The following is a 115,343-nucleotide window of genomic DNA, read 5'->3' on the forward strand; positions in this document are numbered from 1 at the left end:
CCATTACTTGATGATGGTAAAGTTGATTTTGATTTTGCCGAAAAAAAGTTACGTGAAAATAAGACTATCAAAGTTGTTGCTATTCAAAGGTCGCGCGGATACGCATTACGCAAGAGCTTTACTGTCTCTGAAATAAAAGAAATGATTTCATTTGTACGCCAAGTGCTGCCTAATGTAATTATTTTTATCGATAATTGCTATGGTGAGTTTTCAGAAACGCAAGAACCGACAGAGTTCGGCGCGGATTTGATGGCAGGTTCGCTCTACAAAAATGCTGGTGCAGGGATTGCCAAGACAGGAGCTTATATTGTTGGCAAGAAGGAACTGATAAAACAAGCAGGGAATCGGTTGAATGTGCCTGGTGCTGGTAAGAATGAAGGAGCAACGATTGGCCATATGCGTGACATGTACCATGGCTTTTTTGTCGCACCAAGTGTAACAGGTGATGCAATAAAAGGTGCGATCTTTACGAGTGCTTTGCTCGAAAAAATGGATCTAGATGTTTCACCTAAGTGGAACGACGCAAGAACTGACTTGGTACAGACGGTGAATCTGGGCAGTCCACAAGCAATGATTGATTTTTGCAGTGCGATCCAACACTATTCACCAGTAAATTCTTTTGTTGATCCTGTTCCAAGCAAGATGGAAGGTTATGAAGATGAAGAGATCATGGCATCTGGAAGTTTTACAGAAGGTTCAACGATTGAGTTATCTTCTGATGGTCCGATGCGGCCCCCGTATACTCTGTATATTCAAGGTGGACTTACGTATGCACATGTGAAGATAGCGATCAGCAATGCAGTGAAAGAAACTTTTTTCTAAATTAAATCATGTAAGAAAAAGTGACATTGAATGTTGACAATTAATTTATGAATTGCTATGATAGGATCGTAGCTTAGAGGAGGGTTGTTATGAAAGAAAAGGAACTCAGACGCTCGCTTGCTGTCTTGCCAATTGGGACTGTTATGAGACTTACAAATCTTTCGGCTAGACAGATCAGGTATTATGAGGAACAGCAGTTGGTGACGCCTAAAAGAAATGAGGGTAACCGGCGAATGTATTCTCTAAATGATATTGATCGTTTACTGGAAATTAGAGATTTTCTTGACGAAGGCATAAATATGGCGGGGATTAAGCATATTTATGACGAAAAGGCGCGAAAAGAGGCTCAAAAAAAAGCACAATTGGAAAAACCATTGACTGATAGAGATGTTCGCAAGATATTGCGTGACGAATTTATGTCTGTTAGCGGTTTGGTGCGAGAAGATGAGGTTTCTTTCAAACATAACAAGAACTTCTAATTCCAGATAAGGAGTGATTCACAATGGTAAAGCCTAGTTATACGAAGGATGATATTCGAAAGATTGCGAAAGACGAGAATGTTAAGTTCCTGCGCTTAATGTTTACGGATTTATATGGTGTTATTAAAAATGTTGAGGTACCAATTAGTCAATTAGATAAACTACTGGACAATAAGTTGATGTTTGATGGCTCCTCAATTGATGGGTTTGTCCGCATTGAAGAAAGTGATATGTGGCTGTATCCGGATCTTTCAACGTGGATGATTTTCCCATGGGGTAATGAACATGGAAAGGTTGCTCGTGTCATCTGTGAAGTTTACAATGCGGATCGTACACCATTCATCGGGGATCCTCGTAACAACTTAATTCGTGTGCTTTCTGAGATGAAAAAATTAGGCTTTACTGAGTTTAACATTGGGCCTGAACCAGAATTTTTCTTGTTCAAGCTTGATCCCCAAACTGGAAAACCAACCACTGATTTGAATGATAAGGGAAGTTACTTCGATTTAGCTCCTATTGATCTCGGTGAAAATTGCCGACGTGATATCGTGCTTGAACTTGAAAGCATGGGCTTTGATGTTGAAGCATCTCATCATGAAGTGGCTCCTGGACAACATGAGATTGACTTTAAATATGCAGATGCGCTGCATGCTTGTGACAACATCCAACGTTCAAACTTGTTGTTAAAACTGTTGCTAGAAAACATGGGTTGCATGCAACCTTCATGCCTAAACCATTAGACAGGATTAATGGGTCAGGTATGCATATCAATATGTCTTTGTTCGGTGAGAATGGAAATGCATTCTTTGATGAAAAAGATGATATGCAGCTTTCTGAGAAGGCACGTTATTTCTTAGGGGGACTTTTGAAACATGCACGTAGTTTTACAGCTATTACGAATCCAACTGTTAATTCATATAAGAGGTTAGTACCTGGGTACGAGGCTCCTGTATATGTTGCATGGTCAGGTCGTAATAGGTCGCCTCTTGTTCGTGTTCCAATTGCTCGAGGATTGTCAACTCGTCTCGAACTGCGGAGCGTTGATCCTTCAGCAAACCCGTATCTGGCAATTGCTTCCATTCTTGAAGCCGGCCTTGATGGTTTGCGGAATAAAATTGAACCTCCTAAGCCAGTGGATCGCAACATTTATGTAATGGATAAGGAAGAGCGTGAAGCAAACGGTATTACTGATCTGCCGTCAACATTGCATAATGCGCTAAAGGCTCTTGAAAAAGATGAAGTTATCGGTAAGTCTTTAGGGCCGCATTTGTACCAAAGTTTCCTTGAGGGCAAACGACTTGAATGGGAAGCATATCGTCAAGAAGTTTCACAATGGGAAAGAGACCAGTACTTAGAGCTTTATTGAAAAAATAAACGAATGGTAACACGTTAAAAATTAAGAATAGGGAGCTGGGCCAAAATACTTTGGTTCAGCTCCCTATTTAAAATCTTGTTGACTACGAAGTAAGTTAATATACAAAAATTAATGTCCAGTAGTATACTTCAATTTTTGAATTTAAGGCAAGTTCTTATGCTAAGGACAGATATTTTATTTGTTCTAAGTTTACCAAGAAAGATATATTAGTTGTGAGTGTATCCAATTTAAAATAATTTTTTTTATCTTTGCTGCGATTGATATAACCAGTCGCAAAAAACTCGTTTTTATGCGTATCAAGTAAACACAGCTTGATTAAACTATGCTTTTGGATGGCTTGATTGATAAAAAAGTTTAATTGAAATTTAGGCATTTGCTGTAAAAAACTATCTTTCTTGGGTTCTGCAGTTGCAAATTGGCTTTGAAGTGTCTGTGTTAATTGCTGAAAAGTTGTTTTTTTAAGTTCAAGCATAATATAACTCCTTTCAGAACAAATGTTCGATATACCTATTATAAGAACAAACGTTCGAATTTGCAAGAGCTTATTTTAAGTCTAATTAAAATAATAATTGAATTTTGCTAAGATATGCTTGAAAAAAAGCTTAAAATAGCACATTATGGAATTAACACATTATTTTAGAGGGGAAATTAAAAACATGTCTAACAGGGGAATGCTGATCGTACTATCTGGTCCTTCGGGAGTAGGAAAGGGAACTGTGAGAAAAGCCATTTTTGAACAGGATGACAACAAGTTTCACTACTCCATTTCAATGACCACACGGGCAATGAGACCTGGCGAAGTTAATGGCCGTGATTACTTCTTTGTTTCCAAAGAACAATTTGAAAATGAAATTGCTACAGGTGGAATGCTAGAGTATGCACGATATGTTGACAACTACTATGGGACACCATTAAAATATGTCAATGAAATGCTCGATAGTGGGAAAGATGTATTTCTAGAAATCGAAGTCAATGGTGCCATGCAAGTTAGAGAAAAGTGCCCAGATGGCTTGTTCATCTTTTTAACCCCGCCGGATTTGATGGAATTGCGGCATCGCATCATCGAAAGAGGTACAGACGATTTAGCGACGATTGACAAGCGGATGGAAAAAGCGGTCGATGAAATAGAAATGATGCAGAATTACGACTATGCTGTCGTAAATGACGAGGTTCCATCTGCTGTTGAAAAAATTAAGACAATTATTCGAGCAGAACGTTGGCGTGTAAAACGCTTTTTGCCAGACTACAAAAAACAACTAGGAGATGTTTTGAAATGATATTATATCCATCTGTTGATGATTTATTAGAAAAAGTTGATTCGCGTTACTCGTTGATAATGTTGGCTAGCAAGCGGGCACATGAACTTGATGCAGGAGCTTTGCCAATGTTAAGCGAGTATAAATCAGTTAAAAATGTTGGTAAGGCTTTAGAAGAGATTGCAAGTGGTGATTTGATTATTGATCCCGATGAGCGCGAAAAGGTATAAAGTACTATAAAAATAATTAAGTTTTATTTACAGCAGGTAAGAGAATCGAGATAAAAGCGACATATGGCTCACTATATTAGAGGAGTATTTGCTTCAGTATAGTGGTGGGACTAATGTCGTTTGTCGTGATTCTCTTATTTTGCTATCTGAAGAGTTAGCTTTTATCGGTAATTGCTCAGTTGAGATGAATATGTTTTTTTGAGTGTGAAGGGCTTAAAAAAGGATTTTAAAATTGATACAATAAGAATACAATCTTAAAGGGGGAGACAACGTGAAAAATAAACACGTGGCAGTGTATATAACAGGAGGGATAGCGGCCTATAAAGCAGCTTATTTTGTGAGAGCTTTAATTAAGGATGGGGCACAGGTCAGAGTTGCAATGACTAGAACTGCAACTGAATTTATTACACCAACCACATTGCAGACTTTGAGTCGACACCGTGTCTATACGGATAAAACCTTAGTCTACGACGATGAAATTGTGCCGCATATTGAATTGGCTGATTGGTCTGATGCTGCGGTCGTTATTCCTGCTACTGCAAATGTTATTGCCAAAATCTCCCATGGCTTAGCTGATGATTTTGTTACGAGTGCGCTACTCGCTTCGGCTTGCCCTAAATTTGTTGTTCCGGCGATGAATGAAAAAATGCTAAAAAATGCAGCTACGGTCCGCAATTTTGCATGTCTGAGAGCTGACGGTGTTAATGTGCTTGAACCGGATGCCGGTTTTTTGGCAGAAGGCTATGAGGGAAGAGGACGCCTACCGGCAGTAACTGATGTTATGAAATGGATCCAAGGAAAAATAGCACAGTCTGACTCCAGTGTAAAAGATATGAAGGGTAAAAGGGTTCTTATCACAGCGGGAAAAACAGTCGAACCAATTGATCCGGTCAGGTACATTACTAATCACTCAACTGGTAGAATGGGCTATGCTTTGGCACAGGCAGCGGCAGAGCGTGGAGCGAAAGTCACATTGATTTCTGGCCCGACAACACTTGCGTGTCCTGCAGGTGTGCATGTTGTTTCGATTAAAACAACTGCGGAGATGGCACAAGAGGTTGATAAGTATTTCGCTAAAATGGATATTGTAATTATGGCAGCGGCGGTTTCGGATTATCGAATTGAGAAGCCGGCAGCTCAAAAGATAAAGAAAAAAAGTAGTACACTTGAATTAAAGTTAGTCAAGAACATTGATATTTTGAAAAGGCTAGGACAAAAAAAGAAGGAGCAAGTGCTGATTGGCTTTGCTGCTGAAACACAAAATCTTTTAGAGAATGCTACACGAAAAATGCAAGAAAAAAGAGTGGACTTATTAGTTGCAAATGACGTTTCACGTGCCGATATTGGTTTTGGAAGCAAGCAAAATGAAGTTACATTTTTACGTCCTGGTCATGAACCTCTTTTAGTAAAAAAAAGTGATAAAAGACAGATAGCAGAAAAAATCTTTGATTGCATAATGAGTTTTTGAAAGAAGGTAGCTTAACATTATACAATATGCAGAAGTAATTGTAGATGTGCCGACTATGCAGACAGACAAGCCTTTCACATACGAGCTCGATGAGCATTTGAGAGATCGTCTTAGCATCGGTATGCGTGTTGTTGTTCCTTTTGGTAAAGGAAATCGCTTGATTCAAGGTTTTGTCGTGCGGATTTTCAATAAGAGCGAGTATGCAGGTAAGTTAAAGAAAATTTTCTCAGTTATTGATTTGGAGCCGGTTTTGAATGATGAGCGTTTAAAAATGGCTGAATGGATGGCACAGTATACATTTTCATTTCGAATAAGCTGTATGCAGGCAATGCTTCCCAGTGCAATGCGGGCTCAATATCAAAAGAAGATAGTATTGTTGTCGGATGATGTTAACGAAGAAGTGCACTCCTTTTTTTCGGGAAAGAATGAAGCTGATTTTGATGAGCAGAAAATCCCAGCCGAATTGCTAGGGCAATTAATAAAGGCGCGTCAGCAAAATAAGGTGGAGATTCGTTATCTTGTTAAGGATAAGGCTAAAGCCAAAAAAATAACTGTAATTAAGTCTCTGTTGACAGGCACCGAAATCGCACGAGAAAAAGATAATTTGAGAACAAATGCAAATAACCTCAGAACATTATTGGATTATTTGAATGACCATCAAGAGGAGCTGATTCCTCAGCTGCAGGTTGAAACTGAGACACATTTGAAGGCTGATGTTCTGCGAACTGCCGAAAAAAAGGGTTGGCTTTTGCGCAAAAGAATCGAACAATATCGAGACCCGAGGAAAAACTTGAACATAGAACAGACTACGCCTAGGGTGCTGACACCGCAGCAAAAAATAGCTGTAGAGGCTGTCAGCCAAAAAGCAGATGAACAGCAACCGACAACATTTCTTTTACAGGGCGTAACCGGAAGTGGGAAGACAGAAGTCTATCTTCAAGTTATCGCTAATGTTTTGAAGGCTGGTAAAACTGCTTTGATGCTTGTGCCTGAAATAGCTTGACGCCCCAGATGGTTGAGCGGGTGACATCGCGTTTTGGGAAAAAAGTTGCGTTGCTGCACAGCGGTTTGTCAAATGGTGAAAGATTTGATGAATGGCGGCGGATAGAAAAAAATGAAGCACAGGTTGTTGTCGGAGCACGATCAGCTATTTTCGCACCATTGAAAAATATTGGAATTATTATTATTGACGAAGAACATGAAACTAGCTATAAACAAGACAATATGCCGCGTTATCATGCTCGCGATGTTGCTAAATGGCGGGCAAAGTATCATCACTGTCCTGTTTTATTGGGAAGTGCAACACCTTCTTTGGAATCAAGAGCTCGCGCTCAAAAGGGAGTTTATCACTGGTTGCATATGGATGCACGTATCAACAAGCAGCCTCTTCCTAAAGTTGAGATTATTGACATGCGGCAAGAAGTCCCTTTTGCTAAAAATATGAATTTTTCAAAAACAATGCTTGATGGTATTCAGCAAACTCTTGAACGGAATGAACAAATAATTTTGATGCTGAATCGACGGGGATACTCTTCATTTATGATGTGTCGCGATTGTGGTTTTGTTTTGAAATGCCCCAATTGTGATATTTCTTTGACGCTGCATATGGATACTCATTCGATGAAATGCCATTATTGCGGACATGAGGAGGCAATACCGCAAATCTGCCCCAGTTGTAAAGGACGACATATTAGGTATTATGGAACTGGGACGCAGCAAGTTGAAACAGAACTTCAAAAAATATTTCCCAAGGCGCGAATTTTAAGAATGGATGTCGATACGACTAGGCGTAAAGGCGCGCATGCCCGAATTCTAGATAAATTTGGTCGGCGCGAAGCTGATATTTTGCTTGGAACCCAGATGATTGCTAAGGGACTGGATTATCCCGATGTTACGCTTGTGGGAGTTTTGAATGCAGATACTGCATTGGGAATGGCTGACTTTCGTGCTAGCGAGAAGACTTTCCAACTTTTAACGCAAGTCAGTGGACGTGCGGGAAGAGCCAATAAGGTGGGACGCGTAGTTATTCAAACATACAACCCAGATCATTATGCTATTCGTTTGGCAAGAGAGCAGAACTATGAATTGTTTTTCAGAAAAGAAATGACGATTCGGCATCAAGGCGTGTATCCACCATACTATTTCACAGTTCAGATTACAGCCAGCTCAAGAGATGAGAGCCAAGCAGCCAAAAAAATGTATCAAATATATGGCGAAATACGGAAGTGTCTAAGTTCGCAAGCAATGATTTTGGGCCCGACACCTCAAGCGGTAGCAAGAATTAATAACAGGTATTTTTATCAACTTATTGTGAAGTACAAGCATGAAGAACGATTATTTTCATATTTGAATGAAGTACTGCATAAGAGTCAAAAAGATGAGCGTAATGGAATTCAAATAATGATCGACAGGGAACCGCTTAATTTTGTTTAGTAAAAGGATGGGGAATAAAAATGACATCAATTGTATTTATGGGAACACCCAAATTTGCCGCAGTAATCTTGGAGGGCCTGATAAAAAATGATTATGATATCAAAGCAGTAGTTACACAACCAGATCGGCATACAGGAAGGAAGCACAAACTAACGGCGTCCCCAGTCAAACAAGTTGCTTTAGCAAACGAGATAAAAGTTTTACAACCAGAAAAAATAAGTGGCAGTTCTGAATTGGAACAGATCATTGCTCTTGCACCTGATTTGATCGTCACAGCCGCGTTTGGTCAATTCTTACCAGATAAACTGATTAAGGCGACTAAAATAGGTGCAATAAACGTTCATGGTTCTTTGCTGCCAAAATATCGAGGTGGAGCGCCTGTTCAATATGCCATTATGAATGGAGAAGAAAAAACAGGTGTAACGATTATTTATATGATTAAAAAAATGGATGCCGGAGATATGCTCGCACAGGCAGAATTGCCGATAACTGAAACTGACGATACTGGAACTATCTTTGAAAAAATGAGTGTTCTTGGCCGAGACTTGTTGTTGAAAACAATTCCGAGGCTAATAGCCGGTAAAATTCAGGCACAATTGCAAAACGAAGCAGAAGTGACTTTTTCTCCTATCATATCACCTGAGCAAGAGGAACTTTTTTTGAATCAAACGGCGCAAGAACTGGATTGGAAGATTAGAGCATTAAGGCCAACGCCAGGGGCATACTTCAAGAAGTTCAATGGGAAAAGGACCAAGTTGTGGCAGATCACGCCCCTTGAAGAAAAAACAGAACTGGAACCTGGTTTTGTCGTAGCAATCAGCAAACATCAACTAAAAATTGCTGCAGCTAAAGGAAGTGTTTATCAAATTGATAGTTTACAACCAGCCGGTAAACCGCGGATGAAAATCACTGATTATCTGAACGGTGTAGGGCAAAACATCAAACTTGGACAAAAGGTGATTGAAAATGACAAATGAAATTCAACAGTCTGTTCGCTTTTTAGCGGTGGAGTTGCTGACAAGAATTGAGCAAGAGGGTGCTTACTCCAACATTGTTTTGGATCAGACAATCAAAAGGAATACTCTTTCTAAGAGAGACGCACATCTGCTGACCAATATAGTGTATGGTGTCTTACAAAATCGTTTATTACTTGAGTATTGGCTTGAACCCTTTACTAAAAAAAATAAAAAAATCACACCTTGGGTTAAACAATTACTATTAAGTGCCCTTTATCAGATGAAATTTTTGGACAAAATTCCTAATCATGCGATTTTGAATGAGTCAATTGAAATCGCTAAACGCAAAGGACACGATGGAATACGTAAGTTTGTAACAGGAATCTTACATGCAATTTTGCGACAGGGAGTACGTGATATCAATGAAGTTTCATCTGATATCGTAAAAATGTCGTTACGAGATAGTGTTCCGGAATGGCTTGTTAAAAAACTGATTAAACAAAATGGTACCGCAAAGACGACTAGTATCTTGCAGTCAATTAATCAACAGCCACACCAAACAGTTCGGATTAACTTTTCAAGTACATCTAAAAAAGAAGTAATGGCGGCTTTACAAAAAGAAAAAGTAGAATATGAAGAGAGTCTGGTTACTCCATCCAGCTTAATTATCACAAAGGGGTTTATCCCTGAAAGCGAGAGTTATCAGCAGGGAGATCTAATAGTTCAAGATGAAAGTGCAACCCTCGTGGTTGAGTCAATGGGAGTTCAACCACAAGATACTATTTTAGACGCCTGTGCTGCCCCAGGAGGAAAAACGGTTCATATTGCTGAAAAACTAGATAGCGGCAAGGTGACTGCACTTGATATACATAAACACAAAGTTAAGTTGATTATAGATAATGCAAGCAGGTGCGGGGTAGCAGATAAGGTTAATGCAATGGTAATGGATGCACGCAAGTCTGATGAATTTTTTGCACCGAAAACATTTGATAAGGTACTAGTCGATGCACCATGTTCAGGGTTGGGCCTGCTACGGCGCAAACCTGAAATTAGGTATCAAAAACATGAGCAGGATCTGTTGAACTTGCAACGAGTGCAATTGGAGATTCTGAATAAAGTTGCAGGATTAGTCAAAGTTGGAGGAATACTGACGTACAGTACGTGTTCAATAATGAATGAAGAAAATCACGATGTTGTTGAGCACTTTTTAAAAGAACACACTGTGTTTGAGTGCTGTAAAACAATGACTGTCAACAATATCAAAGGCGACAGAAATACTCAAACCTTGAGTATTTACCCAGATGACTATGGTTCAGATGGTTTCTTTATTGCAACATTAAAAAAGCTACGTTAAGTTGAGGTGATTTGTCAGTGGAATTTGCTTATAAAAGCGACATTGGGCGGGTAAGAACTAAAAATGAGGATTATGTTGGATTATTCCAAAACAAGGTCGGCATTAAGTTTGCCATTATCGCAGATGGATTAGGAGGACACAAGGGCGGTGATGTTGCCTCAGAGATGGCGGTTTCATATTTAGGTTATCGTTTTGAGGAAACTAAGTTTGATGAGCCGGATGAGGGTAGAGAGTGGCTCAAATTAGAAGTTAATAAGGAAAATAAAATGATTTTGGAGCGAGCACAGCAGTATGAAGATTTGAATGGAATGGGAACGACACTGGTTTGTGCAATGTTTTTTGGTGACAGCTACTTACTGGGTAACATTGGCGATAGCAGAGGGTATTTGTATCGTGAGGGTAAACTTGTCCAGTTGACAGAAGATCATTCATTTGTAAATGAATTGGTTAAAAGGGGACAAATAAGTTCTGAGGAGGCTAAACACCATCCTCAAAAGAATATTATTACACGAACATTAGGTGTTTCTGAGAACGCTAATTTGGATGAAAAAATACTGAAATTAAAAAAATGTGATTTGCTTTTGCTTTGTTCAGATGGTTTGACGAATATGGTAGAGGATGAACAAATAGCACAGGTCCTGTATCAGGAAGCGGACCTACAAGAAAAGTGCAACCTGCTGATTGATTATGCTAATCAAGCTGGAGGAAATGATAATATAACACTTTTAATTGCCCAGTCAAAGGATGAGGCCGAGGTGAAAACAGGATGAAGACGGGATATATTTTGAGTGGTCGTTATAAAATCAAAAATACCCTTGGTGAGGGTGGAATGGCAAATGTGTATCTCGCATACGATTTAATATTAAAACGTGAGGTGGCTGTCAAACTGTTACGGCTGGATCTGCGGGATGATCCGGGGGCAGTGCGCCGCTTTAAACGTGAAGCTATCTCCCTAACTGAACTTGCACATCCGAATATCGTTAGTATCTATGACGTTGGTGAAGAGAATGGAATGCAGTATCTGGTAATGGAATACGTTCAGGGAATGGATCTTAAAAGCTATATTGCAAAAAATTTTCCTTTCAACTATGAACAAATCATAAGCATTATGGAACAGATTCTTTCAGCGGTTGCGGAAGCACATGCACACGATATTATCCATCGTGATTTGAAACCGCAGAATATACTAATTGATTCAAATAATCAGGTCAAGATTACTGATTTTGGGATTGCACTAGTTACTTCAGAATATTCTCTAACACAGACGAATACATTGATGGGATCTGTACACTATCTTTCACCGGAACAGGCGCGGGGAAGCACAGTTACCAAACAGTCAGATATATATTCACTTGGGATCATCCTTTTTGAAATGCTGACAGGTAGAGTTCCATATCAGGGGGAAACAGCAGTCTCAATAGCCTTAAAACATTTTCAAAATGAAATGCCATCAGTGCGAGACTTTGATGAACAAATTCCGCAAGCTTTGGAAAATGTGGTCTTGCATGCGACAGCTAAACTACTTACAGATCGCTATGCTTCTGTTACTGAGATGGCAAATGATTTGGGTACGGCATTGTCACTGGCACGTTCGAACGAAAAAAAGTGGCTACCTGAAAAAAGCAATGATGAAGAAACTAAGATACTGACACCATTGAGGGAAAAGGATTTAAAAAAAGACCAAAAAGCGGCAGAAGACACCAGCAGGAACAAAAAAGAAAAGAAAAAGTGGAGTCGAAGAAAAAAATGGCTTGTCTTTGGGATAAGCTTTCTTATTGTTATATTGCTGACAACGGTGACTGCTATTGGCTTGATGCTTCCCAGAAATGTCGAGATTCCAGATTTGCGCGGAATGACAGAAGTTGAGGCAAAGAGCACTTTAAAAGATTTGAAGCTGAAGGTCGGCAGTGTTAAGCAGCGTTATAGCAGCAAATATTATTATGGTCAAATAGTAGCAAGTCGCCCTAAAGAAGGCACTAGCGTGCGGCAAAATTCAAAGGTCAACATCATTCTTTCAAAAGGGCAAGAAAAATTTAAGTTTGGCGACTACAAGGGACAGTCTTATACGACAGTTAAAAATAAACTTGAAGCCAAAGGTGTTACTGTCCTGAATGAAAAAAAACATTCGAATACGGCTGCTAAGGGTGAAATTCTGGGACAAAGTATTTCGAAAAATAGAAAAGTTATTTGGAATGATACAACAGTAACATTCACTGTTAGTTCCGGAGCCAAAGAAATGATTCTACGGGATCTTACGGGTTACACCAGAAAGAGCGTTCAAGATTACGCAGATGAGTTGGGGCTGATTCTTAAAGTAAAAAATGATGCTGCAAATTCAAGTAGCAGCAATTCCAGTTTAACCGTTTCGCAGTATCCAGCAGCGGGTACGAGTATTCAGAGTGGACAGATATTAGAAATCACTCTTGCAAATGAAGCGCAGAACAGCTCTACTAAGGATAGCTCAAGTCAAAGTTCTTCTGCTTCTTCAAACAGCAAGTCGAATTCTTTTGATGTTAATGTGGCTATTCCTTTTGACGGAACAACGCAGCAATCGAATCCTGATGGAAGTAAAACTAATAAGATTGAAATTTATCTCCAAGATAAGGACCATCGTTTGAGTGATGTCTATGAAACACAGACCATTACGAAGGATACGAATGTTACCTTGCCATTTACTCTTGATAATGGAACCGGCGGCAAATATAAGATAGTTCGCGATGGAACTGTGATTGCTGAACGTGATAATATTACGCATAATGGAAACTAACTTTATTGACACATATTACAACATGAATCTGAGAAATCGGCGGCATGCTGATGAAACGTGAAGGGATAGGTTATAAGCTTGGTAAAGGGACTAATTAGACAATCACTTAGCGGTTATTATGATATCGAAGTAGACGGAATCGAGTACAGGACACGAGCACGAGGTAATTTTAGAAAAAAAGGTCAAACGCCTTTAGTCGGTGACTGGGTGGAGTTTAAAGCTGATAAACCAGAAGAGGGATATATTTTAAAAATATATCCGCGCACGAATACGATGATCAGGCCGCCGGTTGCTAATGTAGATGTGGCAATAGTAGTGACAGCCTGTAAGGAACCGAAATTTTCGAGTAATCTATTAGATCGTCAACTCGTGATGCTTGAAAAAAATAATATTCGACCGCTACTTTACTTTTCAAAGGAAGACCTACTTCCTCCTTCAGAAGCTGAGAAGATGCGTGAGATAATGGCTTATTATCAAAAGTATTATCTGTGCTTTTCTTCGCAAACTGATGAACCTAGTACGATCTTGACTGGATTGAAAAATGATATTGTAGTTGTTATGGGGCAAACAGGGGCAGGAAAATCAACACTACTCAATACCTTAGCACCACAGTTGCAGCTTGAAACCGGTGAAGTTTCAAAAGCACTCAGCCGTGGCCGACATACGACACGTAAAACGGCTCTATTGCCTGTTGAGGGGAATCTAATTGCTGATACACCGGGCTTTTCTTCTTTTGAGTTGCTGGATGTCACAAAAGAACAGCTGCCACTGCTTTTTACAGATTTTGACCAGCGTGGCTGCAAATTTCGCGGATGTTTACATTTGAATGAACCACATTGCGCTGTCAAAGACAAGGTACAAAAAGGTGAAATCCTAAAAAGCAGATATGATAATTATATACAGTTTCAAAATGAGCTGAAACGGCAAAAACCTAAATATAAAAAATGAGGTGTAAAAATGAAAATTGCTCCTTCGATTTTAAGTGCTAATTTTCTGAATATTCAAAAAGATGTCAAAATAGTAGACCAAGCAGGGGCTGAATACTTGCATATAGACATTATGGATGGGCACTTCGTACCTAATTTATCATTCGGCCCGGCAGCCGTTCAGGCGCTTCGGCCAATGACAGATATGGTGCTCGACTGTCATTTGATGGTCGAACAGCCCGACATGTACATCCAGCAATTCGCCCAAGCGGGTGCGGATGTGATTGGTGTTCATGTTGAAGCAACTCCGCACATCCACCGGACCCTCGCACTAATAAAAGAGAATGGCTGCAAAGCGGAAGTTGTCGTTAATCCGGGGACCCCAATAAGCGCCATTCAAGAATTGCTGCCATTTGTTGATGCTGTTTTGATAATGACTGTTGATCCGGGATTTGGTGGTCAGAAGTTTATTCCTGAAGTAGTCAATAAGATTCGACAATTGACCAAAATTCGAAAGAAAGAACAATTTTGGTTTGAGGTAGAAGTTGACGGCGGAATAAATGATACAACAATCAAAGAATGTGCCAGTGCCGGTGCAACAATAGCAGTTGCAGGATCTTTCGTTTTTGAGAGTGAGGATCCTAGCAAAAAGGTCGCACTGCTTAAGGAATTGACCAAAGATGAGTGATCTGAAGATAAACTTAATGGTCGGTGGCCCAAGTTCTGAATGGCCGGAAGGTTTATTTGAGAAACATTCCAAAGAGATATTGTGGGTCGGTGCAGATCGTGGAGCATTCCATCTCGTCAAAAGAGGGATTAGGCCGGCTTTTGTTATCGGAGATTTTGATTCAGCATCATCGGAAGAAAAGAAATTAATAAGGAACGCTGAGTCAGAAATGATAACTGCTAAACCTGAGAAAGACGATACAGATACAGAGTTAGCAATAAAGGAGATTATCCAACGCTATAAACCTTGTGAAATCAATATTTTTGGGGCAACAGGCGGAAGATTAGATCATTTGTTGGCAAACCTCTTTTTTGTGTTGCGAGCCCCATTCTATGAATATTTGCAAAAGATCTTCATTTATGATAAATACAACACAGTCAGTTTTTTTAAACCAGGGGAACATCAGATAAAAAAAGAAAATGACAAACAGTATTTGGCGTTTGTTACACTAACACCTGTCGAGGAATTAACGCTAAAAGATGAGAAGTATCGGTTGAATAAAAAAGACTTTTCTGTTCCCATTTCTTTGGCTAGTAATGAATTTGAAGGAGAAACTGCTGATTTTAGTTTTAAAACTGGTGTAGTGTGTGTCATTCAAAGTAAAGATTGATAAATATGCTGGGGAGAGTTCTCATGAGTTGATAGGGTTGAAATGCAAATGTTTCCAAAGCACGAGCGGTTGCTGTAATTAAAAATGTGCCACACCGAGTTTTTGACATTTGGATAATACAGGCAAAGCCAGCTATGATCGGATTAAAGACGATCATAGCTGGCTTAATTGATTGGCATGGATGAGTTTGTTGAGTGTATAAAAAAAGACTCGCCATTAAACGAGCCCAGCGTAATTAAACGCGTGTTACTTTACCAGATTTCAATGTACGTGCAGAAACCCAAACTTTCTTTGGCTTGCCATCAACTAAGATTCTAACCTTTTGCAGATTTGGCTTCCAGCTACGGCTTGATTGGTTTAAAGCATGCGAACGTTTTTTACCGAATGTCGTTTTTTGACCTGTAATAAAATCTTTTGCCATTATTCGTTCCTCCTTTGTTGCTAGGATTTCGAAGCAGACTCCTGCTTACTTACTAGATAAAGTTATCATAGATGACTCTTGAATGCAAGAATTTTCTGTAAAGTAAAATAACTTGGCAGTTCAGTTGTGACTTACAGCAAAAGTCGAAAATAAAAAGGACAAGGACGTCTGACTGACAAAAGTTTTAGATTCTAGCAATACAGTGATTTGTTTTTTAAGCTAAACAGGCTACTAATAGATGAAATCCATCAAAAGCTATAGTTGATCAGTGTGTGTGATTGGCTCAACAATGAAAAGGACGTTCCTTTCATTGGTGGCGAGGACGGCACGCTAATTTTGGTGGGTTACAAAATTTATGGGTTGTACAGGCAGCTTTACTTTGCTTATAGCCAACTACTGTGTCATGCACAAAACTCTTTTATAACGCTAATCCATTGACATGGTATTGACTTATACTTTATGATAAAATATCGTTAATGATTGTGTGATAAATTAAGGAGGCTATATTTTATGGCTGTAAAAATCAAAACGCAATTCGGAAATATCGATATCAGCAATGATGTGATTGCCACAGTTGTTGGTGGAGCAGCGACTGAGATCTTTGGAATTGTTGGTATGGCCAGCAAGAATCAAATTAAAGACAATTTGAATGAAATCTTAAAACGTGATAACTATTCAAAAGGGGTAGTTGTGCGGCAAGAAGACGCTGAAGTGGCGGTAGATGTGTACATTATAGTAGGTTACGGCACAAAAATATCAGAAGTATGTCGCAATGTTCAAGACAAAGTCAAGTACAACTTGGAATCCATGTTAGGTGTAACTGCTAATTCTGTTAATGTCTTCGTACAAGGTGTACGTGTAATTGAGGAATAGTCGAGTGAAATGGATTAGTGGATTACCAAGGAGGAAAACGAAATTTGAAAGTTACTGAAATTACTGATTCAGAATTTAGAAAAATGGTTCTGATAAGTTCAAAAAAGTTAAATAAGAATGCAGAGTTTATTAATTCATTAAATGTTTTTCCTGTGCCGGATGGCGACACAGGAACGAATATGAGTCTTTCATTTGCTAGTGGCGCAAAGTATGTTAGTGAGTCAACTTCTTCCAACATGGGGGAATTGACTGCGAGCTTGGCTAAGGGACTTTTAATGGGAGCAAGAGGAAACTCAGGAGTTATATTGTCTCAGATTTTTCGTGGTTTTTATAAAAGCACAGAAAAAAAGAAAACTTTGTCAGCTAGTGATTTGGCAGCAGCTTTGACTAGTGGTGTTGAAACGGCGTATAAGGCTGTTATGAAACCGACGGAAGGAACTATTCTTACAGTGTCACGCAAGGCAGCCAGTGCAGCAAAGAAAGAGGCAACTAAAACAGATGATGCTGTCGCAGTTATGAAGGCCGCATATGAGGCTGCAAAAGTTGCTTTGGCAGAGACGCCTGAATTGCTGCCAGTTTTGAAAGAAGTAGGTGTTGTTGATTCGGGTGGTCAAGGACTGACTTTTGTCTATGAAGGTTTTTTTGATGCACTTAGTGGCAAGAAGATTGAAGAAGATGAAGAAGTCCATCAGCCGAATGTTGAAGAGATGGATGAGATGGTCAATGCTGCACACCACAAGAGTGTGCAGAGTCAATTAAATACTGCCGATATTAAATACGGTTACTGTACTGAAATTATGGTACGACTGGGAGCAGGACGTTTGGTTGACCAAAAATTTGATTACGATGAGTTTAGGGAATATCTGAACGGCATCGGGGATTCTTTGCTCGTTGTTGCAGATGATGAGGTTATTAAGGTCCATGTTCATACAGAACATCCAGGTAAAGTGCTGGCGTATGGACAACATTTTGGGTCTTTGATCAAGGTCAAGGTTGATAATATGAGGTTGCAACATGAGACAATCCTAGAACATGACCAAGAAGAAGAAAAACAAGAACAGGAACAAGAAAGCATCAATAACGGATACGGAATTATTGCAATTGCTGCCGGTTCAGGAGTCGGTCAGCTTTTCAGAGGATTAGGAGTCACGCATGTTTTAAACGGTGGTCAGACAATGAATCCAAGTACGCAGGATATTATTGAAGCAATCAAACAGACAAGGGCCGAAAAGGTCATCCTTTTGCCGAATAATAAAAATATTTTCTTGGCTGCGCAGCAAGCAGCTGATGTAGCTGAGATTCCAGTTGCTGTTGTCAAGAGCAAAACTATTGCACAAGGTTTGACAGCGATGCTGGCTTTTGATCCTACGGACTCCATTAAGCAAAATGCTGAACATATGACAAGTGATTTGACATCTGTTGTTTCTGGACAAGTTACTGTTTCTGTACGGGATACGACTATTGATGGCAAAGATATCAAAAAAGATGACTATATTGGGATTGTTGACGGGAAAATCAAAGTTACCAATCCTAACAGGAAGAAAACAGCAATCATGATGTTAAAAAAAATGATAGATGAGGACAAAGAAATTGTGACGATCATTTATGGCGAAGATGGAGACAAGCAGGAAGCAGAAGAGATTCAAGCTGCTGCTCTTGAAATGGACGAGGACCTTGAAGTCGAAATTCACCAGGGTGATCAGCCAGTGTACCCATATTTGATTTCAGTTGAGTAAAGACTTAATATTTGTGAGGTCTGATTGATTCCAAAAGGATCAGTCAGATTTTTGGTATTTGTAAGCTATCACTTAATGTTTAGGAGGTGCTGACGACTTGAAAAGTCTGGCTGATCCTATCAGTGTGTTAAAAGGAGTCGGTCCCAAAAGTGCAGTTGCGTTGAACAAGTTAGGACTCAATACGGTTGAGGATTTGTTATTAGCTTATCCCTTTCGTTATGATGATTTTGCTGTCCGCAATCTGAGTGAGATTGCGGATCAGGAAAAGGTCGCATTGAAAGGTACGGTGGCTTCGGAGGCTGTTCTGACCCATTTTGGGCGGAAAAAAAGCCGACTTAATTTTCGGCTGCTTATTGAGCATGATGTGATTATGGTCACTTTTTTCAATCAGCCGTATTTAGCACAAAAAGTTGAAGTTGGCAAAGAAATGGCTATATATGGTAAGTGGGATAGCAAAAGGCAGCGCCTGTCAGGAATGAAGATTCTTTATAATGCAGCGGGGAGTAGCGATATTGCTGGAGTTTACCGTTCATCAAAGGATGTGAAGCAGCCAACCATTAAGAAACTTGTCAGGCAAGCTTATGATGAGTATAAAGATGTGCTTGTTGATGTTATTCCAGAAAAGACGCGACATAAATTTAGGTTACTGCCGCGTGAGACGATGATTCATGATATGCATTTTCCTAAGGATCAAAAGGCAGCCCGTTTAGCACGACGATCTGCTATTTTTGATGAATTTTTCTGCTTTCAAATAAAATTGCAGTTTATCAAAAAAACAGAGCATCAGGAGCGCGGTATCAAAATTGGTTATGATAACAAACTTCTAAAAAAATTTATTGCAGCGTTGCCGTTTGAATTGACTTCGGCGCAAAAAAAAGTTGTTAACGAAATATGTAGTGATATGCATCACAATGTTCATATGAATCGACTACTTCAAGGAGATGTTGGTTCTGGGAAAACTGTTGTTGCAGCGATAGCTTTATACGCAGCTGTGACCGCGAATTTTCAAGCCGCTTTGATGGCACCAACTGAGATACTTGCACAGCAGCATGCTGAAAAGCTAGATCAGTTATTCTCCGATTTTGATGTGACTGTTGCTTTATTAACTGGAGCAACAGCTGGCAAGGTCAAGTTGAGGCGAGAATTGTTGAAACATCTAAGTGATGGTAAAATCAACATTGTTGTTGGAACACATGCCCTGATTCAGAATGATGTTGTTTTCAAAAACTTAGGTTTAGTCGTAACAGATGAGCAGCATCGGTTTGGAGTCAATCAAAGGCAGAAATTTAAGGAAAAAGGGCACTTGCCAGATGTTTTAGCTATGACGGCAACTCCGATTCCGCGAACATTAGCTATCACTATGTATGGTGAGATGGATGTTTCTACTATCACTGAACTTCCTCAAGGACGTTTGCCGATTGAGACTGTTTGGCTGAGAGAAAAGCAGTTGGGCGAGGCTCTTGCTTTTTTAAAGAAAGAACTTAGTCTTGGTTCACAGGCCTACGTGATTAGTCCTTTAATCGAAGAGTCAGAGATGATGGATCTGAAAAATGCTGAAGAAATTTTTACTAAGCTAAAAAAGAAATTTGAACCGCAATATCATGTTGGTTTGCTTCATGGTCGAATGAAGGGTTCGGAAAAAAATGAAATAATGACGGCTTTCAAAGGCAAAAAAATTGATGTGCTTGTTTCGACGACTGTAATTGAAGTTGGGGTAGATGTTCCCAATGCTACTATGATGCTTATTTTAGATGCTGATCGTTTTGGGTTAGCACAATTACACCAGTTGCGTGGGCGTGTGGGACGAGGTAAAAAAAAGTCATATTGTTTTTTAATTGCTGATCCTAAAAATGATTACGGTGTTTCTAGAATGAAAGTAATGGCGGAAACCAATGATGGTTTTGTAATTGCGCAAAAGGACCTTGAATTACGAGGACAAGGTGATATTTTAGGCAGCAAGCAAGCGGGGCCCCAGACTTTAAAGTAGGAGATCCGGTGGCTGACCTAAGAATCTTGCAGTCTGCCCAGCAAGAAGCCGCAGAAATTATCAATGATCCAAAATTTATGTACAAAAGTGAAAACAAGCAATTATTGAATTACCTAAGATACGAATTGGCTAAGGGAATCAGTTTTGACTGATTGATAGGAGAGGATGATTGGTTTGAAAATTGCAGTTGATGCTATGGGAGGGGACAATGCCCCTCAAGCTGTGGTCGCTGGTGTTGAGCGTGCACGTGATGAATTCAAGGATACTGAATTTTTGCTTTTCGGAGTAGAAGACGAGATCCGCAAATTTCTGAAGGATGAGACACGAATTACGATTACACATACTGATGAGATGATTGTAATGAATGATGAACCAGTGAGGGCGATTAGACGCAAAAAGAATGCTTCGATGGTTTTAGCAGCAAAAGCAGTTAAGGATGATGAAGCAGATGCAGTGTTTTCGTGTGGAAATACAGGAGCACTTTTAGCAGCTGGTTTACTGATTGTTGGGAGAATTAAAGGCATTTCGCGCCCAGGACTGTTGTCGACACTGCCAATGTTCGGTGAAAGTGCAGGAGCCTTTAATCTCTTAGATAGTGGTGCCAATGCAGAAAATAAGCCTGAGCATCTTCATCAGTATGCGGTTTTGGGAAAGTATTATGCTCAAAAAGTACGCCAGGTTGAAAATCCAAGAATTGGGTTGCTGAATAACGGGACAGAACCACACAAAGGGAGCAAAGTGACACAAGAAGCATATAAATTGCTGCAGGAAGATCCTGCTATTAATTTTGTGGGTAATATTGAATCAAGTGCTATCCTGAATGATGTGGCTGATGTTGTTGTTGCAGATGGCTTTACAGGTAATGCTGTTTTAAAGGCGATTGAGGGGACAGCTTCTTCTGTGATGCATCTTGTTAAAGACGCACTTTTAAATAGTGGTTTTAAAGGAAAGATAGGCGCGTTACTTTTAAAACCAAGTTTAATGGAATTGAAAGAGAAAATGAATCAATCTCAATACGGCGGCGCTGTTCTTTTAGGAGTCAAAGCACCGGTCGTTAAGGCTCATGGCTCTAGTGATGAGTTGACGGTTTATTATACGCTTAAACAGATTCACACTATGATTGAAGGTAAAATGATTCCGGATTTTGTTGATTACTTTAGTCAACATAATCTTTCTACTAAAACAGATAAATAATTAGTTTTACAATTAAAAATTTTTGGAGGAAAAAAATGACTGAAAAAGAAATTTTCGATAAAATTGCCAAGATTATTCACGAGCGCTTTGAGCTGGACTTAAGTAAAATTACGCCAAATCTTACTTTTGCTTCTGATTTAGACGCTGATTCAATTGATATAGTTGAATTTGTGCTGGAACTTGAAGACACTTTTGGTGCAGAGATTCCTGATGAAGATGCAGAAAAACTCCAAACGGTCGGCGATGTTGTTAACTATATCAAAAATAATCAAGCGTAGGATAAGTTAACCTTTTAACCAAAAACAAGCGAGTGTAATAGGCTAGGACAGATATTTTTTTGTCCCAGCCTTTTTAATATCAGCTATTTTTTATAGATATGTAGAATCACGTGTAATCAGCTGTAATTGCTTTTTTGAGGGGAGTAAACTTTGTTTCACAGCCCATGAAAGGGTATAATATAAATACTGAATTGATTAAAGGAGAAGAAAAAGTGATAATCGGATTAGCAGAAAAACTAAAGAAAGAATTTGGAATTGATTTTAAAAACCAGGATTTATTAGATGAGGCGTTTACGCATGCTTCTTATGCGAATGAGCATCCTAGAGAGCACCTTAAATATTATGAGCGAATTGAGTTTTTGGGTGATGCAGTAATGCAATTGTGCGTTTCTGAGTACCTTTTTGTGCGTTATCCAATGCTTCCGGAAGGAAAGCTGTCGCGCTTACGTGCGGCCATGGTCTGTGAGGACAGCTTCAGTAAATTTGCCAAGGAGTGTAACTTTGATGAATACATTCGACTTGGAAAGGGTGAGGAAAAAGCAAATGCGCGTCAACGGCCATCCCTTCTTTGTGATATATTCGAGTCCTTTGTAGGGGCACTTTACCAAGATCAGGGTAAGAAAGCTGTTGATAAGTTTATCGCGCGAGTAGTCTTTCCAAAATTAGATATGGGTTGGTTCGATCATTTGTTGGATCATAAGACCGAATTACAAGAATATCTTCAAAAAAACGGTAACGTAGATATTGAATACGATGAGGTCATGGACAAGGGACCTGAACATGATAAGCAGTATACAATGGCAGTCAGTGTCAATGGCAAAGTCAGCGGGACCGGCACAGGGCACTCAAAGAAAGCCGCGGAACAAGCAGCAGCAAGTGACGCATTAAAAAAAATTAATGGCAAGTGACTATCAAGCTAAGGTAAAAAGGAGTGTCGTTTTATGAAACTCAAGTCCCTAGTCATTAATGGTTTTAAGTCCTTTGCAGATAAAACTGAAATTAATTTTCAGCCGGGAATGACGGCGATTGTTGGGCCGAACGGCAGTGGAAAAAGCAACATTATTGAGGCTATTCGCTGGGTTTTAGGGGAACAGTCGGCTAAGAATCTACGCGGTGGAAAAATGCCTGACGTTATTTTTGCGGGTTCGAGTGAACGAGCAGCTCTTAATCGCGCTGAAGTTCTGATTACTTTTGATAATCATGATCATTATCTGAATATCAAAAGTGATGAAGTAACAGTGGCACGAAAAATATATCGTGATGGAAATAGCGATTTTTTGATTAATGGGCAACAAGTGCGCTTGAAAGATATAGTCAATCTATTTATGGATACTGGCTTAGGTCGTGAATCTTTTTCAATTATTTCTCAAGGTCGAGTTGAGGCGATTTTTAACAGTAAGCCACAAGAAAGACGTGCGATCATTGAAGAAGTGGCGGGTGTTTTTAAATATAAAAAAGAGAAGCAAAAGGCTGAATTAGAGCTGGCAGAGACCAAAGACCATTTGGAGCGCGTCGCCGATATTGTCGATGAATTAAAAAAGCAGCGTGAACCTCTGAAAGAGCAGAGTAGTATTGCCAAAGATTATTTGGTTCAGAAAAAGGAATTTGATCGCTACAATATCAAACGCTTAGTTCTTGAGATAAGTAGTATTAAAAGTGAATGTTTAAAGATAGAAAATGAGATAAAAAAAATAGATGAAGAAATAGTTGAGCGAAAAAAGAATCTGCAAGGGCAGCAAAATACAGCTAACGATTTGCACCTGCAGGAAAAGCAGTTAAATAAAAAAATAGATCAGCTTCAAGAACAACTGGTTAGAATTACACGCGAAAGTGAGCGGCTTAGTGGACAGAAAAATATGTCTCAGCAAGAACGCAAATTTCAAGAAACACGTCGAAAAGAGCTTGAACAACAACTTGAAGATAATCAGATAAACTTAACGACTAGCAAAACTAGAAGAAAAAAATTAGCAGCAGAATTGCAGAATACCAAGGAAGAATTAGAACATTGGCGTACAAAAATTTCTGATTTGACTAAAAAAGCAGCAGTTGACGAGGCTGATGTTGAAAAAAGAATTGAACAACTGCGTTCCACAATTATTGAAAAAATGCAGGAACAAACCACGCTTAGAAATAGGGTAGCTTATTTAGAAAAAGAAGAAAAAAGGCGAACTTCAACTAAACATGTTGTTAATCAAAAAATTAATGGACTCCAACAAAAAATTGTCTTGCTGAAAGAAAAACAACACAAGCTCCAAGCTGATTCTGCACAGCTTCAAAAGACGATTATTAGCTTGAATAAGCAGGTTGCTGAACACCAGGGCCAATTAGGCAAGTTAAAAGAAGAAAGTGACCTTCACAAGCAGCAATGGTATAAAGCATTGGAAATATTCCAAAAAGCTCAAGCTCAATATGACAGTTTGAAAAATATTACTGCAAGTTATGCTGGTTATTATTTGGGTGTCAAAGAAGTTCTAAATGAGCGGCAGCATCTAACTGGAGTTGTCGGTCCAGTTGCAGAAATATTAGATGTTCCTTCTAAGATTGCACATGCAATTGAAATGGCTTTGGGGGGACAACTGCAAAATGTAGTTGTTACCAACGAACAAGCAGCTAAAAAAGCAATTGCTTTTTTAACTAAAAATAAATTGGGACGGGTTACTTTTTTACCTCGAACCACCGTCCGGCGGCATGTGATAAATACTGCACAGCGCAAGATCTTGGCTGGAATCACTGGTGTCTTAGGCCCAGCCAACCAACTGGTCGGGTGCAGCAACAAAGAAGATGTGCCTGTTTTAGAGTATCTATTAGGAACGACTGTGGTAGTTGAGAATATGGATAACGCCATTCAAGTTGAACATGCGTTAGGACACAGTCTGAGAATTGTAACCTTAGCAGGAAATATCATTAACCCCGGAGGTTCAATGACTGGGGGAAGCACAAAACAACGGCGTGCGGGGTTGTTGGAACAAAAGCAAAAAGTAACACAGTTGGCAAAAAATATTGCAACGATGAAGAGCAAGATGGACGTCTTAGAACTTAAGGGTGCAGAGTTGCAACAGCAAAAAGAAAACCTTGAATCAGCGCTGACGACTGAGAATAAAGAATTAGCGGAACGACAAAGACAATTTCAAAGTCTACAGAGTGAACTCGCACTTATGCAAAAAGATTTAAAATATCAAAAAGAACAACTCGAATTACAACAGAATGAGTTTGAAGATTCACAATCTGAGAGCCAAACTTTCACGACAAGTCAAACTTCACTTCAGAGTTCACTGGTTCAAGTTTCGCAGGAACTAACACGAATGCGTAAGGAATATGATGAGCAAAAAAAAGGAATGGTTGATCTAGCGCAGCTGCATAAGAAAAATGAGCAGCTTTTGCGTGAAGCTCATCAGCAACATGCGGTTGTTAAGGAAAGGGTCCATACTATTTCTATTCAGTTAGATGAGACGGATAATCAGCTCACACAATTAGCAACATTGATTTCTAAGGCTCAAAAGATGTTGGGCGAAATAAAAAAAGAACAATCATTAAGGCAGTTGAAGAGCTCCGATATCATTTCTAGGTTCAAGGCATATTCAAGAGAACGTACTGCTGCGGAAAAAGAACTTGACGATAGCAGATTGAAAAGAGAGCAAGTTCATGAGCAGGCAGTAGCGGCTGAGAATGCTCTAGAAAGATTGAATGGGTTGCAGGAAATCGTTTTTGATAGAAAAAGAAAACAGAGTATTAGATTAAGCCGGTTGAATACAGTGTTGGATCATAGTCTAAATGAATTGTCTGACAGTTATCATTTAACTTATGAAAAAGCTGCCATTGAAAAGTCTAAGGAAGACTTGGAACACATTCAACATAAACTAAAACTTTTGAAATTAGGTATCTCTGAACTGGGTAAAGTCAACCTAGGAGCGATTGATGAATATGAACGTGTGAACAAACGTTACGAATTTTTATCACTGCAGCAAAATGACCTTATAACTGCAAAAGAACAGTTGCAAAAAAGTATGCTTGAGATGGACAATGAGGTTAAAATGCGTTTTGCTAAAACATTCGCAGAAGTGGCTTCTGCGTTCAGTTTCATATTTCCCCAGATTTTTGATGGTGGTCGGGCCACATTAAAGTTGACTGAACCAGATGACCTACTGACAACAGGGATTGAGATAATGGCGCAACCAGAAGGAAAAAATCTGCAACAGTTATCCCTGCTTTCGGGTGGTGAACGTGCATTGACTGCAATTACACTGCTATTTGCGATTTTAAAAGTTAAGCCTGTTCCCTTTGTGATCCTTGATGAAGCTGAGGCAGCATTAGATGATGCCAATGTTGAACGCTATTCCCGCTATTTACAGAATTTTCATGAGCAAACACAGTTCATTGTTATTACACATCGAAAGGGAACGATGGAGCATTCTGATGTCCTTTATGGGATTACGATGCAAGAATCCGGTGTTTCCAATACAGTTTCGGTATCTTTGGAGAATATAGAGTAAAGGCGTGTTCGGAAAGAAGGAACATGGTAACTTATTTTAAGGAGGGCTAGAATGGGCTTTTTTGATAAATTAAAACGTGCTTTTAGTGGCGAAGAAAAAGAACAGCGAAGTGAAGAAACAGAAAAATATGATAAAGGGCTTGAAAAATCCCGTAAAACTTTCGGTGATAAACTGAATGAGTTATTTGCCAATTTCAGGACGGTTGATGAAGACTTTTTTGACAATTTAGAGGAGACTTTAATCGAGGCAGATGTTGGGTTCGATACAGCTGTTAGAATTAGTGACGAATTGAACAAGAGGTTAAGCTCAAGAACGTTAAATCTAAAGCTGACGTTTCACGTACAATTATTGAAAAACTCGTCAACCTCTATGAGGAAGAAGGATCAGGTGAGGACAAAGAACTTCATTTTGCAGAAAATGGGTTGACTGTTTTTCTCTTTGTTGGGGTCAATGGTGTTGGAAAAACGACAACGATAGGGAAGCTGGCACATCGTTACAAACAGGAAGGCAAAAAAGTAATGCTCGCTGCCGGAGACACATTTCGTGCTGGTGCAACAGAACAACTTGTTGAGTGGGGGCGAAGAGTTGATGTGACCGTTGTGCGCGGTCCTGAGAAAAGCGATCCAGCTTCAGTTGTTTTTGATGCGATAAAAAGGGCAAAGAAAGAAAATTATGATGTTTTATTAGTTGATACTGCTGGTAGGCTGCAGAACAAAGTTAATTTAATGAATGAACTTGCTAAGATTTCACGAATCATCACGCGTGAAATTCCAGAAGCACCGCAGGAGATCCTCTTAGCACTAGATGCAACCACTGGACAGAATGCTTTGACGCAAGCTAAGCAATTTAAGGACGTAACCAAAGTGACAGGGATAGTTTTAACTAAACTGGATGGTACAGCGCGTGGGGGGATCGTGCTGGCTATTCGTAATGAGCTGCATTTGCCAGTCAAATTAGTAGGTCTAGGTGAAAAAATGGATGATCTGCGTGACTTTGCACCAGAGGAGTTTGTTTTGGGTTTATTTAAAGGATTGCTTGATGGAACAAACGGAGATGACTAACAGATAAGCAGGTGTGAGTATAATGGCTATCGAAAAGACAAATCGAATAAACGCGCTTTTTGAATTTTATGAACCGCTGTTGACAAAAAAACAAGTGGTGTATATCGCACTTTACTATCGCGATGATTATTCTTTGGGTGAAATTGCTGAAAACTATGACGTTTCAAGGCAGGCTGTTTATGATAATATAAAGAGGACCGAAAGAATCCTTGAAAACTATGAAGCTAAGCTGCATTTGTTTCAACGGTTTCAACTTCAGAATAACAAGGTTGATGAACTTACAGAATATGTTAAGAGAAATTACCCGAATGACAGTGTACTGCTGAGTTTGGCAAAGCAGTTAGAAGATTTAGAAGAATGAAAGTTGGTGGCTAGAGGTGGCATTTGAAGGTTTAACTGAACGATTACAGGGTGCAATCAGCAAACTAAAACGTAAAGGAAGAGTCAGCGAGACAGATGTAAAAGAAGTTATGCGTGAGATACGTTTGGCTTTGCTCGAAGCTGACGTTAATTTTCAAGTCGTAAAAGATTTTGTCAAGAAGGTTCGGAAGAGAGCTGTTGGTGCGGAAGTTTTAGAGAGCTTGACCCCCGCCCAGCAAATCGTCAAAATTGTGAATGAAGAACTGACCAAGGTTATGGGGTCAGAGGTTGCAGAAATCAACAAAGCACCTAAGATTCCAACTATTATCATGATGGTTGGTCTTCAAGGGGCTGGGAAGACAACAACGGCAGGCAAACTTGCTCTGAAATTAAAGAAAGAGCAAAATGCACGGCCGTTGCTGATAGCAGGAGATATATATCGTCCTGCGGCTGTTGACCAATTGAAGATATTGGGTGAGAATATCAAGGTTCCTGTTTTTTCGTTGGGAACAGACGTTTCACCAGTAGAGATCGTCCGTCAAGGGCTTGAACATGCACGTGAGAAGAATAATGATTATATCATCATTGATACTGCTGGGCGGTTACAAATTGATGAAAAATTAATGGATGAATTAGCACAAATAAAAAAACTTGCAAATCCCAATGAAATTTTGCTGACAGTCGATGCAATGACTGGGCAAAACGCAGTTGATGTTGCCAAAGGATTTAATGAACAGCTTGATGTTACTGGAGTTGTTCTGACAAAGCTTGATGGTGATACACGTGGCGGCGCAGCTTTGTCGATCCGTGCTGTAACAGGTAAACCAATCAAATTTGTTGGTCAAGGCGAAAAGATGACGGACTTGGACATTTTTTATCCGGACCGCATGGCATCACGCATTCTTGGAATGGGAGACATGCTAACTCTTATTGAGAAGGCTCAACAAGATTTTGATCAGAAAAAAGCTTTGGAAGTCCAATCTAAGATGCGTGAAAACAGCTTTGATTTTAATGATTTCATTGATCAAATGGAGCAGTTGCAAAAGATGGGCCCGATGGAAGATATTATCAAAATGATCCCGGGAATGGCTAACAATCCAGCACTGAAAAATGTCAAAGTGGATCCTAAGGATATTGAACATACCAAAGCAGTTGTGTATTCGATGACAGCCCAAGAGCGTGAAGATCCAGATGTGCTTAATCCCAGCAGACGCAGGAGAATTGCGGCTGGTTCAGGTCGCCCAATTCAAGAAGTCAATCGAATGATCAAGCAATTCAATCAGATGAAAAAGATGATGAGCAAGGTTTCGAAGGGGAATTTTTCTGGTATGGAAGGAATGTTCGGTAAGGGTATTTCCGGAAAATTGGCTAAAATGTCAATGAATTCAATGGCTCGCAAAAACAAAAAAAGAAAAATAAAAAGGCTACGAAGCAAACGTAAACGCAAGTGAAAACCGTATAATTTGGAATAAAAAAATATTTTTTTGGCTCTGTCAAGAAATAATGCTTTACACTTGCTTGAATTACTGGTATATTATTTATCGTTGAGAAGATATTAGGAGGTGTATTCAATGTCAGTTAAAATTCGTTTAAAACGTATGGGTTCTAAGAGACGACCATTTTATCGTATTGTTGTTGCGGATTCACGTTCGCCACGTGATGGCCGTTTCATCGAAAATGTTGGTACGTACAACCCATTAACAGAACCTGAGAAAGTAACACTTGAAGAAGAAAGTATTTTAAATTGGTTGAACAATGGAGCTCAACCTTCAGATACTGTGCGCAACATTCTTGCTAAAGAAGGAATCATGAAGAAATTTCATGAAGCTAAATTTTCCAAGAAATAAGGTTAAGTAAAATGGCAAAAGCAGATGTGAAACAATTAATTATAACGATTGTCAAACCGCTAGTCGCTGAACCTGATAAGATTGAGTTACAGCTTGTCGAGGAAGGCCATTTTATTAATTTTAACCTAAGGGTTGCTCCCAAGGATGTCGGACGAGTAATCGGAAAACAAGGTCGGATAGCTCAAGCAATTCGGACTATTGTGTATAGTGTATGCAGAGACGATTCTCACCGAGTTCGTCTGAATATCATAAATGATTAATGAAAACCTCCTGATGAAGCAGCAATGTTTTATTCAGAGGTTTTCTTTTACTTAGAAGGGAGAAAAGATGAGGTACTATGAAGTAGGTCAGATTGTGAACACGCATGGTATTAAAGGCGAGGTAAAAGTAGCTATAACGACGGACTTTGCAGATGAACGTTTTAAAAAAGGAAAAATTCTCTATATTCCTCGAGATGGAGATAAAAAACCAGTCGCTCTCAAAATTAAAAATGCACGAAGCTTTAAACAGTTCCAACTGTTGATTTTTGAGGGGATGGAAGATATCAACTTGATAGAGAAGTACAAGGGTTGCAAATTAATGGTGTCTGAACAAGAGCAAAAACCACTTGCTGGCGAAGCATACTACCATCATCAGATAGTGGGGCTGCGTGTTATTACTAATTCTGGAGAGATGCTTGGAACAATAAAAGAAATTTTAACCCTTGGAGCTAATGATGTCTGGGTGGTAAAACGCTCAGGTAAAAAGGACCTTCTTTTACCAGCCATAAAAGATGTTATTAAAAGGGTAGATATTGAAGCCGGCACGGTAAATGTCGAACTTTTAGATGGGTTGGATGATTTATGAAAATTGATATTTTGAGCTTGTTCCCGGAAATGTTCACCGGTCCGCTAACGCAATCAATTATAGGAAAAGCGATTGAGAAAGAGATATTAGATGTTGATATCACAAACTATCGTGATTATACCAAAAGTAAGCAGAAGCATGTTGATGACTATCCATATGGTGGTGGGGCAGGAATGTTGCTGCAGGTTCAACCGCTGTTTGATGCTTTGGATTCAATTGACCAAAAAAACAATGGGCTGGGGAGCGTCATCTTGCTCGATCCTGCTGGACGCAAGTTCGATCAAAATATTGCCAAAGAGCTTGCTGCTAAAGAACATCTGACTTTTATCTGCGGACACTATGAAGGATACGATGAACGGATTAGAACAAAGGTAACCGATGAAATCTCCTTGGGAGACTACGTCTTGACAGGTGGAGAATTGGCCTCAATGGTCATTATTGATGCAACAGTTCGCTTGATACCGGGAGTTTTAGGAAATAATGAATCGGCACCAGGAGATTCATTCTCAGACGGGCTACTGGAGTATCCACAATACACGCGCCCGGCAGAATATCGAGGATTGAAAGTGCCAGACGTACTTTTAAGTGGAAATCACCAAAAAATAGACGATTGGCGCCGAAAGGAGTCATTACGGAGAACACTCGAGAGACGGCCAGATCTTTTAGAAACCGCAACATTGGATGAAAAGCAGAAAAAATGGTTGCAGGTGTTAAAAAAATCACAGCGTGACTTGAACTGAAATAACAGTTGTGATAAACTTAAAGTCGGCTTATGCCACAGTAACGATATTCCGCTGCAATCGGACATGAATGTCGGTGAAAGGAAGAAAAATTATGAATCCATTGATCCAAAAAATTACTGAGTCTCAATTACGTGATGACATTCCTGATTTCAGAGCAGGAGATACTGTTCGTGTCTACGCTCGCATTGTTGAAGGTACACGCGAACGTATCCAGCTTTTTGAAGGAGTTGTTATCAAACGTCGTGGTCAAGGTGTTAGTGAAACCTATACTGTTCGTAAGATCAGTAATGGTGTTGGGGTTGAACGTACTTTCCCAGTTCATACACCACGTGTTGAAAAGATTGAAGTTATTCATCAGGGTCGCGTACGTCGCGCTAAGCTGTATTACTTACGTGCATTGCATGGTAAAGCAGCTCGTATCCCTGAAAAACGTCGTAAATAAGTGTTATTCAGAAAAACCTTGCTGTCGTAGCAAGGTTTTTTATCATCAGCACATTTTTAAAAATCCATGTAGGCTAGCAAAAGCATAAAATTTTTTGTCTGAGTGACTGAATGTTTTCAAAGCAGAGCAAAAAGGTAAAATTGCAGCGAATTAGAGGACAGTTTAGAGCATGGTGCAAATTAAGAGGAACTATTGACATCGTAGGTAAGTTGTCCTAAGATTACTTACATAACTTAATAGCGAAAATATCGAGAAGATGAGTAGACCAACATAGTTGCCATTAGAGAGCTCCTGGTAGGTGAGAAGGAGTCATGGTGTTGGTTGAAGATGGTCTTTCAATGAAGATTGTAGGTCGAATAATTAGACCTGCATGGGTACGCCCATTAAAGCGCTGGGGTTTTGACCCAATGAGAAAATTGATGAGAGTTGATTTTAAATTAAGGTGGTAACACGATTTATTCGTCCTTGTTTTTGCATAACATGCAGAAGCAGGGCTTTTTTATTTATGCAATTAAGGGGGAATTAGTTATGACAATTCAAAATGAATTGAAAGTAGGTCCTTTTCGTTATGATGTTGTAGGCAGCTTCTTACGGACAGCGGAACTTAAAGATGCTCTAAAAAAACATCGTACCGGTGAGTTGAGTGAGGATGAATTTCTAGCAGTTCAGCAGGGACAAATTAAAGACCTTATTCAAAAGGAAGTTAGTCATGGTTTAAAAGCAGTTACTGATGGTGAATTTAGCCGTAGCTGGTGGCATTTAGACTTTTTATGGGGACTTAAAGGAGTTGCCAAGTATGATTATCAGCGCAGCTATCGTTTCAAGGGTGCCAAAACTCGGACAGATAATGCTGAATTGAATGGAAAAATTGCATATAATCCCGCGCACCCGTTTTTTGCGGCCTTTAGTTATCTAAAGACCACAACACCAGCGGGGATTGTCCCGAAGCAAACCATACCCTCACCAACAATGCTTTTTCGCGATAATCGTTCAGATAAATGGCAAGACTTTTATGAACAGCGCGAAGATTACTTGCATGACTTAGCGAAGGCGTATCATGAAACAATACAACACTTTTATGATTTGGGCGCGCGCTATGTCCAAATCGATGATACTACATGGGCATTTTTGATTAGTAAGCTGAATGAGACTAAGAATGACCCAAAAGAATACAGTAAGTATGAGACTTTGGCGAAAGAAGCGGTCGCAGTCATTAATGAACTTCTAACAGGTTTACCTACAGATCTAACAGTCACAACACATATTTGCCGTGGAAATTTCAAATCGACCTTTCTTTTTTCTGGTGGTTATGCTGCAGTTTCAAAGTACTTAGCGCAGTTAAATTATGATGGGTTCTTTTTGGAATATGATAATGAGAGGTCTGGAGACTTTGAGCCACTAAAGACCATTTTTAATGGTCGTAAAGAAAAGCGAATTGTGCTAGGACTGATCACTTCGAAAGAAGGCCAGTTGGAGAAAAAAGAAAGTGTAATTGCCAGAATCAAAGAAGCAGCGAATTATGTTCCATTAGAGAATCTTGCGCTTTCCACACAATGCGGCTTTGCCTCAACTGAGGAAGGAAATGCACTAACAGAGTCACAGCAATGGGCTAAAATTGATTTGGTTAAAGAAATTGCTGATGAAGTTTGGCAGCGTGAATGATTAGTTTGCCTATTATTAGGATTAATAGAGAAATTGTGATATAATTTAGATACATTGAGCGTTATTTAATTTATAGATCGGGTTTTAATTTGTAAGGATCTTTCATGATAGAGGCGCAGTCTTGGAACTGCAATGAATCCGTAGAGGTTGGGGCGAATTCGGTGGAAGCTAGAGTTTGGATTCGGTTCTTGTAATAAAGTTTTAAAGAAATTTGATGTAACCAACTTAATTAGAGGGCACTGTACACACGCTGTATGGTGCCCTTGTCCATCATTCCTGTATTTTTAGGATGCATGTTTTGGTAAAATTATTTAAAAGGAGCATATAAAAAATGGCTAGGGTTATAAAACCAGTTACACTTTTAGTTGATGGTAAAGAGGTACAAGGTGTCTATAGGGGAACCGATAATGAAATGATAGATGAGTCTCCCAACGGGTCATATTACAGTGGGGAGGGTTCTTTGATTATTATTTCGAATGAGAACCATTTAGAGATTGCTAACATAAAAAATATGGACGGTACAAGTCTTTTGAAAGAACCTAGCAAGTTTACGCTAAGCAAGATTGATGTAAGGAATGCTTTTAAGATCGATAAGATTCTTTTTGATAGTATAAAGGATAATATTATTCAGTAATTTATACTGGGCAACTTTTCTTACTCTAGCGGCTACGAGAAGGTAAGTGGGCCGGTGAAGTTCTTGCGGCCTAGTTTTTTGACTTTACATCTAGCAGGTACTGTAGTATATTTAGGAGCATATTGCTCAGTAGTTCAGTGGTAGAATAATTGACTGTTAATCAAGAGGTCGTAGGTTCGAATCCTACCTGAGCAGTCATAGTATGAAAACTCGGCTATTTTTTGAAGGAGTACGTGACGGCTTAGGATGAATAAATGAGTTTTTAAGAACCCATCTTCTCTAGTAGAAGGTGGGTTTTTATTGTCTAGGGGAAAATCATTCAGTGCTTAGAATAAAATGTTAGCAGTCAATTTTTTGATAATATCGCAATTGATATTGTTAACCGCAACTTTGAATTCTTCCTCATTTTCATCTAAATATTTTTTTGATGTCTCATTCGAAGGATTTATTTTTAACAAGCCGCCTTTGAGTGAAAGGTCAAAAATATAATCATTAAGTGTCCACTGTTTTGTCAGGAGAACGATTTTATCGAATGTTCCATCCGCCTTATATTCTAATAGTAAGCGGATAGACTCGCTTTGAAGTTCATTTATCCTTATCCCTTTTAATGTAAAAAATTTTACTTTCATGTGCATGAATTTACCTCCAGTAATTTAGTTAGTGCTTATTTTCCCCAAAACAATATTACTCTAATAATCGACAGGATAGTAAGTTCATTTAACTCAAAATAATGAATTATAATAGATTTAAGTTATAATAAATTATGTAAAAGAAAAGGAAATTCACTTTGGAAGCCTACCAACTTAAGCCATTGTTTATATTTCAATAAAAAACTGTGTGAGGTTAAGAAAATTCAGGGGAGAAAAAAGAGAGTGAAAAAGTGTATGAAAAACTCATTTTTAAAATAAGTTTCAGATTTGTAAAAAAAACAAACTAACTTTTTAAAAATGAGATTATGCTTTTCTATATGGATTTAACGCAATAAGTATTTACTAATCAGGGGAGGTTAAGTTTAAACTGAAAATCAGGTGTCTTAAAAGTTGTCCATAGTCAAAAGTATATACGAGGGTAATGTATTAAGCCGCTATTTATTCAGCGCTAGGTGATTTGTACGTCTTGTTTATTTGAACTTTGATGTTGGTTGGCAGGATGCTAATTTTTCATCATAGTATAAACACATTAGTCTGCTCACGTCTTCAGTTAAGTGTGTGGGAATACAGAAGAGTTTTACAAAGGCTGGGGCGTTGGCAACACTTTGATTTACATAATCACAGTAAAAGGGAAGAAGAAGCTTGATTGCACCGATATTTGCTTTATGTTCAATTAAAGCATGATGTTTAAAAGTTCGCTGATATAAAGCAGCGTCATAAGGATCTCCAGTTAGGATATGTGCCAATTCGTGTGCAAGCTGAAAAATAAATTCATCTCGATTACGCCAATTGTCGTTCATAACAATTGTTTTGTATTTAAAAGACGCGGTCGGAGGTGTATCTTGTTTCAAGTCCTTTGACCAGACAACGCAGACACCAACAGTCTTTGCTTTACTTAACAGTGAGTCCAAAATCATCTTTTTCATGCGGAATCGTTCCCTCCGAAAAGGATTTTTTAGTTATTATTCTTGCGTAATAATTTTTTGATCAGTTCAATATCTTCTGTGGGAATAGTTTTCCCCTCAAAAGTCAAAATAACATCTTTTGTGTTTGCTAAATCAATTTCTGGATGGGAGTCATTATTTCGAGAACGTCCCATGATATAGTCGATAGAGACTTCAAAATAATCGGCAACTTTCCTAATTCGTTCAGCTGAGGGTGTTCTTTTGTTCCATTGATAAATAGTATTGCGACCGAATCCGAGTTCGGCCTCAAGCTCATAAACAGACATATTATGATCTTTAGCTAATTTTTTAATACGGTCCACAGCAGTCATTACAAGTCTCCTAAGTATAATGTTTATAACTAAAAAGTTAGAAAAGTATTGAAATCTAACGCATAAGTTAGTATAATTGCTAATAGAAAAACTGGATTGAATTAGGCAATTAGTTAAATCAAGCAGTTTTCACAAGTTATGTTAGAATAACTCGAATCAATACTTATCGTTGATTTTATAATACCGTTCAGGCGCAGTCAAACAAATTAACTAACTTTTTAGATAACTAACAATGAGAGGTGGAAATTATGTCGTATGAACTTGCTGACACTATTTTGATATGTTTAAAACGTAACAAGCGAATGGGGATCAAACCAAATTCGCAAACCGATATTGCAAATCATTTTGGACTTTCCAAACCATATGTTAACCAATTAATAAATGGGCGTGTTGCTAACTCGATTAATACTAAAAAGAGATTAGATGAGATTAAAAAGTATGTTGGAATAGACGAATAAGTTCCCCCTGTCAAGGATAGCACTGGTGCTTGCAAAAAAATGAAAAGATACTGTTTAAGCAGTCGTTAATGTATATTTATTGTGGCTGTGTCCCCAAAGATATAATACGCAATTCGGAGATACACAGAACAGCTTTAAGATGTAACAAAAAAGTGGCAAAGTTTTTTTTATTGTGCATACTTAGCTGACTTGAAAATCTATTTTCAAAAAAGCATCATAAAAAATTTCAAAGTAAAGTAGACAAATAATAATAAAAACACAAGGGAGTGTACTAATAGCCATTAGACTATTGGTACACTCCCTTGTGGATAATTAGTTAATAAAGCCTATTATGAAATTAATACCCCATTACTGAAAAGACAGCAGATAGAACCACAGTTCCTAATGTGGCAATAATCATAATCCATACAACAAGCATTGTTATCTTTTGAAAGCGACTTTTCTTTTTTTTGGCCAAAGCAGATTCACCTTTCACTTATTTTACAATTCACTATACAGTTATCTACTTAAAGATGTCAAATACATTCAAAGTAATATTTTTTTGTTTCAGAAAAAAAGTGAAAAAAAGTTTATGAAATGGGAAACAAATTGAAATAATAGGAATAAACAATTATAATATAGCGAGTGGAAAAATAACCAGAAGAGGTGCAAATTATGTGCGGTTTCGTAGGGTGTTTATCTGATATTGAAAAAGACACTGGAGAAAAATACAATGAAATAATCAAGAAAATGAATAAGATGATTGTCCATAGAGGCCCCGATGATGATGGATATTTTGAAGATAAAAATATTACAATGGGTTTTAGACGTCTGAGCATTATTGATTTGGAGGGTGGACACCAACCGCTTTCTTACGATAATGAACGTTATTGGATGACTTTTAATGGTGAAATATACAATTACTTAGAATTGCGTGATGAACTAAAAGAAGAAGGATATGAATTTAAAACCGATTCTGATTCTGAAGTTATTTTGGCAATGTACTCCAAGCATAAGGAAGATTGTGTGAAATTTTTCCGCGGGATGTACGCATTTGTGATTTGGGATAGACAAGAAAAGACTTTTTTTGCTGCTCGAGATCATTTTGGAATCAAACCCTTTTACTATGCCATAATAGGGGATAACTTTTATTACGGCTCAGAGAGCAAAGCTATTTATAAAGTTATCCAGCAGAAGACGTTTGATAAAAATGCTTTGCAAGACTATATGACCTTTCAGTTTGTACCTGAACCTGAAACATTAACGCAGGAAATCAAAATGCTGGAACCTGGCTACTACTTGAGCAAAAAGCTAGGTGAAAAACCGAAGAAAAAACGTTATTATTATGCTCAATTTAAGCCTGTGATTCGTCCTGAGGATGAATATATCAAAAAGGTACGTGCTGTTTTATTTGATTCAGTTGAAAAGCATATGCGTGCAGATGTACCAGTTGGATCATTTCTTTCAGGTGGTATCGATTCATCAATTATTGTTGCTATTGCAAAGCATTTCAATTCACAATTAGAAACGATTTCTGTCGGTTTTCAGCGCGAAGGATATAGTGAAATAGATGTAGCCAAAGAAACTGCTGAAAAACTAGGTGTTAAGAACTATAGCTCAATTATCACCCCAGAGGAGTTCATGAAGGTATTTCCGCACTTTGTTTGGAGTATGGATGATCCTTTGGCAGATCCGGCTGCTGTTCCACAATATTTTGTTGCTAGGGATGCACGTAAGCGCGTCAAGGTTGCCTTGACAGGCGAGGGTGCCGATGAATTGTTCGGTGGGTATACAATTTATCATGAGCCTGAATCACTCAAGCCGTTTCGCTACACGAAACCAATCAATGCTGTCTTAAACAAGATAGCACATATGATGCCGGAGGGTGTTAAGGGGCGGAGCTTCATTTTACGAGGGACGACACCGCTTGAAGATCGGTATGTTGGAAATGCATTTATTTTTAATGAAAAAGAAAAGCATCAATTCATAAAGGATTACAATGATATGCATCCACTTCAATCAATAACAAAACCTTTTTACGATGATTCGCGTGAGTATGATCCGATAAGCCGAATGCAGTTTATTGATATGCATGAGTGGTTAAATGGCGATTTATTGCATAATGCTGATAGGACAACGATGGCTCATAGTTTAGAGCTTAGAACACCTTTCTTAGACAAAGAAGTTTTTGCTGTTGCTAGTGAAATACCTGCAGATTTGCGGATAGCACACGGAACAACTAAGTATATTTTGCGTAAGGCTGCCGAAGGAGTTGTTCCTGATCATGTATTGAATCGTAAGAAACTGGGTTTTCCAGTGCCAATCCGTTTCTGGTTGCGTGATGAAATGTATGAGTGGACTAAAAATATTATAAAGGAATCACAAACTGAACAGTATTTTAATAAGGAATATTTCTTGAAACTACTAGAAGAACATCGTGAACAAAAGAGAGATAATTCGCGTAAACTATGGACAATTTTAACCTTTATGATGTGGCATAAGATATATGTTGAGAGTCCAGAACTGATAGATTCACAAAAAGCACAACAGCTGGATATGTAGTTTTGATATTGAATCAGGGGAGAAAAAGCAATGAAAATAATGGTCCAAAAGTTTGGTGGGACATCAGTAAAAGACTATGATGCACGCTGCAAGGCAGTTGACCATGTTCGTTACACTGTTTCTGCGGGCTACAAGGTTGTAGTTGTTGTTTCTGCTATTGGCAGGATTGGCGAGCCTTATGCGACTGACTCCTTGTTGAACTTAGTTGATGGAGAAGAGACAAAACTTGATTCACGTGAGCTTGATATGCTTGTTTCAGTTGGCGAGATAATTTCAACAGCTGTTTTTACGGAATTATTAAAAAAGAAGGGCTTTAAAGCAACGGCAATGAATGGCCCGGATGCAGGATTCAGGACAAATAATGAGTATCAAAATGCTAAAGTGCTGGATGTTAAAATTGATGGAATTTTGAAAGCTTTCCAAAAAAATGATGTTGTTGTTGTTGCCGGTTTTCAAGGATTGTCAAGGGAAGGACATATAGCAACTTTAGGCCGGGGTGGAAGTGATACATCGGCTGCATTGCTAGGTGCAGCTCTGGGGGCTGAAAGAGTTGACATTTTTACTGATGTTGCGGGTATGATGACTGCTGATCCACGAATTGTTAAGAAGGCTCGTTTTCTGAGAAACGTTAGCTATGAAGAAGTAGCCAACATGGCTCATGAAGGTGCTAAGGTCATTCACCCACGCGCGGTTGAAGTCGCGCAGCAAGCTCATGTTCCAATGAGAATTAGATCAACTTGGGATGGGCTTAATGAATTAGGTACGCTTGTTTCTGACCCCAATCTTTCAATTCAACACTATCGAAGTGTTACTGGTATTGCACATCAAACGGGGTTGACCCAATTTAGTGTAGCTGCGGTTGATTATCCAGCTGATAAGATATTTGAATTATTGGCTTCAAATCACTTAAGTGTTGATTTTATCAATATTTTACCTGAAAAAATCGTTTTTAATTTGAAGCATGAAGAGGCAAAGATGGCAAGTAAAATTCTTTCAGATAAGGAAATACCTGTTAGAATCGTTAAAGATTGCGTGAAAGTGTCGATTGTCGGTGCCGGTATTATGGGAACACCCGGAATAACAGCGAAGATCGTTTCAGCACTTGCACAAAAAAATATTGAGATCTTACAAACGACTGATAGCTATACCACTATCTGGGTACTGGTTCGACGACGGGATCTAGAAGCTGCAATCAATATTTTGCATGACAAGTTTTTATTGGATGATTGATAAAATGGAACCGATATTAAAAATTTGGTATTACCAACTACTGATCCTATTCATCATTTGGCTGTTATCCTTAGTGGGTAAAAAAAAGATGATGCGTTTCTTGCCCTCAAAGTTATTGCCAATAGATGTGATGACACCTTTTATGCTTGTAGGGATTCACTTTCTAACTCTTGATGAAAGTGGAAATTCAATTGTACCGTATGTTTTGCTGGGGATGGCGCTGTGGGGAATCTTAATGACATTAAACCATGTTTTTATTAAGGGGGAACTGGGATATCGTTCCTTTTACTGGCGTTATTGGCGTTTGGCTGACATTGTAATCACTATTATTTACTGTTGCATAGTCGTTCTTGAAATTTTAAAATAATTGAATCCAGTTGAGAATTGATGTATCTATTGATTCTTAACTGGATTTTTTTGTATGCTGGCTGAATGTTTTAAGGGCTTCACTACTTTAAGTGCATGCAAACAGCACACAATAATAATGATTTATAAGTTAAACTTGCTGATTTTTACAAGTAATTAACAATGGTGGTAATAATGGGTGAAAATGTGGTTTAAAGTGGGGGATTGTGGTAGTATCAGTGTGTGGTACTGTCGAGGGGGGTGTGTCTTCATGTTTATGGGAGAATATCGGCATACGATTGATGCCAAAGGACGCTTGATTATTCCTGCAAAGTTTCGTGATGAACTTGATAATGAGTTTATCGTGACACGAGGAATGGATGGATGTTTATTTGGCTATCCTCAAAAAGAATGGGGGATACTCCAAGAAAAGCTGCAGAAGCTCCCTTTAACAAAGAAAGATGCACGTTCTTTTGTCAGATTCTTTTATTCTGCAGCTACTGAGTGTGATTTTGATAAGCAGGGGCGTATTAGTATTCCGCGATCGTTGCGTGTTCACGCAGCACTAGACAAGAAGTGCGTCATTGTTGGTGTTTCAAATAGATTTGAGGTTTGGGCAGAAGACCGTTGGGATGAATTCTCAAAAGAGGTTGAAGTAGATTTTGATGATATTGCAGAAAAAATGATTGATTTTGGATTGTGAGGAAGATCAAATGGATAAATTTGAACATAAAACGGTCCTTCTTCATGAAGCCGTCGCAGGTTTAGCAATAAAAGAAAGCGGAATTTATGTTGATTGCACCTTAGGTGGAGGAGGGCATAGTAAGCAGATTTTAGAGAGGCTTGGGCCCGCTGGTCATCTATATGCCTTTGATCAGGATCAGACTGCAATTGATTTTAATCGTACTGAGTTGAGCGCACCTTTGGCAACTGGGAAAATAACGTTTGTCAAAGCGAACTTTTGTGAGTTGCAAAAACAGCTTATTGAACGTGGGGTTGAGCAAGTTGACGGTGTTCTGTACGATTTGGGGGTTTCTTCACCGCAATTTGATGATGCCCAGCGAGGTTTTAGCTATCGGTACGATGCTCCGCTTGATATGCGTATGAATCAAAGTCAAACTTTGAATGCTCAACAGATCGTTAATGAATGGGATTACGCTGAATTAGTTCGAATCTTCTTTCGTTATGGTGAAGAAAAATATGCTAAATCAATTGCACGCCGAATTGAAAAAGAACGTGTGATTGCACCAATTGAAACGACTAGTCGGCTGGTCGAAGTCATTAAAGAAGGTATCCCTGCGCGTGCACGCCGCACAGGTGGTCATCCGGCAAAAAGAGTTTTTCAGGCGATTAGGATTGCCGTCAATGATGAGTTGGGTGTTCTGGAGAAGTCACTTGAACAAGCATTGGAGTTGCTTAACGTGGGCGGTAGAATAAGCGTGATTACGTTTCAATCACTTGAAGATCGGCTTGTAAAATCAATGTTTAAAGAAAAAAGCCAATTACCCGATCTTCCCCCAGGACTACCAGTGATTCCTAAGGATAAGCTGCCAACGTATCGGCTTGTTAATAAAAAGCCGCTCAAACCGCAACCAGAAGAATTAGCTGCCAACCATAGGGCACATTCTGCTAAATTACGGATTATCGAACGTACTGCAATCAAATAAACGAGAGGGTGTGATGTGATGCCACAGAATGCAGCAAGAAAAATAGCGGTACAACCAGCAAAGAAAACAGCTCCAATACATAATCCACAACCAGAAAGAAAAACTAAGCATGTCCCGATATCGCGACTTGAAGTGGCAGTAATAACAGTGGCAAGTGTAATAACGATGTTCCTAATGGTGAGCGTGGTTTCTTCAAAAATTGCATTGTCAAAAGCACAGTATAATTTGCAAAGTATCAATCAGCGAATAACAAGCGTGCAGAATAAAAACGTTGATAAAAAACAAGAAGTGAGTGAGCTGTCGAGTCGCAGTCGATTAATGGAAGTGGCAAAAAAAGTTGGATTGACAATGAATGAACAGAATATAAGGAATGTTAATAAATGAGTCTGAAAAATAAACGACAGATAAATAGGCATAAGTCGCAATATAATAGAAAACACTTTGGCATAGGAGTTTTTTTTATTGTAGGGTTGATTTTTGTGATATTTATCGGTCGCTTTTTTTATATTGGAATTCATAAAAATGTGAATGGGGTGAACCTTCCGCAAAAAGTTGCTCAGCTTTATGCTACAAAAACAGAAGTTAAAGCCCAACGTGGTACGATTTATGATGCAGATAATCAGCCTATCGCTGAGGATACATCAACATATTCAATTTATATTGTTCTTTCTAAAAAGGCAGTTGCTTTCGGAAAAAGAGAGTATCTGGCTGATAAAGATAAAGATAGAGCTGCACGAGTTTTAAGCCAAAACTTGCCAGTTAGTTACGAAAGAATACGAAAAATCCTAGATCCTGTTGATAAGGATACATACCAAGTTGAATTAAGTAATGCTGGTAAAAATATTTCACTTGAAACGAAAAAAAGAATAGCATCTGCCAATATAACTGGAATCAACTTTAAGGAGTCAGAGGCACGACTGTACCCTAATGGAATTTTTGCTTCACACATCATTGGTATTGCTGAAAATGAAGGTGAAAAGGTTGTAGGAGTCATGGGCCTAGAGAAAGCCTTCAATAGTCAACTGACAGGCATAAATGGGGTTAGAAGTTTTGAAAAAGATATTCATGGAACCCCTATCCCCGGGAAAAAAATAAAAACGCGAAAAGCTAAGGATGGTGACAATGTCTACACGACCATTGATTCCAGACTTCAGACGTACTTAGAAACATTGATGACACAGGCACAGAATAAATATCACACTGCATCCTCCAATGCAATTCTAATGAACGCTCATACTGGAGAAATTATTGCAGCAAGTCAGCGTCCGACTTTTAATGCGCAAACAAAAGAAGGCATTGATCAAGTTTGGCGTAATACCTTGGTGGAAGACACCTTTGAACCTGGTTCTACGATGAAGGTCTTAACGTTGGCAGCTGCGATCAATAGTGGCACATACAACCCTAACAGCACTTTTAAGTCTGGAACGTATAAAATTGATGGAAAAGCAGTCAATGATTGGGACACAAACGGCTGGGGATATATTACTTACCGTGATGCTTTCGTTCGCTCATCAAATGTTGGAATGGCTCATCTTGAACAGCAAATGGGCAGTAAAATCTGGTTGAAGTATATTAAAAAATTTGGTTTACTAAAATCGACAGGTTCGGATATTCCTAATGAGGCCAGTGGAAGCATTGAATATAAGTATCCGATTGATCGGGCAAATACGGCTTATGGACAAGGCGTCACAGTAACGGGGTTACAGATGATGCAGGCTTTTTCTGCAATTGCAAATGGTGGTAAAATGGTCAAACCACAAATTGTAAAAAAGGTTGTTGATCCTAACAACAATAAAGTGATTTTGAGAAATAAAACCGATGTTGTTGGGCAGCCTATTCGAAAAGAAACTGCCAGCAGGGTTTTGGGATTGATGCAGGATGTTGTCTATGATAAAAACGGGACCGGATCAGCTTATAAGATTGACGGCTATCGCATAGGGGTAAAAACCGGGACAGCTCAGATCAGCAATTCAGCAGGAACCGGTTATCTGACGGGAGATATGAACTATGTTTTTTCTGTTGTTGGGATGGCTCCTGCTGATAACCCAAAATATGTTTTATATATCACAATGAAGCAACCCAAAACAATGGAAAATAACTCATCTTCACAAATGATAGCATCTATCTTTAATCCATTGATGAAACGAGCACTAGAGGAAGATAAAGAAACGACTAGCTCGACTCCGCAAATCAAAGTTACAGATGTTGTTGGGAAAAGCACGACCGAGGCTAAAATGAAATTGAGCGGGGCAGGTTTCTATGTGACTGCGATTGGAAATGGAAACAAAATTATCGCACAATCTGCTCCCGAAAATAGTGTGCTGCTATCAGGTGAACGAGTGATCATTCTGACAAATGGTGAGAAAACTATGCCTGATATCAGTGGTTGGTCACGAAGCGATGTGTTAAAATTATCTAGTCTATTAGGAGTAAGATTCAATATCTCGGGCTCTGGATACGTAAGTTCTCAGAGCGTAGCGACAAATAAAACACTTAATGGTGTTAAAGCCGTAAATGTACAATTAAAGTAGGAATGATGTGGTGAAAATGTTAGCAAGTAAATTGATTCAAAGTTTAAAATTCAAACAGGTGCTACCCGCTGACTATAAGGACTTTGTAGTTTCAATGGTCACACAGGATACACGAGAAGTGGTTGAAAATAGTATTTTTATTGCTATTGAGGGTTCTCAAATTGATGGACACATGCTTGTGAGCGAGGCGGTTCAAAAGGGAGCTGCACTAATTGTCGCGCAAAAAAAACTGTCTTTATTAGGGGTACCTGTAGTTTACGTTGAAAATACAAACAGGGCAATGGCAATCTTAAGTAGCCGGTTTTATAGTTCACCAAGTGAAGCAATGCGAATGATAGGTGTGACTGGGACAAATGGTAAGACAACTGTCACACACATCATTGAAGAAATCTTTCGTGAACATGGAGAAAAGACCGGTCTAATCGGGACGATGTACCGGCGGATTGGCGATAAAATTTATCCAACAAAAAACACAACTCCAGACATTATTACATTGCAGCGGACTCTAAGCAAGATGGTCGAGCAGGGGGTTTCTTCTGTCGCGATGGAAGTGTCTTCAATAGCGCTAGTTCAAGGAAGAGTCTGGGGAGTTGACTTTGACATTGCTGTTTTTACAAATTTAACACGCGATCATTTGGATTATCATAAGACTATGGCTAATTATGCACACGCCAAGAGTCTTTTATTCTCGCAATTGGGTAATGAATATAGACACCAAGGCAATAGTAAAGTAGCGGTGTTAAACATTGATGATCCTATGGGAAGAAGATTAGAGGAAGATACTGCTGCACATGTGCTGACGTACGGAATTAAAAACAGCGCAATGATCAAGGCCTCTAACGTAGTTATTCATAGTCAGGGTACGGATTTTGATTTAGAAGTATTCGGACAGAAACAGCATTTGAAAGTTAGAATGGTAGGTTTGTTTAATGTTTATAATATTTTAGCAGCTTATGCGGCAGCGTATGCCGCAGGATTGGATTCGGAAAAAATCATAGCTGCGTTAACGAACTTCAAGGGAGTTAAGGGTCGTTTACAGTTGATATCATCTCCATCAGGAGTCAGTGCCATAGTTGATTACTCACATACTCCCGATGGGCTTTTGAATGCTTTGGAGACAATTAACGATTTTGCAAAGGGAAAAGTTTTCTGTATTATTGGTTGCGGTGGTGATCGTGACCACGGAAAGCGCCCGAAAATGGCTCAAATTGCGCTGCAGTATAGTGATTATCCAATTTTTACTTCAGATAATCCACGTTCTGAGGACCCGCAAGCAATTATTGATGATATGCTGCAGGGTATTCCACAGCAAAGTGCTGTAAAAGTACTGCTCGATCGGCGAGCTGCTATCCAGTATGCCATCGCAAAAGCACAACCTAAAGACATTGTTTTAATAGCTGGCAAGGGCCATGAAGATTATCAGATTATCAAGGGTAGAAAAAATCATTTTGATGACGTTGAGGAAGCTGAAAAAGCACTGAAGAGAAGAGGGGCATTTTAGGTAATGACAGGATTAGAGATAGTAATGCCGATTATTAGCAGCTTTATCATTACAACTGCTTGTTTACCAATCTTTATTAATTTTGCGCACAAGAAGAATCAGGGACAGATGATTCGCGAAGATGGGCCTAAATGGCATGAGAAAAAGTCAGGCACACCGACAATGGGAGGTTTAGTTTTTAACAGTGCAATCGTGCTTGTTGGAATTTTACTTCCGCTTTTTACACGGGGGTTGACTGTCAGAGTTTTAGTACTTGAATTTATTTTGATTCTTTATGGCTTGCTGGGTTTTTGGGATGACTCTATTAAACTTTGGAAGAAGCAGAATGAAGGCCTTAAGGCTTGGCAGAAGCTTCTGGGACAGATTGCCGGTGCGGTAGTATTCATGTGGGTTTATCTATATGAGGGGCTGCCTCTTTCACTCAGCTTTTTTGGGTATGAAATTCCGCTAGGTTTCTTATATGTTTTCTTTGTTGTCTTTTGGCTGGTCGGTTTTTCAAATGCGGTCAACTTAACTGATGGGATCGATGGTTTGGTTGCAGGGCAAGCAACAATTGCATTCGGAACCTACGCGATCACTGCATATGTTCAAGGACAGTTTGATGTTCTTATCTTTTGTTTAGCAGTTATTGGAGCTCTTCTTGGATTCATGCTTTTTAATCACAAACCCGCTAAGATTTTTATGGGTGACATGGGTTCATTAGCACTAGGTGGTGCTTTAGCAGCTGTTTCAATCTTACTGCATCATGAGTTGTCATTGCTGTTTGTCGGGATAATTTTTGTAATCGAAACTGCCAGTGTGATGCTGCAAGTTGCCTCTTTCAAATTGACGGGTAAAAGAATTTTCAAAATGAGTCCCATTCATCATCATTTTGAATTGTGCGGTTGGAGTGAATGGAGAATTGATTTGACTTTTTGGGCAGTCGGCATTGTTGCAGGAGTAGTCTTTTTGTTGACGAGTATATAAGATATTTGATGAGATATAAGATAATGTATAAGGAAGTCCTTGAGAATGAAAAAAATTACAAATTATAAAAACATGCACATACTCGTAATTGGGTTAGGCAAGAGTGGGCTTAATGCAGCCAAGCTTTTGAATAAACTAGGCGCACGGGTGACAGTTAATGATTTGAAAAAACCGAAAGATGCGAAAATCGTTGCTGATCTTGAAAGTACAGGAATAAAAGTTGTTACCGGAAGCCACCCCTTAAGTCTTTTGCAAGGAACCGAGCTAATTGTTAAAAATCCTGGCATCCCATATTCAAATGTATTAGTTAGCGCTGCAGTGAAACAGAAGATACAAATTATTACTGAACCAGAATTGGCATACGAGATACTTGAAGCTCAAATGATTGGCATTACTGGGACAAATGGCAAAACAACAACAACCACGATGATTTCCCTGATGCTAAACCAAGGCCGTGAAAAGGGACATGCATATGTTGCTGGCAACATTGGAGTTCCTGCGACTCTTGTTGCTCAAAAAGCAACTTCGGATGATGTCATGGTCAGTGAACTATCAAGTTTTCAATTGCTGGGAATCACCAAATTGCACCCACATATTGCTGTGTTAACTAATATCTATGAAGCTCATACAGACTACCATGGTTCGCGCGAAAATTATGTCAAAGCAAAAATGCGTATCACAATGAATCAAGATGAAAATGACTTCTTTGTAGTAAACTGGGACTCCAAGGAATGGCAAAACCTGAGTAAACAATCACGAGCAAAGGTTGTTCCCTTTTCACGTCAAGACAAGATCGAAACAGGAGCGTATGAAAAAGACGGTTTTTTGTATTTCCGCGGCGAAAAAATAATGGCTGCTGCTGAGATAAGAGTTCCCGGAGCACATAATGTTGAGAATGCACTAGCAGCATTGACTGCTGCCAAACTGATGGGACAAAGCACAGAAAGTATCGTGGAGGTTTTGAAAACCTTCTCTGGCGTGCGTCATCGAACACAATACGTAACTACATTGAATAAACGCAAATTTTACAATGATTCGAAAGCAACGAACATGGAGGCAACAGAAAAGGCATTATCAGGATTTAAAGCGCCGATCGTTCTGTTGGCGGGAGGACTCGACCGTGGGTTTACCTTTGAACGATTGATTCCGTATTTTAAAAATGTACGCAGTTTGATTGTTTTTGGAGAAACAGCGGATTTGATGGCGAAGGCAGGCCAAAAAGCTGGTGTGAGTGAGATTAAACACACTGAGAATGTTGTCACCGCTGTTCCATTGGCTTATGAAATGAGCATGAGGGAGATATCATTCTCTTATCGCCAGCGTGTGCAAGTTGGGATCAATACCCAACTTTTGAAGTTCGCGGAGATATGTATATCAATGCAATTGAACAACTGGCTAAAAAAGTGGAGGCAAGAAAATGAGGTTATTAGTTTCAGGTGGCGGAACAGGTGGACATATTTATCCGGCACTTGCTTTGATAGACGCTGTAAGAAAAAAGGAGCCATCTACCGAAGTGTTGTATGTTGGCACTCATAAGGGATTAGAAAATAAAATAGTTCCAGATGCAGGGATACCATTTAAGACAATTCAAATTCAAGGATTTAAACGTTCGTTATCACTTGAAAACTTTAAGACAGTTTATTTATTTTTAAAAAGTGTGCGTACTGCAAAAAAATATTTGCGAGAGTTCAAGCCTGATGTTGTTGTAGGGACGGGCGGTTTTGTTTGCGGAGCGGTAGTTTATGCAGCAGCCAGAATGGGAATTCCCACCTTTATCCATGAACAAAACAGTGTTGCCGGAGTTACAAACAAATTTTTAAGCCACTTTGTCGATAAGATTGGTATCTCATTTACAGAAGCTATTAACAATTTTCCAGCTGAAAAAGTTGTTTTTACAGGAAATCCGCGTGCACAGCAAGTTGCTGGAATGAAGCCTAGTGGTCGACTTAAAGAATACGGCTTGGAGCCAGCTAAAAAAACAGTCTTGATATTTGGTGGTTCTCGTGGAGCAAGAAGAATAAATGAGGCCACGGTTGAATCTTTTTCCTTTCTAAAGGACAAAAGCTATCAAATCCTTTTTGTGACCGGCAGTGTCCATTTTGATAAAATCAAAAACATGATTGGCACTGATATTCCAAAAAATATTGTAGTTGAGCCTTATATACCGGATATGCCTTCAATTCTGCCAGAGATTAGCTGCATTGTTGGACGAGCTGGGGCAACAAGTCTTGCAGAAATAACTGCTTTAGGACTCCCATCTATCTTGGTTCCAAGTCCATATGTGACTAATGATCATCAAACCCATAATGCTCAAAGTCTTGTTAGCGTTCATGCTGCGGAGATGATCAGAGAAAAGGATTTGGATGGGAGAGTCTTGGCAGATACAATTGATAAATTGATGTCAGATGATGAACTGCAAAAAGCGATGGGTGAAAATGCCAAAAAAGCTGGAACGACTGATGCAGCGGACAGGATAACCAAAATTTTAGAGCAGCTGATTACTGAAGCACACAAGTAAAAGAAAAAGAGGGGGTGCGAGATGAAAAAATTAAGGCGTTCCAAGGTTAAATCTCAAAGAAATGCCCCCCTTACTCCTTGGGAAAAGGCGCAACAAGAACATAAGCAAAAATTGAAACATGAAAAGCATCATTTTTTTAAAAAAGATCGGATTGGAAACAAACTTCCAAGTTTAGTCAGACAACGGAGAAAAATTCTTAGACGACGCCTGATAGTAAACCTTGTTATTTTCGCAGCACTTGGTATAGCTGCCTTGTACTTAATACTTCCGATAAGTAAGGTGCAAGAAATCAAAGTGACAGGAGTGGATAAGCTTACTGAGGAGGCAATTGTTTCAGCTGGTGAAATACGCAAAGATAATTTGGTACTGGGCGTCTTGCTGAATGAGAAGAAGATAAAAGCTAGGGTTAGTAAGAAGGTTTCGGAAGTTAAAAGTGTCAGACTTATGATTGAAGGAACAACGGTCAACTACAGAGTGAAGGAATATCCAATTGTTGGTTATGTTGCAAAAGAAGGTAAATACTACAGTTTGAACGATTCAGGTAAAGTTTCAAAGATCTCGCGTGACCAAGCCCAGGGGGCTTATCCCCTTTATTACAAATTTAATAATCACCAAAAATTGGAAGCTTTAGCACGGCAGGTAAACCGTCTTTCACCTAATCTACGCAGTGCAATATCTGAGATCCACTATACACCGACAAATGTGAATGATGAAAAAATCAGGGTTTACATGAATGACGGTAACGAAGTGATCGCGTCTATTTCGACTTTTGCCAAAAAAATGGTCTACTATCCCGATATTAAAGGAAAAGCAAATAATAAAATACTTATCGATTTTGAAGTAGGCGCATACTCATATCCTTTGAAGTAAAACTACTTGTTGAATATAATTAATTTAAGTATTTGAGACGCGAGAAGTGTATTAATAGGAAACAGTGTGGTAAAATTTAAATAATCAAATTGAGTAATTTCTTACCATATAAGGTTAAATCAAATTTAAGAAAAGGGGGGCTCTATTGATGGAAAATTCTGGAATATATGTTGGTCTCGACATTGGGACTACCTCGATCAAAGTAATCGTTGCAGAACATATAAAAGATCAGATGAACATCATCGGGGTGGGGAGTGAACGTTCAGACGGTTTAAGTCGCGGTGTTATCGTGGATATTGACCGTGCTGTTAGTGCAATTAAGAAGGCGATTCAGCAGGCTGAACAAAAGGCAAACATCCAGATATCAAAAGTAACAGTTGGAATTCCAGCAAATCTTCTGGAGATCGTCCCTTGTAACGGAATGATTGCTGTAAGCGACGAAGCTGGAAGTTCAAAAGAAATTGACGAAGACGATGTTTATCGTGTAACCGAGGCGGCATTGGTTCAAAAATTGCCTCCTGAAAGAGATGTAATTGATATCATACCGGATGAGTTTATTGTTGACGGATTTGACGGAATAAAAGATCCCCGGGGAATGATAGGTGTTCGGTTAGAAATGAATGGAGTTGTCTATACTGGACCCAAAACAGTGCTGCATAATACAATGAAGTGTGTTGAAAAAGCAGGACTGCATGTTGAAGGAACTGTTGTTTCGGCGTTGGCACTTTCAACAACTGCTTTAAGTGATGGTGAACAGGACTTTGGAGCTGTCATTATTGATATCGGCGGCGGTCAAACCACTGCGGCGGTCGTGCATGACCATAAGTTAAAGTATACATATGTTGACCAAGAAGGCGGCATGTTTGTTACGAAAGATATTTCTGTTGTTTTGAATACTTCGCTTGAAAATGCGGAAAAAATCAAACGCAACTATGGTTACGCAACGAGCAGCCTGGCTTCGAAGGATGATGTATTCCCAGTAGAAGTCGTGGGAAAGGTCGACCCTGTTCAAGTAAGCGGGGAGTATCTAAGTGAGATTATTGAGGCGAGAATGACACAAATTTTTGAAAAGCTAAGAGATGCGTTGGAGGGGATTAGGGCTTTGCAGTTACCAGGCGGAGTCGTTCTTACTGGCGGACTTGCTGCACTTCCTGGGATGAAAGAATTGGCAGAAGACATATTTGATGTAAACGTTAAGGTATTTATTCCACAGCAGATGGGTCTCAGACACCCGTCATTTTCACAGGCTATCGGCTTGATTAAGTATGTTATGCAGCAAGGTGAGATTGAAAAGATTGTTAAAAGTACCATTACTGATGGAGACAGACGCAACATTTCGAAGGAAAGTGACAATGTTGTAACCCTTAATCCAAAAGTTGAAGAGACGGGTACTAAGAAGAAAAATGATACAGATAAAAAAAGCAGTGCTTTTGACGGTGTTAAGAATTTCTTCAGCACATTTTTTGATTGATTTATAAATTGGAGGGAAAGCGTAATGGAATTTTCACTAGATGCAAATGAAAATACGGGTGCAACAATTAAAGTTATTGGGGTCGGCGGTGCTGGTGGCAATGCTGTGAATCGTATGATCGCTGATGATGTTAAAGGCGTTGAGTTTATTGTTGCCAACACGGATGTGCAAGCTTTGAAAAGCTCTAATGCTGAAACCAAGATTCAGCTTGGGCCGAAATTAACAAGAGGACTTGGTGCGGGTTCAAATCCAGAGATTGGAAATAAAGCTGCACAAGAAAGCGAAGAATCAATCGCTGAGTCACTAAAGGGCGCTGATATGATTTTTGTTACCGCTGGAATGGGAGGAGGCACCGGTACCGGTGCAGCGCCTATTATTGCTAAAGTAGCAAAAGAGCAAGGCGCTTTGACAGTAGGGGTAGTTACTCGTCCATTTAGTTTTGAAGGCCCTAAACGTGCACGTTACGCAGCCGAGGGCGTTGCTCAGATGAAAGAGCACGTTGATACTCTGGTTATTATTGCTAATAATCGCCTGTTGGAAATTGTTGATAAAAAGACACCAATGCTTGATGCATTTAAGGAAGCAGATAACGTCTTACGCCAAGGTGTTCAAGGTATCTCTGATTTAATTACATCACCAGGATATGTTAATCTGGATTTTGCTGATGTTAAAACAGTGATGGAAAATCAGGGTTCTGCTTTGATGGGGATTGGTTCCGCAAATGGTGAAAATAGAACAGCAGAGGCAACTAAAAAGGCTATTTCCTCACCTTTACTTGAGGTTTCGATAGATGGAGCAGAGCAAGTTCTGTTAAACATCACTGGTGGACCGGATTTGAGTTTGTTTGAAGCACAAGATGCTTCTGATATTGTGGCACAGGCTGCAACGAGTGACGTCAATATTATTTTTGGTACCTCGATCAATGAGGATTTGGAAGATACGGTTGTTGTAACTGTCATTGCAACAGGGATTGATAAAAAGAAAAGGGAGCAGTCACAAAGACGCAATCGCTTAGGCTCTTTAGATGATAAGAATCCTCGCTCCACGAGTACTGAGCAGGAGACACAGGCCAACCCAAGTTCGTCAGATCCGTTAAGAGATTGGGATTTGCGGCGTGAAATTTCTGGGGAACGCAAAGTCAATCAACCTGAACGACAAGATGAGTTTCAGGGTGTTGAAAAGAAAAAGTTTGATATTTTCAAGATGGATACTGCTAAAGAAAAGAACGAAAGTGACGATGATGGTCTGAATACACCGCCTTTTTTCCGTCACCGTCGTAAGTAACAAAAAGAAACATTGATGCGATAGGAGGAGTGAAAATGGCTCTTGGTGAGAAAATTGGACGTTTTTTTGGAATGTCTGATGAAGATGAAACGTATCGCTCAGATAATTATTATACAAACGAAGATGAAGAGTTGGCAGATGCTGCTAGAAGTTCAAAGATTGTCTCGATGCATGCAAAAGGAAAAGAAAAAGTGGAAAAAAAGATTGCTTTATTTGAACCAAGAATATATTCTGATGTTAAAGTTATCGCCACTCGTCTGTTGAACGACCAAGCTGCAGTTGTTAACTTTCAAAGGATGGATGAACAACAGGCTCATCGTGTCGTAGACTTTTTGACAGGAACGGTTTTTGCAATTGGCGGGGAAGTCCAACGTATTGGAGAACAGATTTTTTTATGTACTCCACATGGGTTTGTTGTTGAAGGAAATGTAGCTGCTGAATTTTCTGATAATGATTTTTAGCTGATTAAGGGGTTAATTAATTGATAATAACTATTTTTGATCGTTTATTCGAACTATACTCATTAGCAATCGTAGCATTTGTGCTAATGTCTTGGTTTCCAGGTGCTTACCAGACAAAACTAGGTCAATTTCTTGGTCGAATATGTCAGCCGTACCTAGGTTTTTTTGATAGGTTTATTCCACCGCTTGGTGGCATAAGTTTTTCACCAATTGTAGCTTTGGTTGCATTGCAGTTTATTAAATATGGTTTTGATCTTGTACTTATTTCGTTGTTGAATCTGTGGTCGATAGTTTTTTAAGTGGGATGTATAATGAGTGAGGATAGTGTTTATCAACATTTTAGAAAAGAAGAAGCGACAGTTATCGATGAGATCCAAGATGTACTGGAGAGGGTTAGAAATGAGTACCGACCGATTTTGACTCGTTTTTTCAATCCGCGTGAGCGTTTGATTGCGTCTTCTTTGTTGCGGAATGATGAGATCAAAATGAAAAGTTTTGGATTAGCTCCTAATGCTGAGAGAAAGAGAGTTTTGTTCTATCCCTCGTATTATGAGCCCGACCAAGCTGATTTTGAGATCGCATTGATGAGAATAAATTATCCGACTAAGTTTGCCGCGCTACAGCATCGACAAGTTTTGGGAACACTGATGAATATTGGGATTAAACGGGATGTTATCGGTGATATCATGAGCGATGGTGAACAGTGGCAAATTATTGTTGATGCACAGATGGCAGACTATATCCGTCTGCAAGTTGATCATGTTGGTCGCATTAAGGTCAGCATGACAGTTGTTCCTGATAACCAACTAGTTTCGTCGCGTGACGAGTGGTTAAGCAAACAACTTTCCGTTAGTTCATTAAGGATTGACGTCTTGATTGCAGGTGTCTATAATCTTTCGCGTAAACAGGTGAAAGACTTGCTGCAGGCACAGAAAGTGCATCTTAATTGGATGTTGGTTGAAAAGCCGGATGCAGAACTTGGAAGAAAAGATATTGTTTCTGTCAGAGGCCATGGCCGTTTTAGGATGGATTATGTACGCGGTGTTTCAAAAAAGGGTAGAATAAGGTTGGATGTTTCTGTTTTAGAAAACTAATACATAATTGGAGGTGTTGGGGATATGACATTGACCCCATTGGATATTCATAACAAGGAATTTCGTGTTAAGTTGCGTGGGTACGATCAAGATGAAGTTAATGATTTTTTGGATCAAATTATAAAGGATTATGAACTCAACTTGAAGGAAAATGAGCATTTAGCGGAAAGTCTTAAGCAAGGTGAAGAAAAGCTTAAGTATTTCAATGATTTGAAGAATTCTTTGAATCAATCAATCATTGTTGCTCAGGAAGCAGCTGATAAGGTTAAAGCAAATGCGCAACGCGAAGCTGAAATTATTAATCACGAGGCCCAAAAACAAGCTCAAGATATAGTTGATGATGCAAATGAGAAGGCACGTCATATAGTTGATGATGCATCTCAAAAGGCTAAACGTCTAACAGTTGAGACTGACGATCTTAAGAAACAAGCCCGAATTTTCAGGCAGAAGCTTCAAGTTATGATGGAATCACAATTGGAGGTCGTTAAGAGTAGCGAGTGGGACGAAATACTCAAACAAGGTGATACTAGCAACTATGAGGCTATTCAAGACGCAATTCGACGAAATGAAGACCTTGACAAGCAGGCTGCAAAGGAAGTACAATCAGTTTCAAATAATGTTTCAAATGTAAACGCTAGTGATGAGATTGACGATCAAAAGAAAGCTGTTGTGATTTTCCCTGAGGAAGATGAAAATGACGGACAGCATTTTGATGAAAATGCTGGTGTCAACGAAAATAATTGATTTAAAAGAACATGTCCGTGTAAAAAATGTCTTAGCGAGTTGACGATATGGTGGAAGGTCAATGATCTAATTTTAGGCGGGTATCATCTTTTTAGATATTGGGCTGAATTCAATTCAGTAAGTTCAATCGGTTCATCGCCGTTATTCAATGTTTGAGTCGGGCTGTGGTGAGAAAGGTTATCTCGCTAACAGTTCTGAATTTGGGTGGTACCACGAAGATTTCGTCCCTTGGATGAGGTCTTTTTTTATTTAAAAAAAGGGGAGAAGAAGATGAAAGTAAAGGATACACTTAACCTTGGAAAAACTAAGTTTCCAATGCGCGGTAATCTACCAGTTCGTGAAAGTGAACGTCAAAAAGAATGGGAAGAGAATAAAGTTTATGAACGTCGGCAAAAGCTGAATGAAGGCAAACCAAGTTTTATTTTGCACGATGGACCTCCATATGCAAATGGAAATATCCATATGGGTCATGCTCTAAATAAGATTACTAAAGATATTATCGTTCGCTCGAAGTCAATGATGGGGTTTCGTTCGCCCTACGTTCCTGGGTGGGATACACACGGACTGCCAATAGAACAGCAACTTAAAAAGGCTGGTGTTGATCGCAAGGCTTTGTCAGTGGCAGATTTTCGTGAAAAATGCCGTGAATATGCTCTGGAACAAGTTGATAAACAGCGTGCTGACTTCAAAAGATTGGGAGTTGCGGGTGAATGGAACAACCCATATGTAACGCTTGATCCATCTTTTGAGGCACAGGAAATTAGAGTGTTTGGTAAAATGGCTGAGGCAGGTTTGATTTATAAGGGTAAAAAGCCTGTTTTCTGGTCTTGGTCATCTGAATCTGCACTTGCAGAAGCAGAAGTTGAGTACCATGATGTTACTTCTCCATCTGCTTTTTATGGTGAAAAAGTCGTTGATGGTAGAGGAGTCTTAGACGAGAACGATACTTATATGGTGGTTTGGACGACGACTCCATGGACGATTCCTGCTTCAGAAGGAATTACTGTCGACAAGGATTTTGACTATTCAGTTGTAAAACCTGAAGGGGAAAAGCGCAAATTTGTTCTCGCAACGGATCTGGTGGATGAAAATGTTGAACGCTTCGGATGGGGTGAGTACGAAGTAGTCAAAACACTTAAGGGTGCTGATCTTGAAAATGTTTTGACTGAGCATCCATTTTATCCAGAACGTAAGTTAGTTACTATGCTGGGTGACTTTGTTACCTTAGATGCTGGTACTGGGTTGGTTCACACGGCTCCTGGCTTTGGTGAAGATGACTTTAATGTTGGTAAGCAATATGGTCTTGATATCTATGTTCCCGTGGATGATAAGGGTTATTTGACTGAAGATACAGGCAAGGACTTTGCGGGTGTCTTTTACGAAGATGCTAACCAGATTGCTTTGGACAAGTTAAAGGCAGCAGATTTACTGTTGAAATACGTTCCTTATGAACATAGCTATCCTTTCGATTGGCGTACTAAGAAACCTATCATTTTCCGTGCAACGCCACAGTGGTTTGCGTCTGTTGATAAAATCAGAACTAACATCTTGGATGCAATTGACAAAGTTAAGTTTTTCCCGAGTTGGGGACAAAAAAGATTGCATAATATGATTCGTGATCGTGGCGATTGGGTAATTTCCCGTCAGCGTGTATGGGGTGTTCCACTCCCAATTTTTTATGGTGAGGATGGCGAAGCAATTATTACGCCGGAAACAGTTCAGCATGTTGCGGATTTGGTAGAAAAGCATGGTTCAAATATCTGGTTCCAGCGCGATGCAAAAGATCTTCTTCCTGAAGGCTTCACAAGCGAGCATTCTCCAAATGGTAAGTTCACCAAAGAAACTGATATCATGGATGTATGGTTTGACTCCGGTTCATCTCATCAAGGTGTGTTGGCGCAACGTGATTATCTTACTTATCCAAGCGATATGTATCTTGAAGGCTCAGACCAATATCGTGGTTGGTTTAACTCAAGTCTAATCACAAGTGTTGCTGTTTCGGGTGAGGCGCCTTACAGACAGATCCTCTCTCAAGGTTTCACTCTTGATGGGCAAGGAAGAAAGATGAGCAAATCACTTGGCAATACGATTGTTCCTGCTAAAGTTATCAAACAAATGGGGGCAGAAATTATTCGTCTTTGGGTGCTTAGTGTTGATTCTTCAGCTGATGTTAGAGTTTCAATGGATAGCTTCAAACAAATCTCAGAGGCCTATCGTAAAGTACGGAATACTGTTCGTTTCTTGCTCGCAAACACAACTGATTTCGATCCTGAAACAGATGCAGTTGCTTTTGATGACATGGAAGCTGTTGATAAGTACATGGAAGTACTGATCAATAAGTTTACTAAAGAAATATTGGATGATTATGCAAATTATGATTTCATGAATATTTACAAGAAACTATTAAATTTTGTGACTGCTGAATTGTCTGCTTTTTATTTAGATGTCGCAAAAGATGTGGTTTATATTGAAAAGGAAGATGGCCATAAACGCCGCTCAATGCAAACTGCTTTATATGATGTCGCAGTTCGTCTAACTAAACTACTGACTCCTGTACTTCCTCATACGACGGAAGAAATTTGGAAATATTTGAAAGAACCTGAAGACTATGTTCAGTTGGCTGAAATGCCAGAAGTGAAGCATTTTAATAATGAGGCTAAGCTTCTTGAAGAGTGGGATAGTTTTATGAAAGTTCGTTCTGATGTTTTCAAATCACTCGAAAACGCGCGTAATGAAAAACTGATTGGTAAATCGTTTGAAGCCCATGTTACGCTCTATGTTTCGGAGGATGTTAAGCAGAATTTGGATGCTTTGGATACTGATGTTCGGCAGGCACTGATTGTTTCGGCTTTGGACATTAAGAATTTGACAGATGCTCCTCAGGACGCTGACAAGTACAGTGATGGACTTGCAGTAACTGTTGAACATGCTGAAGGCGATGTTTGCCCACGCTGCCGAATGATTAAAAAAGATATTGGCACGGACAAAGATTTTCCACAGCTTTGTGCAAAATGTGCTGCTCTAGTTAAAGAGGCATATCCTGAAGCTTTGAGCGAAGGTTTAGAAAATTAAAAATTAAACCGTATTAGGGTATAACGAACAATAAGAGGAATGGACGTCAATTGACACCATTGCTCTTATTTATTTTTTACAAAATAAATAATTAAGAACGAATGTTACTGCTAGGATAATTTGCTTAAAGTTTGTTATTATATAGAGTATATGATACGCGAGAAAGAAACAGGGGGTCAAAAAATGCAAATGTTAAAAGTGCATGGATCAAATAACGATTTTTTTATTCTTGATGAAAAAAATTTAGAAAACAGTATCACGGAAGATGAGCTTGTTACACTGGCAAAAAAAGTCTGTGATCGAAAAAATGGATTACACGGCGGCGCGACGGTATTTTATATGTTACAGCGGGGCATGCTGGTGTAGCTGGTAGAATGCGAGTCATTAATGCTGACGGTAGCGAAGCAAGCATGTGCGGCAACGGTATCAGGACTGTAGCCCGTTACTTGAGTGAACAAAAGGAATTGGATGAATTTAAAATTGAAACGATGCATGCTGATTTAGAGGTAAAAAGGGCTGCAGATTTTGCACCTAATGTGCAGGCCTTTGATGCGGAGATCTCTCCTGTTAGTTTTGCAGCAGCTGATCTAGGAATGCATATTGAAGGCAAAACGGAGTTGATTGATGACTACATTCCACAACTTTCAGATACTTTAAAGTTTTCTGCCGTTTCTGTTCCTAATCCACATTTGATTGCTTTTGTTTCACATGATGTTTTAGTGGGGCCTGAATTAGGAAGAATTGCCTCTTACTTGAATAATGGCGAAAATCCAATTTTTCCCGACGGGGTAAATGTCAGTTTTGTGGAGATTCAGAAAGCAAAACAGATCTTCGTTAGAACTTATGAACGAGGAGTGGGTTACACGAATGCTTGTGGAACAGCGATGTCTGCCTCTAGTTTAATGTATGTCTTGCTTTACCCTGATCAGGTTAAGAAGAACCAATTGATTTCTGTTTTTAATCCCGGTGGAATGGTAAAAACCTGTGTTCATCAGCGCAAAAATGGTTCGTATTGGATGTCTTTGATTGGCAATGCTACATTTGTCGCAAATGTTAAAGTTGACCAGTCAGCAGCCTTTAGGGGTGATTTTACAGCAGCTGTTTGGGACGAAAAGAATGAACAGGATGCGTATGAAAAATTTGTTGTGCAATTGCAAAGGGGACAGTGAAAATGAGTTTTGAAGAAAAAATGCTAGAAACAAAACATATTTTCAAAGGAAAAGTCATTGATTTAGATGTCGAAACTGTTCTCCTACCCGATGGGAATAAGGCTACAAGAGAGATTATCCGGCATCATGGAGCGGTAGGTATTATCTGTATAACAGCTGCTAATAAAATAGTTTTGGTGAAACAATGGCGCCAGCCGCTTAGAAAATCAACACTCGAAATCCCAGCAGGTAAAATCGAACCAAGTGAAAAAGATCCTTTAAAAACGGTGAAACGTGAATTGAATGAAGAGGTTCGCTTAAGTGCTAAAAAATTTGAATTTGTTACAAGTTTTTATACTTCGCCTGGTTTCGCAGATGAAAAAATGTTTTTATATCGGGCTCACGAATTGAGTGCAGTTGAAAATTCATTGCCGCGAGATGATGGAGAATTTTTAAATATTCTTGAATTATCACCGGAACAAGTTGATGAAGAGATAAAAAAAGGTACGATTTGTGATAGTAAGACACTTATGGCAATCTGGTATTGGAAAATGAATCGAATAAAGGAGTAAAAAAAGAGTGAGATTCAAAACTAAACTATTCAAACGAGCGAACCAGAGTGAAGAAGACGCTGCTGAATTGAATGTGAATGAAGCAAAACACAGGAGAAGACAGAGTCCAATTGAAGATAGTTTTGAAGAAAACGAGCCACCACGAACGAGTCGAACGGGCTACCGGAAGGCTCAGTTTCAAGTTGAGCTGGAAAAGAAACGAAAAAAATTAGGGCGAAAACTAAACTGGATAATTTGTGGTCTGCTTGCTGCGATCGTGCTAGCATATCTTTTTATGATTTTTGTTAATTTTTAGGAGGATCTCTGATGAAATATGGAATATTGTGTGCAATGGAAGAAGAAATCAAGGCCTTGAGGGCTGAGATGACTAACACTCACGAAAGTGAACACGGCGGAATAACATTTTACGAAGGAAATATCAATGAACAACCGATTGTACTTGTACGTTCTGGGATCGGCAAGGTTCAAGCCGGTATGACCACGGCCTTACTGATAGTTGAATATGGTGTAACTGCTGTTATTAATTCGGGTTCTGCAGGTGGAATTGGTGAGGGTTTGCATGTGGGCGATGTAGTATTTTCAACAAACGCAGCTTACTATGACGTTGATGCTACTGCTTTTGATTATCTACCAGGGCAATTACCACAACAACCTCAACTATTTGAAGCGGATGAAAAACTGCTTCAAGAGCTAACGCAAGCTGCAAAGTCGGCTAAGCTAAGCGTTAAACGCGGGTTAATTGTAACAGGAGACCAGTTTATTGACTCTGCAGTCAAAATCAATAAAATAAAAGAATTGTATCCCGCAGCCTTATGTTGTGAAATGGAAGGAGCAGCAGTAGCACAAGCTGCTTACCAATTCAAGGTACCATTTGTCATTGTACGTGCAATGTCTGATGTTGGTGATGAGGATGCTGGGCAAACTTTTGATCAATTTATTCTTGAAGCTGGCAAACGATCAGCACGGATGATTTTAACTATGTTGGAAAAGTAAAAGGAGACTTGAAAGTGAAGCGGATTTATTTTGATAATGCTGCGACCACACCTATGGCTAAGCCCGTCGTTGAGACGATGAATAAAATGATGCTGGATGTGTACGGTAATGCCTCAAGTACTCATTATTTTGGGCGTAAAGCTCGGTCAGTTCTTGATGACAGTCGGCATGTTATCGCCCAATCGATCAATGCCCGCAAAGACGATGAGATTGTTTTTACAAGTGGTGGAACAGAGAGCGATAATACTGCTATCATAGAAACTGCTTTGGCGCGCAAAGACAGCGGCAGACATTTGATTACGACTGCTATTGAACACGAGGCCGTTCTTAAATCAATGGAGTATTTGGAAACGCTAGGATTTGAGGTTACTTACTTACCAGTTGATGAAAAGGGCCATATTTCTTTAAACGACTTAAAGGACGCATTACGAGATGATACAATTCTTGTTTCGATCATGATGGGAAATAATGAGGTTGGAAGTCGTATGCCAATTCACGCAATTGGCCAAATAGTTGCCTCCACTAATGCTTGGTTTCACACAGATGCGGTGCAGGCTTATGGGTTGCTTGATATTGATGTCCAAAAAGATAAGATAGATTTGATGTCAACCTCGGCACATAAGTTGAATGGACCTAAGTTTTTGGGGTTTCTGTATCGTAGGGAAGGCTTGAATTTTGCATCACTTTTAAAGGGTGGAGACCAGGAGTTAAAAAGGCGTGCGGGAACTGAGAATATCCCAGCAATTGCAGGTTTTGCAACAGCGGTTAACTTGGTGAATAACGAAGAAAAAGCAGCACGACAGAAAAAGTATGCGGGTTTTAAAAAGCAGCTAATCAGCGGCTTGCAAAAAAAACACATTGAAGTTGAAGTGAATGGTGACTTAGCTTCAGATAATCTACAACATGTTTTAAATTTATGGTTTAAAGGGTGCTCGCATGAGGCGTTATTAACTAATCTTGATTTAAACGGAATAGCGGCATCCGCTGGTTCCGCCTGCACAGCTGGAAGCATCGAGCCTTCGCATGTATTGACGGCTATGTACGGTAAGGAGAGTCCACGAATTGTCGAGTCGCTGCGCTTTAGTTTTGGTTATCAAAATACGGCAGCTGATATCGAATATTTGATAGATATTCTGGCTAATGTTATTAATAAGATGAAGGGAAATGAAGTAGATGGCGTACGCTAAACAGCTTAAGATTAAGGGCGATAAACGCACATATAAATTAAGTACCGACATAAAGAAGTATACGTTGCGCGATATTGGATTCGTCGAAAGCAAAAATGGCAAATTTCAACTCGAGAGATCATTGGAGCCGAATTCACCTTTTAATCAGGGGCTTAAGTTTAAGTTAGCTATTGCACCCGATTTGCAAACATTTAAGATGTTGACAACAAGTGCAAACGGTTTGAACGAGATTAATATCTATAAGAGCGCAGAAGCAGCTACTCGTATTGAACAGTTGAACTATATTTTAGAATTGTTAGAACAGCGGCATGTGCTTCAAAAAGTTGAAAACTTGTAAAAGAACCGTCAACTGGATATAATGGAACGTACTGAAATAATACGACCTTCAAATCGTAGATTCAGAATCTAGAATGAAATGATGGTGAAATTATTATGAAAGATAGAAGCCAGACACGTGTCGTTGTCGGCATGAGTGGTGGCGTGGACTCGTCAGTTGTTGCATATTTGTTGAAGCAGCAAGGCTATGATGTAGTCGGAGTGTTCATGAAAAATTGGGATGATAAGAAGGACAGTGGTGTTTGTACAGCAACTGAAGATTATGAGGATGTTGCTAAAGTTGCAAATAAGATCGGTATACCTTATTACTCTGTTAACTTTGAAAAAGAGTACTGGGATAATGTCTTCACATATTTCCTAGATGAATATAAAAAAGGCCGCACTCCAAATCCTGATGTAATGTGCAATAAAGAAGTCAAGTTCAAGGCTTTTTTGGACTACGCAATGCAATTAGATGCAGATTATATTGCAATGGGCCATTATGCACAATTAAAACGTGATTTGGATGGAACAGTTCATCTATTGCGTGGTGCTGATAACAATAAGGATCAAACCTATTTCTTAAGCCAATTGTCACAAGCACAGTTGCAAAAAGCAATGTTTCCGATTGGTCATATGCAGAAAAAGGAAGTTCGTAAGATTGCTGAGGAAGCTGGTTTGGCAACAGCTAAGAAAAAAGATTCGACAGGTGTTTGCTTTATTGGTGAGCGAAATTTCAGCAAGTTTTTAAATGAATTTTTGCCCGCGAAGTCCGGTAAAATGATGACATTTGACGGAGAAGTCAAAGGCGATCATTACGGTTTGATGAACTACACAATTGGTCAGCGTAGAGGGCTAGGGATTGGCGGTAACGGTCAGAGCAATGAGCCTGGTTTGTGATCGGCAAAGACTTAGAAAAAAATGTTTTATATGTTGGACAAGGATACCATAATGAGCATCTGTATGCTGACAGTCTTGATGGAAGTGAAATAAATTTTATTGCTCCGATCGCTGACAGAGGAACAGATTTTCGCTGTACTGCTAAGTTCAGATATCGTCAAAAGGATACGGGAGTTCATGTTTTCCTTAAAAATGACGAGGTGCGTGTTGAATTTGACCAACCTGTTAGAGCAATAACGCCTGGACAAGAGGTTGTTTTCTATGATGGCGCCGTATGCTTAGGCAGTGCTACAATTGATCATGCATACCAAAAAGCACGAGTTCTTCAATATGTTTGAGTAAATAATATATTATTAAGTATGCTCTCAAGTTGGTTTTAACATATACTTGAGAGTTTTATTTTATAATATGTTTTTTCTATGAGCAAAATTTGCACAAAATTTTGCATCGTATATGTCAAAGGACAGTTTCTATGTCATAATAATTATTAGTACTTAAAGAGAAGGGTGTCGCAAGTGACAAAGATATTTTTTATTCGTCATGGAAAAACTGAATGGAATTTAGAAGGTCGGTATCAGGGAGCAAAGGGAGATTCACCGTTGCTTAGTGAAAGCTATAAGGAAATTCACCAACTGTGTTTATTTTTACAGGAGTACCGCTTTTCTCGCATTTACTGCAGTCCGATATTGAGAGCCAAAACAACTGCGGAGACGATTGCAGCGGATCTGCATCAACCGCTTGAAGTAGAAAGTGTTGCGAGCTTGCGGGAGTTCAACCTTGGAAAAATGGAAGGAATGAAGTTTTCAGAAGTTGCAAAACGTTATCCACGAGAATTAGATGCTTTTAGACATCATGCCGAAAAGTATGATCCTTCAAAAATTAATGGTGAAACCTTTAATGAGCTATTTGCACGAATGACTCCTACAATTGAAAAAATAGCCAAACTGCATGCGACTAAAAATGAAAATGTACTGATAGTTAGCCATGGCGCTGCGCTATGTGCTGAAATTAGACATTTGTTGGGGTATCCGCTAAAAGAACTGCGGGCTAATGGTGGTTTGGCCAATACAAGCACAACGATTCTGGAAACCAGTAATGGAGAAGAGTATAAGTGTTTAGCGTGGAATAAAACTGATTATCTTAAGCGACAATTAGATGCTTCCGACATTGTATAGAAGTTGAGTGAGGGGATGAAGTAATGGTGGAAAAGCAGAAAAAGGCTGTTGAGGAAACAACGCAAGCTATAAAAGAATTGATAGCAGCTGTTGATAAAAATCCAAATGATCCGCATGCCTATTATAACTTGGGCTCACTGCTTACCGAACTAAAAAACTATCAACAAGCGGAAGAGTTATTTAAGAAGGCACTGCATTTTTTCAAAAATGATCTGCAAAAGGGAATTCTACATTATGGTTTAGGAAATGTTTTTTATGCCAGTGGTCTTTATAAAGAAGCAATTGTTGAATTTCAAAAAATAAAACAGAATGATTTAAAATCTGAAGCTCTTTTAATGATTGCGCAGGCCGAGTATGCGCAAGCTAATTATCAAATTTCATTAGCCTATGCATTGACTGTTGCCGAGAAGGAAAAAGGGCGCGATGCGTTGATGCTTGTTGGCGAAAATTTTCTCGCCCTCGGCGACTTTGAGCAGGCGCGAGGTTATTTTGATCAGGTTTTGGAAAAATGGCCTGATGATAATCCTGCAAATTTTCAACGGGGAATTGTCGGTATTGTAAAAGGAGAGGATAATTCTACTTTTTTTGAGAAAGTAAAAAAGAGTGATCCGGGATATTTTAAGAAAATGAAAGCCAGACTAGTTGATGTTGAGAAGTTCATTGCGATCAGGAAAAGGGATACTCAAGGAGGAAAATAATGCCTGAAAACAGAAGTCTCAATTTATTTGATGCCGAAAACAAAGAAAGTGAATATATTATCGGCAAGGTTGCGGCTATTTTTTTTGAGAGTAATGAAACTTTCTATAAGGTCGTTCAAGTTAAGGTCAGTGAAACGAGTTTAGAGTGGAATAACGATGAGATTGTTATTACAGGAAACTTTGCCGACTTAATTGAAGGAAATGACTATCGATTTGAAGGCCGAATAGTTGAACATCCGAAATATGGTCAGCAGTTTCAAGCTTCTAATTATCGAAATGAAACACCGACGACTCGTGCAGGAGTTATAGCATATTTGTCAGGAAGCAGCTTTCAAGGGATTGGTTTAAAAACGGCCACTAAAATTGTCGATCGTTTAGGAACGAATGCTATTCAAAAGATACTTGATGATGAACGCAGCCTTGCTGGATTAAATCTTAAAAATGCGCAAAAGAAGGCTTTGCTAGAAACGCTAAATTCTGACAATGGAATGCAGCAGACAATCATTGAGTTAAACAGCTATGGGTTCGGAAGCAGGATGTCCACAGCTATTTTCAATAGGTATAGGGAAAAAACGAGTGATGTTATTCATGAGAATCCATACCGACTAGCACTTGAAATCAATGGAATCGGCTTTAAAAAAGCTGATGCAATCGCTGATAAACTTAATTTTGCAGCAGATTCTCCTGCACGCATTCAGGCAGCTATTTTTCAAAGTATGCATGATCTATGTCATGAAAAAGGCGACACTTATACTACAGCCGAACCGCTTTTGCAGCAGGCTTTGAGTCTGTTGATGAGCAGTCGGCGTGTTTCATTAAATCCAGAATTGATTGCAGATCAATTACTGCAAATGGCAAACGAAGGAAAAATTGTAGGGGAAAACAATAAAATATATTTGCGTTCTTATTTTGAGGCAGAGTGGAGAATTGCTGAGAATATTAAGCGGCTGCTGAAGTTGAAGCATAAAGAGCAGGTTGATGATGCAACTTTCAAAGATTTGATGGTTCGAGTTGAAGATCAGTTAGGAATTTCATATGGTACAGATCAGGTTAACGCAATTCAAAAAGCTTTGAATACACAGTTATTCTTGCTGACAGGTGGGCCGGGAACTGGTAAAACGACGATTATAAATGGTTTAGTGGCAACCTTTGCATTACTGAATGATGTTTCTTTGGATATAAATGAATATAAAAACGGAGAATTTCCTATTTTACTGGCTGCACCGACAGGCCGTGCGGCTAAAAAAATGAATGAGTCAACTGGTTTGCCTGCATGTACGATCCATCGATTGCTTGGCCTTAATGGGAATGACGATGATATTGGCGAACCGCAGCAATTAGATGGGAAACTGCTGATCATTGATGAGATGTCGATGGTGGATGTTAACCTTTTTGATTTACTACTGGAATCCATTCCAAATCATATGCAGTTGATACTTGTTGGCGATAAAGATCAGCTGCCATCGGTCGGGCCAGGACAGGTTTTTGCAGATTTGCTAGAGAGTAAAATGATACCAAGTAAAGAATTAAAGATGATTTATCGCCAAGAAAATAAATCTTCGATTATCCCCTTGGCACATAGTATAAAAGAAGGCCGCTTGCCAGAAAATTTTCATATCAATCAAAGTGACCGCTCGTTTATTGATTGTTATGCTGCGCAAATTCCAAGTGTTATTAAACAAGTTGTTGCTAAGGCGAAGCAACGCGGGTTCTCAAAACGTGACATTCAAGTGTTGGCACCAATTTACCGTGGTGCTGCAGGGATTGACAACTTAAATGTATTGTTGCAAGATGTATTAAACCCGAGAAAAAGCGGTGGAAAAGAAGTCAATTTTAAGCAGCAGAAGTTCAGAATCGGGGATAAAGTCTTGCATTTGGTCAACAGCCCGGAAGACAATGTTTTTAACGGGGATATTGGTGAAGTAGTAGGGATAGAAACTGCGAAAGAGAGTAAGGACAAAAAGGAAAAGATGATTATTTCGTTCGATGGCAACGAGGTTTCTTATACTAGCAAAGACTGGAATAAATTGAAACTAGCGTATTGTATGTCTATCCATAAAGCCCAAGGGAGTGAGTTTAAGTTAGTAGTTCTCCCTTTAGTTCACCAGTATGCTAGGATGCTGAAACGCAATCTGCTCTATACTGCAATTACCCGAGCGCAGAATCTACTTATTCTTTTAGGTGAGCCGAGTTCTTATGCGACCTGTGTTGCAAAGGTTTCTGTCGACCGAAAAACAATGATCGTTGAACGACTGCATAGTGTGTTTCAACACTCTGAAACTAAGAACGATGGGAAAGCTAACGTAGCGAGTGAGTCTGAGTCTTCGGCTAGTCCTCAAATAGTTCCTAGAGATGGGGCAAAACAAATTTCAAAAAACAAAGTACTGACAATGCAGTTAATTGCAAGTGATCAAGTTGATCCCTTAATTGGTATGGAAGGCCTTACACCATATTCTTTCAATGAATAACAAATGCGTCTCATATTAGAAGGATAAAACCATTAATATGAAACGCATTATTTTTTTGCTGAACTTTTTTTTTCTTTTACTGTTTTTAGGCAGATCTGATAGAGGAATACTATCGATGTCATACCAAAAGGGATAGCTGAAAGATTTGAAAAAGACGTCATAGAATCGGTTATTCATCTGTGCCCCGTCAATTTGACCAAACTCAAGCGATTTGATAACTAAGTGTACTTGACTACTTGTAAAACGGTGTACAAAAGGTAGCTTATACTGTAATCCGAAGTGCCTTGCAATTGAGAATAAGAGATAAAAGAAGAAATTCATATTATTTACAAGTTCAATTTCAAGTTCGTTATCACTCCTTTGTTGCTGAGTATTAGCAATGTGAGGAGTATTTTCAATTTTGACGCTAAATGTATGCTTATAAAAATTATATTTTTGATTAACACGCATTGTGACCTCAAAGGATTCTTGGTTGATATAAGAAGTGAAGGTATTCCAAATCTTGAGTAAAAAAGTAAGATGAAAACGTGAAAAGAAATTATGAGAGCGTGCGTTTATTAATGAATTTGCAGTATAAGCATCAAAACCAATATCAAGCTTATCTGTAAAAAGTCTGCGCGAATCATGAGTGGTTTCATCAACTTGACCAAGATTGAAATAGGTCGGTCGAACCGCATTTAGTATCTGTTTCAGTGCAGCTATCGGAGATGAAGAAACTCCGATTTTTTCCATGAAAGTATCATTTTCTTCAGTAGTAATAAAGGCTACAGGGATTTCTTTCTTCCCAGCATTTTTAATACCCCTAATTGTGTCAAGCATCAGGCTGTGTCTGCCAACAGCCATAATGATACATTCATTTAACTGCTGCGCTGGGCAGGTCCTTACGATTTTTTCAGCGGTACTGGCAGCAAACTCTGGGCGTGTCTTCGAAAATCTGTAATTGATTTTTTGTTCATTCAGATAGCTGCGGATCTTATTCCAAATAGCAACTGCTCGTTGTTTGTCAGTATGCTCATCCACGATGATAAAAAAAGTCCTCACACTAATTGCCTCCGATCTAACAATCCTCGCTTATTATATAATAATCCATCTGATTTACAAGGCTTTATGTAAAGCAAAGTGAAAATTTATTGCTTTTTTGATAATTTAAAAAAGAGATATTTTTTGGTGCTAGCTAAACGTTTGAAAAATAGCATTTTTAAATTGCTGCCAAACTTGCATTATAGCTTAAAAACAGAGTGATGCGCAGATATTAGGTTAACTTAAAAGAAAAGTGTGACTTATGGAACACGTTTATACGGAATAAAAGAGGGGCTGTGCCAAAATTTAACTTTTGGCACAGCTCCCTCCACACTATTAATTTGAATTTTATTTTTAAATCATTACAAGCATTGGGATGATCATCGGATGACGTTCTGTTTGATCGTACAAGAAACGTCGAAGATCATCAATAATAGCGTCCTTTAACATAGCCTCGCTTACATTTTGCTTGCCTAAAGTCCGGCGCATTACTCTGAATAAGCGACGACGTCCACGATCAATCAATTCACCAGACTCACGCATATAGATAAAACCACGTGAGAGGAGATCTGGTCCTGCAAGAATCTCGCGTTTCTTTAAGTCGATCGTCGCGACCACGATAACCAAACCTTCTTCTGACAACACACGCCGATCCCGTAAGACTACATTGCCAATATCACCAACTCCGGATCCGTCAACATATACATCACCAGCATTAAAATGCCCTGCCATACGTGCTGTGTCTTTTGTGAGTGCTAAAACATCGCCGTTCCCCATGATAAATGAACGCTCCTTAGGAACATCACAACGTTCAGCCAGTTCAGTATGAATCTTCAACATGCGGTACTCACCATGAACAGGCACGAAAAACTTTGGTTTAATCAATCGTAGCATTAACTTCTGCTCTTCCTGTCCACCATGCCCAGAAGCATGGATATTGTTGACCTTGCCATGAATAACTTCGGCACCGGCTTCTTCAAGTTCGTTAATGACATGATTGACACTAATCGTGTTACCTGGAATGGGGGAACTGGAGAAGACTACTGTATCACCAGGTTGGATTGCAACCTGACGGTGTGTACCATTTGCGATACGACTTAGGGCAGCCATGGGTTCCCCTTGAGAACCGGTACATAAAATCATAATTTTATTTGCTGGTAGGCTATTAATCTGTCTTGAATCAACAAGTGCATCATCTGGGATATCAAGATATCCAAGTTCACGACCATTAACGATAGCTGCTTCCATACTTCGGCCGAAGACAGCTATCTTTCTTCCCTTAGCAACAGCGACCTCGGCTGCTTGCTGGATACGTGAAATATTAGAAGCAAAAGTTGCAAAAATGATACGACCTTCAACTTTTTCAAAAATGCGTTTAATTGATTTTCCAACCCAACGTTCGGATTTTGTAAAGTTTGGAATCTCGGCATTTGTGCTGTCAGATAGCAAGCATAAAACTCCGTCACTACCTAATTTAGCCATGCGCTGTAGGTTAGGTGGCTGATTGGTAACGGGAGTCAAGTCAAACTTATAGTCTCCAGTAGCTACAATGGTACCACTAGGTGTTTTAACAGCTACGCCGAGTGTATCTGGGATAGAATGAGTAGTTCTGAAAAATGAAACACTTGTTTTTCGAAATTTCAAAACTGAATCTTCATTTATCTCATGCAGCTCAGTTGTTCTTAACAGTCCGTGTTCTTCAAGCTTGCTCTTGATCAATGCCAGGGCAAGTGGACCAGCGTAAATCGGAACATTTATTTTTTTCAGTAAGTAGGGAATACCACCAATATGGTCTTCGTGACCATGAGTAATGACTAAAGCTTTGATTTTTTGCTGGTTTGCAACCAAATACTGATAATCTGGGATGACATAATCGATACCTAAAAGATCATCTTCTGGAAATTTAATCCCTGCATCGACAATAATAAGCTCATCTTGAAATTGGACCCCATAAGTATTCTTTCCAATTTCTCCAAGACCGCCCACTGCAAAAACAGCAGTTTCATTGTTCTTGACACTGAGCTTTCTCATTTATTAAACTCCGTTAATTTAAAGTTGGGACTTGATTGTTCATACTCAAGAGCTTTGGGGTCTAGTCCCTCAATATGTTCAATGTTGTAAGTCGTCTTTTCTTCGACTTGTATGCGTGCTTCAACTTGTGATTTGGCTTCAACATATAATGACTGCGTGTTTTCACGCCGTGGGTTAATTTTTTGGGAAGGTTGATAAAATACTTTAAAAATCATTAATAAAAACTCCTTAATATATTAAAATAAAATTACGACTATGCCTGCCTACAGCAGGCGATAGTGTAAAGAAAAACAAAAACAAAATTCCGAACGTAGATTGTTTTCACAATAATTGTTACTATTTTAGCACACATATTACTAGAAGTATATAAAGGTGTTTGTTTCACAACGGATTTACTTAGTAAATACGAAGCATGGTATAATCATCATATGGAAAAGGAGTGATTTGATGCATTTCTTTATTTGGTTGGTTTTTTTGATAATAATTTTGCTGGTGTTCATTTGGGGTAAAAGAATGTTACGGCAAAAGGCCTTGAAAATTTTGTTATCCGAAAATAAAAAAATAACTGACAAAGCTGTTTCAGCTTGCCTACCACGCATGCACGCAGAGTGGCTGCAGAATTATAGCGATGATATTGAGGATTCTAAGTTATTAGCAAACATTTGGGGAAAAGGGGTCATGGTTTTCGAATATATCCTCCCGGTTCAGCAAGTGACTCAAAAAGAGTTGAAACAGTTCCGAAAAAAACTGAATCACAGTCTTGGTGATTATGCCGAAAATAATGACGTGGCTCATTTAGAAGGCAGTCCGGCTTTTTTGATATCTGACTTGTGGTTCTTAGCGCCCTCCCTCCATATTGAGGTGGCATATATCTCTAATCAACAGACTCTGGATTACTTGAAAGATATTAAAAAACTCGAAAAATAATAAATACTATCAGAAAAGTAGGAGTGTGATGTAGGCGAAGTGCTAACTTAAAGTTGCAAATCCAGCAAATCTTTTGTCATAAGTAATTAGAAATCAGCTGGCGAGTCTTAACTTATGGGGATTCTTTATGTGGAATAAAAAGAGACCAGATCAAAATTTTGCTTTTGACCCAGTCTTATCTTACTCCAATTCTGAAGTTGTGTTGTGCAATTAAGTGATTAAATGCTCTGTTTATTTTGTTTACCTATACAGGTGTAAGTCGGTGTTATGTTCCAACTTTGCTGACTATTAAGTAATTTCTTGCCTTTTGGTATCAGCAGCTCAACAAGACCTGTGATCTAAAGGTATGGAGACTAAAAAGCTGGCTAGCCAAGAATCACTGTATTATCATCTACATTGAATGGATTCTGCTTGTTGATATGATCGAAAAAGAGAATACCGTTCAGATGGTCAATTTCATGTTGGCACACAATTGCCGGATAATCCCTTAATTTAGTGACATGTTTGTTTCCGTCCAAGTCGTACCAGCGTAACGTGATACGGTCATGCCGTGGGACATAGCCCGGCACTTCACGATCAACGGAAAGACACCCTTCACCCTCGGAAAGAGCTGCCATCTTAACTGATTCGCTCAAAATAGTCGGATTAACTAAGACATGCTTAAAAAGAGGTTCATTGTTTTCATCAGGAACTAAAACAGCAGTCATTCGAAGTGAAACATCGACCTGCGGAGCAGCAAGTCCTACACCTGCTCTGAGTTGGTATTTTTCAGCTAATTCCGGATTTTGACTATTTTCTAAAAATTCCATCATATCGTGAGCAAGTTTTCTTTGATCCTCGCTCAATGGAAAATTGACAGCTTTTGCACGAGCGCGCAAGGTAGGATTGCCCTCACGAATTATATTATCCATAGTAATCAAAACTAGTTCCTCCATTTTTATAATCTAATCTATCTAATTATAGACTATTAGCTGCTTTTTTTAAAATCATTTTATCGGTACTAGTGTAGATTTATGTATAATACTGTTAAGATGTGCGCTTACCTAGAATGATTGTTTTTGTAGAAAAGTTGTTTATGAAAGTATTTAAGGGAGATGAAAATTGTGGTTTTACCTAGAAATATCAGCTACCCACTGAGGGATGAATGGTCCACAGAGGACATCATTAAGGCAACAGAATTTTATTTTGCAGTTGAACAGCTCTATACTTCAAAAATTGAACGGTCAGTATTTTTGGACAAATATGCTGATTTTATTGAAACAGTCCCTATGAAGATGACACAAAAACAACTTGATCGCGAATTTTATCAATTGTCAGGCCTAAGCATTTATCATGCAGTACAATTCGCCCAGAAAAATAAGAAAAGGTATTTACATCTTGAAATTTAATTAAGGGAGATGCAGATGTTGGAATCACTAGAGATAATAGATCAACAAGTGAAAAAATGGATGCAAGAAGCGCGAATTAAGATAGTTTCCAGCCTTGATAGCAGTTTGGATGTGACGACCAAGTCTGGGCCGAATGATTTGGTAACAAATATTGATCGTGAAGTCGAGGAGTTTTACAAGACAAAAATACTTGAGTTTTACCCGAAATCGGGAATAATTGGTGAAGAAAGCTCTCATGAATTAGATGAACCGCAAAGGAAAAAATTACTATGGGTTATTGATCCGATAGACGGGACAATGAATTTTGTTAAACAAAAAGATCATTTCGCCAGTATGATTGCGATTTATCAAAATGGTGTTGGTGTGCGTGGTTATATTTATGATTTAATGCAAAACAAGTTGTACTGGGGTGGTCCAAACATTGGTGTTTTTTGCAACAATGAAAGGTTGGATCCCCCATGTAATCAGAGTTTGGACAAGGGACTTATCGGGATAGGTGCCCCTTTGCTGATAGGCAACTACCATAATTTACAGAAGGCTGCATTAGAGAGCAGCGGAACAAGGATATACGGGTGTTCCGGTATTCAGTTTATTCATGTTTTAAATGGTCAATGCGCTGCATATATTTCATATTTGCGGCCATGGGATTATGCCGCAGGGAAAGTGCTAGCGGAAACCTTGGGCTTAGTTGTGAAAACGATTGACGGGAACCCTATTGATATGTTATCATCTAGTGATGTATTAGTAGCAACGAAAAATGCTCAAAAAGACATAACTAGAATCGTGCAGTCGACTTACTAGGTCTTGAGCTGTGACGGATGAGTCACAGTTTTTTTATGCCAAGTAATGAAAATCATGCCTCAGGGTTTTCAATATCTGAATGTAGCGTCTTTATTGTATCTTGAGTGGCATTTTTCTTGTAGAGAGATTCATATTGTGAAAGGAAGAAAATAAATTTGAAAACACGTGATGATATCCGTAATGTTGCTATTATTGCCCATGTCGACCATGGCAAGACAACATTAGTTAATGAGCTACTCAAGCAATCGGATACTTTAGATGAACATACAGAGATTGACGACCGTGCACTTGATTCAAATGCAATTGAAAAGGAACGTGGTATCACGATTCTTTCAAAGAACACTGCCGTTGAATACAAGGGTAAACAAATCAACATTTTAGATACACCAGGACATGCTGATTTTGGTGGCGAAGTTGAGCGAATCATGAAAATGGTTGACGGGGTTTTGTTGATTGTTGACGCCTTTGAAGGAACAATGCCACAAACGCGCTTTGTTTTGAAGAAAGCCTTAGAACAGCATTTGACTCCAATTGTTATTATTAACAAAATTGACCGTCCAGGTGCTCGACCGGAAGAAGTGGTTGATGAAGTACTTGACCTCTTTATTGAATTAGGTGCAGAGGAATCGCAACTTGAATTTCCTGTTATCTATGCCTCAGCTGTAAATGGTACATCATCTTTGGATTCAGATATTAGTACGCAGGAACATACGATGGATCCGATATTCAATGCTATCTTAAAGACGATACCTGCACCAGTTGATAACTCAGATGAACCGCTTCAATTCCAGGTTTCAATGCTCGATTATAACGAATTTGTTGGTCGTATCGGTATTGGTCGTGTTTTCCGTGGAAAGATCAAAGTTGGAGACCAGGTTGCTGTTATGAAACTTGATGGCACTCAGAAAAACTTCCGTGTTACCAAGTTATTCGGATTCTTTGGGCTTAAAAGATTGGAAATCAACGAAGCCAAGGCTGGTGACCTGATCGCTATTTCAGGAATGGAAGACATTTTTGTTGGTGAAACAGTTTGTCCCGCTGATCATCCTGAGGCTTTGCCTGTTTTACGGATTGATCCGCCAACATTGCAAATGACTTTTAGGACGAATGACTCTCCTTTTGTGGGCCAAGAAGGGGATAATGTTACTGCACGTAAACTAGAAGACCGTCTGAAAGTACAATTGCATACGGATGTTTCTTTGCGAGTTGAAGATACTGATTCTCCAGATGCTTGGGTTGTATCTGGTCGTGGAGAACTGCATTTGTCGATTTTGATCGAAACCTTACGCCGCGAAGGCTTTGAACTTGCTGTTTCACGCCCACAGGTTATTTATCGTGAAATTGATGGAAAAATGTGTGAACCCTTTGAAAACGTGATTATTGATACACCTGATGAATATTCTGGAAGTGTAATCGACTCACTTGCACAACGCAAGGGTGAGATGGTTAACATGGAAACGAATTCAAACGGACAGACTCGTTTGACTTTCTCAGCTCCAACAAGGGGATTGATTGGGTATGACTCACAATTTCTTTCAATGACTCGAGGTTACGGAATCTTTAACCATACATTTTCGGAATATAAACCAGTTATTCATAACTGGGAACCTGGACGTCGTAATGGAGCATTAGTTTCGATTAACCGTGGGAAAGCAACCACCTATGCAATAATGGGTGTTGAGGATCGTGGAACTATTTTTGTTGATCCAGGTACCGAAGTTTATGAAGGCATGGTTGTTGGGGAAAGCTCCCGTGAACGTGATATTTCGGTTAATGTTACTAAAGGAAAGAATATGACTAATGTTCGTTCATCAAACAAGGATCAAACGGCTACGATTAAGAAGCCTACGCATTATACTTTGGAAGAATCATTAGAATTTTTGAATGAAGATGAACTTCTGGAGATTACTCCAAAGAATATTCGTTTGCGTAAACGGATTTTGGAAACAAATGCCCGCGAAAAGGCTGCTAAGCAGAAAAAAACTGCCGCAAAGAAAAATAAATAAACGTCAGAATCACTTATAAGAGACCAAGGATTTGAGTTTGTATTGAGAACTCAATCCTTGGTTCTTTTTTTATAATAATATTAAAAAACTTATTTTTATTAAAAAAAATACACCTATGTTCGTGAAATGATAAAAAAATAGCTGTGAAGAAACTTTTTTGTTGAAAAATACGAATTTTAGCGACATAATAATGGCATGAGAGAACTAAATTAAAAATATCTTTTAAAATGATGTATGCTGTTGTTTCCAGAGACACTGGAACTAAAATACTTGTATGATATAATTGCTCTAGTTAAGAAAGGAGCAGAAATTATGCGTGAATCTGTTTCCAGGAAAGAAGTATTGAATGCTTTAGCTGCTGATGCTAAAAAAATTCAAGCTTTGCTGGATAAACAACAAAATTTGTTATGCTTGTCACAATGCCCTGCGTTCGAAGAGGTAGCAGATACCCAACTTTATGGCTTCTCAAAGGAAATTCAGTTAGCTCGAACTTGTGGACTGATAACGAATGAGGAGGGACAGGAGCTTGTCAAAGGTTTAGAGCATATTTTGTCGGATATCTATGCTGCAGCAGGAGAGGGCAAGTAGTGGAAAATCATTATGAAAAAAATACGGAATAAATTACGTTATTTTGACTTTTATCTATTTATTCCATACGTTATTTTGTGTGGAATAGGAGTCGTAATGGTTTACTCAGCGAGTTCAATTAGCTTGTCCTACAATGGTAGTGCGACTAACACATATATGGTCAAACAGCTGCTGTATGTTCTTTTGGGTATAATTTGTTTCACGCTAGCATATATGTACCGCTTTCAACAATTTATGAGCCGCAAATTCGTAATATATGGTTTTATTGTAATATCTTTATTACTACTGTACGCAAAATTTATGACTGATCCGATCAATGGTGCTAACGGTTGGATTGATCTGAAGGTTTTTAGTTTACAGCCAGCGGAATTGTGTAAATTATATTTAGTGTTCTTTGTAGCCCAATTACTGACAAGAAGAGAAAACTTGAAAACTACAGGTTTGAGCGGGAGAAAGAACTGGAAGCCATGGGCTTTGGTTGGTACGCTGCTTGTATTAGTTCTCATTGAACCTGATTTGGGTGGCTTTTCAATTAATGCAATGATTGTGATCGTCATGCTTTGCGCGAGCGGGATAGATTATCGGAAGGCCTTACTTTCTTTGACAGGTCTACTGTTGACAATAGGTATTGCAGTCCAATTGCTGCGTTTCTGGAATCCATTGAAGAATACGAGCTATGCATATATGTACAATCGAATAGTTGCTTTTTATAATCCATTTAAGGTTGCAAGTACTAGCGGACAGCAGCTAATAAATTCATATTACGCTATCAGTAATGGGGGGTTATTGGGACTCGGTCTGGGTAACAGCATTCAAAAAAGGGGCTACCTGCCTGAGGCACACACTGATTTTATTTTGGCAGTTATCAGTGAGGAACTCGGCATTATTGGGGTTGCCTTTGTTCTCATACTACTTGCATGGATAGTTTTACGAATTTATTTGATAGGTGTCCGGTCTCATAGCACATATGATTCATTAGTCTGCTATGGTATAGGAACCTTTGTTGGTGTTGAAACTCTGTTCAATGTTGGGGCTGTTAACGGTCTACTGCCTATTACTGGGGTGACACTGCCCTTTGTTTCATATGGTGGTTCAAGTATGATTGTACTATCGTTAGCCCTAGGAGTAGTGATGAACATTTCGATAAATCAGCGGCGAGCTTTAGAAAAACAAGGATTAACAGTTAAGCAGGCATAATATCATAATTGATTATTTAGTTTTTTTATTAGATCATCATTCAGATTTTCACAGAAAGTGGGAGTTAAATGGAAAAGATATTGATTGCTAATCGTGGAGAAATTGCGATTCGAATTATTCGTGCGTGTCAAGAATTAAAGTTGAAAACAGTCGCTATTTTTGCTAAAGAAGATGAGTTTTCTGTTCATCGTTTTAAAGCGGATGAAGCGTATCAAGTTGGAGCTGGTAAAAAACCGATTGAAGCTTACCTTGATATGGACGATATTATAAGAATTGCTAAAATGACTGGTGCAGACGCGATCCACCCTGGGTATGGTTTTCTAGCAGAAAACGAAGTCTTTGCACAGAAATGCGCTGAAGCAGGGATTAATTTTATTGGACCGACAGTTGAGCAACTTGATATCTTTGGAGATAAGATAAAAGCTAAATTAGCAGCACAGAAAGCAGGCTTACATACAATTCCTGGTAGCAATGGCCCTGCTAAATCATTAGAAGACGTTAAATCTTTTGCTGCAAAACATGGGTATCCTATCATGGTCAAAGCAGCACTCGGCGGTGGCGGCCGTGGAATGCGTATCATTGAAAATGATAGTGAAATTGAAGAAAGCTATAACAGAGCACGAAGCGAGGCAAAACAATCGTTTGGTGATGATGAGCTTTACGTAGAAAAATATTTGAAAGCTCCTAAGCATATTGAGGTCCAGATTTTAGCTGATAAGCATGGCAATGTGCTGCATTTATTTGAGCGTGATTGTTCAGTGCAGCGAAGACATCAAAAGGTTATCGAAGTAGCTCCAAGTATTTCGCTAGCTCCAAAAAGAAGGCATGAGATATGTCAGGCTGCTGTTCAGCTCATGAAAAGTGTTTCTTACCAAAATGCAGGGACCGTAGAATTTTTAGTAACAGATGATGATTTTTACTTTATTGAGGTCAACCCACGTGTCCAAGTGGAACATACGATTTCAGAAATGATTACGGATGTTGATATCGTGCAGTCACAGATTCTCGTTGCTGCGGGAAAAGATCTTTTTAAAGATTTAAATCTGCCACATCAAGCGGAGCTGAAGCGTCATGGTGTTGCTATCCAATGTCGTGTGACAACTGAGGATCCAGAAAATAACTTCATGCCCGATACGGGTAAGATAGAAACATATCGTTCTCCTGGTGGATTTGGGGTCCGCCTTGACGGTGGAAATGCTTATGCGGGAGCGGTTATTACGCCGTATTTTGATTCACTATTGGTGAAAGCCTGCGTTCAAGCACGTAATTTTGTTGGAGCTGTTCTAAAAATGGATCGGGTTTTGGATGAATTCAGGATTCGAGGGGTTAAAACCAATATTGCATTTATGCGCAATGTTATTAACAATCCTGTCTTTTTAGCGGGTAAGGCAAGTACGACTTTCATTGACAGCACACCTGAATTGTTTGATATCAAGCGTCAGAAAAACACGATCAATCAATTATTGAAGTATATTGGAAACGTTACAGTTAATGGGTTTCCAGGTACTGAGCGTCATAAAAAGGTTTTTGCGCCTAAGATTAGTGTCGGCAGTGATTTTGTTGAGGAAGCAAATGTTGAAAATGCTAAAAAAGTACTGGATCGTGATGGCGCAGAGGCAATGATTTCATGGGTGAAAGCTCAAAATAAAGTTCTTTTAACAGATACTACAATGCGTGATGCTCACCAAAGTTTGTTTGCAACAAGAATGAGAACCAAGGACATGATTCCAGTTGCCAACATCTACGATAAGGCAATGCCACACATCTTTTCTACTGAGGTTTGGGGTGGCGCTACCTTTGATGTGGCTTATCGTTTCTTGGATGAAGATCCATGGGAAAGATTAAAACTGATTCGTCAAAAAATGCCGCATACGCTTTTGCAGATGCTGTTTAGAGGCTCAAATGCAGTTGGGTATAAAAATTATCCTGATAATGTCTTGCAACGTTTTATCGAGCAAAGTGCTACTGATGGTGTGGATGTTTTCCGTATTTTTGACAGTCTGAACTGGGTAACACAGATGGAAAAGAGTATTCAATTTGTGCGCGATACTGGGAAAATAGCAGAAGGAACAATGTGCTATACGGGCGATGTCCTAAATCCAAGCGAGCACAAATATGACTTGGAATATTACAAACGATTGGCTAAAGACCTTGTTGCTGCTGGATCGCAGATTATTGGAATCAAAGACATGGCAGGTTTATTGAAGCCAAAAGCTGCTTATGAACTAATTAGCAGTTTAAAGGATGAGGTAGATGTTCCAATCCATTTGCATACGCATGATACAACAGGCAATGGTGTCGCAACATACGTCGAAGCTGTTCGTGGCGGTGTTGATGTCGTTGATGTTGCAACCAGCGCACTTTCAGGAACAACAAGTCAGCCAAGTATGAGCAGCTTGTATTATGCGTTGACTGATAATTCAAGACAGCCTGCTTTGAACATCGATAACGTTGAAAGGATAAATCGCTATTGGCAAGGTGTCAAACCACTTTATCAGGACTTTATGAATGGAATAACTGCTCCGCAAACGGATATTTATCAGACCGAGATGCCTGGTGGACAGTATTCGAATTTGCAACAGCAGGCAAAAGCATTGGGCATCAACGATTTTGAAGTTGTAAAGAAGACATATCGCGAAGTAAATCAGCTTTTGGGTGATATCGTTAAAGTTACCCCTAGCTCCAAAGTTGTGGGTGATTTTGCTATCTTCATGATTAAGAACCAACTGACGCCGACGGATATATTTGAACGCGGAGAACAGATTGATTTTCCTCAATCAGTAGTTGACTTCTTCGCTGGCGATCTTGGACAACCGGTTGGTGGTTTTCCAAAGAAATTACAAGAAATTGTGTTAAAGGGTAAAGAGGCAATTAAGGTTCGACCTGGTAGTTTGGCTCAACCGGTAGATTTTGATAAGGTAGCTGACGATCTGGAGACAAAAATAAAGCGTAAGCCGACAATTGAAGAGGTCTTAAGTTACGTCTTGTATCCGGATGTTTTCTTAGACTACGAGGAAATGATTGAAAAATTCGGCGAGTTAGAAATTTTGGATACTAATACCTTCTATCAGGGGATGAGAACTGAAGAGACACTTCACATTGATTATGGTGTTGGAAAAAGGGCCATTGTCAGGTTGAATTCAATCGGTGACGCTGATGAAGAAGGAAATAGGAATCTTTATTTTACGCTTAATGGTCAAGCACAGCAGATAGTTGTCCATGATATGAGCAAAAAGGCAAAGGTAAAAACGGTCTTGAAGGCGGAACCAACAAATCCAAGGCATATAGGAGCTACACTGAGTGGTTCTGTCTTAAATGTTTTGGTCACTAAAAACCAAATAGTTAAAAAAGGTGAACCATTGATTGTGACCGAGGCAATGAAGATGGAAACAACTATTAAGGCGCCTTTTAATGGCAGGATAAGCCATGTCTATGCCAAAGCTGGCGATATTTTGGAAACGAGAGATCTTTTACTGGAAATAGAGCCAATAAAGGAATGAAAAACTAAATGAGAAAAAAATTTTTTCTCAAAGGAATAGTCGAATTTGGAATACTTTTTTTATTGATACTTACAGCCTTGTATTGTTGGACCGCTTTATTTGGCAATACTTTACCGCAAAAGAATCAAAATACTGAAAAGCGTATGGTGACAGACAAAGCACGTTTGACTACTCCTAAGGTTGAACGAATTAAACCACAAGGGTTTGCACGTTATATTGGTACGTCAGACGATACAATTTTAAACAGTTTTGGAGAACCACAAGAGAAACTGCCAAGTGCGACTAATGTTGAATGGTGGTTTATAGGGAAAGTGAAGAACAATATTTCAAAGTAGGGATTGATTTAGCAACGCGTAAGGTCAATGCAATTTTTGTGGGAGGACGAGACACTTTAGGATATAAAGGGCTGCGAGTCGACATGCCTTTTAAAAAGTTAGTTCAACTCAGTTCTTTATATGCAAATTTTAAGCTGAACTATCATGAGCAAAGTTTTCAATTGGAATTGTCAGAAGATGATCTGAATGAGCGTCCCCTGCTTAGTTTTAAGAATAATAGTTACGCAATTACCTACTTACATCCTCATTCGAAAAGAGTTTATGCGATTGAGTATTTGAACACTGATATGTTGTTGAAAAAAAACATTTTTCGCATTGTGTCACAAACACCGTTGCCTGTGCAGTTTCAGGGAGAAACAGATTGGGCAGCAATGAATGACATGCTTCCTGCTGATCTAGTCAGATTGATCAATGTAAAACGCAGTCTTGCTGGAACGCCTGCGTTGATTCCAGATGATGAACTGACTTCAGCAAGTCAAACTGTTTTGAATGAACTTGGCAGTAATCCACGGGAATTTTTGGATAAGAAGAGAAGCCGTTTGGTCAAGGATATCTTGAATGGTAACTTAAACCAACGACAGGGGCTTTATTTATATTCTCAAGGCATTCCTAAGAAGATGTATCAAATAACAGGCCTAACTCGTAGTGATTTTGATATTTATTGTCTGGCGCCTATATACGATAACTCATCGTTCTTTTCTGATTCTGTGTTGTTGCGGTTGATTTTTCCAAAACTCGTTTCTGCAAATACTAAAAATATTGGCGTAGCGTATAATAGAGGTGTGTTAGTGTTTATTATCAATAAATAAGGTGGTAGTCAATGGATTTTAAAATAAATGAGAGACAAAGTATAATCGTTTATTTGTATCACTTGAAAAATAGCAAGCAGTTGAGACGGTACGGAACTATACACTACGTTTCAAGAAGAATGAAGTACGTGGTTCTATACATTGATCGCTCTGCTATGAGTGAAACACTTAAAAAGCTAAAAGAAATTCGTTTTGTAAAACGTGTGGCGTTGTCGCCGCGGTCAAATATCAAGATAAACTTTGGAGACGAGGTAGGGACAACGTACAAGCTGACAGAAGAAGATCGAGAAAAATACAGGAGTAATAAAGAATAAAAGATGAGAATTATTGCTGGAGAGTATGGTGGCCGCAGGTTAAAAGCTGTTCCCGGAATGAAAACCCGCCCCACTACAGATAAAGTAAAAGAAGCAATTTTTAACATGATTGGTCCTTATTTTGATGGTGGTGAGTCATTGGATCTTTTTGCTGGCAGCGGTGGATTGAGCATTGAAGCTGTGTCTAGGGGAGTTGCGCAAGCAACACTAATTGATCGTCAATATCTAGCAATAAAAACGATCAAAGCTAACATTGACGTCACCAAAGAACCACAAAAGTTTAAGGTCATCAAGGCTGATGCAAGAAATGCATTGACAAAATTAGCACAACGCAAAGAAAAATTTGCGTATGTTTTTTTGGATCCACCTTATAAAAGACAAAAAATATATGAAATAATTCAGTGCTTGGCAGATTTGCAGCTTCTGGAAAAGGGAGCACTAATAATTTGTGAGACCGACCAAGAAGCTGCTTTACCGCAGGCAATAGATGGCTTTGAACTCTATAAGCGTGCGGATTATGGAATTACTGAAATTACCATCTACCGATATCGAGGTGAATAGTTGGAATGAATGCAATTTTCCCTGGAAGTTTCGATCCTGTTACTAATGGGCATATTGATTTGATAAAAAGGGCAAGCAAGGTTTTTGAAAAACTAACGGTACTTGTTATGACAAATACCAACAAGCATGGTCTGTTTACTCCTACAGAAAGAGCAAAACTACTTGCGGATGCCGTTGTTGACTTGAAGAACGTTAAAGTGTTGGTCTTTGAAGCTGATTTGACCGTCAGAGCAGCGCAAAAACTGGGTGCTGGTGTTATTGTTCGGGGTGCACGTAATGGTTCGGATTTTGAATCAGAACGTAGCATTGCAGACATGAACTATCATTTGGACGCGGAACTTGAGACAGTAGTCCTTCCCGCGGTAGGGGAATATAGCTTTATTTCATCAACTTTAGTGAGGGAAGTTGCACATTTCGGTGGTAATTTGCAGGGATTGGTTCCACAAAATGTTGCTCGTGCACTTAAAGAAAAGATGTGCTAAATGTTAAAAAAGAAACATTTAACTGCTGGTCTTTTATTAATATTAATGGTTGTTTTCTGTTTTGTACCGGTGCCGGCATATATTGAAACTGTCGGTGATGCGCAGAATGTCGGAAAATATGTTTCTGTGAATGGTGCAAAAGATACTCGAAATGGTGCATTTATGCTTACATACGTGGAACTTGGGCATGCTACGCCTGCCTTGTATGTTGCAAGTTATTTTGACAAGTATGCAACTCGCTTGCCGAGCAGTGCGGTTACAGGTGACAACAATTCTACGGAGTATAAAAGGGTCCAGCACTATTATATGGATGATGCACTCAATCAAGCAAAAGCTGTTTCATTGAAGTTAGCGGGCAAACCGATCAGGCAAAGTTTCGAGGGCATTGTAGTCATGTCTTTACTTTCTAGCTCGGATTTTAAGGGCAAACTGCGTGCGGGGGATATTATAATTGGCGTAGACGGGCGGCGCTGTGTTAAGGTGGCTGACCTTTTGCGATATGTGCAGCATACAAAAGGTGATACCGTTGCTGTCCGCTTTCAACGCGGAAAAAAAGAAAAAACGGTCAGAGGGCGGCTGGAGAGATTACCCCAAACTGCAAGAAAGGGTATTGGAATCAGCTTTATTCAAAAATCTGAAGTTGTTTCACCAGTAAAGATAAAAACTGACATGGAGGGTATTCAGGGGCCATCAGCGGGACTGATGTTATCCTTAGAAATGTACACTCAGCTTACTCATGAAAACTTGAAACAGGGACGAAGAATTGCTGGGACAGGTACAATTCTCGCAGACGGTACTGTTGGGGAGATTGGAGGTATTGACAAAAAAGTTGTTGCAGCTGCTAAGAAAAAGGCAGATATTTTCTTTGCTCCTGATAATGTACTCTCGGATAAAGAAAAAGCAGCCGGTAAATTAAATAACTACCAAGAAGCCCAGAAAATGGTTCACAAACTGAGTACAAAAATGAAAGTAGTTCCTGTAAAAAACATACAAGATGCTCTTGCATATTTGAGGTAAGTGGGACTACTGGTGGTAGTGTCGTAATACAAATAGAAGTAACAAAATATTTTGAACCTTGATTTATCATAAAAAATTTTATACAGATAGAATAAACAGAGGACTGGATCAGTGACTATTGATTCAATCCTCTGTTTTAGTCTTGAAATGTGGTTTACTTTCGGTTCTTTGCGTATTTATAAGTTAGAAAGGGGGAAAATTACTGGAGAAGATGAAGGACTTTTGGGAAGAGAATAAAGTGTGGATTTGTTTTTTTGCTCTTAGTGCTCTTATAGCTTTTTTAGTTGGTGGATATTTTTTTAAAAAAAATGAAACAGGAATGCGCTCGAATGAAACTCTACAAATAGGTGCTAGGTCTCCCAAAGATGAAGCATCTGTATCCTCATTTAGGCAAAGAGAACAAATGCAAAAGACTAATGCGAGTTTTTTTGTTGACATTAAAGGCGCAGTAAGAAAACCTGGGGTATACAAGGCCAGTAAAAAAATGCGAGTAGCGGATATCGTTGATGCGGCTGGAGGATTTGAGAAAACAGCAGATCACAATCAGGTTAATTTAGCGTTAAAGCTAACTGATCAGCAAGTCATATATATTCCTTTCAAGGGTGAGATTGATAAGAAGCCGCCAACGACGATGGATCCTGGGCAACAGGCGACAGGGGATGCAGACGTTTCAGCGACAAGCGGGACAAACGAGATAAGTGGAATAGCTGGACAAGATAAGGAAAAAATGGATCTGAATAAGGTTACTAAAAATGAACTATTGGAAGTAAATGGAATAGGGGACAAGAAGGCTGATCTTATTTTAGCTTATCGAACTCAACATGGAAGATTTGAAAAAATTGAAGATTTAAAAAATATTACTGGTATCGGAGATAAAACTTTCGAAAAATTAAACGAGTCTTTAACAGTTGGACCATAATTTTAACTGTTACCAGAATCAGGGGTTTGCTATACTAGAGTTAAAATTAGTGTGAAGGTGAATTTATGAAAGATAGAAGGATCCCTTGGAATCAATATTTTATGTTACAGTCAATATTGTTGTCGCTGCGAAGCACATGTGAACGGCTATCAGTCGGCGCAATTCTTGTACGCGATCGGCGTATTATTGCGGGAGGGTATAATGGTTCTGTTTCTGGTGATGTTCATTGTATAGACGAAGGTTGTTATCTTGTTGATGGTCATTGTGTAAGGACAATTCACGCGGAGATGAATGCGGTTTTGCAGTGTGCAAAATTTGGCATGACTACTGCAAAGTCAGAGATATATGTAACAGATTTTCCTTGTTTGCAATGCACAAAAATGCTACTTCAAGCAGGTATTAAAAAAATATATTATCTCCGCAATTATCACAATAACACTTATGCAATGAAATTATTAAAGTTAAAAAATGTTGAGATCGAACAAGTTAAGGTCGACAAAGAGTATTTAAATTCAATTGCAGCAGATACCTATTTTGATTGATCATGGAGAAAATGAACAATTAGAAGAATTTTTTTCTTTTTAGCAATTGATGCATATTTGATCAGTCTGCTATGTCTCTCTTTTCATTTGGAGTGGCTGATACTGTTTATATTGTTGCAGTGGCGGATCGTTGCACTACAAAACAAACAAGCACTAATGTGCTGTTGGGTATTCACCCTTTTCTTCTTTGCGTACTGTCTGTTTTGGAACCAAGCGTTGCAGCAAAGAAGGATTGATCATAGGGTAGATGTTGTACAAAATAGGCTAATTTTAAACCCTGATGAATATCAAATTGATGGCGACTTATTGAAAATTAGCGGCTCGTGGGTAGAAGGCAGGCAGAAAGTTCAAGCTTACTATCGAATTGATACAAAAAAAGAAAAAGAGAGCTTGAAAAAAATTGCTACAGTAAAGACCCTGATTGTGACAGGAAAAGCTGCAGCTATCCAAGCGCCAACAAATGAAAATCAATTTGACTATCGCAACTTTATGCTTTCTAAAAAAGTTGTTAACACGATTCAAATATCTAAATTGGAAGTAAGCAGTGTTCGACCTAATTTGGGGTTAGCTGCAAGGATTTTTGCTGCAACACACAGTTTGCGCAAGCAAATCTTGAATCACTTTGCAAAGATGCCTGCACCTCTGAGCGGATACAGTCAAATACTGTTATTGGGTTATTATGCACAAAATTTTTCTCAGCAGATAGAGCAAATCAATAAACTAGGATTGCTCCATTTGTTTAGCTTATCTGGTATGCACGTTTTTTATCTTTTGGGAGCTACTAGATTTGTCTTAGGCTATATGCACGTTACGCGTGAAACATGTGACGATGTTATTTTGCTGTTGCTGCCTTTCTATGCAATTTTAGGTGGTTTGTCGTCTAGCCTAGTCAGAGCTGTAATGATGGCATGGCTGACTATTTTATCAAATAAGTTTTGGAATAATACATTGAACGGAATTGATGCTGAAGCAATAGTTCTGTTACTGCATTTGTTTTATTCACCCGCTCTTGTACTGTCGATGGGTGCTCAGTTGAGTTATTTGCTGACTTTTGTGCTGATGACGGGTAAAAGAATGAGCAAATTTAAACTGGGTTTGAAAATGAACGGCTATAGTTTGCCACTGATTCTTTGGCATACTTTTCGATGGAATATATTGACAATCGGCATTGCAATTTTGATAGTTCCACTTTTTGAGTGGGTTATTATTCCTTCTGTTTTAATTGGGGTCTTAATGCCACACTTGACTTTTTTATGTAATAAAATATTATTTCTAATTACAAAGGGAATTGAAATAACTGCTGCCTTGCCATTAAATATTGTTTTTGGAAAACCTCCGCTTATATGTGTGCTTTTTTGGATAGGATTGATGTTTGCGCTTGAAATTGCTACAAATAAAAAGGTTATTTACTTGATGGGACTCACCTCGTATCTTTTGATTGGCGGTATGATTAAATTTCCGCTGCATGATGAGATAGTGTTTCTAGATATTGGTCAAGGAGATTGTACCTTATTAAACGACGATTCAATAGCGAGGTAACTCTGATTGATACGGGAGGAAAAGTTACTTTTCAAACTCAACCATGGCAGAAACGACATGGCAAGGAAAATGGCGAAACGGTTGTCGCAAATTACTTGCTTAGCAAGGGTGTTTCAAGAGTTGATTGGCTATTTCTGACTCATCAAGATACAGACCACGTGGGCAATTTCCCAGTTGTTACTAAACTGATTAAGGTCGAAAAGATATTGGTACCATCTGGGATGGAGAAAAGATCTTCATTTAAAAAAAGGCTGATGTTATCAGCTAATAACAACGACGACGTAATACCTGTTTCAACGAAAAAAATCAGGCAAGTGGGGCAATTCAAAATATTGCATCCATTTGAGGAGGGACAGGGAAGTAATGAGGATTCTATTACAGTGACAGCTGCTGTTAATGGGGTTAATGTTATAATAAGCGGTGATCTTGATAAAAATGGCGAATTAAAAATATGCAAAAAACATCCAGATTTACGTGCGGACATTTTAAAAACAGGTCATCATGCAGTAAGACATCTACAGCCACCGAATATGTCAAGCAATTGCGCCCGCAGCTTGCTATTATATCAGCGGGAAAAAATAATCGATATGGGCATCCTAATGATGAAACATTAGCGACGTTGAAAAGAGGGCGTATTATGTGTTTAACTACAGCTGAAGTTGGGATGATAAAATTAATTTCCAACGGTGCACATAAATTTAGGATAGAGACAGGAAATACTTTAAAAGCAAGGTAAGGATGGAAAATAGATGAAAGTAGCGGAACTATTAAAAAACATTGGTGCAGGGAAATTAGCACCTGTTTACTTGATACTTGGAAAAGAAGATTACAATGCGCAACGAATTTCTACAGCCTTCATTGAGTCAATGCCTGAAGATCAACGAACAGTCAATATTGGGCAATACGATATGGAAAGTGTCTCACTTTCGGATGCAATTGGTGATGCACTGTCTGCGCCTTTTTTCGGAGATAGAAGAATCGTATTCATCAAGCATCCTTATTTTTTGCTTGCTAAAAATAAAAAGGTAAAAATTGAGCAGAATATAGATGAATTAATCAATTATCTTGATAATCCTGAGCCAACGTCTGTTTTAGTTATATTTGCACCCTATGACAAGTTGGATGAAAGAAAGAAATTGTCGAAAAGACTATTAAAAAAGGCAGTCGTGGTTGAAAATGGATTTTTGGATGAGAAAAATACTAGGGATTATTTAAAGTTATTATTAAAAAATAAGGGATATTCGATTGAACCGCAAGCACTTGAAATGTTGGTAAGAAAAACCGAAGCAAAGTTGTCTCTAGCAATGAATGAATTGCCTAAATTAATGATTCTGGCACAAAAGGATAAAGAAATAACTGAGTCAATGGTTGCACAAATGGTAGCACAAACTTTAGAGCAAAATATTTTTGACTTGAGTGATCTAGTTTTGAATAAGCAGAGTAAAAAAGCGATCGAAATGTATCATGATCTAATTTTACAACATGAAGAGCCTTTGAAGATAAATGCAATTCTTCTGGGGCAAATCAGACTTTTGCTTCAGGTCAATGTTTTACAGAAACATGGATATGATCAAGGTAATATTGCAAGCGCCCTGAAGGTCCATCCTTACCGTGTTAAATTAGCACTGAAAAAGAGTAGAGCAGTAAAACGTCTTGAGCTGCGGAATGCTTATCTAGGGTTGGTTGATTTGGAAGAAAAAATGAAATCGACTCAACAAGACCCGACAGCGCTTTTTGAGCTTTTCATGTTGGGATATTTTAAGGAAAAGCGTATACAAATGAAGTTGAGTTGAGCAATTCTTTTATTTCGAACGCAGGTAATGCTTAATTTTATGTGAAATGGTATGGGGCATAGGTGTGCACGAAGTAGCTGAACATTGGTTGTTTTACCTATACAAAAAGAGCCACACATTTAAGAGCGGCTCTTTTTGTATTCTATTCAAAAGCTTGTAGTCAAAAAGAAAACTATTTTGCTAAACGGGCAGTCAAACGTGACTTATCGCGAGCAGCTTTGTTAGCTTTAATCAAACCTTTGGATTTTGCTTTATCAACAGCGGCAATAGCTTCTTTATACAAGTCTTCGACGTTGTCAGCCCCTGTAGTTTTTGCATTTTCAAATTTTTTAACAGCACTGCGAACTGCGCTAAGTTGTGCTGAATTACGTGCATTAGCCTTTTCGTTAGTTTTAACACGCTTGATAGCTGATTTAATAATTGGCAAAAATCTTCACCTCCATGCTACATGATTCCCATACCGGCATCATAAAATTTTCAACATAAGCTATTATACAAGAGCTATTCTAACAATGCAATAAAAAAGTGAAAATGTGTCAAGGAAATTCCCTTGACTTTTAAAAAACAACTTGAGATCACTTCTTGCAACAAGATATGTATTATTGTATAATCTAACTTGTGCTTGATGCACATTGACCTTTTTCTCAGTATAATGCAGCTCACCGGCTTTTTACCGGGATGAAGGTAACAACTATGGAAGGGTGGGAACATAATGGCTATCACAAAAGAAAAAAAGAACGAAGTCATGAAGAAGTATGCTCGTCATGAAGGCGATACTGGTTCGACGGAGGTTCAAATCGCAGTTTTGACTGCAGACATCAACGAACTTAACGAACATGTGCGTACTCATAAAAAGGACTACGCTTCACAACGTGGTTTGATGAGAAAGATTGGACATCGTCGTAATCTATTGGCTTACTTGCGTAATAATGACGTTCAAAGCTATCGCGAACTTATCAAGAGTTTAGGTCTGCGTCGTTAATAGATCTTAGAAATGAGAGTGTGACATAAGTCAGAAAATTTGAGTACTAACTCGAATTACGAACATAGCGAGTACTTTACTATGAGTAATTCGAAGTTAAACGGAGAATTTTGACTTATGGAACACGTTTATACGGAATAAAAATGGGGCTGTGCCAAAATTTCACTTTTGGCACAGTCCCATTTTTTTGTACAGTAAACGAGTGTCTGTGTTAAAATAAAATGGCTTTTTTAATCGTAATGCAATTTTTAGAATTATGAACAGCTAATCATCCCAATCAAGTTGTTAAATGTGGTATAATTATGTTTCAATAAGGTATGAAGAAGGTTTTCAATATGAACGGATATCGTGTTGCGGCTGTTGCGCAACGGGAGCGGTTGGCACACGCATGATTGAAATGCTAGAACAGTCCAGTTTACCGACTGCTAGCGTTAAGCATTTGGCGTCAAAACGCTCTGCAGGGAAAAACCTTAATTTTAAAGATGAAGACGTAATGGTTGAAGAATTAGCATCACGGTCACTTGAAGGAATCAACTTGGTATTGTTTTCAGCTGGTGACGGTATTTCTAAAGGATCTGCTCCTGAAGCTATTAAAAGAGGTGCTGCTTAGAATTCTGTCCAAATTGCAGAACGGTTGCATGCTTTAAATTTATTACATGTACCAAATAAAAGTGAGGGTTAAAAATGGATTTGAAAAAAGCTGAAATTATTACAGCAATGGTTACACCTTTTGCGGAAGATGGTGGGGTTAGCTATACGCGCCTTGAAAAACTAATCGATTATTTATTAGACAACGGGACCCAAGGTATTTTAGTCTCGGGAACGACTGGAGAAGCACCAACTTTGACAGAAAAAGAAAAACTGGAGCTGGTTGCTAAGTCGGTCGAGTTGGTGGCTGGCAGAGTACCTGTGATTGCGGGTACCGGCTCCAACTCAACTCGTGCGACGATTGAATATACAAACAAAGTTGCAGAAATAGAAGGGGTTGATGCAGCTCTTGTTGTAGTACCTTACTATAACAAGCCCGATCAGGCAGGAATGGTGGCTCACTTTACAGATGTGGCTGATAAAAGCCGTTTACCATTGTTCATTTATAACGTTCCGGGACGGACTGGTGTTACAATGGAAGTGGAGACAATTGCCGAACTTGCTCAACATCCAAATATTATTGGACTTAAAGATTGTACAGGAAACGTGAACTTGAGTCGCATAGTGTCCGTGACACCAGATGACTTTTTAGTTTATACAGGAGAAGATGCAGATGCTTTGGCTGCAAAGACACTTGGTGCACAAGGGGTTATTTCTGTAGTTTCACATTTGTACGGAAACAAGTTAAATGATATGTTTGCAGCAGTTGAAGATGGAGAATACAAGAAGGCTGGAGAATTGATGCGTTATCTTACTCCAAAGGTAGCAGATGTTTTTTCAGCGCCATCACCTAGCCCAGTGAAAGCTGCATTGAACTACTTGGGAGTTGAAGTTGGCGGATGTCGTTTGCCGATTTTGCCGTTGAGTGCGGAAGAGACAAGAAAATTAGTGAAGAAATTAGGTATTTAAAAAGAGAGGTGAAAGAATGAGTAAAATAAAAATCATTCCACTCGGCGGAGTGCGTGAAAATGCTAAAAACATGTATGTAGTTGAAGTGAATGATGAAATTTATGTTTTGGATTGTGGATTGAAGTATCCAGAAAATGAGTTGTTGGGAATTGATACGGTTATTCCAGATTTTGGATATTTACGTGAGAATGCTAATAAAATTGTTGGGGTCTTTTTAACACACGGACATGCTGATGCAATTGGGGCACTTCCTTACTTTCTCAGTGAATTCGACGTTCCGGTCTTTGGAACTGAAATGACGATTGCTTTGGCGAAAATTAGTGTTCGCAATGATGCTAAGTTGGCTAAGTTTGATGATTTTCACATTATTAATGATCAAACGGAGATAGACTTTAATCATGCCACGGTTTCTTTTTTTAAAACGACTCACTCAATCCCTGAATCTATCGGGATTGTTGTCAGAACAGAGAGCGGCAGTATCGTTTATACTGGTGATTTCAAATTTGATCAGACGGCTGCTAAGGGCTACCAGACTGATTTAGCACGGTTGGCTGAGATTGGTAACCGCGGTGTCCTAGCACTTATGAGTGATTCTGCCAATGCGGAAAATCCCAAAGAAACGGTGAACGAGAGCAAGATATTTGAAGCAATCAATGATAATTTTGAATATCGGCATGGGCGTATTATTGTTGCGTGTGTGGCATCAAATATTTTACGAATCCAGCAAATTTTTGATGCAGCTGCCAAAAATGGACGCAAAGTTGCTTTGACAGGCCATGACATTGAAGAAATTGTTGATACTGCATTGGAATTAGGGAAACTACATCTTCCAGCAGATGATTTGTTGATCTCAATTAAAAAAATCGATGATTATCCTGATGAAGAGTTGGTAATTCTAGAAACGGGACGTTCTGGCGAACCATTGAAGTCGTTGCAAAAAATGGCAACTAAGAAACATCATGAGGTTTCGCTCCGCGAAGGCGACTTAGTCTTCATCACTACAACCCCGTCACACGCAATGGAAACAACGGTTGCGAAGACACGTGATATGATTTATCGTGCGGGTGCAGATGTTAAAGCGATCTCAGATGAACTTAACTCTTCGGGCCATGCAAGTCGCAATGATTTACAGTTGATGATGAATCTGTTGCATCCGCGCTATGTGGTTCCTGTGCAAGGCGAGTATCGCCTGTTGGCTGCTAACGCAGAATGGGCGCAAGAATTGGGAATTCCTAAAGATCATATTTTCATCACTTCAAAAGGTGATATTTTAGAGTATGATCGTGATAAACTACTGCTTGCTTCTTCCGTAGAAGTTGGTAATACTTTGATTGATGGCAGCGGTGTTGGGGATATCGGTAATATTGTCTTACGAGATCGGAAGATTTTATCAGAAGATGGTGTTTTTATTGCCGTTGTTACAATAGATAGGCGTAAGAAAAAAATTGTCGAGGCTCCTAAGATTACTTCGCGTGGCTTTGTGTATGTAAAAACAAGCGGTGATCTGATGGCGGAAAGCGCGGAGCTCGTTTCAAAAACAGTACAGCAAAATCTTGATAATAAAGAGTTTGACTGGGGACATTTAAAACAAGATGTCAGAGAACAGTTAAATCATTTCTTATATGAGAACACGAAGAGACATCCGGTTATTTTGCCTGTGATTATGGAAATTAACCAGCACCGACACTTTAATAAGAAAAAAAAGAAGTCGGTCAGCGATGAAGATTAGTTTTGTGGCTGCAAGCTGAAGACGACTGTTTTATGTTTAGTTGAGTAACAAAAAAGAGGTCTAGGGCGAGTGAACTTGTCCTGGGCTTTTTTGTTAAGGAGGATTGGCGATGGATAAGGATTACGCTTTATTACTTAAGCAAGGAACGGCCGCACTTGAGGGTAACGCATATGAAAAAGCCAGCGCATTGCTGACAGAGTGCTACTCGGAGAAAAAAACTTTTAGAGTTAACTTTTTATTAGTAACTGCATTTGCGAAACAGGGGGAGTATGTTGCTGCCGGAGAATTGGCTGAAGAATATCTTTCAGAGTATATAAAGAATAACAATTATTTTGAAAAATACATTCTTATTAATGCTAGAGCGGGGCGCTTTGTACATCTAAAGAAGCTTATGTTGTCAATTGACTCTTACTTGAATAAGGAAGAAAGGGTCAGTTTCACGAGCATGCTCGCTGAAGAAGAGGTTTCTTTTGCGGCAGAACATAGAGATAATGTCGATAAAATGCGAAAAAAAGTTATGCATTGTGGCCAAGCAGGGCCACTTGAACAGAGAAAACTTTTCAAGCAAGCTTATTTACTGCCCAGCAGTGTTTTCTTACAGGTCGGTAAATACTTGCTTAGTGATCCGGATGTTCATTCATTGATAAAGTCGAATATTATAGATGATTTTAGAACTTTGAAAATTGCAGAAAAAATTTCATTTTATTTTTGCGATCAAAAAACATACACGCTTGTACCTAAAAAATTGCACGCGCTGGAACAAACGAACACCTACAGTTACTTTCAAACAAAACTCATGGATGATAAAAATCAGATTTTACAAAATCAACTTTGGCGCGAAGTGCGCTTGAAACTTATTTTGCTTTATCCATTTGAGCAAGAAATAGTCCTTCCCTCTGAAAAGTGGCTTCATGCTTTTTTGTTGGATGAATCATTGGCAGGCTATCCAAAAAAGATTAAAAAATGGGCAAAGATTCTTGAAAATGAACTTTCAAGCTGGAAAATACAATAAAATATGCCATTTTGAAGACAATTTATTTTTTTCAAACATAAGTATTTACAAATAGAACTCGGGTCTATATAATAGCTTAAGGATTCTTCTTTACGGGATAACTAAAACTTGGTATTTTCGTGTAGAAGTAGTATAATAAAAGTTAAAGGATTATCGGCAATTGTTTTTGTTGCGGATTTTTCTTGCAAAAATACAGGAGGTTCGTATTAATGGCAAAAGAACATTATGAAAGAACAAAACCCCATGTAAATATTGGTACAATTGGCCATGTTGATCATGGGAAAACAACTTTAACAGCTGCTATCACAAAGGTTTTGGCAGCTAAGGGATTAGCAAAGGCTGAAGATTATGCTTCAATCGATGCTGCTCCAGAAGAACGTGAACGTGGTATTACAATCAACACTGCTCACGTTGAATATGAAACAGAAAAACGTCATTATGCACATATTGATGCCCCAGGACATGCTGACTACGTTAAGAACATGATTACTGGTGCCGCTCAAATGGATGGTGCTATCTTGGTTGTTGCTGCAACTGATGGTCCTATGCCACAAACACGTGAACATATCTTGCTTGCTCGCCAAGTTGGTGTTGAATACATTGTTGTGTTCTTAAACAAGTGTGACTTAGTTGATGATGAAGAATTATTAGACTTAGTTGAAATGGAAGTTCGTGAATTATTAAGCGAATATGATTTCCCTGGTGATGATATTCCAGTTATCCGTGGTTCTGCTTTGAAAGCCCTTGAAGGCGATGCAGATGCAGAAGCTAAGATTCAAGAATTGATGGATACTGTTGATGAATACATCCCAACTCCAGAACGTCCAACTGATAAACCATTCTTGATGCCAGTTGAAGATGTTTTCACAATTACTGGTCGTGGTACAGTTGCTTCTGGTCGTATTGATCGTGGTACAGTTAAGGTCGGCGATGAAGTTGAAATCGTTGGTTTGAAAGATGATATCTTGAAGACAACAATCACTGGACTTGAAATGTTCCGTAAGACACTTGATCTTGGTGAAGCTGGTGATAACGTTGGTGCGTTGTTACGTGGTGTTAACCGTGAACAAGTTGAACGTGGACAAGTTCTTGCAGCACCTGGTTCAATCCAGACACACAAGAAGTTCAAGGGTGAAGTTTATATCTTGACTAAAGAAGAAGGTGGACGTCATACTCCATTCTTCTCAAACTATCGTCCTCAATTCTACTTCCATACAACGGATGTTACTGGTGTTATCGAGTTGCCTGAAGGTGTAGAAATGGTTATGCCTGGCGATAACGTAACATTTACAGTTGAATTGATCGCTCCAGTTGCTATTGAAAAGGGTCTTAAATTCACTGTTCGTGAAGGTGGACGTACAGTTGGTGCTGGTGTCGTTTCAGAAATCGACGACTAAAGTTGAGCTAAACAAAGAAGTTCGGATTTTTCCGGACTTTTTTTGTACATAAGAATGAAGCACTCTGAGAAGTGCAGTTTGACATACTCTAGGGCATGTTTTAATAGTTAAAAACACATATTAAGCAATATGATTGAAGGCCAAGCGGCTAGATTAGTAGCTTAGCGAAGATTTTAAAGAAATACTAGGTCGATTCGAACTAAGTTCAGATGCTTTTTGCTTTTTTTAGCAAGATTTATTTACAATTTGCTTCAACTACGGTAAACTAGCTTAGTATGCAATTAGTAAATAAATTGTACAAATTTTTTTCGCGCGGAGGGAAAATAATGTCTACAAAATGGGAAAAACAAGGTGCAAACACAGGGAAATTAACCTTTGAGATTACACCTGATAAAGTAAAAGAAGCTTAGATGCCGCTTTTAAACGTGTTAAGAAAAATCTAAATGTACCAGGATTCAGAAAGGGTAAAGTTCCTCGTCAGATCTTCAATAGAATGTATGGGGAAGAATCACTGTATCAAGATGCTTTGAATATTCTATTGCCAGAGGCATACTCAGCGGCAGTGCAAGAAGAAAAAATCAAACCAGTTGACCAGCCTAAGGTTGATGTTGAAAGCTTAGAAAAGGGTAAAAACTGGGTTTTGGTTGCTGAAGTCACTGTTGAGCCTGAAGTTGAGCTTGGCGAATATAAGAATTTAGAGGTAACGCCTCATCCAACACGTGTGCTTGTGGCAGATATCGAGGCTGAGCTTGAGAAGAGACGCCAACAACAAGCCGAGTTAGTTTTGAAAGAAGATGAACCGGCTAAGAAGGGCGATACAGTAATCATTGATTTTGAAGGTAAAATTGATGGAGACCCCTTTGAAGGTGGTAAGGCAGAAAACCATTCGCTTGAATTAGGCTCAAACTCATTCATCCCTGGATTTGAAGATCAATTGATCGGACATAAAGCTGATGATGAAGTAGCTGTCAAAGTTACTTTCCCAGATGATTATCAAGCTGAAGAATTAAGGGGAAAAGAAGCAATTTTTGATGTTACGATTCATGAGGTTAAAGAAAAACAACTTCCTGAATTAGACGATGATTTTGCTAAAGATATAGATGAAGAAGTTGATACGCTCGAAGAATTGAAAGCAAAAATCAAAGATGAACTTAAAGAAAAGAAAGTTGCTGAGGCTAAGGCTGCAATTCAAGACGAGGCAATTGATTTGGCTGTGGAAAATGCTAAAATTGGTGAAATTCCTGAAGCAATGCTTGAAGATGATATTCATCGTCAAATTGACCAGTATCTTGCGGGAATGCAACAGCAGGGTATCAATGCGGAAACATACTACAAATTGACTGGTACGACGGAAGCTGACTTGCACAAACAATTTGAAAAAGATGCTGAAAAACGCGTTAAGACGAATTTAGTGCTTGAAGCAATTGTTGCTAGCGAAGATGTTGATGTAACTGATGATGATATCGATGCTGAAATTAAAAAATTAGCAGACCAGTACAACATGGAACCAGATGCTGTTCGTTCAGCGTTGAGTAATGATATGTTGAAACATGATATTGCTATCCGCAAAGTTGTTGATGAAATAGCTGATTCTGCAAAACAGACTCGCGAAAAAAAGACGACGGAAAAAGAAAAGAAATAAATAATTAATTAGGTTTATAGATGATAGCTGATCACGTTGGACTTTTTTTATCCAACGTGATTCTTTGTTTATTGAAGGCATTTTTTTTAAAACTAACTATTAGCGTTTATGATGTTAGTTTGTTAGAATGTAAAGATAAAGATGGTATTAAGGGGGATAAAAATGTTTGAAAATACGGATAAGAATGGGCCGGTCGTATGTTCATTTTGTGGAAAATCCCAAGACCAGGTAAAAAAAATTGTTGCGGGTCCCGGAGTATATATTTGTAATGAATGTATTGATTTATGTAAAGAAATAATTGATGAGGAATTCAAGGAACAAGCTTCAGAAGAATTGTTGAACGTACCTAAACCACGTGAAATTGTTGATATTTTAAATCAATATGTAATTGGGCAAGAACAAGCAAAAAAGACTTTGGCAGTGGCAGTATATAATCATTATAAGCGTGTTAATGCAGCTTTAGATGACAGTAATGATGATACTGAATTGCAAAAAAGTAATATTTGCTTGGTAGGACCAACAGGTTCAGGGAAAACATTTTTAGCACAGAGTCTAGCTAAAATCTTACGTGTTCCCTTTGCAATTGCGGATGCAACAACTTTGACTGAGGCTGGTTATGTAGGTGAGGATGTTGAGAATATTCTCTTAAAACTATTACAAAATGCTGATTTTGATGTTGATCGTGCTGAACGAGGAATTATCTACATTGATGAAATTGATAAAATCGCCAAAAAAAGCGAAAATGTTTCAATTACGCGTGATGTTTCAGGTGAAGGTGTGCAGCAGGCACTTCTGAAAATTTTAGAAGGTACAGTTGCTAGTGTTCCACCTCAAGGTGGTCGTAAACACCCGCAACAAGAACTTATTCAGATTAACACAACAAATATTTTATTTATTGTTGGTGGTGCTTTTGATGGAATCGAAACGATGGTCAAGAATCGTTTAGGTGACAAAGCAATTGGTTTTGGAGTGGACACGAAGCAATCCTACGATGAAAACAAGAGTTTGATGCAGCAGATTATTCCAGAAGATTTATTGAAATTTGGTTTGATTCCTGAATTTATTGGCAGACTCCCAATTTTAACGGCACTTGAAAAACTAGATGAAGATGATCTTGTGCGAATTTTAACGGAACCCAAAAATGCTTTGGTTAAGCAATATGCCAAACTTTTGGACTTAGATGATGTCAGTTTGAAATTTGAACCGAGTGCGTTGCAAGAAGTAGCACGTCTTGCAATTGAACGTAACACAGGAGCACGTGGATTGCGTTCGATTATTGAAAATACGATGCGGGATGTTATGTATGAAATTCCAAGCCGAGATGATATAGATCAGGTGGTTGTTGATAAGGCAAGTGTGGATGGTAAGCGACTTCCAAAACTAGTAGTGGATGATAAGAAAGCTTCTTAAGCATATTTACCATGAAGCCAAGAAAAGTGAATTTCTTGGCTTTTTGCTTGGGTTAAATGTAAGAATATTTTGCTTTAGCAGGATAATTTAGTAATGCTGCTTTAATTTTAGTCGTGTTTTTGGTAACATTAGGAAGTAAGTGAATAACGTAGGAGGTTTGGTCATGGATAAGCCACAAATTGGTGTGATCGGTATGGCAGTTATGGGTAAGAACCTTGCTCTTAATATTGAAAGCCGCGGTTACACTGTAGCTTTATATAATAGAACGGGTTCAAAAACAGAAAAGGTGGTCGCTGATCATCCTGAAAAACATCTGGTTCCAAGTTATTCGATCGAAGAATTTGTCAACTCTTTGGAGACTCCTCGTCGAATTATCATAATGGTCAAGGCTGGGGCACCAACTGATGGAATGATCAAGCAATTACTTCCGTACTTGACTAAAGGAGATGTCCTGATTGACGGAGGAAATACCTTCTTTGAGGACACGGTGCGGCGGAATGCTGAACTTGATCAATCTGGGATCAACTTCATTGGAATGGGTGTTTCAGGTGGTGAAAAAGGCGCACTTGAAGGTCCTTCATTAATGCCAGGTGGGCAAAAGGCTGCTTATGATTTAGTGGCACCTATTTTAGAAAAAATTTCAGCTAAAGCAGAAGATGGAACACCATGTGTTACTTATATCGGGCCTAATGGTGCTGGGCATTATGTCAAGATGGTTCATAATGGGATCGAATATGGGGACATGGAATTAATATCAGAAAGCTATAATTTGTTGCGCAATGTCCTGCAGTTAAGTGTTGAAGAGATTGCGGCGATTTTTGAGGACTGGAACAAAGGTGAACTGGACAGTTATTTAATGTCGATTACTGCTGACATTCTTACGCGCAAAGATGATGAAGGAACAGGTAAACCGATTGTTGATGTTATTCTTGATCGGGCAGGCAATAAAGGGACTGGAAAGTGGAGTTCACAAAGTGCACTTGAACTAGGTGTTCCACAGTCACTGATTACAGAGTCTGTATATGCGCGTTACATCTCAGCTTTGAAGAGTGAGCGCGTTGCGGCGAGCCATGTTTTGAATGGTCCTAATTTAGATGATTTAAACATTGATAAAAAAGCATTTGTTGAAAAAATTAGACAGGCTTTATACTTCAGTAAAATAATGAGCTACGCACAAGGCTTTGAACAATTGCGTGTTGCATCAGAACACTATGATTGGAAACTTAAGTATGGCGATTTGGCATGATTTGGCGTGAAGGCTGCATTATTAGAGCACAATTTCTCCAAAAAATTACCGATGCATTCAATAAAGATGAGACATTAGATAACTTAATGTTAGATCCTTATTTCAAGAATATCACAGATAAGTATCAAGCTGCTGTTCGAGATGTTGCTTCACTCGCTATTAAGGCAGGTGTTGCTGTACCAGGATTTACGGCTGCAATTACTTACTTTGACCAATATCGTTCTGAAGTCTTGCCAGCAAACATAATTCAAGCACAAAGAGATTACTTTGGTGCGCATACCTACGAACGGACAGATAAAGAAGGTACTTATCACTACGAGTGGTATCACGAAGAATAGTTTTTGTCTGGTTATTCTGAAACTGACATTTGAGTCAGTAGTTGAACGGTAGTGCATCTCATTTAGAATTCAAATAATATGCGCTGCTTTTTTTAGACTCCGCTCTGCCTTTATTATTCTCAATAATTCAGAAGTTGAGTAGTTTTATGGATCAGTCTGAAATACTTTGTCGTGCTTCAAAGTGTAATGTCTACGAGACTCAGGGGTCGAGGCAACAGATGTTTAGTTGTTTTGTGTGTCTATTTAAGTGAAAGAGCAATGGATCAAAAGGATTCATTGTTTTTTTTAAGGTTTCGATTAGAAAAAATAGCGGGTAAAGAAAAAATATTTAGCGAAGCGGACGACTATTTTTATTTTTTATGTTAAATTAAGCTTAGATAATGCTTAGATAGTGATGTTAAGAGATATTTTAAACAATAGAAAGTTATAGGAGTGTACACGATGAGTCGAATTTTAATAATTGAAGATGAAAAGAATCTCGCTCGGTTTGTTGAGCTAGAATTACAACATGAAGGTTACGAAACTCAGGTCCATTATAATGGACGTACGGGGCTTGAGGCGGCTTTAGAACAGGATTGGGATGCCATATTACTGGATTTAATGTTGCCGGTTTTAAATGGGCTTGAGGTGTGCCGTCGAGTTCGTCAAACAAAAAACACGCCGATTATCATGATGACGGCTCGTGATTCGGTGATTGATCGGGTTTCCGGACTTGATCATGGAGCAGATGATTATATAGTTAAGCCATTTGCAATCGAGGAATTGTTGGCACGCTTGCGCGCGCTTTTGCGGAGAATTGATATTGAAAGTGAGCAAAATGCTTCCAAACAGACCAAGGTTACCTACCGGGATCTAACAATTGAGAAAGAAAATAGGGTCGTCCGGCGTGGAGATGAAATCATTGAACTGACTAAACGCGAATATGAACTACTGCTTGCTTTGATGGAAAATGTCAATGTTGTTTTGGCTCGCGACGTTCTATTGAAGAAGGTGTGGGGTTATGAATCTCAAATCGAAACTAATGTAGTAGATGTATACATTAGATATTTGAGGAATAAAATTGATCGTCCTGATGAGGAAAGTTACATTCAAACTGTTCGTGGAACTGGATATGTGATGCGTTCGTGATGAAAAACAAGGTAAAAAAAACACAAGATAGGAAACGTGCATATAGGTTTTCCTTGAGGATGAAATGGTCAGTCGGAACTGGGATTGGTGTTTTGTTGATTTTTGCTGTTTTTGCAGCCTTGTTGTACCAAAGTTTTTCAAATATCTTGTTGAGACAGGAAAAACAATATGTAACAGATGCAGTTGGAGTTGTATCGGAACGTTTAAGCCATGACAGTGGTGAACTGACGGACAGCAATGTTAAACCGTTGCTTAGTTCGAATTTTGATTCGGTTGAAGACAGACAAGGTGCTTCATCCAGTCTATATTCTGACTCGCTTTTTGTGACTTTGTCACGAAAAAATATTGGTGTCAGTGTATATAATTTGGACGGGAAAGGGTTGTTTGCCTCCCGCAGAGTTCCGATCAAGTTTGACCGTGTGGGACCTGCAGAGAGAATAAAAAAAGTCAACGGAACAAATGTTTATGTTCGCCGCAGCGCGATTTATACTAAAAAAAATCATGAGCTGCGAGGATATGTTCAGGTTACAAACCGTTTAGTTGAATATGATGCGGCACGTAATAAACTTCTTCTAATTTTCCTTGTATTTGGTTTAACAGCGGTCTTACTCTGCTCTTTGCTAGGATACATTTTATCCTTGTGGTTGCTCCGGCCGATTGATGATATCAACGAGACAATTGATAAGATCAATGAAGCAGAAGATGGAGATCCAGTCGCAAATATTCGTGTTCCTAAGCTAAGATATAATGATGAACTTTCAAATTTGGGAAATTTGTTTAACGATATGCTTGACCAAATGCAACGTTATATTGAGCAGCAACAGCAGTTTGTGGAAGATGTTTCGCATGAATTACGTACACCAGTTGCGATAATACAGGGACACCTTGAGTTATTGAATCGTTGGGGAAAAGACAATCCAGAGGTATTGGCTGAATCAATTTCTGCTTCTTTGCAGGAAATAAACAGAATGAAGAGTTTGGTCCAAGAAATGTTGGATCTTTCCCGGGCAGAACAGGTGGAGATTCATTTTGGTAAGGAAATTACTGATGCACGTGAAGTCGTTTTGCAGGTTTTTAATAATTTTAAAATGATCAAGCCTGATTTTGTTTTTGTGCTGGATGATGATCTAAATGAACGAACTGCAGTACAGATGTACCGCAATCACTTAGAGCAAGTTTTGATTATTCTGTTAGACAACGCTGTAAAGTATTCGACAGAACGGCAAGAGATCCATTTATCTGTTGCCAAAAATGCGCGTTATGTTGATATTGCTGTTCAAGATTTTGGTGAAGGAATTTCACAGCAAAATATCAAGCGTGTGTTCAATCGCTTTTATCGTGTTGATAAAGCTCGCAGCCGCGATAAGGGTGGTAATGGATTAGGCCTATCAATTGCACAGCGTTTGATCGAAGGCTATCATGGCAAACTGACAGTGGAAAGCGTGCTAGGGCAAGGGTCAGTTTTTAGGATTTCATTGCCAATAGTTCAAAAAGACAGTAAAGCATCAGACATAAAAAGCGAAAATAACGGTATTGCAAAATAATTAAATTGTGCGTGGCGCAAGTGGTGCAAGCAGCGGCGAAATATGAGCATTAAAACACAATGATTTGCGCAAATGTAAGACAAAGAGGATGGTCAAAATAACTTTTGACCATCCTCTTTAAGTTAAGATTAAATTTAATTTGTTAAAAAATAAGATTAACGACGTTTTTGTTTGCCAGCATTTCGTTTTCGATTGTTATCATGGTTGCTGTTTGTATCCTTTTTCTGTGTATGCTTGGAGCTACTTGCCTCTTGTGGAACAGACTTTGTTGCAACACTCGAAACAACAGGTTTTTTGGGTGGATTCTTCTTCATTTGAGCCTGTATCTCAGCACGGATCTTAGGACGCATCATGTTGATAAGCAAAGTTTGAATACATGCGAAAATTCCACCAATAAAGAAGTAAAGTCCCAAGCCCGCAGGGGAAATAATTGTCATGAACGTAATCATAATTGGACTGATCAGCATCATTGACTGCATTTGCTTTTTCTGTTCTTTAGGTATACCAATCGTTGAGAGGTACCCTTGAAGTGCATAAACAATAAATGAAAGAACTGTGAAGGTAAAACTTGTTTTACCTAAGTTGATTCCCATAAAGTAAGAGCTGGAGAGTTCAGGTGAATACTGAATTGCTGCATACAATGCGGCAAAGATCGGCATCTGAATCAACAATGGGAGACAACCGATACCGCCAGTCATGGAGATACCGTTATCACGGTAAATCTGCATCATTTCCTGACTAACAGCGGCTTTTTCTTCTTGCGTTTTCGCTTCTTTTTGCCGTTTTTGAATATCCGCCATTTGTGGCTTGACTGAAGCCATTTTCTCTTGCTGAATCGTTGCGTTCTTTGATTGCTTGAGCATAACAGGAAGTAAAGCCATTCTAACAATGAAGGTAATGACGATGATGGCCAGCCCATAACTGCCGCCTAAGTGGTTTGACAGCCACATGAGCAAGTGCTGACCAGGTATTGCCAAATGATCGTAAATCAACCCATAAGGTTTGCCGCTTTTTGTTCGTTGAACACAGCCGCTGAGAAGTAGTGTAAGTGTCAGCAAGGCTGGAATCAAACTTAATCGTTTTATTTTTTTCATTATTCATACCCTTTCAAATAAACTACGGTTATAACTATACTGTATTACCTCTTTTTTTTCAATCAGCTCATTGAGGAGTGGAGTCTAAAAGGTATTTTTTAATTATAAGAAAGAGTAAGTTTAATAAACAAAAGATAGTTAGTATGTGATTTGAAAACCCGAATAGTCAATAGGCGGTATTTTCCTTATAATCATTTTATCAACCTTACCGCTTGGTGTAGGTGAGGCTTTGATACGATTGATGAAGGTTTCCAGTTTAGTAAGCTCACCTTGTGCTTCAATATAAACAGAACCATCAGCATCATTTCGGACGATCCCGGCAATACCAAGGTCCTCAGCAACTATCTTAGTGCAATACCTGAAGCCGACACCTTGAACGCGTCCATAAACGTGTAGTTTAACTGCTTGCATAGTAGACCCTCCCTTGTGATCTAAATGATATTATTATATATTCAGTATAAACGAATAGGCGAGGATTTTGCTATACTTACAGTTTATTTTAGCGATGTGAAGGGAAAAGTAAAATAATGAAAGTAATTCGGTCAGTACAAAATAAGCAAGTTAAAGAATGGAAAAAATTATCTACTAAGAAGGGAAGAAAGAAACAAAATGCGTATCTTTTAGATGGATGGCATCTAGTGAAAGAAGCTCTCGCGGCGAGAAGCGAGATAAAATTGCTGCTAGTAACAGAAGATTTTAAGTATCGCGCCGAATTTGAAGAGATGAATACGCAGAACAGTGAAGAAATTATCATTTCTGAAGAAGTTGCTAAGCATTTAAGCGAGACACCGAGTCCGCAAGGAATTTTTGGAGTTATCGCGCTGAAAAAAGAGCAGTCTACACCAGTGTCACTGCAAGGGGGAGCATGGCTGATGCTTGATTCAGTGCAGGATCCGGGGAATATTGGAACAATGGTTAGGACAGCCGATGCTGCTGGCTTTACTGGGGTCATCTTTGGCGTTGGCACGGCGGATGTTTATCAACCGAAGGTAGTTAGGGCTATGCAAGGAAGCCAGTTTCATATCAAGTTGATTACGGCCTCCTTAAGTGAATGGATACAGCAAATGCATAAAGAAAATATGCCAGTTTTTGGAACAGAATTGAATCCAGCAGCAAAACCGTACGATGAAGTTGGAAAATACCGTGATTTTGCAATTGTTATGGGAAATGAAGGCAATGGAATGAGCGAAGAAATTTTAAGTACAACAACAACCAATCTCTACATCCCGATAAAGGGTCATGCTGAGTCACTGAATGTAGCAGTTGCTGCTGGAATTCTGATGTTTCAACTGAAAAGATAATTTTTAAGTTTATTTAAATGAAAGAAAATTTAAGTTCATTTAGATTGCAAATTGTCTGAAATCGGTTATCATAGAATTATAATATTAAAAAGGGGAATTGCATGAAGACAAATGAATGGCGTGATGATTCCGAGTATATGAGTTATGTCGGCGTATTGCTTGATAAACCCGAAGTTCAAAAGCTTGCGGAATTTAAGCAGCATTATTTTTCTAATCGGCTTGAGCATTCGATTTCCGTATCTTATGACAGTTACCGGATTGCTAAGAAGTTTCACTTGAATGCAAAAGCAACTGCACGTGCTGGACTGCTGCACGATCTGTTCTACTATGATTGGCGTACAACGAAGTTCAGTTCGGGGACACATGCATGGATTCATCCCCGTATTGCAGTGCGCAATGCAGAAAAGATAACGACTTTAACCAAATTAGAAAAAGATATTATTATCAAACATATGTGGGGAGCAACGGTAGTGCCTCCTCGTTACTTAGAAGGCTATATTGTGACTTTTGTTGATAAGTATGAAGCAACATCCGAGGTAGGTGTTCCGTTGTTGGAACGCTACGAGTCGAGGTTCAAGCATGGCTTTGGATTTATTAAGTGAGTAGTAGTTGGGAAGATCTGCATATTATGCATTGTGGATCTTTTTTTGTACAATAATTATAGTTAAGTGTAGGACTTGTAGATGGAGGTGAGTTAATGGTCAAGATAGCCGATAGTTATGAGCAGTGTCCTTTTTTTGAGAAAACATTCAGTATTCTAGGACGCAAATGGAACGGACTCATTATTGATGTTTTATTGACTGAAGGTCCGCAACGTTTTAAAGATTTAGCAAGCAAGGTTCAGAGATGCAGTGACCGGGTACTTGTGGAACGGTTAAAGGAACTTGAAGAGGCTGGATTAGTACAGAAGGTCTCGTTGGAAGACAGTTGCCGTTCTTGCTACTGTCTAACGGATAGCGGCGAGGATTTGCGGGATATCATGCGTAAGTTGCATCGCTGGTCTGTAAAGTGGTATGACTTGGAAGATTGCTAATGAGTCTTGACGGATAAGTAATTCAAGTTTAGAATAGTGAACTAGTGAAAGACGAAGACGGAAAAAAGTACAGTTGATATTTAAGCAATTTAAGAGAGGAACATACTAGCTGCAAGTGTTCCATAGATATCACTCGAAGTTCACTTCCTGAGTTGCCGCTGGGATTCGTAAGATGAATAGTGTGCCGGTTGTTTCATGGCCGTTAACATGTTAAGTGTCGGTACAATCAAAAATTGGTTGTACTGGAACAAGGGTGGTACCGCGAGACCTCGTCCCTTTTGGGGACGGGGTTTTTTGTGTCTTTTTTTATAACTGTCATACAGAGTTTGTTTTGAAATGAAAGGAATGAGATGTTTTGGGATTAAAAGATAAGTTAACTGAACTGAAGGAAAATGCACTTAAAGAAATCAACACCGCTGAAGATTTGAAGAAAATCAATAGCATTCGCGTTAATTTGTTAGGGAAAAAAGGTCCAATCACAGAAGTTTTACGCGGAATGCGTGATCTTCCAAAAGAAGAGCGACCTAATGTGGGTAGCTTTGCTAATAAGGTGCGTGATGAGCTTACCAGTGCAATCGCGGAAAGAAAAGAGCGCATTGAAATCATTAAAATTTCAAAGAGACTAGAGGAAGAAAAAATTGATGTCACTTTACCAGGAGTACCAGTAAAGGCTGGACAACCGCATATTATCATGCAAGTAATTGACCAGATTGAAAAACTCTTCCTTGGGATGGGTTATCAGGTAGTGGATGGACCTGAAGTGGAGGAAGATCATTATAATTTTGAGATGATGAACTTACCTAAAGATCACCCAGCGCGTGATATGCAAGATACATTTTATATAACAGATAAACTTTTGATGAGAACTCAGACATCACCCGTTCAAGCAAGGACGATGGAAAAACATGATTTTTCGAAAGGTCCATTGAAAATGATTTCTCCTGGAAAGGTTTACCGTCGCGATACAGACGATGCTACCCATTCACATCAATTCCATCAAATTGAAGGACTCGTGATTGATAAAAATATTACAATGGCAGACTTGAAAGGGACTCTGCAGCTTATTGCAAGAACTGTTTTTGGTGAAGAACGTGAAATTCGATTGCGTCCGAGTTATTTTCCGTTTACCGAGCCTTCTGTTGAGGTTGATGTGTCCTGCTTTAAGTGCAACGGGCAAGGATGTTCTGTCTGCAAAAACACCGGCTGGATAGAAGTCTTAGGCGCAGGTATGGTTCACCCTAACGTTTTGAAAATGTCGGGGATTGATGCAGATATTTATGGTGGTTTTGCATTTGGATTGGGGCCAGACCGTTTTGCAATGCTGAAATATGGTGTCGATGACATTCGTGAATTTTATTTGAATGATGTGCGTTTCTTAAAACAATTTTCACAGAGAGGGTAGGATAGATTAAATATGAAAATTTCAACGAAATGGTTAAGTGATTATGTTAATGTAGATGTTGAACCTCAAGTCCTTGCTGAAAAAATTGAAAGAACAGCGGTAGAAGTCGATGAGGTATACCGCTTAGAAGATGGATTAAAGAAAATTGTCGTTGGAGAGACATTGAAGGTTGCAGCTCATCCGAATTCTGATCATCTGCATATTTGCCAAGTCGATGTTGGTGAAGATGAGCCGCTACAAATTATTTGTGGCGCACCTAATATTGCAGCGCATAAAAAAGTTATTGTTGCGCTCCCAAATTCACGTATCGCTGGCAATGTCAAAATAAAACGTGGCAAAATGCGGGGTGAGGTGTCAGAAGGAATGATTTGCGCACTTCAAGAGATCGGTTTTACTGAGGGGGTTGTTCCTAAAAAATTTGTTGATGGGATTTACTTTTTGCCAGATAATGCTGAGCCTGGAAAACCAGTTTATCCATATCTAGGAATGGACGAGGATATTATTGATCTTGATGTTACCCCTAATCGTGCAGATATGTTGAGCATGCGCGGAACAGCTTATGAAATAGCTGCTATCTATAATAAGAAGGTTTCACTACCTCATTTGGAAGTTAAGGAAAGTACAAAAGATAACGTTGCTGATTATTTGAAGTTAAAGGCAGATACTGAGTTAGCCTCAACTTATCTGATGAGATTAATTAAAAATGTAACAGTTAAAGAGAGTCCACTGTGGCTGCAAAAACGTTTGTGGAATGCAGGTGTTCGGCCACTCAACAATATTGTTGACGTGACTAATTATGTTTTGATGGATTATGGCCAGCCACTGCATTCTTTTGATTATGGAAAAATCAATGGTAATAACATTACTGTCAGACTTGCGAAGGCTGGTGAAATCCTAACGACGCTTGATGAGCAGGAACGTGAATTGGATGAACATGATATTGTAATAGCGGACGACAAGGGTCCGATTGCTTTGGCTGGAACGATGGGCGGACAAAGCACCGAAATTGATGGTGGAACGACCACAGTTGCACTTGAAGCAGCAGTCTTTAATTCATCATTAATTCGTAAGACTGCTAGAAGACATAATCTGCATAGCGAAGCCTCTATGCGCTTTGAACGTGGGGTCAATCGTGCTACTGTTGCAGAAGCATTGAACACAGCTGCTCAGCTGATCGCTGATTTAGGCGAGGGTGAGATCGTGTCAGGTGTTGCCGAAGGCTCACTAGAAGCAACAACTCCTGTTGAAGTTAGTATCTCGCTGGATAAGATTAACAAGGTCTTAGGAACTGACCTGACAATTGATATTGTTGCAGATATCTTCAAACGGTTAGAATTCGGAGTGGAAATCAACAAGAATGTATTTACTGTTTCGGTGCCACCGCGTCGTTGGGATATTAGTATTCCAGCTGACTTAATAGAAGAGGTTGCACGTATTTATGGGTATGACAATTTGCCAGCAACACTGCCAAAAGGTGAACTGACACCCGGTCATTACAATTACACCCAGAAGATAATTCGTGAGACTAGACAGTTGCTGGAAGCAGCAGGATTGACACAAGCTGTTTCTTATGGATTAACGACGACCGCGAAGGCACAGCGTTTCTTAATGCAGCCTTCAGAGGCAACACAACTGAGTTTTCCAATGAGTTCAGATCGAACAACTGCACGAATGAACTTGATAAGCGGATTATTGGATGACATTGCTTATAATGTTGCACGAAAAGTTAAAAATATAGCTTTCTATGAGCAAGGAAGGGTCTTCTATAGAGAAAAGGGAACTGAGCGGCCTGTGGAAGTTGAACATGTCGCCGGAGCCTTGACAGGATTGTTTGAAACGGCAACGTGGCATAATACTAAAACGCCTGTAGACTTCTACCTGACTAAGGGCATTGTTGAACACTTGCTGCATACATTAGGAGTAACTGAGAACATCAGGTATGTTCAGGCTAATGGACATGAGGAAATGCACCCTGGAAGGACAGCAGATGTTTACGTTGGTAATGAATTTTTAGGCTTTCTTGGGGAAATACATCCAAATATAGCTAAAGAGTACCACATTGAACGCACGTATATTTTTGAACTGGATCTGAAAAAAATAATTACTATGCCTAAACAGCTTGAAATTTATACACCTATCTCAAAATATCCAGCAATTACTCGGGATGTTGCGCTAGCCGTCAATAAAAGTATTCAAAACAGTGAAATTGTGTCTTGCATCAGGAAAAATGGCGGTAAAAATCTAGCTAAAGTTGAGCTGTTCGATGTTTATGAAGGTGAACATATTGCGGTTAACTTTAAATCCTTAGCTTATAAATTAACCTATCAAAATAAGAAAACTACACTTCTTGATGAAGATGTAAGCAAGGACTTTGCTAAGGTGGTTGCCGAGTTAAAGAAAGAGTTTGACGCTGAAATTCGTTAATGCACACGTAACTAGACAAGAGATAACCTCCAGTATTTTTATAGATATAAAATTTTGATGGCTTTTCTATTATTCTTAATGCAAATTAAAAAAAAGTTTTTGTATAATGGAAAGAGCACTTTTACGAACGGAGGGATAGTTTGAATAACCAGAAAGATGAACACACTGATAAGAATAATGATAACAAGCCGAAACAAACAAAATTTGCGCGACAAATAGTTATAGGTGTTGTGCTTGTCATTATACTGTTAGTAATCACAATCAGTGTGATCGGGTACCGCTATGTAAATAGGGGCTTACAGCCGTTAGATTCAAATAGTAATGAAAAAATAGAAGTTAAAGTACCAATTGGAAGCACTACGAAGCAAATTGGAAGTATTCTCGAGGATAAAAAGGTAATTAAAAGTGGTTTTGTTTTTGATTATTATGTTAAAACTAAAAAGTATGGGCAATTTAAAGCTGGTTATTATGAGCTGCAACCTTCAATGACCCTAAAGCAGATCTCACAAAGACTGCAAAAGGGCGGCAGCAGTGAATCGCGTTATTCTGGTAAGGTATTGATTCGTGAAGGTGTGACGGCTGATTCAATTGGTGATACAATTCAGGCTAACACACGCTTTTCTAAGAAAGACTTTCTAGCTTTATTAAACAATCAAGAATTTGTTGATAAACTAAAAAATATATACCCGGACTTGTTATCTTCAGCAGCTAGTGCTAAGGATGTACGCTATAAGCTTGAAGGTTACCTCTATCCGGCGACTTACTATGCTGGCAAAAAGGTTTCTCTGGAAGAACTTGTGACGAAGATGGTCGCAAAGACAAACTCAGTAATGACCCCATATTATACTGAGGCAAAAAAGAAAAACATGTCAATCCAGCAAGTCATGACATTGGCGTCTTTGGTTGAACGTGAGGGTGTAACTGAAAAGGATCGTTACCGAATCGCCGGCGTTTTTGAAAATCGCTTAGATAAGGAAATGATGATTCAATCAGATATTTCGGTTCTTTATGCGTTAGGAAAGCATAAGAAAAATGTGACATACAATGATTTGAAAGTTGATTCGCCTTATAATCTATATCTCCACCAAGGAGTCGGTCCTGGGCCATTCAACAATCCTAGTCTAACTTCAGTCAAGGCGGTTTTAAATCCTGCTGATCGTGACAAAGGATACTTGTATTTCATTGCCAACATGAAGACTGGCAAGGTCTATTATTCAAAAACTTATGAACAACATCAAGGGTTGACAAGTAAGTTGGAAAAAGAGAATAATGCAAAATAAAGTTAAACGTGTTTCTTAGGACGACAATAGTGATTGCAAGGGGTATTTTCGATGACAGAACATTCAGTTAGACAGCGGCCGGTAATAATTGGTGTCACGGGAGGTTCAGGGAGCGGCAAAACAACAGTCAGTCGCGCAATTTTTAATCAGCTCCATGGATATTCATTAATGATGCTGCAGCAAGATTCATATTACAATGATCAGGCTGAGATGTCGCTTGCAGAGCGCAACAAAGTCAACTATGATCACCCAGATGCATTCGATACAGAACTGCTTTTGAGCCAGCTGCAGGACTTGTTGGAGTGGAAATCAGTGGCGATTCCAGTTTATGATTACAAAACGCGTACTCGAAGTGACAAAGTGTTTTTGCAAGAACCACGTGAAGTTATTATTATTGAGGGAATTCTAGTCTTGCACGACCCACGGCTGCGTGACTTGATGGATATTAAGGTTTTCGTTGATACTGATGATGATATTCGAATCATACGCAGAATTGAACGTGATATTAAAGATCGCGGACGCTCTTTGGACTCAGTAATTACACAATATTTGCAAACAGTTAAACCAATGTATCACCAATTTATTGAGCCAACTAAAAGGTATGCGGATATTATTGTACCTGAGGGCGGAAAAAATCAGGTAGCTATAGATTTACTAACGACGAAAGTCAGGGACGTATTGCGAACTAATCGAGCTCATAGTTAGCATAGAGCCGTTTGCATGTTATTAAGGGTGTTACTTTTCCTAAATCGCTCTTAGTGTGATACGCTATGGGCGTAATTAATTTTTATAAGAGGTGTATTATTAATGTCAGAAGAAAAAAAATATCCAATGACCCTTGAGGGAAAGAAAAAATTAGAAGAAAGAGCTTGAAACTTTACAAACATCAAAACGCGCTGAGATCATTGAACGCATTAAAATCGCTCGTGGGTTCGGTGACTTATCTGAAAATTCAGAATATGAATCTGCAAAAGACGAACAGTCATTTGTTGAAGGCAGAATTAAGACACTTCAACAAATGATAAACCATGCAGAAATTATTGATAACGGAAATGTCGCCGCAAATGAAATTGCAGTCGGTAAGACAGTAACTTTCAAAGAGTTACCCGATGAAGAGCCAGAAACTTATACGATTGTTGGGGCGGCTGAAGCTGATCCATTCTCCGGCAAAATTTCTAATGAATCTCCGATTGCCAAGGGTCTTGTAGGCTGTAAATTAGGGCAGGAGGTAACGATACCGACTCCCGGAGGTGACATGAAAGTTAAAATTTTGGAAGTCAAGTAGAAAAACTGCTTTATAATTTAGGTCAATTGAGTACAGTTCAAAAAATGCCATCATGGACCTCATTATTGAGGAATGAGGCTTTTTTTGGCTATTTAGAGTTTTTGGTAACTATTGGCTAAAACTTTATCGTTATCTAGAAATTAAAAAAAGCAGGAGGGTAAACATGATCAAAAATCAAACGACTTCTAAGCAAGTAACACACAGAACGATCCGTGCTTTTAAAAAGCGGAGTTTGAGCGTCGCCGAATTTGAAACGATAAAAGAGGTTGCCCGTCACACGGCAACTAGCATGTTCACACAGCAATGTTCAATTATGCATCTCACAGATGAAGATAAGCGAAAGCAGGTCAGACAGATAACAGGGCAGGATTATGTTGGCACTAACGGTGATCTTTTTATCTTTGTTGCTGATCTTTACCGCAACCAACAAATTCGGAAACAGTTGGGCAAAGACGATGGACGGCTGCATAAAGCTGATATGTTCATGCAAGCAGTTCAAGACACAGTTTTAAGCGTCCAAAATGTAGTCAATGCAGTTGAAAGTTTAGGGCTGGGTGCAGTTATCCTTGGCAGTATCAATAATGACCCTTTCAGATTACTTCAAACGCTGGAACTGCCTAAGATGACTTATCCCATATTAGGACTTCAAGTTGGTGAGCCAAATCAGGAGCCGCAATTGAAGCCACGCTTACCGTCAGAGTTTACTTTTTTTGAAAATAATTATGAGCGCGAAGTCGATATAGAAAAGTTGCATGACTACGATCAGATTGTACAGACTTATTATGATTTGCGTGATACAAATCGAAGAATAGATTCGTTTACACATCAAATGTCTTCTGAAAAGCTTGGCTTGCGTAAAACTAAACGTGATGAGTTGTTGCAAGCTATCCAAACACAAGGATTGTGTTTGGACTAACTGTAAAAGACCATTGCTTTTTCTACGATAAATTGGTATACTATTTATCGTTGTTGGAGAGTTGGCAGAGTGGTAATGCACCGGACTCGAAATCCGGCGAACCGGTTAATACCGGCGCGCAGGTTCAAATCCTGTACTCTCCTTATTATATGGTCTTAGTAAAATTTACCTAACACAAAAACGTTGATGGTTCGACTTCTTTGAAGTTTAATTCATCAGCGCTTTTTTATTTTTAAAGGCATTATAGTGTGCGTGCTCAAAAACAATTCGTGAATTCATTCTGACCGTATTATGGGGCTCAATATGTAGCATCATTACCGTCATTGGTGTCGGTAGTGTCATTATCAGAATTTTGCTGTTCTAATTTTCGCCCCTGAGCTGTTTCTTGACCATTATGATCAAGGTAGCCCTGGTCCATCATATATTCAGTTTGAATTTCACCAGACATTTTCATAGTATCCGGTGTACTCTTTAAGGCATCATATTCAGACATCCCTTGATGCTGTATTTTATAAGCTACAGGAGACATCCCATATTTATTCAGGAATCCAGTAAGTGTCTTTTCATCATATGAGATAGAAGAACTGCCGCTGCTTGAATATTGAGGTTGCGTAGATTGTGAGCCGGATGAGCTACTGACAGATTGGGAACTTTGCATCTTTAAGCTCGTATCTATATTAGAGCTGGAAGACGCATTTTGTTTATTTGACTTAGATTGTACTTTTGTTTCACTTTGCTCTTG

The 115,343-nt window shown here is 39.0% G+C and carries 102 protein-coding genes, 2 tRNA genes, 11 pseudogenes and 1 other annotated feature (2 of these 116 cut by a window edge); of the genes and pseudogenes, 101 read left to right on the forward strand and 14 right to left on the reverse strand.

Annotated elements, in window-relative coordinates; genetic code table 11:
- From JCM15457_RS00630 to glnA, 3 genes and pseudogenes are all read left to right on the forward strand, one after another.
- Positions 1-822, forward strand: the 3' portion of a protein-coding gene (locus JCM15457_RS00630; protein WP_034986579.1) for a methionine gamma-lyase family protein. 441 nt of this gene lie to the left of the window's left edge; the window shows 822 of its 1,263 coding nt (coding positions 442-1,263); its start codon lies beyond the left edge, outside the window; it ends in the stop codon at positions 820-822.
- An 89-nt stretch (positions 823-911) separates the two neighbouring features.
- On the forward strand, positions 912-1,301 hold the full coding sequence (locus JCM15457_RS00635; RefSeq protein ID WP_034986580.1) for a MerR family transcriptional regulator: 390 nt from the start codon (positions 912-914) through the stop codon (positions 1,299-1,301).
- A gap of 23 nt (positions 1,302-1,324) precedes the next feature.
- A pseudogene (glnA, locus tag JCM15457_RS00640) lies at positions 1,325-2,667 on the forward strand (type I glutamate--ammonia ligase).
- A 163-nt stretch (positions 2,668-2,830) separates the two neighbouring features.
- Here the strand turns inward: glnA and JCM15457_RS00645 are convergent.
- Positions 2,831-3,148, reverse strand: coding sequence for a hypothetical protein (locus tag JCM15457_RS00645; protein ID WP_034986581.1), 318 nt, complete (start codon positions 3,146-3,148; stop codon positions 2,831-2,833).
- A gap of 184 nt (positions 3,149-3,332) precedes the next feature.
- Between JCM15457_RS00645 and gmk the strand changes: the two genes are divergently transcribed.
- From gmk to JCM15457_RS00700, 11 genes and pseudogenes are all read left to right on the forward strand, one after another.
- Complete coding sequence (gmk, locus tag JCM15457_RS00650; RefSeq protein WP_034986582.1) at positions 3,333-3,953, forward strand: guanylate kinase; 621 nt, start codon at positions 3,333-3,335, stop codon at positions 3,951-3,953.
- Positions 3,950-4,162, forward strand: a complete 213-nt coding sequence (gene rpoZ, locus JCM15457_RS00655) for a DNA-directed RNA polymerase subunit omega (RefSeq protein WP_034986584.1) — start codon at positions 3,950-3,952, stop codon at positions 4,160-4,162. The genes gmk and rpoZ overlap by 4 nt, the downstream gene beginning before the upstream one ends.
- Before the next feature lie 271 nt (positions 4,163-4,433).
- Complete coding sequence (coaBC, locus tag JCM15457_RS00660; RefSeq protein ID WP_034986586.1) at positions 4,434-5,630, forward strand: bifunctional phosphopantothenoylcysteine decarboxylase/phosphopantothenate--cysteine ligase CoaBC; 1,197 nt, start codon at positions 4,434-4,436, stop codon at positions 5,628-5,630.
- A gap of 16 nt (positions 5,631-5,646) precedes the next feature.
- Positions 5,647-8,063, forward strand: a pseudogene (gene priA / locus JCM15457_RS00665) (primosomal protein N').
- A 20-nt stretch (positions 8,064-8,083) separates the two neighbouring features.
- Entirely contained in the window at positions 8,084-9,040 is a 957-nt protein-coding gene (gene fmt / locus JCM15457_RS00670) for a methionyl-tRNA formyltransferase (protein WP_034986588.1), read from the forward strand.
- Positions 9,030-10,373 (forward strand): 16S rRNA (cytosine(967)-C(5))-methyltransferase RsmB, encoded by a 1,344-nt coding sequence (gene rsmB / locus JCM15457_RS00675; protein ID WP_034986590.1) that lies wholly within the window; start codon positions 9,030-9,032, stop codon positions 10,371-10,373. Before fmt ends, rsmB begins: the two co-directional genes overlap by 11 nt.
- Positions 10,374-10,390: 17 nt before the next feature.
- Positions 10,391-11,143, forward strand: coding sequence for a Stp1/IreP family PP2C-type Ser/Thr phosphatase (locus tag JCM15457_RS00680; RefSeq protein ID WP_034986593.1), 753 nt, complete (start codon positions 10,391-10,393; stop codon positions 11,141-11,143).
- Positions 11,140-13,140: a Stk1 family PASTA domain-containing Ser/Thr kinase gene (pknB, locus tag JCM15457_RS00685; RefSeq protein ID WP_034986594.1), complete on the forward strand. Its 2,001-nt coding sequence runs from the start codon at positions 11,140-11,142 to the stop codon at positions 13,138-13,140. The genes JCM15457_RS00680 and pknB overlap by 4 nt, the downstream gene beginning before the upstream one ends.
- A gap of 78 nt (positions 13,141-13,218) precedes the next feature.
- A complete protein-coding gene (gene rsgA / locus JCM15457_RS00690) occupies positions 13,219-14,088 on the forward strand; it encodes a ribosome small subunit-dependent GTPase A (protein WP_034986596.1) in 870 nt (289 codons plus the stop codon).
- A 9-nt stretch (positions 14,089-14,097) separates the two neighbouring features.
- Positions 14,098-14,754 carry a ribulose-phosphate 3-epimerase gene (gene rpe, locus JCM15457_RS00695; protein ID WP_034986598.1) on the forward strand — a complete coding sequence of 219 codons (657 nt, stop codon included), beginning with the start codon at positions 14,098-14,100 and terminating at the stop codon, positions 14,752-14,754.
- A complete protein-coding gene (locus JCM15457_RS00700) occupies positions 14,747-15,403 on the forward strand; it encodes a thiamine diphosphokinase (protein ID WP_420836013.1) in 657 nt (218 codons plus the stop codon). The genes rpe and JCM15457_RS00700 overlap by 8 nt, the downstream gene beginning before the upstream one ends.
- Before the next feature lie 235 nt (positions 15,404-15,638).
- On the opposite strand, the gene rpmB is transcribed toward JCM15457_RS00700, so the two are convergent.
- The gene (rpmB, locus tag JCM15457_RS00705; RefSeq protein ID WP_034986600.1) at positions 15,639-15,824 is read right to left on the reverse strand and encodes a 50S ribosomal protein L28; all 186 of its coding nucleotides are present in this window, start codon (positions 15,822-15,824) and stop codon (positions 15,639-15,641) included.
- Between the two features lie 510 nt (positions 15,825-16,334).
- On the opposite strand from rpmB, the gene JCM15457_RS00710 reads away from it, so the two are divergent.
- The 18 genes and pseudogenes from JCM15457_RS00710 to JCM15457_RS00795 all read left to right on the forward strand — a co-directional run bounded on the left by JCM15457_RS00710 (position 16,335) and on the right by JCM15457_RS00795 (position 34,172).
- On the forward strand, positions 16,335-16,697 hold the full coding sequence (locus tag JCM15457_RS00710) for an Asp23/Gls24 family envelope stress response protein (protein ID WP_034986602.1): 363 nt from the start codon (positions 16,335-16,337) through the stop codon (positions 16,695-16,697).
- Between the two features lie 44 nt (positions 16,698-16,741).
- Positions 16,742-18,433 carry a DAK2 domain-containing protein gene (locus tag JCM15457_RS00715; protein WP_034986604.1) on the forward strand — a complete coding sequence of 564 codons (1,692 nt, stop codon included), beginning with the start codon at positions 16,742-16,744 and terminating at the stop codon, positions 18,431-18,433.
- 97 nt (positions 18,434-18,530) lie between these two features.
- A pseudogene (recG, locus tag JCM15457_RS00720) lies at positions 18,531-20,572 on the forward strand (ATP-dependent DNA helicase RecG).
- A 13-nt stretch (positions 20,573-20,585) separates the two neighbouring features.
- On the forward strand, positions 20,586-21,614 hold the full coding sequence (gene plsX, locus JCM15457_RS00725) for a phosphate acyltransferase PlsX (protein ID WP_305068753.1): 1,029 nt from the start codon (positions 20,586-20,588) through the stop codon (positions 21,612-21,614).
- A 35-nt stretch (positions 21,615-21,649) separates the two neighbouring features.
- Positions 21,650-21,892: an acyl carrier protein gene (gene acpP, locus JCM15457_RS00730; protein WP_034986606.1), complete on the forward strand. Its 243-nt coding sequence runs from the start codon at positions 21,650-21,652 to the stop codon at positions 21,890-21,892.
- 212 nt (positions 21,893-22,104) lie between these two features.
- A complete protein-coding gene (gene rnc / locus JCM15457_RS00735; protein ID WP_034987430.1) occupies positions 22,105-22,800 on the forward strand; it encodes a ribonuclease III in 696 nt (231 codons plus the stop codon).
- A gap of 33 nt (positions 22,801-22,833) precedes the next feature.
- Positions 22,834-26,382, forward strand: coding sequence for a chromosome segregation protein SMC (gene smc / locus JCM15457_RS00740; RefSeq protein WP_034986608.1), 3,549 nt, complete (start codon positions 22,834-22,836; stop codon positions 26,380-26,382).
- A gap of 51 nt (positions 26,383-26,433) precedes the next feature.
- Positions 26,434-27,443, forward strand: a pseudogene (ftsY, locus tag JCM15457_RS00745) (signal recognition particle-docking protein FtsY).
- Positions 27,444-27,465: 22 nt separating this feature from the next.
- A complete protein-coding gene (locus tag JCM15457_RS00750) occupies positions 27,466-27,804 on the forward strand; it encodes a putative DNA-binding protein (protein ID WP_034986610.1) in 339 nt (112 codons plus the stop codon).
- Positions 27,805-27,820: 16 nt separating this feature from the next.
- Positions 27,821-29,254: a signal recognition particle protein gene (gene ffh / locus JCM15457_RS00755; RefSeq protein WP_034986612.1), complete on the forward strand. Its 1,434-nt coding sequence runs from the start codon at positions 27,821-27,823 to the stop codon at positions 29,252-29,254.
- 120 nt (positions 29,255-29,374) lie between these two features.
- Positions 29,375-29,650, forward strand: a complete 276-nt coding sequence (gene rpsP, locus JCM15457_RS00760; protein ID WP_034986615.1) for a 30S ribosomal protein S16 — start codon at positions 29,375-29,377, stop codon at positions 29,648-29,650.
- An 11-nt stretch (positions 29,651-29,661) separates the two neighbouring features.
- Positions 29,662-29,910, forward strand: a complete 249-nt coding sequence (locus JCM15457_RS00765; RefSeq protein WP_034986617.1) for a KH domain-containing protein — start codon at positions 29,662-29,664, stop codon at positions 29,908-29,910.
- 67 nt (positions 29,911-29,977) lie between these two features.
- The gene (gene rimM, locus JCM15457_RS00770) at positions 29,978-30,496 is read left to right on the forward strand and encodes a ribosome maturation factor RimM (RefSeq protein ID WP_034986619.1); all 519 of its coding nucleotides are present in this window, start codon (positions 29,978-29,980) and stop codon (positions 30,494-30,496) included.
- On the forward strand, positions 30,493-31,236 hold the full coding sequence (gene trmD / locus JCM15457_RS00775; RefSeq protein WP_034986621.1) for a tRNA (guanosine(37)-N1)-methyltransferase TrmD: 744 nt from the start codon (positions 30,493-30,495) through the stop codon (positions 31,234-31,236). The genes rimM and trmD overlap by 4 nt, the downstream gene beginning before the upstream one ends.
- Before the next feature lie 94 nt (positions 31,237-31,330).
- Positions 31,331-31,681 (forward strand): 50S ribosomal protein L19, encoded by a 351-nt coding sequence (gene rplS / locus JCM15457_RS00780; protein WP_034986623.1) that lies wholly within the window; start codon positions 31,331-31,333, stop codon positions 31,679-31,681.
- A 239-nt stretch (positions 31,682-31,920) separates the two neighbouring features.
- Positions 31,921-32,151: a binding site (T-box leader), on the forward strand.
- Between the two features lie 58 nt (positions 32,152-32,209).
- Positions 32,210-33,343, forward strand: a complete 1,134-nt coding sequence (locus JCM15457_RS00785) for a vitamin B12 independent methionine synthase (protein WP_034987431.1) — start codon at positions 32,210-32,212, stop codon at positions 33,341-33,343.
- Between the two features lie 331 nt (positions 33,344-33,674).
- Positions 33,675-33,977, forward strand: a complete 303-nt coding sequence (locus JCM15457_RS00790) for a hypothetical protein (RefSeq protein ID WP_034986626.1) — start codon at positions 33,675-33,677, stop codon at positions 33,975-33,977.
- Between the two features lie 123 nt (positions 33,978-34,100).
- Positions 34,101-34,172: transfer RNA gene (locus tag JCM15457_RS00795), tRNA-Asn, on the forward strand.
- Positions 34,173-34,303: 131 nt separating this feature from the next.
- Here JCM15457_RS00795 and JCM15457_RS00800 read toward each other — a convergent pair.
- The 3 genes from JCM15457_RS00800 to JCM15457_RS00810 form a co-directional block, all read right to left on the reverse strand.
- Positions 34,304-34,612 (reverse strand): hypothetical protein, encoded by a 309-nt coding sequence (locus JCM15457_RS00800; protein ID WP_034986628.1) that lies wholly within the window; start codon positions 34,610-34,612, stop codon positions 34,304-34,306.
- Positions 34,613-35,097: 485 nt separating this feature from the next.
- On the reverse strand, positions 35,098-35,553 hold the full coding sequence (locus tag JCM15457_RS00805; protein ID WP_051993207.1) for an ImmA/IrrE family metallo-endopeptidase: 456 nt from the start codon (positions 35,551-35,553) through the stop codon (positions 35,098-35,100).
- A gap of 29 nt (positions 35,554-35,582) precedes the next feature.
- The gene (locus JCM15457_RS00810; protein ID WP_034986630.1) at positions 35,583-35,903 is read right to left on the reverse strand and encodes a helix-turn-helix domain-containing protein; all 321 of its coding nucleotides are present in this window, start codon (positions 35,901-35,903) and stop codon (positions 35,583-35,585) included.
- A gap of 248 nt (positions 35,904-36,151) precedes the next feature.
- Between JCM15457_RS00810 and JCM15457_RS00815 the strand changes: the two genes are divergently transcribed.
- On the forward strand, positions 36,152-36,361 hold the full coding sequence (locus JCM15457_RS00815; RefSeq protein ID WP_034986632.1) for a hypothetical protein: 210 nt from the start codon (positions 36,152-36,154) through the stop codon (positions 36,359-36,361).
- 337 nt (positions 36,362-36,698) lie between these two features.
- On the opposite strand, the gene JCM15457_RS11820 is transcribed toward JCM15457_RS00815, so the two are convergent.
- Positions 36,699-36,818: a DUF4044 domain-containing protein gene (locus JCM15457_RS11820; protein WP_081778148.1), complete on the reverse strand. Its 120-nt coding sequence runs from the start codon at positions 36,816-36,818 to the stop codon at positions 36,699-36,701.
- A 197-nt stretch (positions 36,819-37,015) separates the two neighbouring features.
- Here JCM15457_RS11820 and asnB point away from each other — a divergent pair, with 197 nt between their 5' ends.
- The 29 genes and pseudogenes from asnB (at position 37,016) to recD2 (ending at position 68,112) form a co-directional block, all read left to right on the forward strand.
- The gene (asnB, locus tag JCM15457_RS00820) at positions 37,016-38,902 is read left to right on the forward strand and encodes an asparagine synthase (glutamine-hydrolyzing) (protein ID WP_034986634.1); all 1,887 of its coding nucleotides are present in this window, start codon (positions 37,016-37,018) and stop codon (positions 38,900-38,902) included.
- A 30-nt stretch (positions 38,903-38,932) separates the two neighbouring features.
- On the forward strand, positions 38,933-40,132 hold the full coding sequence (gene dapG, locus JCM15457_RS00825; protein WP_034986636.1) for an aspartate kinase: 1,200 nt from the start codon (positions 38,933-38,935) through the stop codon (positions 40,130-40,132).
- Positions 40,133-40,136: 4 nt separating this feature from the next.
- Positions 40,137-40,499, forward strand: a complete 363-nt coding sequence (locus tag JCM15457_RS00830; RefSeq protein ID WP_034986638.1) for a DUF3397 domain-containing protein — start codon at positions 40,137-40,139, stop codon at positions 40,497-40,499.
- A 249-nt stretch (positions 40,500-40,748) separates the two neighbouring features.
- Positions 40,749-41,180: a division/cell wall cluster transcriptional repressor MraZ gene (gene mraZ, locus JCM15457_RS00835; protein WP_034986640.1), complete on the forward strand. Its 432-nt coding sequence runs from the start codon at positions 40,749-40,751 to the stop codon at positions 41,178-41,180.
- Between the two features lie 10 nt (positions 41,181-41,190).
- The gene (gene rsmH / locus JCM15457_RS00840; protein WP_034986641.1) at positions 41,191-42,144 is read left to right on the forward strand and encodes a 16S rRNA (cytosine(1402)-N(4))-methyltransferase RsmH; all 954 of its coding nucleotides are present in this window, start codon (positions 41,191-41,193) and stop codon (positions 42,142-42,144) included.
- An 18-nt stretch (positions 42,145-42,162) separates the two neighbouring features.
- Positions 42,163-42,528, forward strand: a complete 366-nt coding sequence (gene ftsL, locus JCM15457_RS00845) for a cell division protein FtsL (protein ID WP_034986644.1) — start codon at positions 42,163-42,165, stop codon at positions 42,526-42,528.
- Positions 42,525-44,675 carry a penicillin-binding protein gene (locus JCM15457_RS00850; protein WP_034986646.1) on the forward strand — a complete coding sequence of 717 codons (2,151 nt, stop codon included), beginning with the start codon at positions 42,525-42,527 and terminating at the stop codon, positions 44,673-44,675. The genes ftsL and JCM15457_RS00850 overlap by 4 nt, the downstream gene beginning before the upstream one ends.
- Positions 44,676-44,691: 16 nt before the next feature.
- Positions 44,692-46,176 carry a UDP-N-acetylmuramoyl-L-alanyl-D-glutamate--2,6-diaminopimelate ligase gene (locus tag JCM15457_RS00855; protein WP_034986648.1) on the forward strand — a complete coding sequence of 495 codons (1,485 nt, stop codon included), beginning with the start codon at positions 44,692-44,694 and terminating at the stop codon, positions 46,174-46,176.
- A 3-nt stretch (positions 46,177-46,179) separates the two neighbouring features.
- Positions 46,180-47,142: a phospho-N-acetylmuramoyl-pentapeptide-transferase gene (gene mraY / locus JCM15457_RS00860; protein ID WP_034986650.1), complete on the forward strand. Its 963-nt coding sequence runs from the start codon at positions 46,180-46,182 to the stop codon at positions 47,140-47,142.
- 45 nt (positions 47,143-47,187) lie between these two features.
- Positions 47,188-48,563, forward strand: a pseudogene (gene murD, locus JCM15457_RS00865) (UDP-N-acetylmuramoyl-L-alanine--D-glutamate ligase).
- Positions 48,560-49,660, forward strand: coding sequence for an undecaprenyldiphospho-muramoylpentapeptide beta-N-acetylglucosaminyltransferase (gene murG / locus JCM15457_RS00870; protein ID WP_034986652.1), 1,101 nt, complete (start codon positions 48,560-48,562; stop codon positions 49,658-49,660). Before murD ends, murG begins: the two are co-directional and overlap by 4 nt.
- Before the next feature lie 21 nt (positions 49,661-49,681).
- Entirely contained in the window at positions 49,682-50,530 is an 849-nt protein-coding gene (locus JCM15457_RS00875) for a cell division protein FtsQ/DivIB (RefSeq protein ID WP_034986654.1), read from the forward strand.
- Positions 50,531-50,678: 148 nt separating this feature from the next.
- Positions 50,679-52,001 carry a cell division protein FtsA gene (gene ftsA / locus JCM15457_RS00880; protein WP_034986656.1) on the forward strand — a complete coding sequence of 441 codons (1,323 nt, stop codon included), beginning with the start codon at positions 50,679-50,681 and terminating at the stop codon, positions 51,999-52,001.
- Between the two features lie 24 nt (positions 52,002-52,025).
- Positions 52,026-53,285 carry a cell division protein FtsZ gene (gene ftsZ / locus JCM15457_RS00885; protein ID WP_034986658.1) on the forward strand — a complete coding sequence of 420 codons (1,260 nt, stop codon included), beginning with the start codon at positions 52,026-52,028 and terminating at the stop codon, positions 53,283-53,285.
- Between the two features lie 35 nt (positions 53,286-53,320).
- The gene (locus JCM15457_RS00890) at positions 53,321-53,746 is read left to right on the forward strand and encodes a cell division protein SepF (RefSeq protein ID WP_034986661.1); all 426 of its coding nucleotides are present in this window, start codon (positions 53,321-53,323) and stop codon (positions 53,744-53,746) included.
- 20 nt (positions 53,747-53,766) lie between these two features.
- Positions 53,767-54,045: a YggT family protein gene (locus tag JCM15457_RS00895; protein ID WP_034986663.1), complete on the forward strand. Its 279-nt coding sequence runs from the start codon at positions 53,767-53,769 to the stop codon at positions 54,043-54,045.
- A 12-nt stretch (positions 54,046-54,057) separates the two neighbouring features.
- Positions 54,058-54,840 (forward strand): YlmH family RNA-binding protein, encoded by a 783-nt coding sequence (locus JCM15457_RS00900; RefSeq protein WP_034986664.1) that lies wholly within the window; start codon positions 54,058-54,060, stop codon positions 54,838-54,840.
- A gap of 24 nt (positions 54,841-54,864) precedes the next feature.
- Entirely contained in the window at positions 54,865-55,584 is a 720-nt protein-coding gene (locus JCM15457_RS00905) for a DivIVA domain-containing protein (RefSeq protein ID WP_034986666.1), read from the forward strand.
- A gap of 270 nt (positions 55,585-55,854) precedes the next feature.
- Complete coding sequence (ileS, locus tag JCM15457_RS00910; protein ID WP_034986669.1) at positions 55,855-58,656, forward strand: isoleucine--tRNA ligase; 2,802 nt, start codon at positions 55,855-55,857, stop codon at positions 58,654-58,656.
- A gap of 183 nt (positions 58,657-58,839) precedes the next feature.
- Positions 58,840-59,825 (forward strand): annotated as a pseudogene (gene dapF, locus JCM15457_RS00915) (diaminopimelate epimerase).
- Between the two features lie 2 nt (positions 59,826-59,827).
- A complete protein-coding gene (locus tag JCM15457_RS00920) occupies positions 59,828-60,376 on the forward strand; it encodes an NUDIX hydrolase (protein ID WP_034986671.1) in 549 nt (182 codons plus the stop codon).
- Positions 60,377-60,383: 7 nt separating this feature from the next.
- Positions 60,384-60,671, forward strand: a complete 288-nt coding sequence (locus JCM15457_RS00925) for a hypothetical protein (RefSeq protein WP_034986673.1) — start codon at positions 60,384-60,386, stop codon at positions 60,669-60,671.
- A gap of 11 nt (positions 60,672-60,682) precedes the next feature.
- A complete protein-coding gene (locus tag JCM15457_RS00930; protein ID WP_034986675.1) occupies positions 60,683-61,369 on the forward strand; it encodes a 5'-methylthioadenosine/adenosylhomocysteine nucleosidase in 687 nt (228 codons plus the stop codon).
- Positions 61,370-61,383: 14 nt separating this feature from the next.
- The gene (locus JCM15457_RS00935) at positions 61,384-62,556 is read left to right on the forward strand and encodes a cysteine desulfurase family protein (protein ID WP_034986676.1); all 1,173 of its coding nucleotides are present in this window, start codon (positions 61,384-61,386) and stop codon (positions 62,554-62,556) included.
- Positions 62,543-62,893: a DUF1831 domain-containing protein gene (locus JCM15457_RS00940; RefSeq protein WP_034986677.1), complete on the forward strand. Its 351-nt coding sequence runs from the start codon at positions 62,543-62,545 to the stop codon at positions 62,891-62,893. Before JCM15457_RS00935 ends, JCM15457_RS00940 begins: the two co-directional genes overlap by 14 nt.
- Positions 62,894-62,988: 95 nt before the next feature.
- A pseudogene (gene mnmA, locus JCM15457_RS00945) lies at positions 62,989-64,109 on the forward strand (tRNA 2-thiouridine(34) synthase MnmA).
- 177 nt (positions 64,110-64,286) lie between these two features.
- Positions 64,287-64,946: a histidine phosphatase family protein gene (locus tag JCM15457_RS00950; protein ID WP_034986678.1), complete on the forward strand. Its 660-nt coding sequence runs from the start codon at positions 64,287-64,289 to the stop codon at positions 64,944-64,946.
- A 23-nt stretch (positions 64,947-64,969) separates the two neighbouring features.
- Entirely contained in the window at positions 64,970-65,644 is a 675-nt protein-coding gene (locus JCM15457_RS00955; RefSeq protein ID WP_034986679.1) for a tetratricopeptide repeat protein, read from the forward strand.
- Entirely contained in the window at positions 65,644-68,112 is a 2,469-nt protein-coding gene (recD2, locus tag JCM15457_RS00960; protein WP_034986680.1) for an SF1B family DNA helicase RecD2, read from the forward strand. The genes JCM15457_RS00955 and recD2 overlap by 1 nt, the downstream gene beginning before the upstream one ends.
- A 15-nt stretch (positions 68,113-68,127) precedes the next feature.
- Here the strand turns inward: recD2 and JCM15457_RS00965 are convergent, their stop codons facing one another.
- The 3 genes from JCM15457_RS00965 to JCM15457_RS00975 form a co-directional block, all read right to left on the reverse strand.
- A complete protein-coding gene (locus tag JCM15457_RS00965) occupies positions 68,128-69,153 on the reverse strand; it encodes a hypothetical protein (protein WP_034986681.1) in 1,026 nt (341 codons plus the stop codon).
- A gap of 333 nt (positions 69,154-69,486) precedes the next feature.
- Positions 69,487-71,163, reverse strand: coding sequence for a ribonuclease J1 (rnjA, locus tag JCM15457_RS00970; RefSeq protein ID WP_034986682.1), 1,677 nt, complete (start codon positions 71,161-71,163; stop codon positions 69,487-69,489).
- Positions 71,160-71,378 (reverse strand): DNA-directed RNA polymerase subunit epsilon, encoded by a 219-nt coding sequence (locus JCM15457_RS00975; protein ID WP_034986684.1) that lies wholly within the window; start codon positions 71,376-71,378, stop codon positions 71,160-71,162. Before JCM15457_RS00975 ends, rnjA begins: the two co-directional genes overlap by 4 nt.
- A 298-nt stretch (positions 71,379-71,676) precedes the next feature.
- On the opposite strand from JCM15457_RS00975, the gene JCM15457_RS00980 reads away from it, so the two are divergent.
- Complete coding sequence (locus JCM15457_RS00980; RefSeq protein WP_152537249.1) at positions 71,677-72,090, forward strand: hypothetical protein; 414 nt, start codon at positions 71,677-71,679, stop codon at positions 72,088-72,090.
- 365 nt (positions 72,091-72,455) lie between these two features.
- Here the strand turns inward: JCM15457_RS00980 and def are convergent, their stop codons facing one another.
- Complete coding sequence (gene def / locus JCM15457_RS00985; RefSeq protein ID WP_034986686.1) at positions 72,456-73,010, reverse strand: peptide deformylase; 555 nt, start codon at positions 73,008-73,010, stop codon at positions 72,456-72,458.
- Between the two features lie 183 nt (positions 73,011-73,193).
- Here def and JCM15457_RS00990 point away from each other — a divergent pair, with 183 nt between their 5' ends.
- The 17 genes from JCM15457_RS00990 to holA all read left to right on the forward strand — a co-directional run bounded on the left by JCM15457_RS00990 (position 73,194) and on the right by holA (position 89,881).
- Positions 73,194-73,478, forward strand: a complete 285-nt coding sequence (locus tag JCM15457_RS00990; protein WP_051993208.1) for a UPF0223 family protein — start codon at positions 73,194-73,196, stop codon at positions 73,476-73,478.
- 15 nt (positions 73,479-73,493) lie between these two features.
- On the forward strand, positions 73,494-74,279 hold the full coding sequence (locus JCM15457_RS00995; RefSeq protein ID WP_034986689.1) for an inositol monophosphatase family protein: 786 nt from the start codon (positions 73,494-73,496) through the stop codon (positions 74,277-74,279).
- Between the two features lie 155 nt (positions 74,280-74,434).
- The gene (typA, locus tag JCM15457_RS01000; protein ID WP_034986690.1) at positions 74,435-76,285 is read left to right on the forward strand and encodes a translational GTPase TypA; all 1,851 of its coding nucleotides are present in this window, start codon (positions 74,435-74,437) and stop codon (positions 76,283-76,285) included.
- A 312-nt stretch (positions 76,286-76,597) separates the two neighbouring features.
- The gene (locus tag JCM15457_RS01005) at positions 76,598-76,873 is read left to right on the forward strand and encodes a DUF1507 family protein (protein ID WP_034987436.1); all 276 of its coding nucleotides are present in this window, start codon (positions 76,598-76,600) and stop codon (positions 76,871-76,873) included.
- Between the two features lie 12 nt (positions 76,874-76,885).
- Positions 76,886-78,070 carry an FtsW/RodA/SpoVE family cell cycle protein gene (locus JCM15457_RS01010; protein ID WP_034986692.1) on the forward strand — a complete coding sequence of 395 codons (1,185 nt, stop codon included), beginning with the start codon at positions 76,886-76,888 and terminating at the stop codon, positions 78,068-78,070.
- A gap of 68 nt (positions 78,071-78,138) precedes the next feature.
- Positions 78,139-81,570 (forward strand): pyruvate carboxylase, encoded by a 3,432-nt coding sequence (locus tag JCM15457_RS01015; protein WP_034986693.1) that lies wholly within the window; start codon positions 78,139-78,141, stop codon positions 81,568-81,570.
- 8 nt (positions 81,571-81,578) lie between these two features.
- Positions 81,579-81,905: a hypothetical protein gene (locus JCM15457_RS01020; protein ID WP_034986694.1), complete on the forward strand. Its 327-nt coding sequence runs from the start codon at positions 81,579-81,581 to the stop codon at positions 81,903-81,905.
- A complete protein-coding gene (locus JCM15457_RS01025; RefSeq protein WP_034986695.1) occupies positions 81,863-82,714 on the forward strand; it encodes a CAP-associated domain-containing protein in 852 nt (283 codons plus the stop codon). The genes JCM15457_RS01020 and JCM15457_RS01025 overlap by 43 nt, the downstream gene beginning before the upstream one ends.
- Before the next feature lie 11 nt (positions 82,715-82,725).
- On the forward strand, positions 82,726-83,028 hold the full coding sequence (locus JCM15457_RS01030) for a YlbG family protein (RefSeq protein WP_034986696.1): 303 nt from the start codon (positions 82,726-82,728) through the stop codon (positions 83,026-83,028).
- Between the two features lie 3 nt (positions 83,029-83,031).
- Complete coding sequence (gene rsmD, locus JCM15457_RS01035; RefSeq protein ID WP_034986698.1) at positions 83,032-83,589, forward strand: 16S rRNA (guanine(966)-N(2))-methyltransferase RsmD; 558 nt, start codon at positions 83,032-83,034, stop codon at positions 83,587-83,589.
- Between the two features lie 5 nt (positions 83,590-83,594).
- Positions 83,595-84,071, forward strand: coding sequence for a pantetheine-phosphate adenylyltransferase (gene coaD / locus JCM15457_RS01040; protein WP_034986700.1), 477 nt, complete (start codon positions 83,595-83,597; stop codon positions 84,069-84,071).
- Positions 84,072-85,088: a SepM family pheromone-processing serine protease gene (locus JCM15457_RS01045; protein WP_034986702.1), complete on the forward strand. Its 1,017-nt coding sequence runs from the start codon at positions 84,072-84,074 to the stop codon at positions 85,086-85,088.
- A gap of 211 nt (positions 85,089-85,299) precedes the next feature.
- On the forward strand, positions 85,300-86,007 hold the full coding sequence (locus JCM15457_RS01050) for a helix-hairpin-helix domain-containing protein (protein ID WP_051993209.1): 708 nt from the start codon (positions 85,300-85,302) through the stop codon (positions 86,005-86,007).
- A gap of 65 nt (positions 86,008-86,072) precedes the next feature.
- Positions 86,073-86,549 carry a ComE operon protein 2 gene (locus JCM15457_RS01055; protein ID WP_034986703.1) on the forward strand — a complete coding sequence of 159 codons (477 nt, stop codon included), beginning with the start codon at positions 86,073-86,075 and terminating at the stop codon, positions 86,547-86,549.
- Positions 86,550-86,636: 87 nt separating this feature from the next.
- Positions 86,637-88,088 (forward strand): ComEC/Rec2 family competence protein, encoded by a 1,452-nt coding sequence (locus JCM15457_RS11535; protein ID WP_268870098.1) that lies wholly within the window; start codon positions 86,637-86,639, stop codon positions 88,086-88,088.
- Entirely contained in the window at positions 88,052-88,702 is a 651-nt protein-coding gene (locus tag JCM15457_RS11540) for an MBL fold metallo-hydrolase (RefSeq protein WP_051993211.1), read from the forward strand. Before JCM15457_RS11535 ends, JCM15457_RS11540 begins: the two co-directional genes overlap by 37 nt.
- A 135-nt stretch (positions 88,703-88,837) precedes the next feature.
- Positions 88,838-89,881: a DNA polymerase III subunit delta gene (gene holA, locus JCM15457_RS01065; RefSeq protein ID WP_034986705.1), complete on the forward strand. Its 1,044-nt coding sequence runs from the start codon at positions 88,838-88,840 to the stop codon at positions 89,879-89,881.
- 172 nt (positions 89,882-90,053) lie between these two features.
- On the opposite strand, the gene rpsT is transcribed toward holA, so the two are convergent.
- The gene (gene rpsT, locus JCM15457_RS01070) at positions 90,054-90,308 is read right to left on the reverse strand and encodes a 30S ribosomal protein S20 (protein WP_034986707.1); all 255 of its coding nucleotides are present in this window, start codon (positions 90,306-90,308) and stop codon (positions 90,054-90,056) included.
- Between the two features lie 285 nt (positions 90,309-90,593).
- Between rpsT and rpsO the strand changes: the two genes are divergently transcribed.
- From rpsO to JCM15457_RS01125, 11 genes and pseudogenes are all read left to right on the forward strand, one after another.
- Complete coding sequence (rpsO, locus tag JCM15457_RS01075; RefSeq protein ID WP_034986710.1) at positions 90,594-90,863, forward strand: 30S ribosomal protein S15; 270 nt, start codon at positions 90,594-90,596, stop codon at positions 90,861-90,863.
- 335 nt (positions 90,864-91,198) lie between these two features.
- Positions 91,199-91,467, forward strand: a pseudogene (locus JCM15457_RS01080) (aspartate-semialdehyde dehydrogenase); the annotation flags it as partial.
- Positions 91,468-91,547: 80 nt separating this feature from the next.
- Positions 91,548-92,420 (forward strand): 4-hydroxy-tetrahydrodipicolinate synthase, encoded by an 873-nt coding sequence (gene dapA / locus JCM15457_RS01085; RefSeq protein WP_034986715.1) that lies wholly within the window; start codon positions 91,548-91,550, stop codon positions 92,418-92,420.
- Positions 92,421-92,436: 16 nt separating this feature from the next.
- Positions 92,437-94,149, forward strand: a complete 1,713-nt coding sequence (locus JCM15457_RS01090; RefSeq protein WP_034986717.1) for a ribonuclease J — start codon at positions 92,437-92,439, stop codon at positions 94,147-94,149.
- Between the two features lie 109 nt (positions 94,150-94,258).
- Positions 94,259-95,161: a hypothetical protein gene (locus JCM15457_RS01095; RefSeq protein ID WP_034986719.1), complete on the forward strand. Its 903-nt coding sequence runs from the start codon at positions 94,259-94,261 to the stop codon at positions 95,159-95,161.
- Between the two features lie 209 nt (positions 95,162-95,370).
- Positions 95,371-96,558, forward strand: coding sequence for an elongation factor Tu (gene tuf, locus JCM15457_RS01100; RefSeq protein ID WP_034986720.1), 1,188 nt, complete (start codon positions 95,371-95,373; stop codon positions 96,556-96,558).
- A 326-nt stretch (positions 96,559-96,884) separates the two neighbouring features.
- Positions 96,885-98,200 (forward strand): annotated as a pseudogene (gene tig, locus JCM15457_RS01105) (trigger factor).
- A gap of 162 nt (positions 98,201-98,362) precedes the next feature.
- On the forward strand, positions 98,363-99,610 hold the full coding sequence (gene clpX / locus JCM15457_RS01110) for an ATP-dependent Clp protease ATP-binding subunit ClpX (RefSeq protein ID WP_034986722.1): 1,248 nt from the start codon (positions 98,363-98,365) through the stop codon (positions 99,608-99,610).
- Between the two features lie 163 nt (positions 99,611-99,773).
- A pseudogene (gene gnd, locus JCM15457_RS01115) lies at positions 99,774-101,194 on the forward strand (NADP-dependent phosphogluconate dehydrogenase).
- Positions 101,195-101,635: 441 nt separating this feature from the next.
- Positions 101,636-102,322 carry a response regulator transcription factor gene (locus tag JCM15457_RS01120; protein ID WP_034986724.1) on the forward strand — a complete coding sequence of 229 codons (687 nt, stop codon included), beginning with the start codon at positions 101,636-101,638 and terminating at the stop codon, positions 102,320-102,322.
- Complete coding sequence (locus JCM15457_RS01125; RefSeq protein ID WP_034986726.1) at positions 102,322-103,866, forward strand: HAMP domain-containing sensor histidine kinase; 1,545 nt, start codon at positions 102,322-102,324, stop codon at positions 103,864-103,866. Before JCM15457_RS01120 ends, JCM15457_RS01125 begins: the two co-directional genes overlap by 1 nt.
- Before the next feature lie 155 nt (positions 103,867-104,021).
- Here the strand turns inward: JCM15457_RS01125 and yidC are convergent, their stop codons facing one another.
- On the reverse strand, positions 104,022-104,960 hold the full coding sequence (yidC, locus tag JCM15457_RS01130) for a membrane protein insertase YidC (RefSeq protein WP_034986728.1): 939 nt from the start codon (positions 104,958-104,960) through the stop codon (positions 104,022-104,024).
- 138 nt (positions 104,961-105,098) lie between these two features.
- Positions 105,099-105,371, reverse strand: a complete 273-nt coding sequence (locus tag JCM15457_RS01135) for an acylphosphatase (RefSeq protein ID WP_034986730.1) — start codon at positions 105,369-105,371, stop codon at positions 105,099-105,101.
- Between the two features lie 116 nt (positions 105,372-105,487).
- Here JCM15457_RS01135 and JCM15457_RS01140 point away from each other — a divergent pair, with 116 nt between their 5' ends.
- The 10 genes and pseudogenes from JCM15457_RS01140 to JCM15457_RS01185 all read left to right on the forward strand — a co-directional run bounded on the left by JCM15457_RS01140 (position 105,488) and on the right by JCM15457_RS01185 (position 114,744).
- The gene (locus JCM15457_RS01140) at positions 105,488-106,261 is read left to right on the forward strand and encodes a TrmH family RNA methyltransferase (RefSeq protein WP_034986732.1); all 774 of its coding nucleotides are present in this window, start codon (positions 105,488-105,490) and stop codon (positions 106,259-106,261) included.
- A 101-nt stretch (positions 106,262-106,362) separates the two neighbouring features.
- Positions 106,363-106,863, forward strand: coding sequence for an HD domain-containing protein (locus tag JCM15457_RS01145; protein ID WP_034986735.1), 501 nt, complete (start codon positions 106,363-106,365; stop codon positions 106,861-106,863).
- A 95-nt stretch (positions 106,864-106,958) separates the two neighbouring features.
- The gene (locus tag JCM15457_RS01150; protein ID WP_034986736.1) at positions 106,959-107,294 is read left to right on the forward strand and encodes a winged helix-turn-helix transcriptional regulator; all 336 of its coding nucleotides are present in this window, start codon (positions 106,959-106,961) and stop codon (positions 107,292-107,294) included.
- Positions 107,295-107,649: 355 nt separating this feature from the next.
- Complete coding sequence (pheS, locus tag JCM15457_RS01155) at positions 107,650-108,696, forward strand: phenylalanine--tRNA ligase subunit alpha (protein ID WP_034986738.1); 1,047 nt, start codon at positions 107,650-107,652, stop codon at positions 108,694-108,696.
- Positions 108,697-108,708: 12 nt separating this feature from the next.
- Positions 108,709-111,120 carry a phenylalanine--tRNA ligase subunit beta gene (gene pheT / locus JCM15457_RS01160; RefSeq protein WP_034986739.1) on the forward strand — a complete coding sequence of 804 codons (2,412 nt, stop codon included), beginning with the start codon at positions 108,709-108,711 and terminating at the stop codon, positions 111,118-111,120.
- Positions 111,121-111,260: 140 nt separating this feature from the next.
- On the forward strand, positions 111,261-112,400 hold the full coding sequence (gene mltG, locus JCM15457_RS01165) for an endolytic transglycosylase MltG (RefSeq protein WP_034986741.1): 1,140 nt from the start codon (positions 111,261-111,263) through the stop codon (positions 112,398-112,400).
- A 51-nt stretch (positions 112,401-112,451) separates the two neighbouring features.
- Positions 112,452-113,105 carry a uridine kinase gene (gene udk, locus JCM15457_RS01170; RefSeq protein ID WP_034986744.1) on the forward strand — a complete coding sequence of 218 codons (654 nt, stop codon included), beginning with the start codon at positions 112,452-112,454 and terminating at the stop codon, positions 113,103-113,105.
- A 102-nt stretch (positions 113,106-113,207) separates the two neighbouring features.
- A pseudogene (greA, locus tag JCM15457_RS01175) lies at positions 113,208-113,685 on the forward strand (transcription elongation factor GreA).
- Positions 113,686-113,848: 163 nt separating this feature from the next.
- Complete coding sequence (locus JCM15457_RS01180) at positions 113,849-114,601, forward strand: NADPH-dependent oxidoreductase (RefSeq protein ID WP_034986747.1); 753 nt, start codon at positions 113,849-113,851, stop codon at positions 114,599-114,601.
- A gap of 55 nt (positions 114,602-114,656) precedes the next feature.
- A tRNA-Ser gene (locus JCM15457_RS01185) sits at positions 114,657-114,744 on the forward strand.
- Positions 114,745-114,899: 155 nt separating this feature from the next.
- Here JCM15457_RS01185 and JCM15457_RS01190 read toward each other — a convergent pair.
- Positions 114,900-115,343, reverse strand: partial view of a hypothetical protein gene (locus JCM15457_RS01190; RefSeq protein ID WP_152537251.1) — the 3' portion only. Its footprint extends 195 nt past the window's final position; only the last 444 of its 639 coding nucleotides appear in the window; its start codon lies beyond the right edge, outside the window; the stop codon is at positions 114,900-114,902.

The sequence above is a fragment of the Liquorilactobacillus sucicola DSM 21376 = JCM 15457 genome, from assembly GCF_000612445.1.
Lineage (GTDB): Bacteria > Bacillota > Bacilli > Lactobacillales > Lactobacillaceae > Liquorilactobacillus > Liquorilactobacillus sucicola.

Bases quoted from the DNA above. Each gene is read 5' to 3' on its own strand.
- JCM15457_RS00635 (WP_034986580.1), top strand. From the start codon at position 912: ATGAAAGAAAAGGAACTCAGACGCTCGCTTGCTGTCTTGCCAATTGGG.
- JCM15457_RS00645 (WP_034986581.1), bottom strand. From the start codon at position 3,148: ATGCTTGAACTTAAAAAAACAACTTTTCAGCAATTAACACAGACACTT.
- gmk (WP_034986582.1), top strand. From the start codon at position 3,333: ATGTCTAACAGGGGAATGCTGATCGTACTATCTGGTCCTTCGGGAGTA.
- rpoZ (WP_034986584.1), top strand. From the start codon at position 3,950: ATGATATTATATCCATCTGTTGATGATTTATTAGAAAAAGTTGATTCG.
- fmt (WP_034986588.1), top strand. From the start codon at position 8,084: ATGACATCAATTGTATTTATGGGAACACCCAAATTTGCCGCAGTAATC.
- rsmB (WP_034986590.1), top strand. From the start codon at position 9,030: ATGACAAATGAAATTCAACAGTCTGTTCGCTTTTTAGCGGTGGAGTTG.
- pknB (WP_034986594.1), top strand. From the start codon at position 11,140: ATGAAGACGGGATATATTTTGAGTGGTCGTTATAAAATCAAAAATACC.
- rpe (WP_034986598.1), top strand. From the start codon at position 14,098: ATGAAAATTGCTCCTTCGATTTTAAGTGCTAATTTTCTGAATATTCAA.
- JCM15457_RS00700 (WP_420836013.1), top strand. From the start codon at position 14,747: ATGAGTGATCTGAAGATAAACTTAATGGTCGGTGGCCCAAGTTCTGAA.
- rpmB (WP_034986600.1), bottom strand. From the start codon at position 15,824: ATGGCAAAAGATTTTATTACAGGTCAAAAAACGACATTCGGTAAAAAA.
- JCM15457_RS00710 (WP_034986602.1), top strand. From the start codon at position 16,335: ATGGCTGTAAAAATCAAAACGCAATTCGGAAATATCGATATCAGCAAT.
- plsX (WP_305068753.1), top strand. From the start codon at position 20,586: ATGATTGGTTTGAAAATTGCAGTTGATGCTATGGGAGGGGACAATGCC.
- acpP (WP_034986606.1), top strand. From the start codon at position 21,650: ATGACTGAAAAAGAAATTTTCGATAAAATTGCCAAGATTATTCACGAG.
- smc (WP_034986608.1), top strand. From the start codon at position 22,834: ATGAAACTCAAGTCCCTAGTCATTAATGGTTTTAAGTCCTTTGCAGAT.
- JCM15457_RS00750 (WP_034986610.1), top strand. From the start codon at position 27,466: ATGGCTATCGAAAAGACAAATCGAATAAACGCGCTTTTTGAATTTTAT.
- rpsP (WP_034986615.1), top strand. From the start codon at position 29,375: ATGTCAGTTAAAATTCGTTTAAAACGTATGGGTTCTAAGAGACGACCA.
- JCM15457_RS00765 (WP_034986617.1), top strand. From the start codon at position 29,662: ATGGCAAAAGCAGATGTGAAACAATTAATTATAACGATTGTCAAACCG.
- rimM (WP_034986619.1), top strand. From the start codon at position 29,978: ATGAGGTACTATGAAGTAGGTCAGATTGTGAACACGCATGGTATTAAA.
- trmD (WP_034986621.1), top strand. From the start codon at position 30,493: ATGAAAATTGATATTTTGAGCTTGTTCCCGGAAATGTTCACCGGTCCG.
- rplS (WP_034986623.1), top strand. From the start codon at position 31,331: ATGAATCCATTGATCCAAAAAATTACTGAGTCTCAATTACGTGATGAC.
- JCM15457_RS00785 (WP_034987431.1), top strand. From the start codon at position 32,210: ATGACAATTCAAAATGAATTGAAAGTAGGTCCTTTTCGTTATGATGTT.
- JCM15457_RS00790 (WP_034986626.1), top strand. From the start codon at position 33,675: ATGGCTAGGGTTATAAAACCAGTTACACTTTTAGTTGATGGTAAAGAG.
- JCM15457_RS00800 (WP_034986628.1), bottom strand. From the start codon at position 34,612: ATGCACATGAAAGTAAAATTTTTTACATTAAAAGGGATAAGGATAAAT.
- JCM15457_RS00805 (WP_051993207.1), bottom strand. From the start codon at position 35,553: ATGAAAAAGATGATTTTGGACTCACTGTTAAGTAAAGCAAAGACTGTT.
- JCM15457_RS00810 (WP_034986630.1), bottom strand. From the start codon at position 35,903: ATGACTGCTGTGGACCGTATTAAAAAATTAGCTAAAGATCATAATATG.
- JCM15457_RS00815 (WP_034986632.1), top strand. From the start codon at position 36,152: ATGTCGTATGAACTTGCTGACACTATTTTGATATGTTTAAAACGTAAC.
- asnB (WP_034986634.1), top strand. From the start codon at position 37,016: ATGTGCGGTTTCGTAGGGTGTTTATCTGATATTGAAAAAGACACTGGA.
- dapG (WP_034986636.1), top strand. From the start codon at position 38,933: ATGAAAATAATGGTCCAAAAGTTTGGTGGGACATCAGTAAAAGACTAT.
- JCM15457_RS00830 (WP_034986638.1), top strand. From the start codon at position 40,137: ATGGAACCGATATTAAAAATTTGGTATTACCAACTACTGATCCTATTC.
- mraZ (WP_034986640.1), top strand. From the start codon at position 40,749: ATGTTTATGGGAGAATATCGGCATACGATTGATGCCAAAGGACGCTTG.
- rsmH (WP_034986641.1), top strand. From the start codon at position 41,191: ATGGATAAATTTGAACATAAAACGGTCCTTCTTCATGAAGCCGTCGCA.
- ftsL (WP_034986644.1), top strand. From the start codon at position 42,163: ATGCCACAGAATGCAGCAAGAAAAATAGCGGTACAACCAGCAAAGAAA.
- JCM15457_RS00850 (WP_034986646.1), top strand. From the start codon at position 42,525: ATGAGTCTGAAAAATAAACGACAGATAAATAGGCATAAGTCGCAATAT.
- JCM15457_RS00855 (WP_034986648.1), top strand. From the start codon at position 44,692: ATGTTAGCAAGTAAATTGATTCAAAGTTTAAAATTCAAACAGGTGCTA.
- mraY (WP_034986650.1), top strand. From the start codon at position 46,180: ATGACAGGATTAGAGATAGTAATGCCGATTATTAGCAGCTTTATCATT.
- murG (WP_034986652.1), top strand. From the start codon at position 48,560: ATGAGGTTATTAGTTTCAGGTGGCGGAACAGGTGGACATATTTATCCG.
- JCM15457_RS00875 (WP_034986654.1), top strand. From the start codon at position 49,682: ATGAAAAAATTAAGGCGTTCCAAGGTTAAATCTCAAAGAAATGCCCCC.
- ftsA (WP_034986656.1), top strand. From the start codon at position 50,679: ATGGAAAATTCTGGAATATATGTTGGTCTCGACATTGGGACTACCTCG.
- ftsZ (WP_034986658.1), top strand. From the start codon at position 52,026: ATGGAATTTTCACTAGATGCAAATGAAAATACGGGTGCAACAATTAAA.
- JCM15457_RS00890 (WP_034986661.1), top strand. From the start codon at position 53,321: ATGGCTCTTGGTGAGAAAATTGGACGTTTTTTTGGAATGTCTGATGAA.
- JCM15457_RS00900 (WP_034986664.1), top strand. From the start codon at position 54,058: ATGAGTGAGGATAGTGTTTATCAACATTTTAGAAAAGAAGAAGCGACA.
- JCM15457_RS00905 (WP_034986666.1), top strand. From the start codon at position 54,865: ATGACATTGACCCCATTGGATATTCATAACAAGGAATTTCGTGTTAAG.
- ileS (WP_034986669.1), top strand. From the start codon at position 55,855: ATGAAAGTAAAGGATACACTTAACCTTGGAAAAACTAAGTTTCCAATG.
- JCM15457_RS00920 (WP_034986671.1), top strand. From the start codon at position 59,828: ATGAGTTTTGAAGAAAAAATGCTAGAAACAAAACATATTTTCAAAGGA.
- JCM15457_RS00930 (WP_034986675.1), top strand. From the start codon at position 60,683: ATGAAATATGGAATATTGTGTGCAATGGAAGAAGAAATCAAGGCCTTG.
- JCM15457_RS00940 (WP_034986677.1), top strand. From the start codon at position 62,543: ATGGCGTACGCTAAACAGCTTAAGATTAAGGGCGATAAACGCACATAT.
- JCM15457_RS00955 (WP_034986679.1), top strand. From the start codon at position 64,970: ATGGTGGAAAAGCAGAAAAAGGCTGTTGAGGAAACAACGCAAGCTATA.
- recD2 (WP_034986680.1), top strand. From the start codon at position 65,644: ATGCCTGAAAACAGAAGTCTCAATTTATTTGATGCCGAAAACAAAGAA.
- rnjA (WP_034986682.1), bottom strand. From the start codon at position 71,163: ATGAGAAAGCTCAGTGTCAAGAACAATGAAACTGCTGTTTTTGCAGTG.
- JCM15457_RS00975 (WP_034986684.1), bottom strand. From the start codon at position 71,378: ATGATTTTTAAAGTATTTTATCAACCTTCCCAAAAAATTAACCCACGG.
- JCM15457_RS00980 (WP_152537249.1), top strand. From the start codon at position 71,677: ATGTTACGGCAAAAGGCCTTGAAAATTTTGTTATCCGAAAATAAAAAA.
- JCM15457_RS00995 (WP_034986689.1), top strand. From the start codon at position 73,494: ATGTTGGAATCACTAGAGATAATAGATCAACAAGTGAAAAAATGGATG.
- JCM15457_RS01005 (WP_034987436.1), top strand. From the start codon at position 76,598: ATGCGTGAATCTGTTTCCAGGAAAGAAGTATTGAATGCTTTAGCTGCT.
- JCM15457_RS01010 (WP_034986692.1), top strand. From the start codon at position 76,886: ATGAAAAAAATACGGAATAAATTACGTTATTTTGACTTTTATCTATTT.
- JCM15457_RS01015 (WP_034986693.1), top strand. From the start codon at position 78,139: ATGGAAAAGATATTGATTGCTAATCGTGGAGAAATTGCGATTCGAATT.
- JCM15457_RS01020 (WP_034986694.1), top strand. From the start codon at position 81,579: ATGAGAAAAAAATTTTTTCTCAAAGGAATAGTCGAATTTGGAATACTT.
- JCM15457_RS01025 (WP_034986695.1), top strand. From the start codon at position 81,863: ATGGTGGTTTATAGGGAAAGTGAAGAACAATATTTCAAAGTAGGGATT.
- JCM15457_RS01030 (WP_034986696.1), top strand. From the start codon at position 82,726: ATGGATTTTAAAATAAATGAGAGACAAAGTATAATCGTTTATTTGTAT.
- rsmD (WP_034986698.1), top strand. From the start codon at position 83,032: ATGAGAATTATTGCTGGAGAGTATGGTGGCCGCAGGTTAAAAGCTGTT.
- coaD (WP_034986700.1), top strand. From the start codon at position 83,595: ATGAATGCAATTTTCCCTGGAAGTTTCGATCCTGTTACTAATGGGCAT.
- JCM15457_RS01045 (WP_034986702.1), top strand. From the start codon at position 84,072: ATGTTAAAAAAGAAACATTTAACTGCTGGTCTTTTATTAATATTAATG.
- JCM15457_RS01050 (WP_051993209.1), top strand. From the start codon at position 85,300: ATGAAGGACTTTTGGGAAGAGAATAAAGTGTGGATTTGTTTTTTTGCT.
- JCM15457_RS01055 (WP_034986703.1), top strand. From the start codon at position 86,073: ATGAAAGATAGAAGGATCCCTTGGAATCAATATTTTATGTTACAGTCA.
- holA (WP_034986705.1), top strand. From the start codon at position 88,838: ATGAAAGTAGCGGAACTATTAAAAAACATTGGTGCAGGGAAATTAGCA.
- rpsO (WP_034986710.1), top strand. From the start codon at position 90,594: ATGGCTATCACAAAAGAAAAAAAGAACGAAGTCATGAAGAAGTATGCT.
- dapA (WP_034986715.1), top strand. From the start codon at position 91,548: ATGGATTTGAAAAAAGCTGAAATTATTACAGCAATGGTTACACCTTTT.
- JCM15457_RS01090 (WP_034986717.1), top strand. From the start codon at position 92,437: ATGAGTAAAATAAAAATCATTCCACTCGGCGGAGTGCGTGAAAATGCT.
- JCM15457_RS01095 (WP_034986719.1), top strand. From the start codon at position 94,259: ATGGATAAGGATTACGCTTTATTACTTAAGCAAGGAACGGCCGCACTT.
- tuf (WP_034986720.1), top strand. From the start codon at position 95,371: ATGGCAAAAGAACATTATGAAAGAACAAAACCCCATGTAAATATTGGT.
- clpX (WP_034986722.1), top strand. From the start codon at position 98,363: ATGTTTGAAAATACGGATAAGAATGGGCCGGTCGTATGTTCATTTTGT.
- JCM15457_RS01120 (WP_034986724.1), top strand. From the start codon at position 101,636: ATGAGTCGAATTTTAATAATTGAAGATGAAAAGAATCTCGCTCGGTTT.
- JCM15457_RS01125 (WP_034986726.1), top strand. From the start codon at position 102,322: ATGAAAAACAAGGTAAAAAAAACACAAGATAGGAAACGTGCATATAGG.
- yidC (WP_034986728.1), bottom strand. From the start codon at position 104,960: ATGAAAAAAATAAAACGATTAAGTTTGATTCCAGCCTTGCTGACACTT.
- JCM15457_RS01135 (WP_034986730.1), bottom strand. From the start codon at position 105,371: ATGCAAGCAGTTAAACTACACGTTTATGGACGCGTTCAAGGTGTCGGC.
- JCM15457_RS01140 (WP_034986732.1), top strand. From the start codon at position 105,488: ATGAAAGTAATTCGGTCAGTACAAAATAAGCAAGTTAAAGAATGGAAA.
- JCM15457_RS01145 (WP_034986735.1), top strand. From the start codon at position 106,363: ATGAAGACAAATGAATGGCGTGATGATTCCGAGTATATGAGTTATGTC.
- JCM15457_RS01150 (WP_034986736.1), top strand. From the start codon at position 106,959: ATGGTCAAGATAGCCGATAGTTATGAGCAGTGTCCTTTTTTTGAGAAA.
- pheT (WP_034986739.1), top strand. From the start codon at position 108,709: ATGAAAATTTCAACGAAATGGTTAAGTGATTATGTTAATGTAGATGTT.
- udk (WP_034986744.1), top strand. From the start codon at position 112,452: ATGACAGAACATTCAGTTAGACAGCGGCCGGTAATAATTGGTGTCACG.
- JCM15457_RS01180 (WP_034986747.1), top strand. From the start codon at position 113,849: ATGATCAAAAATCAAACGACTTCTAAGCAAGTAACACACAGAACGATC.